Source organism: Streptomyces zhihengii (assembly GCF_016919245.1).
GTDB lineage: Bacteria > Actinomycetota > Actinomycetes > Streptomycetales > Streptomycetaceae > Streptomyces > Streptomyces zhihengii.
The window spans coordinates 5902542-6017884 of record NZ_JAFEJA010000001.1; the positions used below are offsets into that span (position 1 = coordinate 5902542).

General features: G+C 74.5%; 90 protein-coding genes and 1 pseudogene (2 of these 91 cut by a window edge). 43 read left to right on the plus strand and 48 right to left on the minus strand.

Translation table 11 applies throughout. The features are described 5' to 3' along the window. Together JE024_RS25080 and JE024_RS25085 are read right to left on the minus strand one after the other, a co-directional pair. A protein-coding gene (locus tag JE024_RS25080; protein WP_244883065.1) for a phosphatase PAP2 family protein crosses the window boundary here: on the minus strand, positions 1-166 show its start. Its footprint begins 758 nt before the window's first position; the window shows 166 of its 924 coding nt (coding positions 1-166); it begins with the start codon at positions 164-166; its stop codon lies off the left edge, out of view. A gap of 74 nt (positions 167-240) precedes the next feature. Then, positions 241-1332 (minus strand): LacI family DNA-binding transcriptional regulator, encoded by a 1092-nt coding sequence (locus JE024_RS25085; protein WP_205375749.1) that lies wholly within the window; start codon positions 1330-1332, stop codon positions 241-243. Positions 1333-1584: 252 nt separating this feature from the next. On the opposite strand from JE024_RS25085, the gene JE024_RS25090 reads away from it, so the two are divergent. From JE024_RS25090 to JE024_RS25100, 3 genes are all read left to right on the plus strand, one after another. Continuing rightward, positions 1585-2433, plus strand: coding sequence for a hypothetical protein (locus tag JE024_RS25090; protein WP_244883066.1), 849 nt, complete (start codon positions 1585-1587; stop codon positions 2431-2433). A 5-nt stretch (positions 2434-2438) separates the two neighbouring features. Further along, complete coding sequence (locus JE024_RS25095; protein ID WP_372449877.1) at positions 2439-4589, plus strand: bifunctional serine/threonine-protein kinase/ABC transporter substrate-binding protein; 2151 nt, start codon at positions 2439-2441, stop codon at positions 4587-4589. Between the two features lie 138 nt (positions 4590-4727). Then, on the plus strand, positions 4728-5078 hold the full coding sequence (locus JE024_RS25100) for a 5-carboxymethyl-2-hydroxymuconate Delta-isomerase (RefSeq protein ID WP_205375750.1): 351 nt from the start codon (positions 4728-4730) through the stop codon (positions 5076-5078). Here the strand turns inward: JE024_RS25100 and JE024_RS25105 are convergent. The 5 genes from JE024_RS25105 to JE024_RS25125 all read right to left on the minus strand — a co-directional run bounded on the left by JE024_RS25105 (position 5063) and on the right by JE024_RS25125 (position 13539). After that, positions 5063-5779 carry a TetR/AcrR family transcriptional regulator gene (locus JE024_RS25105; protein WP_205375751.1) on the minus strand — a complete coding sequence of 239 codons (717 nt, stop codon included), beginning with the start codon at positions 5777-5779 and terminating at the stop codon, positions 5063-5065. The genes JE024_RS25100 and JE024_RS25105 overlap by 16 nt on opposite strands. A gap of 59 nt (positions 5780-5838) precedes the next feature. Continuing rightward, positions 5839-7437, minus strand: coding sequence for a phosphodiester glycosidase family protein (locus tag JE024_RS25110; protein ID WP_205375752.1), 1599 nt, complete (start codon positions 7435-7437; stop codon positions 5839-5841). A 223-nt stretch (positions 7438-7660) separates the two neighbouring features. After that, positions 7661-9532, minus strand: coding sequence for a hypothetical protein (locus JE024_RS25115; RefSeq protein ID WP_244883068.1), 1872 nt, complete (start codon positions 9530-9532; stop codon positions 7661-7663). Positions 9533-9563: 31 nt separating this feature from the next. Further along, positions 9564-10388, minus strand: coding sequence for a tyrosine-protein phosphatase (locus JE024_RS25120; RefSeq protein ID WP_205375753.1), 825 nt, complete (start codon positions 10386-10388; stop codon positions 9564-9566). A gap of 25 nt (positions 10389-10413) precedes the next feature. Then, positions 10414-13539, minus strand: coding sequence for an alpha-N-acetylglucosaminidase (locus tag JE024_RS25125; RefSeq protein ID WP_205375754.1), 3126 nt, complete (start codon positions 13537-13539; stop codon positions 10414-10416). A 115-nt stretch (positions 13540-13654) separates the two neighbouring features. On the opposite strand from JE024_RS25125, the gene JE024_RS25130 reads away from it, so the two are divergent. Continuing rightward, the gene (locus JE024_RS25130; RefSeq protein WP_205375755.1) at positions 13655-14218 is read left to right on the plus strand and encodes a hypothetical protein; all 564 of its coding nucleotides are present in this window, start codon (positions 13655-13657) and stop codon (positions 14216-14218) included. 182 nt (positions 14219-14400) lie between these two features. On the opposite strand, the gene JE024_RS25135 is transcribed toward JE024_RS25130, so the two are convergent. From JE024_RS25135 to JE024_RS25145, 3 genes are all read right to left on the minus strand, one after another. Beyond that, positions 14401-15975 carry a DUF1996 domain-containing protein gene (locus JE024_RS25135; RefSeq protein WP_205375756.1) on the minus strand — a complete coding sequence of 525 codons (1575 nt, stop codon included), beginning with the start codon at positions 15973-15975 and terminating at the stop codon, positions 14401-14403. Between the two features lie 191 nt (positions 15976-16166). Beyond that, entirely contained in the window at positions 16167-16814 is a 648-nt protein-coding gene (locus JE024_RS25140; protein ID WP_205375757.1) for a response regulator transcription factor, read from the minus strand. Then, the gene (locus JE024_RS25145) at positions 16799-18058 is read right to left on the minus strand and encodes a sensor histidine kinase (RefSeq protein WP_205375758.1); all 1260 of its coding nucleotides are present in this window, start codon (positions 18056-18058) and stop codon (positions 16799-16801) included. Before JE024_RS25145 ends, JE024_RS25140 begins: the two co-directional genes overlap by 16 nt. A gap of 232 nt (positions 18059-18290) precedes the next feature. Between JE024_RS25145 and JE024_RS25150 the strand changes: the two genes are divergently transcribed. From JE024_RS25150 to JE024_RS25160, 3 genes are all read left to right on the plus strand, one after another. Continuing rightward, positions 18291-20399, plus strand: coding sequence for an MMPL family transporter (locus tag JE024_RS25150; RefSeq protein ID WP_372449837.1), 2109 nt, complete (start codon positions 18291-18293; stop codon positions 20397-20399). A gap of 368 nt (positions 20400-20767) precedes the next feature. Continuing rightward, positions 20768-21415, plus strand: coding sequence for a hypothetical protein (locus tag JE024_RS25155; protein ID WP_244883069.1), 648 nt, complete (start codon positions 20768-20770; stop codon positions 21413-21415). Between the two features lie 51 nt (positions 21416-21466). Beyond that, positions 21467-23005, plus strand: a complete 1539-nt coding sequence (locus JE024_RS25160) for a PepSY-associated TM helix domain-containing protein (protein ID WP_205376722.1) — start codon at positions 21467-21469, stop codon at positions 23003-23005. A gap of 61 nt (positions 23006-23066) precedes the next feature. Here JE024_RS25160 and JE024_RS25165 read toward each other — a convergent pair whose 3' ends face one another. From JE024_RS25165 to glnII, 3 genes are all read right to left on the minus strand, one after another. Beyond that, positions 23067-23636, minus strand: a complete 570-nt coding sequence (locus JE024_RS25165; protein ID WP_205375759.1) for a winged helix-turn-helix domain-containing protein — start codon at positions 23634-23636, stop codon at positions 23067-23069. Positions 23637-24107: 471 nt separating this feature from the next. Further along, positions 24108-26138: a hypothetical protein gene (locus JE024_RS25170; protein WP_205375760.1), complete on the minus strand. Its 2031-nt coding sequence runs from the start codon at positions 26136-26138 to the stop codon at positions 24108-24110. A 195-nt stretch (positions 26139-26333) separates the two neighbouring features. After that, positions 26334-27368, minus strand: coding sequence for a glutamine synthetase (gene glnII, locus JE024_RS25175; protein ID WP_205375761.1), 1035 nt, complete (start codon positions 27366-27368; stop codon positions 26334-26336). Between the two features lie 240 nt (positions 27369-27608). Here glnII and JE024_RS25180 point away from each other — a divergent pair, with 240 nt between their 5' ends. Then, positions 27609-28511 carry a Gfo/Idh/MocA family protein gene (locus JE024_RS25180; RefSeq protein ID WP_205375762.1) on the plus strand — a complete coding sequence of 301 codons (903 nt, stop codon included), beginning with the start codon at positions 27609-27611 and terminating at the stop codon, positions 28509-28511. A gap of 309 nt (positions 28512-28820) precedes the next feature. Here the strand turns inward: JE024_RS25180 and JE024_RS25185 are convergent, their stop codons facing one another. Next, positions 28821-29570, minus strand: coding sequence for an RlpA-like double-psi beta-barrel domain-containing protein (locus tag JE024_RS25185; protein ID WP_205375763.1), 750 nt, complete (start codon positions 29568-29570; stop codon positions 28821-28823). Between the two features lie 172 nt (positions 29571-29742). Beyond that, positions 29743-31146, minus strand: a complete 1404-nt coding sequence (gene pdxR, locus JE024_RS25190; protein WP_205375764.1) for a MocR-like pyridoxine biosynthesis transcription factor PdxR — start codon at positions 31144-31146, stop codon at positions 29743-29745. Between the two features lie 41 nt (positions 31147-31187). Between pdxR and JE024_RS25195 the strand changes: the two genes are divergently transcribed. Further along, entirely contained in the window at positions 31188-31691 is a 504-nt protein-coding gene (locus JE024_RS25195; protein ID WP_205375765.1) for a carboxymuconolactone decarboxylase family protein, read from the plus strand. A gap of 53 nt (positions 31692-31744) precedes the next feature. Here JE024_RS25195 and JE024_RS25200 read toward each other — a convergent pair whose 3' ends face one another. After that, a complete protein-coding gene (locus JE024_RS25200) occupies positions 31745-32107 on the minus strand; it encodes an arsenate reductase family protein (RefSeq protein ID WP_205375766.1) in 363 nt (120 codons plus the stop codon). A 122-nt stretch (positions 32108-32229) separates the two neighbouring features. Between JE024_RS25200 and JE024_RS25205 the strand changes: the two genes are divergently transcribed. Then, positions 32230-32505, plus strand: coding sequence for a hypothetical protein (locus tag JE024_RS25205; RefSeq protein WP_205375767.1), 276 nt, complete (start codon positions 32230-32232; stop codon positions 32503-32505). Positions 32506-32520: 15 nt separating this feature from the next. On the opposite strand, the gene JE024_RS25210 is transcribed toward JE024_RS25205, so the two are convergent. Then, entirely contained in the window at positions 32521-33384 is an 864-nt protein-coding gene (locus JE024_RS25210) for an MOSC domain-containing protein (RefSeq protein ID WP_205375768.1), read from the minus strand. Positions 33385-33526: 142 nt separating this feature from the next. Beyond that, on the minus strand, positions 33527-34936 hold the full coding sequence (gene glnA / locus JE024_RS25215; protein WP_147990185.1) for a type I glutamate--ammonia ligase: 1410 nt from the start codon (positions 34934-34936) through the stop codon (positions 33527-33529). Positions 34937-35155: 219 nt separating this feature from the next. Here glnA and JE024_RS25220 point away from each other — a divergent pair, with 219 nt between their 5' ends. After that, positions 35156-35623 (plus strand): RDD family protein, encoded by a 468-nt coding sequence (locus JE024_RS25220; protein ID WP_205375769.1) that lies wholly within the window; start codon positions 35156-35158, stop codon positions 35621-35623. A 92-nt stretch (positions 35624-35715) separates the two neighbouring features. Here JE024_RS25220 and JE024_RS25225 read toward each other — a convergent pair whose 3' ends face one another. The 4 genes from JE024_RS25225 to lipB form a co-directional block, all read right to left on the minus strand. After that, positions 35716-36426 (minus strand): DUF4191 domain-containing protein, encoded by a 711-nt coding sequence (locus JE024_RS25225; protein ID WP_205375770.1) that lies wholly within the window; start codon positions 36424-36426, stop codon positions 35716-35718. Positions 36427-36445: 19 nt separating this feature from the next. Continuing rightward, positions 36446-36655, minus strand: coding sequence for an SCO2195 family GlnR-regulated protein (locus JE024_RS25230; protein ID WP_205375771.1), 210 nt, complete (start codon positions 36653-36655; stop codon positions 36446-36448). A gap of 439 nt (positions 36656-37094) precedes the next feature. Next, entirely contained in the window at positions 37095-38048 is a 954-nt protein-coding gene (lipA, locus tag JE024_RS25235; protein ID WP_205375772.1) for a lipoyl synthase, read from the minus strand. Positions 38049-38171: 123 nt separating this feature from the next. Further along, positions 38172-38969, minus strand: a complete 798-nt coding sequence (lipB, locus tag JE024_RS25240) for a lipoyl(octanoyl) transferase LipB (protein WP_205375773.1) — start codon at positions 38967-38969, stop codon at positions 38172-38174. 294 nt (positions 38970-39263) lie between these two features. Between lipB and JE024_RS25245 the strand changes: the two genes are divergently transcribed. Next, the gene (locus JE024_RS25245; RefSeq protein ID WP_205375774.1) at positions 39264-40712 is read left to right on the plus strand and encodes an NsdA family TPR-like regulatory protein; all 1449 of its coding nucleotides are present in this window, start codon (positions 39264-39266) and stop codon (positions 40710-40712) included. Between the two features lie 145 nt (positions 40713-40857). Here the strand turns inward: JE024_RS25245 and JE024_RS25250 are convergent, their stop codons facing one another. Together JE024_RS25250 and JE024_RS25255 are read right to left on the minus strand one after the other, a co-directional pair. Next, on the minus strand, positions 40858-42162 hold the full coding sequence (locus tag JE024_RS25250) for an NAD(P)/FAD-dependent oxidoreductase (RefSeq protein WP_205375775.1): 1305 nt from the start codon (positions 42160-42162) through the stop codon (positions 40858-40860). Between the two features lie 435 nt (positions 42163-42597). Continuing rightward, positions 42598-43497 carry a TIGR01777 family oxidoreductase gene (locus JE024_RS25255; RefSeq protein ID WP_205375776.1) on the minus strand — a complete coding sequence of 300 codons (900 nt, stop codon included), beginning with the start codon at positions 43495-43497 and terminating at the stop codon, positions 42598-42600. Positions 43498-43719: 222 nt separating this feature from the next. On the opposite strand from JE024_RS25255, the gene JE024_RS25260 reads away from it, so the two are divergent. Next, positions 43720-44250, plus strand: coding sequence for a GNAT family N-acetyltransferase (locus tag JE024_RS25260; RefSeq protein ID WP_205375777.1), 531 nt, complete (start codon positions 43720-43722; stop codon positions 44248-44250). Between the two features lie 85 nt (positions 44251-44335). Here the strand turns inward: JE024_RS25260 and JE024_RS25265 are convergent, their stop codons facing one another. Next, positions 44336-44854, minus strand: coding sequence for a DUF4240 domain-containing protein (locus tag JE024_RS25265; protein ID WP_205376723.1), 519 nt, complete (start codon positions 44852-44854; stop codon positions 44336-44338). 130 nt (positions 44855-44984) lie between these two features. Here JE024_RS25265 and JE024_RS25270 point away from each other — a divergent pair, with 130 nt between their 5' ends. Then, positions 44985-45995: an SDR family oxidoreductase gene (locus JE024_RS25270; RefSeq protein WP_205375778.1), complete on the plus strand. Its 1011-nt coding sequence runs from the start codon at positions 44985-44987 to the stop codon at positions 45993-45995. Positions 45996-46149: 154 nt separating this feature from the next. Here the strand turns inward: JE024_RS25270 and JE024_RS25275 are convergent, their stop codons facing one another. Beyond that, positions 46150-47115 (minus strand): helix-turn-helix transcriptional regulator, encoded by a 966-nt coding sequence (locus JE024_RS25275; RefSeq protein WP_205375779.1) that lies wholly within the window; start codon positions 47113-47115, stop codon positions 46150-46152. Between the two features lie 93 nt (positions 47116-47208). Beyond that, positions 47209-48027 (minus strand): MerR family transcriptional regulator, encoded by an 819-nt coding sequence (locus tag JE024_RS25280; RefSeq protein WP_205375780.1) that lies wholly within the window; start codon positions 48025-48027, stop codon positions 47209-47211. Positions 48028-48205: 178 nt separating this feature from the next. Between JE024_RS25280 and JE024_RS25285 the strand changes: the two genes are divergently transcribed. Beyond that, a complete protein-coding gene (locus JE024_RS25285) occupies positions 48206-50236 on the plus strand; it encodes a serine/threonine-protein kinase (RefSeq protein WP_205375781.1) in 2031 nt (676 codons plus the stop codon). Between the two features lie 334 nt (positions 50237-50570). On the opposite strand, the gene aceE is transcribed toward JE024_RS25285, so the two are convergent. From aceE to JE024_RS25320, 7 genes are all read right to left on the minus strand, one after another. After that, on the minus strand, positions 50571-53252 hold the full coding sequence (gene aceE, locus JE024_RS25290) for a pyruvate dehydrogenase (acetyl-transferring), homodimeric type (RefSeq protein ID WP_205375782.1): 2682 nt from the start codon (positions 53250-53252) through the stop codon (positions 50571-50573). Positions 53253-54052: 800 nt separating this feature from the next. Continuing rightward, positions 54053-54676 carry a GntR family transcriptional regulator gene (locus JE024_RS25295; RefSeq protein ID WP_205375783.1) on the minus strand — a complete coding sequence of 208 codons (624 nt, stop codon included), beginning with the start codon at positions 54674-54676 and terminating at the stop codon, positions 54053-54055. Between the two features lie 146 nt (positions 54677-54822). Further along, positions 54823-59901 (minus strand): ATP-binding protein, encoded by a 5079-nt coding sequence (locus JE024_RS25300; protein ID WP_205375784.1) that lies wholly within the window; start codon positions 59899-59901, stop codon positions 54823-54825. Then, positions 59894-61330, minus strand: coding sequence for an alpha/beta hydrolase (locus JE024_RS25305; protein ID WP_205375785.1), 1437 nt, complete (start codon positions 61328-61330; stop codon positions 59894-59896). Before JE024_RS25305 ends, JE024_RS25300 begins: the two co-directional genes overlap by 8 nt. A 377-nt stretch (positions 61331-61707) precedes the next feature. Beyond that, entirely contained in the window at positions 61708-63486 is a 1779-nt protein-coding gene (gene sucB, locus JE024_RS25310; RefSeq protein ID WP_205375786.1) for a 2-oxoglutarate dehydrogenase, E2 component, dihydrolipoamide succinyltransferase, read from the minus strand. A 55-nt stretch (positions 63487-63541) separates the two neighbouring features. Further along, positions 63542-64930, minus strand: a complete 1389-nt coding sequence (gene lpdA / locus JE024_RS25315; protein WP_205375787.1) for a dihydrolipoyl dehydrogenase — start codon at positions 64928-64930, stop codon at positions 63542-63544. Between the two features lie 354 nt (positions 64931-65284). Next, complete coding sequence (locus tag JE024_RS25320) at positions 65285-66799, minus strand: leucyl aminopeptidase (protein ID WP_205375788.1); 1515 nt, start codon at positions 66797-66799, stop codon at positions 65285-65287. A gap of 354 nt (positions 66800-67153) precedes the next feature. Between JE024_RS25320 and JE024_RS25325 the strand changes: the two genes are divergently transcribed. From JE024_RS25325 to JE024_RS25340, 4 genes and pseudogenes are all read left to right on the plus strand, one after another. After that, positions 67154-69196: a hypothetical protein gene (locus JE024_RS25325; protein WP_205375789.1), complete on the plus strand. Its 2043-nt coding sequence runs from the start codon at positions 67154-67156 to the stop codon at positions 69194-69196. 218 nt (positions 69197-69414) lie between these two features. Beyond that, a pseudogene (gene pelF, locus JE024_RS25330) lies at positions 69415-70836 on the plus strand (GT4 family glycosyltransferase PelF); the annotation flags it as partial. Positions 70837-71411: 575 nt separating this feature from the next. Next, on the plus strand, positions 71412-72878 hold the full coding sequence (locus JE024_RS25335; RefSeq protein WP_205375790.1) for a hypothetical protein: 1467 nt from the start codon (positions 71412-71414) through the stop codon (positions 72876-72878). Then, positions 72875-73507: a spherulation-specific family 4 protein gene (locus JE024_RS25340; protein ID WP_205375791.1), complete on the plus strand. Its 633-nt coding sequence runs from the start codon at positions 72875-72877 to the stop codon at positions 73505-73507. The genes JE024_RS25335 and JE024_RS25340 overlap by 4 nt, the downstream gene beginning before the upstream one ends. 10 nt (positions 73508-73517) lie before the next feature. Here the strand turns inward: JE024_RS25340 and JE024_RS25345 are convergent, their stop codons facing one another. Beyond that, positions 73518-74294 carry an adenosylcobinamide-GDP ribazoletransferase gene (locus JE024_RS25345; RefSeq protein WP_205375792.1) on the minus strand — a complete coding sequence of 259 codons (777 nt, stop codon included), beginning with the start codon at positions 74292-74294 and terminating at the stop codon, positions 73518-73520. A gap of 186 nt (positions 74295-74480) precedes the next feature. Here JE024_RS25345 and JE024_RS25350 point away from each other — a divergent pair, with 186 nt between their 5' ends. Continuing rightward, positions 74481-75248 (plus strand): hypothetical protein, encoded by a 768-nt coding sequence (locus JE024_RS25350; protein ID WP_205375793.1) that lies wholly within the window; start codon positions 74481-74483, stop codon positions 75246-75248. A 10-nt stretch (positions 75249-75258) separates the two neighbouring features. Here JE024_RS25350 and JE024_RS25355 read toward each other — a convergent pair whose 3' ends face one another. From JE024_RS25355 to JE024_RS25370, 4 genes are all read right to left on the minus strand, one after another. Continuing rightward, on the minus strand, positions 75259-75951 hold the full coding sequence (locus JE024_RS25355) for a hypothetical protein (RefSeq protein WP_205375794.1): 693 nt from the start codon (positions 75949-75951) through the stop codon (positions 75259-75261). Beyond that, positions 75948-77711 (minus strand): phosphatidylglycerol lysyltransferase domain-containing protein, encoded by a 1764-nt coding sequence (locus JE024_RS25360; protein WP_205375795.1) that lies wholly within the window; start codon positions 77709-77711, stop codon positions 75948-75950. The genes JE024_RS25355 and JE024_RS25360 overlap by 4 nt, the downstream gene beginning before the upstream one ends. A gap of 298 nt (positions 77712-78009) precedes the next feature. Beyond that, positions 78010-79113: a nicotinate-nucleotide--dimethylbenzimidazole phosphoribosyltransferase gene (gene cobT, locus JE024_RS25365; protein WP_205375796.1), complete on the minus strand. Its 1104-nt coding sequence runs from the start codon at positions 79111-79113 to the stop codon at positions 78010-78012. Positions 79114-79827: 714 nt separating this feature from the next. Next, on the minus strand, positions 79828-81027 hold the full coding sequence (locus JE024_RS25370; RefSeq protein WP_205375797.1) for a bifunctional adenosylcobinamide kinase/adenosylcobinamide-phosphate guanylyltransferase: 1200 nt from the start codon (positions 81025-81027) through the stop codon (positions 79828-79830). 99 nt (positions 81028-81126) lie between these two features. Between JE024_RS25370 and JE024_RS25375 the strand changes: the two genes are divergently transcribed. Continuing rightward, positions 81127-81336, plus strand: a complete 210-nt coding sequence (locus JE024_RS25375) for a hypothetical protein (RefSeq protein WP_205375798.1) — start codon at positions 81127-81129, stop codon at positions 81334-81336. A gap of 62 nt (positions 81337-81398) precedes the next feature. Here JE024_RS25375 and JE024_RS25380 read toward each other — a convergent pair whose 3' ends face one another. Together JE024_RS25380 and JE024_RS25385 are read right to left on the minus strand one after the other, a co-directional pair. Continuing rightward, on the minus strand, positions 81399-82145 hold the full coding sequence (locus tag JE024_RS25380; protein WP_205375799.1) for a class I SAM-dependent methyltransferase: 747 nt from the start codon (positions 82143-82145) through the stop codon (positions 81399-81401). A 59-nt stretch (positions 82146-82204) separates the two neighbouring features. Next, on the minus strand, positions 82205-82804 hold the full coding sequence (locus JE024_RS25385; protein WP_205375800.1) for a DUF3043 domain-containing protein: 600 nt from the start codon (positions 82802-82804) through the stop codon (positions 82205-82207). 326 nt (positions 82805-83130) lie between these two features. Here JE024_RS25385 and JE024_RS25390 point away from each other — a divergent pair, with 326 nt between their 5' ends. The 5 genes from JE024_RS25390 (at position 83131) to JE024_RS25410 (ending at position 89665) form a co-directional block, all read left to right on the plus strand. Further along, positions 83131-83925 (plus strand): PspA/IM30 family protein, encoded by a 795-nt coding sequence (locus tag JE024_RS25390; RefSeq protein ID WP_205375801.1) that lies wholly within the window; start codon positions 83131-83133, stop codon positions 83923-83925. A 78-nt stretch (positions 83926-84003) separates the two neighbouring features. Then, positions 84004-84285, plus strand: a complete 282-nt coding sequence (gene pspAA / locus JE024_RS25395; RefSeq protein ID WP_205375802.1) for a PspA-associated protein PspAA — start codon at positions 84004-84006, stop codon at positions 84283-84285. Between the two features lie 145 nt (positions 84286-84430). After that, positions 84431-85705 (plus strand): sensor histidine kinase, encoded by a 1275-nt coding sequence (locus JE024_RS25400; RefSeq protein WP_372449838.1) that lies wholly within the window; start codon positions 84431-84433, stop codon positions 85703-85705. Next, positions 85702-86388: a response regulator transcription factor gene (locus tag JE024_RS25405; protein ID WP_205375804.1), complete on the plus strand. Its 687-nt coding sequence runs from the start codon at positions 85702-85704 to the stop codon at positions 86386-86388. The genes JE024_RS25400 and JE024_RS25405 overlap by 4 nt, the downstream gene beginning before the upstream one ends. A 145-nt stretch (positions 86389-86533) precedes the next feature. Beyond that, a complete protein-coding gene (locus JE024_RS25410) occupies positions 86534-89665 on the plus strand; it encodes an efflux RND transporter permease subunit (RefSeq protein ID WP_205375805.1) in 3132 nt (1043 codons plus the stop codon). Positions 89666-89777: 112 nt separating this feature from the next. Here the strand turns inward: JE024_RS25410 and JE024_RS25415 are convergent, their stop codons facing one another. Further along, on the minus strand, positions 89778-90491 hold the full coding sequence (locus tag JE024_RS25415; RefSeq protein ID WP_205375806.1) for a TetR/AcrR family transcriptional regulator: 714 nt from the start codon (positions 90489-90491) through the stop codon (positions 89778-89780). Positions 90492-90833: 342 nt separating this feature from the next. On the opposite strand from JE024_RS25415, the gene JE024_RS25420 reads away from it, so the two are divergent. The 8 genes from JE024_RS25420 to JE024_RS25455 all read left to right on the plus strand — a co-directional run bounded on the left by JE024_RS25420 (position 90834) and on the right by JE024_RS25455 (position 100369). After that, a complete protein-coding gene (locus JE024_RS25420; protein ID WP_205375807.1) occupies positions 90834-91697 on the plus strand; it encodes a glycosyltransferase family 2 protein in 864 nt (287 codons plus the stop codon). Positions 91698-91979: 282 nt separating this feature from the next. After that, the gene (locus JE024_RS25425) at positions 91980-92381 is read left to right on the plus strand and encodes a hypothetical protein (protein ID WP_205375808.1); all 402 of its coding nucleotides are present in this window, start codon (positions 91980-91982) and stop codon (positions 92379-92381) included. Then, positions 92378-93127: a polysaccharide deacetylase family protein gene (locus tag JE024_RS41960; RefSeq protein WP_205375809.1), complete on the plus strand. Its 750-nt coding sequence runs from the start codon at positions 92378-92380 to the stop codon at positions 93125-93127. The genes JE024_RS25425 and JE024_RS41960 overlap by 4 nt, the downstream gene beginning before the upstream one ends. A gap of 1 nt (position 93128) precedes the next feature. Continuing rightward, positions 93129-94220 carry a glycosyltransferase family 4 protein gene (locus tag JE024_RS25435; RefSeq protein WP_205375810.1) on the plus strand — a complete coding sequence of 364 codons (1092 nt, stop codon included), beginning with the start codon at positions 93129-93131 and terminating at the stop codon, positions 94218-94220. Then, on the plus strand, positions 94217-96541 hold the full coding sequence (locus JE024_RS25440) for a DUF2206 domain-containing protein (protein WP_205375811.1): 2325 nt from the start codon (positions 94217-94219) through the stop codon (positions 96539-96541). Before JE024_RS25435 ends, JE024_RS25440 begins: the two co-directional genes overlap by 4 nt. Next, complete coding sequence (locus tag JE024_RS25445) at positions 96538-97758, plus strand: glycosyltransferase family 4 protein (protein WP_205375812.1); 1221 nt, start codon at positions 96538-96540, stop codon at positions 97756-97758. The genes JE024_RS25440 and JE024_RS25445 overlap by 4 nt, the downstream gene beginning before the upstream one ends. Continuing rightward, on the plus strand, positions 97755-99125 hold the full coding sequence (locus JE024_RS25450; protein WP_205375813.1) for a lipopolysaccharide biosynthesis protein: 1371 nt from the start codon (positions 97755-97757) through the stop codon (positions 99123-99125). Before JE024_RS25445 ends, JE024_RS25450 begins: the two co-directional genes overlap by 4 nt. Next, positions 99122-100369, plus strand: a complete 1248-nt coding sequence (locus JE024_RS25455) for a glycosyltransferase family 4 protein (RefSeq protein WP_205375814.1) — start codon at positions 99122-99124, stop codon at positions 100367-100369. The genes JE024_RS25450 and JE024_RS25455 overlap by 4 nt, the downstream gene beginning before the upstream one ends. Here the strand turns inward: JE024_RS25455 and JE024_RS25460 are convergent. After that, on the minus strand, positions 100288-101412 hold the full coding sequence (locus JE024_RS25460; protein WP_205375815.1) for a cellulase family glycosylhydrolase: 1125 nt from the start codon (positions 101410-101412) through the stop codon (positions 100288-100290). The two genes, JE024_RS25455 and JE024_RS25460, sit on opposite strands and share 82 nt — an antisense overlap. Before the next feature lie 95 nt (positions 101413-101507). Next, complete coding sequence (gene nadA / locus JE024_RS25465) at positions 101508-102695, minus strand: quinolinate synthase NadA (RefSeq protein ID WP_205375816.1); 1188 nt, start codon at positions 102693-102695, stop codon at positions 101508-101510. A gap of 252 nt (positions 102696-102947) precedes the next feature. Between nadA and JE024_RS25470 the strand changes: the two genes are divergently transcribed. Next, complete coding sequence (locus tag JE024_RS25470; protein WP_205375817.1) at positions 102948-103304, plus strand: HesB/IscA family protein; 357 nt, start codon at positions 102948-102950, stop codon at positions 103302-103304. 71 nt (positions 103305-103375) lie between these two features. Here the strand turns inward: JE024_RS25470 and JE024_RS25475 are convergent, their stop codons facing one another. Together JE024_RS25475 and JE024_RS25480 are read right to left on the minus strand one after the other, a co-directional pair. Further along, positions 103376-104854 (minus strand): hypothetical protein, encoded by a 1479-nt coding sequence (locus JE024_RS25475; RefSeq protein WP_205375818.1) that lies wholly within the window; start codon positions 104852-104854, stop codon positions 103376-103378. Between the two features lie 79 nt (positions 104855-104933). Next, positions 104934-105140, minus strand: a complete 207-nt coding sequence (locus JE024_RS25480; protein WP_147990222.1) for a hypothetical protein — start codon at positions 105138-105140, stop codon at positions 104934-104936. Positions 105141-105268: 128 nt separating this feature from the next. On the opposite strand from JE024_RS25480, the gene JE024_RS25485 reads away from it, so the two are divergent. Beyond that, positions 105269-106243, plus strand: coding sequence for a carbohydrate kinase family protein (locus JE024_RS25485; RefSeq protein WP_205375819.1), 975 nt, complete (start codon positions 105269-105271; stop codon positions 106241-106243). Between the two features lie 48 nt (positions 106244-106291). Here JE024_RS25485 and JE024_RS25490 read toward each other — a convergent pair whose 3' ends face one another. Then, complete coding sequence (locus JE024_RS25490) at positions 106292-107677, minus strand: cysteine desulfurase/sulfurtransferase TusA family protein (RefSeq protein WP_205375820.1); 1386 nt, start codon at positions 107675-107677, stop codon at positions 106292-106294. Between the two features lie 360 nt (positions 107678-108037). Here JE024_RS25490 and ctaC point away from each other — a divergent pair, with 360 nt between their 5' ends. From ctaC to JE024_RS25510, 4 genes are all read left to right on the plus strand, one after another. Next, complete coding sequence (gene ctaC, locus JE024_RS25495) at positions 108038-109009, plus strand: aa3-type cytochrome oxidase subunit II (protein WP_205375821.1); 972 nt, start codon at positions 108038-108040, stop codon at positions 109007-109009. Next, positions 109006-110745, plus strand: coding sequence for an aa3-type cytochrome oxidase subunit I (gene ctaD, locus JE024_RS25500; RefSeq protein ID WP_205375822.1), 1740 nt, complete (start codon positions 109006-109008; stop codon positions 110743-110745). Before ctaC ends, ctaD begins: the two co-directional genes overlap by 4 nt. After that, positions 110742-111140 carry a cytochrome c oxidase subunit 4 gene (locus JE024_RS25505; RefSeq protein ID WP_205375823.1) on the plus strand — a complete coding sequence of 133 codons (399 nt, stop codon included), beginning with the start codon at positions 110742-110744 and terminating at the stop codon, positions 111138-111140. Before ctaD ends, JE024_RS25505 begins: the two co-directional genes overlap by 4 nt. A 120-nt stretch (positions 111141-111260) precedes the next feature. Beyond that, positions 111261-112517, plus strand: a complete 1257-nt coding sequence (locus tag JE024_RS25510) for a L,D-transpeptidase (protein ID WP_205375824.1) — start codon at positions 111261-111263, stop codon at positions 112515-112517. Between the two features lie 133 nt (positions 112518-112650). On the opposite strand, the gene JE024_RS25515 is transcribed toward JE024_RS25510, so the two are convergent. Further along, the gene (locus JE024_RS25515) at positions 112651-113052 is read right to left on the minus strand and encodes a DNA-binding transcriptional response regulator (RefSeq protein WP_187740085.1); all 402 of its coding nucleotides are present in this window, start codon (positions 113050-113052) and stop codon (positions 112651-112653) included. 181 nt (positions 113053-113233) lie between these two features. Here JE024_RS25515 and ctaE point away from each other — a divergent pair, with 181 nt between their 5' ends. The 3 genes from ctaE to qcrA form a co-directional block, all read left to right on the plus strand. Next, positions 113234-113854 carry an aa3-type cytochrome oxidase subunit III gene (ctaE, locus tag JE024_RS25520; protein WP_205375825.1) on the plus strand — a complete coding sequence of 207 codons (621 nt, stop codon included), beginning with the start codon at positions 113234-113236 and terminating at the stop codon, positions 113852-113854. Positions 113855-113944: 90 nt separating this feature from the next. Beyond that, on the plus strand, positions 113945-114754 hold the full coding sequence (gene qcrC / locus JE024_RS25525; protein WP_205375826.1) for a cytochrome bc1 complex diheme cytochrome c subunit: 810 nt from the start codon (positions 113945-113947) through the stop codon (positions 114752-114754). Beyond that, positions 114751-115343, plus strand: the 5' portion of a protein-coding gene (gene qcrA, locus JE024_RS25530; protein ID WP_205375827.1) for a cytochrome bc1 complex Rieske iron-sulfur subunit. The gene runs 484 nt beyond the window's last position; the window shows 593 of its 1077 coding nt (coding positions 1-593); it begins with the start codon at positions 114751-114753; its stop codon lies off the right edge, out of view. The genes qcrC and qcrA overlap by 4 nt, the downstream gene beginning before the upstream one ends.

Sequence of the window (115343 nt, forward strand, 5' to 3'; positions counted from 1 at the left end):
GGACTTCGAACCAGATCCGCGGCCGGCGGGGCGTCCGCGGAGTGCGGGAGCGCCACGCCGGGCGGACGTCGTCCGTGCGCGAGGAGGGGACCGCGGCCTCGTCGTCCACGATGGGTGACGGGGTCGCCGTCCGGCTGTCGAGAGTCTTCACGGTCGCTTCACCCATGGGACGAGAGTCTGCCAGAAACACGGCCCACCCTGATCATCCCTCGGTCGGGTCATCGCCGCACCCGCTCCACCCTACGGACGAGGGGGTACCCGGGGGTCCGGCAGGGTGGCCTGCCGGGGGGCCGAGGCGGTCGAACCGCGCACCACCAGCTCCGGCATGAACACGAATTCCCCGTGCACGGGGGCCCGGCGGTCCGCCCCCTCGCCCGAGTGCGCGTCGCCGATCTCCTCCAGCAGCGCGCGCACCGTGGCCTGCCCCATCGCGGGCACCGGCTTGCGCACGGTGGTCAGCGGCGGATCGGTGAAGGCGATCAGCGGCGAGTCGTCGAAACCCACGACGGAGACGTCGTCCGGCACTTCGAGCCCCCGCTGCCGGGCGGCCCGGATCGCGCCCAGCGCCATCATGTCGCTGGCGCAGACAACGGCCGTGCACCCGCGGTCCATCAGCGCGGCGGCGGCGGCCTGCCCGCCCTCCAGGGTGTAGAGCGAGTGCTGTATCAGCTCGTGCTCGACCGTGTGCGGATCGCAGCCGAGCTGATCGCCGACCGCCTGGACGAACCCCTCGATCTTCCGCTGGACCGGGACGAAACGGCGGGGCCCGACGGCCAGTCCGAGCCGTACGTGACCGAGTGACACCAGATGCGTGACCGCCAGCCGCATCGCCCCGCGGTCGTCCGGCGAGATGAACGGCGCCCGGACGTGCGGCGAGAACCCGTCGACGAGGACGAACGGCACCCCCTGGGCGCGCAGCCGCTCGTAGCGCTGGGTGTCCGCCGTGGTGTCGGCGTGCAGCCCGGAGACGAAGATGATGCCGGAGACGCCCCGTTCCACCAGCATCTCGGTCAGCTCGTCCTCGGTGGAGCCGCCGGGCGTCTGGGTGGCGAGCACCGGGGTGTACCCCTGGCGGGTCAGCGCCTGGCCGATCACCTGCGCGAGCGCGGGGAAGATCGGGTTCTCCAGCTCGGGAGTGATCAGTCCGACCAGCCCGGCGCTGCGGCGGCGCAGCCGGACGGGGCGCTCGTAGCCGAGCACGTCGAGTGCGGCGAGAACGGACTGGCGGGTGGTCGCGGCGACTCCGGGCTTCCCGTTGAGAACCCGGCTCACCGTCGCTTCGCTGACCCCCGCCTGGGCGGCGATGTCGGCCAGGCGTGCGGGAGCGGTCACGAACGGAGGGTACCCGCAGGCGCGCACGGCTGCCCACACCGCCCCGGCACGCCCGGCGCGCCCGCGCCCCGCCGGGCCCGGGCGGTGCGACCGCGGGGCGAAATGCGCGTCGACACCGGGTAGTTCAACGGGACGGTCCTGAGTACGCACACTCAGGCGCCGTTCACCGGCGCCGCATACGCTCGCCTCGCACCGACGCCGCGGGGGCGGCACACGGCCGCGGGCCTGCGGTCGCGACCACGGGGGGACACCATGTCAGGAACGCGGCTCTCACGGCCCGCGCGGTGGAAGGGGCGCCCGGCGCGCCGGGCCGCCGGCTGCGCGGCGCTCGCCGCCGCCACGGTCCTGGCCGGCTGCGGCGGCCAGGAACGCACCACGACCGAGGGCACCACGCCCACGGCGTCCGCCGACCCCTCGCCGACCGCCTCGCCCACGCCGTCGCCCACCCCCACGACCGGCGCGCTGCCGGACGCCTACGACTTCACGCCCGACCCCGCACGCGTCCCCAGGACCGCCGAACGCGCCCGCGAACTCACCCGCAACGCCTCGCTGGAGCCCGCCGACTGGACCCCGGGCATGGTCCGCCACGACCCCTACGAGAACGCCGGGACGCGCCCGCTGCTCCCCGACTCCTGCGTCTGGACCCGCACCGCGCTGCCGCCCGGGATGCTGGACAGCTACACCCGCCGCATCGACATGCCCGCCAAGGACGGCAAGGGCCGCGTCCAGGGCTCCCTCACCGTGACCGTCCACCGCGACGAGGCGCTCGCCGACCGCGAGATGAAGGACACCGTGCAGGAGAGCTTCCGCTGCCCGGTGCAGCAACTCGGCGGCGGGCAGCGGCTCGACGGCCTGATGTCCATGCACCTGGACCCGAAGGACGTGAAGAACGCCGACGCCACCCTCTTCGAGGCCGGCAGGTGGACCGGCCCCGGCTCCGGCGGGCCGCAGGAGTACGTGTGGAGCAAGTCCCGGATCGGAACCGTCACCACGGCCGTGTCCGTCAAGGGGGCGAAGGGGTACACCACGACCGACCTGATCCGCTTCGCCGCCGAGGCGGGCGCCAAGCTGCTCTACCGCGTGGAGCTGGAGCTGAAGTGAGCCATCTGCAGCCGCCCGGACCGGGCGACCCCGCGCACGTCGCCGGCTACCGCGTCGTCGGCCGGCTCGGCGCCGGCGGCATGGGCGTCGTGCTGCTGGGGCGTTCGCCGGGCGGCGCCCTCGTCGCCATCAAGCTGATCCGGTCCGAGTACGCGGACGACGCCTCCTTCCGCACCCGGTTCCGGCGCGAGGTCGCCATCGCCCGCCGGGTCGTCAACCGGTATGCCGTGCCCGTGGTCGACGCCGACACCGAGGCCGCGGCGCCGTGGCTGGCGACGGAGTTCGTCCCCGGTCCCGCGCTCGCCGACGCCGTCGCCGACACGGGGCCGCTGCCCGCGTCCAGCGTGCGGGCGCTCGGCGCGATGCTCGCCGACGCCCTCGACGCCGTGCACCGCGAGGGCATGGTGCACCGGGACGTGAAGCCGGGCAATGTGCTGCTGGCCCCCGACGGGCCGCGCCTGATCGACTTCGGCATCGCCCGCGCGCTCGACGACACCGTGCTCACCGCGACCGACATGGTCGTCGGCTCGCCCGGCTTCCTCTCGCCCGAGCAGGCCACCGGCACCCGGATCGGCCCGCCGAGCGACCTGTTCTCCCTCGGCTGCGTCCTCGTCCACGCGGCGACCGGGCAGCGGCCCTTCGGCAGCGGGCCGGTCGACGCCCTGCTGTACCGGACCGTCCACGACGAGCCGCGGCTCGACGGCGTCCCCGGCGAACTGCGCCCCCTGGTGCGCGCCTGCCTCGACAAGGACCCGGCGCGACGGCCGGACGCCGCCGCCCTGCGCGCCGCCTGGGCCGCCGACACCGCGCACGCCGGCTGGCTGCCCGCCGCCGTCAGCCACCTCATCGCCGAACGGTCCGCGCGGATGCTGGCCCTGCCGGACATCGAGGCCACCCTCGTCCCGGCGGCCGCCCCGGACGCCCCCACGGCGGCACCCGCGCCCGGACGGCCGCCGAGACGCCGGATGCTGGCCTACCTCGGCTCCGGTGCGGCGGTCCTCGCGACCGGCGGCACGACGGCCTGGCTCATCGGCCGGGACGGGGACCGCGGCACCGGCGGGGGCGGCGGCACCGGCCGAGCCGCGCCGGCCGCCCGGCCCGAGCTCCGCATCGGGCTCCAGGCCGACCTCAGCGGACCGGGACGCGCCACGGGCACCGCCCATGAACAGGGCATCCGGCTCGCGGTGGAGGAGCACAACGCCCGCGCGGACGAGCCGTTCACCCTCGCCCTCACCGTCGCCGACGACCGAGGCGACCCGGAGGCCGCGCGGAGCGCCGCCGCCCGGCTCGCCGCCGACGAGCGGATCACCGCGGTGATCGGGGCCACCGGCCCCGACGCGGCCGGCGCGGTGCTCGGCGCCTACGACGAGGCGGCCCTCACCCTGCTCAGCGCGCTGGACGGCGACACCCGCCACATGAACCGGGTCTTCCTGTGCGCCCGGCCCAGCAACGCCATGCAGATGTACCCCGTCGCCCAGTACCTCGGACTGCACGGCCTCGACGACATCGCCGTCGTCGACGACGAGAGCGAGTACGGACGGCAGACGACCCGCTTCCTCGCCGAGGGGCTGCGCGGCACCGGCGGGCGCACCGTCCTCGCCCGGACCGTCCCGGCGGGCGCCGCCGACCTCGACGCCCGGGCGCGCGAACTGGCCGCGGCACGCCCCGGGGCCGTCGTCCACGGGGGCGGCGCCGAGGCTGCGGCCGAGTTCGCCCGCGCCCTGGCGAAGGCGGGCTACCGGGGGCCGCGCATCGCCGGCCAGGCCGCGCACGACGCCGGCTTCCCCGCCGCGGCGGGCGCCGCCGCCGACGGCTGGCTGGTGGTCTCCACCGCCACCGACCCGCTCGCCGCCCCCGCGGCCCGCGCGTTCACCCGCGCCTTCCGCACCCGCTGGGACGGCGCCGCGCCGCCGCCGTTCGCGGCCGAGGCGTACGACGCGGTCCGTCTGGTCGCCGCCTGTGTGCGCGGCCTGGGCAGGGAGCGCGTCACCCGGGGGGACCTGGTGCCGGTGCTGCGCAAGACCCGCCACGAGGGCGTCTCCAAGACCTACGCCTTCGAACCGGAGAACGGCGCCTTCGTGGGCACCGGCACCTTCTTCTACCGGGTCACCGGCGGTGCGTTCCGCTTCCTCGGCCCGGACCCGAAGGCGGTGTGAGGGCCGCTCGCGACGGTGAGGGGCCGCCCGCACCGGTGACGGGCGGCCCGCCGCGACGAGATGCCGCGGGGCACCCCGGTAGAAAGGGCTTTCTGAGACGATGGGGGCGTCCACGTCCCCGCAGCACCGGAGCCCTTCATGCCCCAGATCACCGTCGACTGCTCACCCGGCGCCCGAACCGCCCTCGACCGGCGGACGTTCGCGCTCGCCCTCCACCGGCTGGTCGTCGACACCGTCGACACCCGGCTGGAGGCCTGCAAGACCCGCTTCCGCCCCGCCGACGAGACCGTCGTCGGCGACGGGGAGACGGACGCCCCGCTGGTCCACGTCGGCATCGCCCTGCTGCCCGGCCGCAGCGAGGAGCTCAAGGCGCGGCTCTCGCAGGCCGTGGTGGACCTGCTGCTGGAGCACCTCGGCACCGCCGGCGGCGTGGCGCCGCACGTCTCCGCCGAGATCCGCGAGCTCGAACCGTCCTACCGCAAGCGCTGACCCGGCACCACCAGCGGCCCCAGCCGCACCAGCCGGCCGACGAGATCGCCGAACGGGCCGTCGGCCGGCTCCCGGGAGAGGATCTCCGCCAGCACCCCGGCCATCTCCTCGTCGTACGCCGCGCTCACCGCCGCCAGCGCGGCGAAGTCGTGCACGAGCTGCAACTCCAGCTCGCCGCGCGGGACCAGCCGCCCGTCCAGCCAGATCAGCGCCGTCGACTCGGCGAGCGACACCCAGGAGCGGACCACCAGGGCCAGGCGCGGCGAGGGTTCGGCGACGCCGAGGTGGGCGAGGATCTGGTCGTACGCCGCCTGCCGCACCCCGTCGATCATCGCGTGGGTGGTGGACGAGCCGACCGCGGGGCCGCCGCGCATCAAGGCGGAGAAACCCGGGCCGTGTTCGTCGACGAAGTCGAAGAAGCGCCCCATGACCCGCAGCAGCCGGGCGCCGAGCGGGCCGTCGTGCGGCTCCTCGAACAGCCCGGCGAGCTCGTCGGCCGCGCGGCGCAGCGCCGCCTCGTACAGGCTCTGCTTGCCGGGGAAGTAGTGGTAGACCAGCGGCCGCGAGATGCCCGCGGCGGCCGCGATCTCGTCGATGGAGACGTCGTCGGGGGAGCGGTGGCTGAACAGCTCCAGCGCCACGCCGATGAGCTGCTGCCTGCGTTCCTCGACGCCCATCCTGCGCCGTACCCCGGTCGTCATACGAACACCCTACCGAGTGCCCGCGCGCGTCCGACCGGGGCCGTCCGGCTCCGGGCCGGTCAGGGGCGCAGCAGCAGCACCGTGCCGAGCGACCGCTGACCGGTGGAGTCCGAAGGGCGGTTGACGATCCCGCCGGACGCGGTGGCCATGACGCTGGAGCCGCCGCCGTCGAGGTTCATCGCCTCGCGCGCGCCGAGCTGCCGCATCAACTGGGCCGCCTGCGCGACCCCGAGGCCCTCGCTGTACCCGGCCTGCCGGCCGTCGACGACCACGATCATCAGCCGTCCCCGCTCGTCCTTCCCGATCATCGAACGCGGGTTGGCGCGCACCGTCCAGTTGTAGGTGAAGGTCTGGTCCGGGCCCTCGCGCACGATGCCGTCGCCGACGGCGTTGACCGACACCCGGCCGTCCCGGACGAGGGACGGGCCGACCTGGAGGATCGTCGTGTCCGGGGTGAGCGCGACCTTGACGCCCCTGCTGTCGAACACCTCGTCGGTGACGGCCGCGGTCCCGCCCGGCCGCAGATGGGCGAGCAGCCAGGTGGCGCTCGCGCCGGTCGCCTGGATCGTGGACCCGCCGGGCGGAACGGCCGCCCCGCGCGAGGTGTTGACCGCCGTCACCGTGCCGGCGGCGTCCAGCACGGCCTCCGCGCCGGCCCCCGACGGGGGCTGTCCCCACTCCGGGGTGAACCGCACCAGCTCGCTGGTGTCGGTGCACTTCAGGTCGTGCTGCGGCTTCTCGGTCGGCACGTCGCCGCCCACACCGCCGCAGTTCCACACGTCGCCGGGTATCCGGTTCACCCCGTCGACCTCGGTGCTCGCGCCGCCCGCGCGCAGCGTCACCCGGGCGCGGAAGGTGTCCACGTCGAAGGAGCGGCCGCCGCCCGAGAAGCGGATGCCCGCCCGGCCCTGGGTCGCCGAGCCGATGAGCCGGCCGTCCTTCACGTACAGGCCGCCGGGGGCGTTGTTGTAGAACCACTGGGCGTTGACGCCCGCCGTGGCGCCCGCGGCCGCCATCAGGTCCGTCAGCTTCTCGGTGCCGTTCAGCGTCGGACCGAAGCCGGTGTCGAGGGAGCCGCGGAAGGCCGCGAAGTCCACCCGCATCACGTGCACCTTCTGGGGCGCCCTGAAGTCCCCGCCGTCCTGCGGGACGTAGCGGGTGCCGCCGGTGAACCCCGCCGCCTTGACGCGGGCGAGGTCCGCGGAGGCGCCGGTCTCCTGCGCGTACCGGCCGATGCGGACGGTCCAGCCGAGGGTGGTGGCCCGCAGATCCGCGAAGGAGGGCGTCCTGACCTCCTCGACGCGCGGCTCGAACCCCTTGCTCCGCAGGGCGTTCGCCACCCGGTCGGCGGTGGCCCGGGGGCCGAGCGCGGTGTTCGCGGAGGCGAGGGGGCCGTCGGGGGCGACGGGCAGGTAGACGTGCACCGTCCACCGGTCCTCGGACGCGGCCCGGCTGCCGTACGACAGCGAGGTCAGCGTGACCCCGTCCGTCACGGTCGTGGTGACCGGCGGCGCGCTCTGCTGGAGCGGGCGGAGCGCGGACGGCGGCTGGGGCTTGACGGCGGATCGCGGCGGCGGCACGGCCTGGGCGCCGGGCACGGCCGTCACCGCCCCCAGCACCGCTGCCGCCGCCGCCAGGGAGAGAGACGTGCGCTGCATGAGCGTCCTTCCGTCGTCGGAACGTAAGGCAAGGCAAGGCGCAGTCGATTGCGGGCAGATGTCTCGGAGTACAACAGCCGAGGCAGCCCGGTGGAAGCCTCCGGACCGGCCACACAGAACGAGCCATTCCTTTTGTCCGGGGCTGTCTGACGGCCCGTCCGCCGGGGCGCGGGCGGCGGGGCGCCCGACAGGGGGGTCTGCGGGGGTGTCCGGGCGGGCGGTCTCAGCGCAGGGGCTGGACGCGGGTGCCGTCGGGGAGGAGGCCGTGGAGGTCGGCACGGGCGCCGGGGCGGGAGCGGACCGCGAGGAGGGCGCCCTCGCTCTCGCCGCTCACACCGCCGGTGAGGACGACCGAGCGGAACCGCCCGCCGCCCGCGGCCAGCGCGTACCACTGCCCCGCCCTCGACTGCCACAGCACGCCCGCGAGCACCCGGGGCTCCCGCACCCCGCAGGCCGGGGAGTCCTCGGCGCGCGCCACCACGGTGCCGGGAGCGGACGGCCGGTCGGCGGGCGGCTGGAACTGGGCCATCACCCGGGCGCCGGCACCCCGCCAGGTCTCCGCGCGGGTGCACACCCAGGCGGCCGTGCCGTTGGCCTCGGGCAGCCGCTGGAGGGCGAACCGCCAGGCCCCGACCTCCCGCACCCCGTGCGCGCGCAGCTCCCGGAGGGAGCACGCCGTCCGCGCCCAGGCCGTCAGCGCCGCGGGACCTGCCACGTCGGATGCCGCCGACGGCGGGCCGGACAGCAGCCGGGCCGGGGCGAGTTCGCCCAGGTCGGTCAGCAGTCTGGTCCCGTCGCCGTCGCGGATCTCCAGCGTCTCCCAGGAACGGCAGGCGCCGTCCCCCGCCGGGCTCGGCAGCGCCGCCGTCACCCCGGAGGCGTCCCGCGCGAGCGGACGCGCAGGCGCCGCCGGGTCGAGGAGGTCCCGGACGGACACCTCCCGCACCCAGGGGGCCGTCAGATAGCGCACCCGGCCACCCGGCCGGGCCACCACGAGCGCCGCGGCCGACACCGCGTCCGCGGCGTCGGTGCGGGCGAAGTCGAGGGCGGCGCCGCCCCCGCCGAGCGGCTCGGCGTACCGCACGGCACGCAGCCCGTCGTGCAGCAGCACGACGCGGGCGCGCTCCACCACTCCGGCGAACAGCAGCCGCGGCGCGCCCGCCGGGGGGCCCGACGAGGTGCCGGGCGTGGCCGAGACGCGCACCTGGCCGCCCGGCTCCGCCCAGGCCGCGAGCGCCCGGTCCAGCAGCGCGCGGTCCCCGGTGAGAGGGCCCCGGGGGGGCCACACCGAGAAGTCCCGCCGGGTGGCGTCCCGCCAGGCCGTGGGCGCCGCCCGCGTCGGCCCGGCCGCCTCCGTGTCCCGCCCGGGCGACGGCCCGTCCTGCGGGAGGCCGAGCAGCCCCGCGCACACGGCCAGCGCGGCGACGGCCACCACGCCCGCCCGCACCCGCCGCCTGCGGCGCAGCAGCCCGGGCGGACGCGCCTGGAGCGCGCACGCGTCGAACGCGGGCGAGGCCAGCAGCGCCGCCGTGCCCGCCGCGTCCGGCAGGGCGTCCGCCGCCGCCAGCGCGCCGTCCGGATCGGCGGCGCCCGCCGCCGCCAGCACCTCGCGGGCCGCGGGGGCGGTGAGCCCTTCCAGCCGGCGCAGCACACAGGCGGCCCGGCCGGCGGCGCCGAGCGCGGACAGTTCGCGCTCCAGGGCCAGTTCGGCGGCGCCGGCGGCGCGCGGGAGCAGCCGCAGGCCCCAGCCGCCCCAGACCCTCGGCAGCGGCGGGTGCGGCCGTCCGGCCGTCCGCAGCGCCCGCCGCAGCAGCCGCACCCGCAGGCCGTCGTACCCGGCGGAGCCCGTCTCCCCGGCCCGGCGGGCCCTCGGCACGGCGGGCACCGCGGGCCCGGCGCCGCAGCCGGGCAGCGTGCGCTGCACGAGCGCGTGCGCCGCCAGCACCCGCCGGCCCGGATCGGACGCCGGGGGCAGCACCAGGTACGCGATCCGCACCAGCCGCGGGTAGTGCGCGACGAAGTCCGCCTCCAGCAGGTCTCCGGGACCCGCGGGCGGGGCGGGGCTGAAGGCCGTGTCGGCTCGCTCGGGACGCACGTTCAGCAGAACGAGCCAAGGGGCCCCGCGGTCACCCCGTGCCGCCCGCCTCCGGTGGGCCCGGCACGGTCAGACGGCGGCGGATCCGCTCCAGGTCCCCCGGTTCCACGCCGAGGCCGTCCGTCGCGTACGCCTCCATGGAGCCGTGGCGCCGCTCGACCTCCTCCAGGGCCGCGCCCAGGTACTCCGGTACGACGCCGATCACGGCCAGGGCCGTCTCCGGGCGGCCGCCCTGCACGGTGTACCCCTCCACCAGCGGCGCGTACGCCTCCCGGACCGCGGCGTTGACGGAGAGGTACTCGGCCCGCACCGTCTCGGGCGAGGCGCCGAGCAGGGTCAGCACCACGGTGGCCGCCCAGCCCGTGCGGTCCTTGCCCGCCGTGCAGTGGAACAGCAGCGGCGCGGAGTCCGCGCCGGCGAGTTCGGTGAGGAACGCCCCGTACGCGGCGCGCGCCGACTCCGTGGTCACGAACGAACGGTAGATCCCGGCGAACAGCTCGGGGCCCCGGCCGCCGCCGAGTTCCCGCTCGGCCTCGACCGGGTCGGCGAGCAGCCGGCGCAGCCGGGCCGCCGCCGGCAGCGCCCCGGCGGCGACCTGGTCGGCGAGGACGTCCGCCAGGAGCAGCCGGCCGCCCTCCGGGATCCGGTCCGGGCGGGCGTCGCGCTCCGCCCGGGTGCGGAAGTCGACCACCGTCCGCACACCGAGGGCGGCGACGGCGGGGTCGGCCGCGGTGTCCAGCCGGTCGAGCTGCCCGGACCGGAAGAGCACACCGGCGCGCACCCGCCGTCCGCCGGACAGCCCGGTGCCGCCGAGATCGCGCAGGTTGGCGACGGTGGTGGAGGGAATGGCGCCCATGCACGGAATGTAGGCGCCCCGCGCCTCAGCCGGCCGAAGCGACACCGCCGGTGAGCGACCAGCCGCTGAAACGCACCGTGCCCCGCGCCCCGCTGCCCCCGTTGGTGGCGCTCATGAAGAAGCCCGCGTCCTGGACCGCCGCCGCGCCCGGCACGTTCACCGTGGCGACGGTGCGCCAGGTGGTGCCGCCGTCGGTGGAGCAGGAGCCGGTGAACGCGGTGCCGCCGTCCTTGGTGAGCCGCAGCAGCACCGGCGCGGTGACGCCGGTGATCCGCCCGTAGCTGTCGATCGTGCCGTCGCCGTCCGTGTCGAAGGACAGCGCGACGCCCTGGCCCGGGGTGACGGCCAGGTTCAGGAAGCCCCCGCCCATCGGCTCCGCCAGCGCGTTGCGCACCGCGATCCCCGCCCGGGCCCAGGTGCCGGTGTTGTCCTGGGAGTCGACCCGCAGCACCACGCTCGCCCCCGCGGTGAACGCGCCGGGCAGGTAGGCGGTGCCGAACTGGGTGGTGCCCCGCCACAGGTCGTTGCCCGCGCCGTTGATCGCGAGCCGGTCGCCGAGCTGCCCGAACACGGCCGCGTTGGAGGTGAAGGTGCGCCACCGCGGCTCCAGCGGCGCCGCCAGGTGCACGCTGCCCGACTGGGCGGACGTCACCCTCGTCTCGGAGAGCGGCCCGTACTGCGTGGTGAGCCCGTACGCCATGGGCACCAGCGGTTCGGTCAGCGCGCCGTCCGGGGCGGTGACCCGCCACGACACCGTGCCGGTGCCGCCCTCGGGCACCCCGTCGAGGACGGGTTCCCCGTCGGCCTCCGCGTCCAGCCCGGTGAGCGCGAAGTCCACGCGCCCGGTCGCCCGCAGCCCGTTGAGGTTGCGGAACGACGCCGTCAGCGTGCCCGTGCTGCCCGGGGTGAACGCCGGCGGATCGACCGACACCGTCACCACGCCCTGGTAGGGCGCCCGGGACAGGGTGTCGAACACCCGCTGGGCGGTGCGGTGGGCGTCACCGGTCGGACGCACCGGATAGACCGTGCGCTCCTTCGTCCACGCCTCCTCCTGCGGGTAGAAGTCGAAGGACTTCGGCGCGCGGCCCTCGGCCAGCGCGTCGCCCACCTCGCCCAGGTACGCCTCCCACTGCGGCACGTGGACGTCCGCCATCAGCCCCTGCCAGTCGCGGTTCGCGTAGTTGCCGAGGGTGTTCGCGGTCGGGCGGTCCGCCCAGGTGGAGATCAGGACGCGTGCCGTCCGCTCCAGCCGCTCCGCCTCCTCGGGGCTGGTGGCCAGCCGCTTGGCGTCCTCCAGCCACGGACCGGTCAGGAACATCCGGTGGCAGCCGGCCATCGTGTCGGTGAGCAGCATCAGCTTCAGGAACACCGCGGACACGGCACGGAACGTCTCCGCGTCCCGGGCGCGCCAGGCCGCCCGCAGGGCGATCTGCAGGGTGCGGGAGCGGTTGGCCAGCGCCTGCCGGGCCACGTCCGTCAGGTCGTACCGGTAGGTGTCCGAGTCGCGCAGCGCGGGAGCCACGTCCAGCAGACCGGTGAGCGCCCGGTCGAAGCCGGCCGGGTCGAAGGCCGTGCCGATCGCCGTCGTCAGCGACGGCCGCCGCGAGAACAGCGAGTCGTACGGCCGGCCGTCGGTGCTGGTGAGCCGGTACGCCGTGGCCGCCAGCGCCGCGAACGCCTCCCGTGCCGCGGGGTCGTCCCCGCCGTAGCGGACCGCGCTGTAGTCGGCGAACCACGCCGCCCGGTCGGTCTTCTCCTCCCGCCAGGCCAGTTCGCTGAAGAGCTCCGCCGCCGCCGGATCCCGCTCGGCGGCCTCCGGCATGTAGGCCGTGCCGGCCAGCGCGCTGCCGGACTTGTCGCGCCAGGCGGTGAACTTCTCCGTCCAGCGGTCGGTGTTCGCGCCGAGGGTCGTCCGGCCGCCGAAGTTGGGGATGGTGCCGAACGCGTACGGGGCCCCGCCCCAGTCGGTCTCCCGGTCGGTGACGGTGTCCAGGTCCGAGAGGCCGTCGACGACGAGGAGCCCGGACCGGTCGAGCGAGTCCAGCAGCAGGGGGCGGGGGTTGGACTGCCAGCCGAGGATCACCCAGGTGGCGCCGGGGCGGGCGGTCCGCAGCGAGGTCTCCACCGCCCGGGCCGCCTCGGGGACGGGCACGTCGCCCGGGGTGCCGCCCTCGTGGAGCAGGTCCATCTTGAAGTACGCCACCTCGCCGAACAGGTCGGCCTGGTGGCGGTAGAAGGCGGCGGCCACGTCGGCGAACGCCTTCGTCCGCGGGTCGAGCCAGTCGGGGCGCCGCATCCCGCCGCCCCAGGTCCCCTGGGGCACCGTCCGGGCGTCGCTGCCCGGATTGCGTGCCGCGAAGCCGTCGGGCACCGTGCCGAAGTAGCCGGGCAGGACCGGCCGCATGCCCAGTTCGCGCAGCCGGTCGCAGATCCTGCGCCCCAGCTCGGCACGGCGCTCGATCAGCGCGGTGGACGGCGGTCCGCCGAACTCGCTCATGTTCTGGAGCAGCCACCAGGGCTGGTGCGAGGGCGCGGGGAGCCAGGCGCGGGCCTCGGTGTCCGAGTAGCCGAAGTCGGTCAGCAGCCGGTGGTAGACCGCCTCCTGCCCGGCCGTCACCAGCACCTCGTTCCAGCCGTGCAGCGCCAGCACGTCGAGCTGGCGCTCCCAGCGCGGCCAGTCGGCGTAGGGGGCGGTGTAGCCGTCGTGGGTGTCGTTGTACACGAACCGGTGCGGGACGGTCGCCGACCGCTTCAGCGGCGCCGCCGGGGCCGGCAGCTCCGGCGGCAGGCCGAGCCGGGAGCCGGCCCACGAGATGTGCGCCCGGCAGACGTACTTGAGGTACCAGTGCACCCCGGTCAGCAGCACGCCGGCGCTGGTGCCGGTCACGGTGATGCGCCCCGCGGTGCCGGTCACCTCGAAGCGCTCGGGCCCGCCGACCGTACGCAGGGTGAACTGGCCGGCGTGGTCCGGCAGCAGCCGCCGCAGCGCGGCGAGCGCGGCACCGGCCGCGTCCGCGCGGGCGGACGGCGCGGCGGGCGGGACGGAGGGGGAGGGGACGGCGGCGGTCGCGGGGGTGTGCGCGCCGAGCGCGGCGCCCATCCCGACGGCTCCGGCGGTGCCCAGCAGAGTGCGTCTCGACAGCTCGTACATACAGCGCTCCTCCGTGTTGCTCCAAGCGGTGCTCCGGCGGCAACGGGTGCGTGCGGAGCGCAGGTTACCCGCGGTTCTCTCCCGCGCAGGGGGACCGGAGGGGCACGATGGCCGGATGCGGACGACAACGACCACGAACACACCACGGACGGCCCGGACGGTACTGGCGGTTGCGCTCATCGTCCTGGCGTCGGCCTGTTCACCGGGTGAACGCGATCACGGGCGTGTCGCGGATACGGGCACGGCCTCCGCCGCCCCGCGCACCGCCTCGGGCAGCCTGGAGGATCTCGCGCGGCAGGCCGGCTGCGAGCCGAACATCCAGACGGACGCGGCCGAACTGCGGCAGGCGAACTGCGCGACGGCGCAGGGGAAGTACGTCCTCGCCACCTTCGCCACCGAGGACGGGCAGCGCGTCTGGCTCGACGAGGCGGACGACTACGGGGGGACGTACCTGGTCGGCGGGAGCTGGGTCGCGGTCGGCGACGAGAAGGTGGTGGCGGCGCTGCGGGGCCGTCTCGGCGGCACGGTGCGCACCGGAACGGACCACGGATCGCACCCGGGCGGCGGCACCTCCGGCGGCGGTACCTCCGGAGCCGGGGAGCACGAGGGCCACGAGAGCCCCGCGGGCGACGGAGGCCACGAGGGCCACGAACGCCACGAAGGGACCCCTCAGGGCTGACCGCACGGTGCGGTGGACGCCGCCCGCCCGGCCCCAGGCCCGGACCGCGTCCGCCGCACCCCGTACCGACCGCCGGGCGCACGTCCGCACGCCCGCGCCGTCCCACCGTCCGCGCACGCCGAGGCCGGGCGGGTCCGGGAGCATCGCTCCCGGACCCGCCCGGCCTCGGCGTGCTCAGCGGGTCAGCGGCACCTCCGCCCGCCGTTGATGCAGCTCACCATCTTGTTCATCAGCCTCTCGTCGAAGACGTTGATGAAGTCGCCGTGGTCCGTGACCGGCTTGTGCAGCTGCTCGGGGAACGAGTCGACCGCGAACACCGAGGCGTTCCCCCCGTCGAAGACCGGCGGCGGCACGTCGTAGACGATCCGCTGCACGAGCTGGGGGATCGCCCGGAAGCCCTGCGGGCAGCGCCCGCCCGCGTCGGCGAACGCCACATGGGTGCGGTGGTTGGCGCTGTCGGTGTTCTGGCCGTCCCAGCAGCTCTGGAACGCGAAGGTGCGCACCACCTGGCTGTTCTCGGGGCAGATCGGGTACTTGTCCTTGAGCTGCCGGTCCTCGAAGCCCGTGCAGCTCCACGAGGCGTTCGCGTTCGCGTCGCCGTTGACGAAGGCCTTCGCGTCGCCCGTGATGATGCGCAGGAACCGGGGCATCGCGGTGACCTTGCTCCGCGGGCTGCCGACGAAGGACAGGGTGACCTGCGACGGGGTCTGGATCTCGCCCACGTTCTGGTCGTTGCCGCCGCCGTCGGCCGCCGCGTCGTTCTCGTCCTGGCCGTTCTGGAGCCGCAGCACCGGCCAGTAGTAGGTCGACCGGTCGCCCTGGTTGCGGCAGGTGGTGGCGCCCGCGGCGAGGTCGTCGTCGCTGGCGAAGGCGTCGTTGGCCTGGTTGCCCACGTAGTCGTGCATGTGGTGGGCGCCGTTGCTGACACCCGGGGCGACGATGACGTTGTCGGGGTTGAACTTGCCGTTGGCGTTCACACCGCAGTCGGTCGTGAAGGTGCCGCGGGAGGCGCCCCGGCGGTTGCGCGGCTGCTGCACGTTCGGCTGCACGTCCTCGATCGCGACGAAGTCGCCCGCCTCGGGGCCGTTGCCGGCCTGGCCGCCGTTGCCGCCGTCCTGCCCGCCGCCGTCCCCGTCGCCGTTGCCGCCGTTTCCGTCGCCGCCGTCCTGGCCGCCGTTCTGGTTCTGGCCGTCTCCGCCGTTGCCTCCGTCGCCGTTGCCTCCGCCGTTCCCGCCGTCACCGTTCCCGTCGCCGCCGTTCTGGCCGTTGCCGTCGTCGCGCAGGGTGCAGGGAGCCATCTGCTCCAGCCCCTGCGGCCGTTCGGCCGACCGGTCGATCAGTGCGACGATCCGCTGAATGATCACCAGACGTTCGTTCCGCAGCGGCGCCAGGATCTGGTTCTCGCCGAAGGCGCGGTCCGCCTCCACCCGCTGCCGGTTGTCGGCGAAGCGCTGGTAGGCGACCGTGATCTGGGAGTCCAGCGTGGCGAGTTCGCGGTCGACCGCGAAACGCTGGTCGTCGGGAACCTCACGCAGCGAGTTGCCCACGTCGGGGCAGTCGATCGTGGACACCGACCGGCCGTCGGCCGCCCGGGTCCGGTTCTGCTGCTGGCCGTCACGCCCGCCGGGCCACCACCCCTCACCGGCGGAGGCATAGGAGTTGGCCGCGATCAGCCCGCCCCCGCCCAGGATCAGTGCGGCCGAGGCGGCGATCGCCCGGTTGGCCAGCTTCGAGCGTTTTCTTGATGTGCGTCCCATGGAACTCCTCTGCTTCGTTGCCGGGGTGTGTGGGATGAAAGGGGGGTCCCGGCAGAGGGAGAAGCGCGCCGTTCCATACGGCGGGGGCGCGGGAGGCGTTCAGCGCCGGCGGCAGTTCGTAGGATGGTCCAACGGCACATGCGGACGAGACTGGTGAAGCCGGACACCGGTCCGGCCCCCGTCCGTCGTGGCTACCCGCGGTCCAGGTAGGCCAGCACCGCCAGCACCCGGCGGTTGTCGTCGTCGGACACCGGCAGACCGAGCTTGGCGAAGATGTTGGAGGTGTGCTTCGCGATCGCCCGCTCCGTCACCACGAGCTGCGTCGCGATGGCCGTGTTCGAACGCCCCTGGGCCATCAGCTCCATGACCTCCAGCTCACGCGGCGTCAGCGCGCCGATCGGCTGGTCCTGGGAGCGGCGGCTCAGAAGCTGGGAGATCACCTGCGGATCCATCGCCGTACCGCCGCCCGCCACCCGGCGCACCGCGTCGACGAACTGCTCCGCGTCGAAGACCCGGTCCTTCAGCAGGTAGCCCACCCCGCCGTTGCCGTCCGCCAGCAGCTCGCGCGCGTACAACTGCTCCACGTGCTGCGACAGCACCAGCACCGGCAGCCCGGGCCGCGCCCGCCGGGCCGCGAGCGCGCACTGCAGCCCCTCGTCGGTGTGGGACGGCGGAAGCCGGACGTCGACGACCGCGACGTCCGGCTCCAGCTCGGCGAGCGCCTTCGACAGCTCCGGGCCGCTCTCCACGGCGGCGAGGATCTCGAAGCCGAACGCTTCCAGCATCCGCACCAGGCCGTCGCGCAGCAGGAACAGGTCTTCGGCTAGGACGACGCGCAAGGGATCTCCATGGTGACCATGGTGGGACCGCCCGCGGGACTGCTGACGGCCAGGACGCCGTCGAATGTACCGAGCCTGCGTTCGACCCCGCTCAGCCCCGAGCCGGCTCCGACCGAGGCCCCGCCCCCGCCGTTGTCCGTGACCGCGATCCGCAGCGAGCCGTCGGTGTGCGTGATGTCGACCCATATCCGGTCGCCCCCGCCGTGCTTGACCGCGTTCGTCAGCGCCTCGCTCACCGCGAAGTACGCCGCCGACTCCACCGGCGCCTCCACCCGGCCCGTCATCTCCACGTCCACCTCGCAGCTCACCGGCAGCCGCAGCGCCAGCGCCCGCACCGCGTCCCCGAGCCCGCGCTCCGCCAGCACCGGCGGGTGGATGCCGCGCACCAGGTCGCGCAGCTCGGTCAGCGCCTCGGCCGACGACGTGCGCGCCGCCGCGATCAGCTTCTTGGCCTGCGCCGGGTCCTTCTCGATCAGCGCCTCGATGGTGCTCAGGTTCATCCCCATGGCGACCAGCCGCGCCTGCGCGCCGTCGTGCAGATCCCGCTCGATACGGCGCAGTTCGGCGGCCGAGGTGTCCACCGCGTCGTGCCGGGTGGCGGTCAGCCGGTCGATGCGCTGCTCCAGGTCCCCACGGCTCGGGGTCAGCGAGGCCGCGGCGATCCTGAAGTGGCTCCGCACCAGCAGCGGGTTCACGAAGGTCGCGAGGACCATCCAGCCCAGGCCGAGGACGGCCGCCAGCCCCGCCGTCCCGGCGCTGTCCACCGGCAGGAAGGTGTACCAGTAGGTGCCGCCCGCCTCGACGATCGGCTTCCACAGGCCCACGGCCAGCAGCAGCCCGAAGAGTCCCTCCAGCCAGAGCGCCGGCGCGAGCAGCGCCACCGTCGCGCCCGCCGTGATGTCGGTGAACAGCCACTGCATGTCCCGGCGGGTGGCCGGATCCTTCATCATCCGGACGCACCGCTCGACCTGCCCCGCGAGCCCGCCGCGCGCCGGTCCCCCGGGCCGGTACGCGCTGGGGATGCGGACCCCGGACCACTGCGCGGCCAGCAGCCGGCGGCTGTTCGCCTGGGCGCGGACCAGCGACAGCAGCGGGGGAGTGGTGAAGATCCCGATGCCGATCGGGATCAGGCTGACGGACACCAGCGTCAGCGTGAACAGCAGGACCGAGCCGATCAGTGCCGTCAGGGCCAGCGCGAGCCCCCGCACGCCCGCCACCAGAGAGGCCCGCAACCTCGTGATCATCGTCAAGTCCCCTCGTCGTCCTGTCTCGGCGACCAGTCTGGCGGGCCGCCCCGGCCCGCCGCACTGGCCCCCGGCACCCGGCGGGGGTGTACCTGGCACCACCCCCGGACCGTGTCGCCACGGCTCCCGGACAGGGGGCCCCGGCGGCTGGGGCGGACGGCCGCCGCTTCCTAACGTCGTCACCCGATCCGTACCGAATCCATCGGCGGCGAAGGCCCAGGGGGAGCGCCCGGTGAAGAACAATCTCGCGGCACGCATCGGTGTGTGGAGCGCACACCATCGCAGGACGGCCGTCATCGGCTGGCTGCTGTTCGTCGTGCTCAGCACCGTCGTGGGCGGCGCCTCCGGCATGGTCGAGATGACCGAGTCGGAAGCGGGCAGCGGCGACTCCGCACGGGCCGTGCGGATCCTCGCGGACGCCGGTCTGGAGCAGCCCGCCGGTGAACTCGTCCTGGTCAGCGGCGACACCGCCGACGCCTGGCGCCCCGCGGCCCGGGACCTCACGGCGGCGATCGAGCGGACGGGCGAGGTGAGCCGGGTCCAGCCGCCGCTGCCCTCGAAGGACGGCCGGGAGGCGCTCGTCCGGTTCGAGATGAAGGGCGACGCCGCCGGGGCCGCCGACCGGGTCCAGCCGGTGCTCGACGCCGTCCGGGACACGGACCGGGCCCACGACGGCGTGGAACTGCACCAGTTCGGCCGGGCCAGTGCCGAGAAATGGCTGGCCGACCTGCTCTCCGACGACATGCGCAAGGCCGAGTTCACCGCCGTGCCGCTGGCGCTCGGCATCCTGCTGGTCGCCTTCGGCGCGCTCGTCGCCGCCCTGCTGCCCGTGGTGCTCGCCCTGACCGCCTGCATGGCCGCCTTCGGCCTGCTGTCCCTCGCCAGCCACCAACTGCACCTGTTCCAGACCACCTACTCGGTGATGTTCCTGGTCGGCCTCGCCGTCGGCGTCGACTACTGCCTCTTCTACCTGCGCCGCGAACGCGACGAACGGGCCGCCGGCCACGACGCGGAGACCGCCCTGCGGATCGCCGCCGCCACCAGCGGACGCGCGGTGCTCGTCTCCGGCGCCACCGTCATGCTGGCGATGTCGGGCATGTTCCTGTCCGGGCTGATGCTCTTCGAGGGCTTCGCCCTGGCCACCATCCTCGTCGTCCTCATCGCCATGCTCGGCTCCGTCACCGTGCTGCCCGCGCTGCTGGCCTGGCTCGGCGACCGCGTCGACGCGGGCCGGCTGCCCTTCCTCGGCCGCCGGCGCGACGGCGCCCGGGAGAGCGGCGCGATCGCCGGCGCGGTGCTCCGCCCCGTCCTCGCCCGCCCGCGCCTGTTCGCCTTCGCCTCGCTCGCCGTGCTGCTGGCCCTGGCGGCGCCCGCCGCCGGGATGAAGACCGAACAGCTCGGCATGGAGAAGCAGTTCGGCTCCGACGCGCCGCTCACCGTCGCCCACGAGCGGATCACCGAGGCGTTCCCCGGCGGACCGGAACCGGCGCGGGTCGTCGTCACCGCCGACGACATCACCGCCCCCGCCGTCACCGCCGCGCTCGGCGGCTTCGAGCGGGTCACCGTGCACCGGGAGAAGAACGTCGCCGAGATCGAGGTACCGCTGCCCGGCGACGGCAGCGACACCCGCTCCCGGCGGGCCCTGGCCGACCTGCGCGAGCACCGCCTGCCGGACGCCTTCGACGGCACCGGCGCCACGGTGCTCGTCGCCGGCGAACTCGCCGAGTCGGTCGACTTCAACGACCAGCTCAAGAAGGGCATCGTCCCGGTGTTCGTCTTCATCACCGTGGTCACCTTCCTGCTGATGCTGGTCTGCTTCCGCTCCTGGGTCATCGCGCTGACGTCCGTCGTGCTCAACCTGCTCTCCGTGGGCGCCGCCTACGGGGTGATGACCGCCGTCTTCCAGCACGGCATCGGCGCCTCGCTGATCGGCGCGGAGGCGGTCGGCGCCATCGAGGGCTGGATGCCGCTGTTCGTCCTGGTGGTGCTGTTCGGCCTGTCGATGGACTACCACGTCTTCGTCGTCTCCCGGATCCGCGAGGCCCACGACCGCGGCGCCGACACCCCCGCCGCCATCAGCGAGGGCATCCGCCGCACGGCGGGCGCGGTGACCGGGGCCGCCGCCATCATGGTCGCCGTCTTCGCCGTCTTCGCGACCCTCTCCATGCAGGACATGAAGCAGATGGGCGTGGGCCTCGCGGTGGCCGTCCTGCTCGACGCGACCCTCGTGCGCATGGTGCTCCTCCCCTCGACCATGTCCCTCCTGGGCCACCACAACTGGCCCCGCCGCAACCGGAAGCGCCCGGTCCCGGCCCGCCGCTCCAGCCCCGCCGGCGTCTGAGGCGCTGCGCACGAGTCCGACCGCGAGGGCCCGCCCCTCCCAGCCCCGCCGGCGTCTGAGGCGCCCGAGCGCGGCCCCGCCCCTCCCAGCCCCGCCGGCGTCTGAGGCGCCCGAGCGCGGCCCCGCCCCTCCCAGCCCCGCCGGCGTTTGAGGCGACCGCGCGGAGCGCGGTGCGGGTCCGGGCGGAGCCCGGGTGGCCGGCCCCGGGAGCATCACGCTCCCGGGGCCGGCCACCCCGTGAACCCCGCCCCGCGACAGCCGAGCCCCCGCGGCAGCCGAGCCCTCCGCGACAGCCGAGCCCCCCGCGGCAGCCGAGTAACCCCGGGTCACTCCCGCCGAGCCCCCGGCAGTGGCACCATGGCGCGACGATGACGGATGCCCGGTCGCCCCTGCGCGCCCTGCGAGCCGCACTCTTCGCGGCAGTGGCCGTGCTCCTGGCCGCGATGGGGCATTCGTCCCTGTCTGCGCACGACATCCCGCCCTCCGCCCTGCTCGCCGCCCTCGGCGTGACCGCCGCCGCGGGCTGGGCGGCGGCCGGCCGCCGCCGGGGCCCGTGGTCGATCGGCACCGGACTCCTCGCGGTGCAGGGCGCGCTGCACCTGCTCTTCGCCGCCCCCGCCCGCCCGGGCACCGCCCACCACCACACGCCCCACCCCGCCTACGGCACGGCCCCCGTCCAGGACACCGCCGCGTACGACGCCCCCGTCCAGGCCCTCGGCTCCGACACCGGCATGATCGCCGTGCACCTCCTCGCGGCCGCCGCCTGCGCACTCTGGCTCGCCCACGGCGAGTCCGCGTTCTTCCGGCTCGCACGCACCGTGCTCGCCTTCGCCTTCACCCCGCTGCGGCTGCTGCTCGCCACCGTGACGCCGCCCGGCCCGGCACGCCCCGGGCCCGCTCCCGTCCGCGCGGAGCCGCGCCGCCCGCACCATGTCGTCCTCGCGCACACCGTCGTCCGCCGGGGCCCGCCCGTACGGCCCGTCCCCCGCGCCACGGCCCCCGGAGCCACCGTCTGACACGACCTGGGGGCCGCTCTCCCCATGTCGACGTCAACTCCGAGGATGACCATGTCCATCGACGCCCAGAGCAAGGGCACCACCCCCGCGGACGACGGAATACCCACCCCCGCACCCGCCCCCACCGAACCCACCCCCGAACCGAAGCCCGGGACGACCTCCGGCCCCGCCGGCAGAGGCACCCTCCGGCCCCTCCTCCTGCGCCTCCACTTCTACGCCGGGCTGCTCGTCGCCCCGCTGCTCCTCGTCGCCGCCGTCAGCGGCCTCCTCTACGCGCTCTCCTTCCAGGCGGAGAAGCTGGTCTACCGCGACGAACTCCGCACCTCCGTCGGCGAACGGGTCCTCCCGCTCTCCGACCAGGTCGCCGCCGCCCGCGAGGCCAACCCCGACGGCACCGTGACGGCGGTCTGGCCCTCGTACGAGGACGGCGCGACGACCCGGGTGCTCATGACCTCCCCCGAGGTCGACGAGGGCCTCTCGCTGGCCGTGTTCGTCGACCCGTACACCGCGGAGGTGCGCGGCGAGCTCGCCTCCTACGGCAGTTCCGGCGCGCTCCCGCTGCGCACCTGGCTCTCCCGGCTCCATGTCGACCTGCACCTGGGCGAGCTGGGCCGCCACTACAGCGAACTGGCCGCGAGCTGGCTGTGGGTGGTCGCCCTCGGCGGTCTGCTGCTCTGGGTGGGCCGCAGGCGCCGCGCGCGGCGCGACCTGGTGCTGCCCGACCGCACCGCGACCGGACGCCGCCGCACCCTGTCCCGGCACGGGGTGGTCGGACTGTGGGCCGTGACCGGCCTGGTGCTGATCTCCGCCACCGGCCTCACCTGGTCGCGCTACGCCGGCGAGAACATCGGCGCCCTCCAGGACCGTCTCGGCGGGGCGACCCCCGCCGTCTCGGCCGCCCTGTCACCGGGCGCCGGGGACGGCGGCGGGCACGAGGGGCACGGCGACGGGGGCCACGCCGGTCACGGCGCCTCCCACGAGGGCGCCGACTTCGGCATCGACAACGCGGTGGCCGCCGCCCGCGGTCACGGCGTCGACGGCCGGATCGCGGTGACCCTGCCCGCGGACGGCACCGGCTACGTGGTGAAGGAGACGGACAACGAGTACCCGGTCCATCTCGACGCCGTCGCCGTGGACCCCGCCGACGGCCGGGTCATCGACGAACTCCGCTTCGACGACTATCCGCTCCTGGCCAAGGCGACCCGGCTCGGCATCGACGTCCACATGGGCGTGCTGTTCGGGGTGGTGAACCAACTGGCGCTGGCCGGCCTGATGGTGGCGCTGATCCTGCTGGTGGTGTGGGGCTACCGGATGTGGTGGCTGCGCAGGCCGACCAAGGACGCCCGGCTGTCGTTCGGCCGCCCGGTGCCGCGCGGCGCGTGGCGCAGACTGCCGGTGACGGCTCTGCTGCCCGTCGCCGCGGTCGCGGCCGTCGCCGGCTGGTTCGTGCCCCTGCTGGGCATCAGCCTGCTGGTGTTCCTGGCCCTCGACCTGGCGCTCGGCGCACTGTCGAAGGCCAGGAAGACGCCCGCCGGGCCGCCGGACACCCCCTCGGGGGCCGACGCTCCCTCCGTGACCGGCGCCCCCTAGACGCCGGGCACGCCGGGCACGCCGGGCACGCCGGTCACCCGGCCCGAGCCGGGCACGCCGGTCACGGCGTGTACTTGTAGCCGACCCGCCGCACGGTCTGGATCGTGCGGCGGTGCTCGGCGCCCAGCTTGCGCCGCAGCCGGGCGACATGGACGTCCACGGTCCGGCCGTCGCCCACATGCCCGTAGCCCCACACCGTGGTCACCAACTGGTCGCGGGTGTGCACCCGGTTCGGGTGGGCGACGAGGTGCGAGAGCAGCTCGAACTCCAGGTACGTGAGGTCCAGCACCCGCCCGTCGACCTCGGCGGTGCGCTGCACGGAGTCGATCACCACCGGCCCCTCACCGGCCGGCGGCTGCTGCTCGGGCACGGCGCCGAGCAGCGCCTGCTGGTCGGCGGGCACCAGCACCAGGTAGCCGACCATCGGCGGGCGTCCGGGCAGCGAGGGCAGGGCGTGCGGGGGAGCCGGCAGCAGGGTCGCGCCCGGCGGCAGGAACTCCGTGACGTCCACGACCTCGTCGGGATCGACGGCACGGAGCCGGTGCCGGCCGAGGAGCGGCGGCACGGCCGTGGCGGGGGCGCCGGCGGAGCGGGCGGCGGAAACGGTCGAGAGGGTACGGGTGTTCACCATGAGAGGTCAGCTCTTTCGCGCGGGAGGAAGACGGACGAAGTCGTACGTACGTCGTGCGCGCCGGCCGAAGACCCGGTCGAGCGGCGGAGAGCCGGTCGAGTGGCTTTAGAGGGCCTGCGCGTTCACCGCGCGGCAACACACCCGGTCGAAGTCATGGTGCTGACGGGAAGGCCAGAACGGCTCGAGGTCGGTGCGCCCCGTCGCCGTGTCGTGCTGCTCAGTCCTGACCATGGCTTCATTGAAGCAGACGCCCCGCGTTCGCAGCACACCCGTCCCGCACATCGGGATGTGATCCTCCCTTCACAGTCGGCATTCGGCCACCTGTGCGGACGCGCCGGTCCGTTGGGCCGCCGGCCCGCCCACCGGTGTCGGTCCTGGCGGGACGGACCCGCCCGGCCCGCCAGGACCCCGCCCCACGGGCACGCGGACGGGCCACGACCGACCGGAAGCCACCGCTGCCCGCCGCCCGGCCTACGCCCCCGGAGCCGCTGTCGCCGCCGCTCCCGAGCGCACTCCCGTCCCCGCTCCGGTGCGCGCTCCCGTGCGCGCGAGCAGCATCCGGGCCAGTGCCCGCGCCTCGTTGTCGATGTGCGGTTCGCCGTCCGGGAACAGATGGGTGACCACCCGCCGCTCGGAGTGCGCGAGGCGTTCCACGGCGGGCCGGGCGGCCGCGGGCAGCACGCCCATCGCGAGCAGCGTCCGCACCTGCCGCACCTGCGGCTCGTGGAAGTCCCGTGCCCGGCCGAGGGCTTCGGCCACCACGGGAGCGATCCCGTCCGTGCGGCCGGTGATCCGCCAGAGCGCCTCCGCCGCCTCGACCGCCCGCCGCCGCACGCTCGGCCGTACCGAAGCGGAGGCGTACGCCGGCGGCTCGACCAGCGGGACCAGCGCCGCGCCCGCGGCCCCCAACGCGCCCGCGGCGTCCAGGTCGTCGGCGGACGGGTCGGCGCCCAGCCGGGGACGGAGGATCGCGACCGCGGGCGCGGCGTCCCCGGTCACCCGGGCGAGCGCGAGGGCGGCGGCGAGGTCGCCGCGCTCGGCCCGGGCGCGCAGGGCCCGCGCGGCCCGGCCGCCCGCCGCCGGCCCCGCCGCGCCGAGCGCCCCGGCGGAGGCGGGCAGCAGCGCGACGAGGGCGTCGGCGCACCCGGCCGCGAGTCCGGGGTACGCGCACAGCACACCGGTCCACTCCGCCCGGGGCGCCGCCGCCACCCGGGCCGCCACCTGCCCGGCCGCGTCCCCGCCCGTCTCGACGGCGGCCCGGACGACGGTCGCCGTGGCGATCCGCGTCCCGAAGACCGGGTCCTCGTAGCCGGGCAGTGCGTCCATGAGCGCGAGGACCCGCTCGGCCGCGCCGGGCAGCCGCAGCCGTACGGCGGCCAGCGTCGCCGCGACCCTCGTCCCCGGCTCCGCCGAGCCGAGGAACGGCTCCAGCCAGTCCGCCTCCGCCACCCCCGTCGGCGCCCCGCCCGCGCCGGGCTCCGCCGCCCACGCCCGGCCACCCTCCGGCAGCCCGCCCGGGCCGGGCTCCGCCGCCCCGTCCCCGCGCGCAACGGGCTCGTCCGTCCCAGCCGGCGCCCCGCCCGCGCCGGGCGCGGGCACCCCACCCCCGCCCGGCGCCAGCGCGGCGCCGATGCGGGCGATCGGCAGCAGGTCGTAGCGGTGGTCCACCGCGGCCGCCAGCGCGGGCAGCGCGTCGGCCTCGCAGTCGCGCCAGAGGTCCGTGAGCCGCTGCGCGATCGGCACCCCCAGGGCGAGGGCGCGCCGGGCGGCCTCCCGGTCCTCCAGCAGGCGGTCCGCCAGCGGGACATAGGGGTGGGGCCACTCCCCGGCGTCGTCGGGGAGCGCCGGGAACGCGGCGGCTGCCGCGTCCACCAGGGGGCCCGGGAACGGCGGCCGGGCCGTGCGCAGCAGGTCCGTCACCGCCGCCCTGCGGACGGCGGGTTCGGGGGCGGACAGCAGCGCCGTGTTCCGCGCGGTGCGGGCGGAGTCCGACACGTCCAGCAGGCCGAGCGCCGTGACGAGCCGCGCCCGCAGCTCCGGTTCGCGCTCCTCGTCCAGCCGGGCCCGGAGCAGCGGCAGCAGCGGCACGGCGAACGGGCCCGTCGCGGTGACCAGCCGGACCACGGCCTCCCGCACGGTGCCGTCGTCGTGCTCCGCGAAGCGCAGCAGCGGGGGGAGCGCGGCGGCCACCGCCCGGCGTGCCGCGTCCCGTTCGCGCCCGTGCCCGTCGGCGGCGGCCGTGAGCAGCCACAGCCGCCGTACCAGGCCCTCGCCCCCGTCCCGGGCCAGCCGGCCCACGAACGGCACCGCAGCGGCCGTCGCGGAGTAGACGTCCCCCTGGTGGCACAGCGACGAGAAGAGGTCGTCGTAGGCGGCCTCCCGCGTCTCCCCGTCCGGCGAGAGCGTCGCACGCAGCATCTCCGGGACGTCGTCCGCCGGCCCGTACGCGTGCTCCAGCGAAGGCCAGTCGACGGCCTCGATCCCCTCCAGCGGTTCCGTCATGGCGCCGAGGCTAGGCGAGCGCCGGTCGGGGGCGACCACGGGGGCGCCGGGACCGCGCGGCGTCCCGCACCCGTGGCGCCCGGCCCCGGCGATGGCGCGCCCGCCCCCGGCGGGACCCCGGCGGGGCCGCGGCGCCCATGACGAAGGGGGCGCCCGCCTGGTCGGCGGGCGCCCCCTTCCCCGGGCAAGGGGTGCTCAGACCTGGCCGGCCTTCTCCAGCGCCGAGCAGCAGGTGTCCACGATCAGCCGCGTCACCAGGTACGGGTCGACGTTGGCGTTGGGACGGCGGTCCTCGATGTAGCCCTTGCCGTCCTTCTCGACCTGCCACGGAATGCGCACGGAGGCGCCGCGGTCGGAGACGCCGTAGCTGTACTCGTTCCACGGGGCGGTCTCGTGGAGACCGGTCAGGCGGTCGTCGATGCCGGCGCCGTAGTTCTTGACGTGGTCGAGCGGCTTGGAGCCCTCGCCCAGCGACTCGCAGGCGGTGATGATGGCGTCGTAGCCCTCGCGCATCGCCTTGGTGGAGAAGTTGGTGTGCGCGCCCGCGCCGTTCCAGTCGCCCTTGACCGGCTTCGGGTCGAGGGTGGCGGAGACGTTGAAGTCCTCGGCGGTGCGGTAGAGCAGCCAGCGGGCGATCCAGAGCTGGTCGGCGACCTCCAGCGGCGCCAGCGGGCCGACCTGGAACTCCCACTGGCCGGGCATGACCTCGGCGTTGATGCCGGAGATGCCCAGACCCGCCTTCAGGCAGTTCTCCAGGTGCGCCTCGACGACGTCACGGCCGTGGATCTCGTCGACGCCGACGCCGCAGTAGTAGCCGCCCTGCGGGGCCGGGAAGCCGCCCTGCGGGAAGCCGAGGGGGCGGTCGCCCTCGAAGAAGGTGTACTCCTGCTCGATGCCGAAGATCGGCTCCTGCGCGCCGAACTTCGCCTCGACCTCGACCAGCGCGGCCCGGGTGTTGGAGGAGTGCGGGGTCATGTCGATGTCGAGGACCTCGTTGAGCACGAGGACGTTGTCGCCGCCGCGGATCGGGTCCGGGCAGACGAAGACCGGCTTGAGCACGCGGTCCGAGGCGTGGCCCTCCGCCTGGTTGGTGCTGGACCCGTCGAAGCCCCAGACGGGCAGGTCGGCGAGGGCCGTCGAGGAACCGGACGCGAGGATCTTCGTCTTGGAGCGAAGCTTGGCGGTCGGCTCGGTGCCGTCGATCCAGATGTACTCAGCCTTGATGCTCACGGGTCTCATCCTTTGCGGGTGCAGCGGTATGCCGCGCAGCTTCGCAATGCGCGATTTCCCGGCCGTTGCCCGTTTGTGAACCCCACGTTACGTGCGAAACACACCGGTCCGGGGCGGTGTGTCGGCCGTGCCGAGCCGGGGTTCCCGGCCGGTCCGCGGGGCGCCCGCGACCTTGTCGTATACAGGCCGGGGCGCCCGCCGGTCCCGTCCGGCCGGTGACCCGTGTGCACACTGGTGCGCATGACCAGACACCTGCGTATCGGCCTCGTGGGCGCCGGGCCCTGGGCGGCCATGACCCACGCGCCCGCCCTCGCCGGGCACCCGGACGTCGCCTTCGGCGGCGTGTGGGGCCGCCGGTCCGAGGCCGCGGCGGCGCTCGCCGACGCCCACGGCACCACCGCCTACACGGGCGAGGACGGACTCGCCGAACTCCTCGCCGCCAGCGACGCCGTCGCCTTCTGCGTCCCGCCCGACGTGCAGGCGGAGCTCGCCGTCCGGGCCGCCGCCGAGGGATGCCATCTGCTGCTGGACAAGCCGGTGGCCACCACCGTCGCCGACGCCCGCGCGGCGGCCCGGGCCGCCGAGGAGGCCCAGGTCGCGTCCGTGGTCTTCTGCACCCTGCGGTTCGCGGCCGAGACCGCCCGGTGGGTCGACGAGCAGAGCGCCGTCGGCGGCTGGTTCACGGCCCACGCCCAGTGGCTCGGCTCGCTCTACGCGCCGGGCTCGGACAGCCCGTTCGCCGCCTCCCCGTGGCGGCGCGAGAAGGGCGGCCTGTGGGACGTCGGCCCGCACGCGCTCTCCGCGCTGCTGCCGGTGCTCGGCGACGCGACCTCGGTGACGGCGGCCCGGGGCCCCGAGGACACCACGCACCTGGTCCTGCGGCACGCGACCGGCGCGTCGAGCACGCTGACGCTCGGCCTCGGCGCCCCCGCGAACGCGGCCGGGGTGGAGCTCGTGCTGCGGGGCGAGCACGGCAGGGCCGCCATGCCGGACGGCTGGGGCGACCCGGTGGACGCCTTCCGCCGCGCGGTGGACGAACTGGCCACCGCCGCCCGGACGGGCCGCCCGCACCCGTGCGACGTGCGCTTCGGGCTGCGGATCACGGAGATCCTCGCGGAGGCGGAGGAAGGACTGCGCCCCTGAGGCCGTGCCTTCCCCCCCCGGCGCGATCCGCCCGCAGGGGCCGCGCGGGACCGGTCGGACACGGCCCGAGGCGCCGCGGTCCGGGAGCACCGGGCCCGGCGGGGTGCGGACCGGCCCGGCGCCCCGCCGGGGCGGCGCGGTGGACGCGGCAGGCCCCGGGACGGTGGACGGTCCCGGTGCCGACGCGCCGACGGGCCGCGCGGGAGGACCCCCGCGCGGCCCGGCGTTCCGCCCCGGTGGGGTGGGGCGGCGGAGCGGGCACGGCCGGCCCGGGACGGTGGACGCGTCCCGGGCCGGCCGGCCCCGGGGTCAGCCGACGCGCTCGATGCGCGCGTTGCGGATCAGGAACTTGCCCGGCTCGCGGACCTGTTCGAAGGCCGCGTTGTTCAGCAGGGCGCAGCTCCCGGAGGCGGAGGTCACCTCCACGGTGGTGGACTTGTCGTTGTCGAGGTTGGTGACCCGCAGCCGGGTGCCGACCGGGAACTGGCCGCTGGAGGCGGCGGGTGCGCCGGCTTCGCCGGAGAGCGTCACCGTGGACCCGGCACAGACGACCTCGCCGCCCGCGCCGCCGCCCGCGCCGCCGCCCGCCTGACCGCCGCCGGCCTGCTCGCCGCCACCCGCCTCGTCGCCGCCCGCCTGACCGTCGCCGGCCTGCTCGCCGCCACCCGCCTCGTCGCCGCCCGCCTGACCGTCGCCGGCCTGCTCGCCGCCGCCGGCTCCGGCGGGGGGCGCCTGCCCGGCCGGGGGCTGCGCCGGGGGAGCCGCCTGTCCGCCCCCGGCCCCCGCCCCGGCGTCGCAGCCGGCCGCCTTCTGCTGGACCCGGATCTGGGCGATCACCGCCTCCCGGTTGGCGATCCGCGCGGCCGACTGGGCGTCGGGGGCGGCCCGCTGGCCCGCGATGAAGTTCTCGTTGTTGCGCACCGCCTGGGCGAGGCCGTCGCAGGCCACCGAGGCCTGGCTCGTGCCGGTCATGATCACCGCGGTACCGGCGACCAGCGCCGCCGCACCGGCGAGGAGGGCGAGCTTCTTCCTGCCGCCGAGGGTCTTCCTGCGTGACACGTCAGGGCTCCTGTCCCCGGCCGAGGGGGCGGCCGGATGGTTCCTTGTGTCCTTGTGTACGAGACCCCGCGGGCAACCGCTCAGCCGCACCGGCCGCCACTTCCTTAACTTTCCTTAAGGCGGCGGCCGGTGCGCGCGCCCCGGCACGGCGGCCGGCACGGCGCGCGGTCCCTCAGGGCGCCGGGGGCAGCGCCCGGCACAGCAGGTCCAGCGCCCCCGCGTACCGGTGCTCCGGAGGCGTCGAGTACCCCACCACCAGCCCGTCCCGGACGGGGCCCCGCCAGCCCGGGTGCCGGTAGCCGGACAGGCCCTCCACCGCGAGGCCCTGCCACGCCGCGGCCTTCACCACCGACCGCTCGCTGCCCTCCGGCAGGTCCAGCACGGCGTGCAGCCCGGCGGCGATGCCCGACACCCGTACCTGGGGCGCGCGTTCGGCCAGCACCGACACCAGGAGGTCCCGCCGCCGCCGGTGCCGCTGCCGCATCCTGCGGACATGCCGGTCGTACGAGCCGCGGGCCAGGAAGTCCGCGAGGGTGAGCTGCTCCACGGCACCGGCGTACGGCTCCCGTTCGCCCTTCGCGGCGACGACCTCGGGCACCAGGCGCGCGGGCAGCGCCATCCAGCCGATCCGCAGCCCGGGGGAGAGGCTCTTGCTCACCGAGCCCGTGTACACCACCTGTTCCGGATCCAGGCCCTGCACGGCGCCCACGGGCCGCCGGTCGTAGCGGAACTCGCCGTCGTAGTCGTCCTCCACCACGACGCCGCCCGTGTCCCCGGCCCAGGCCACCGCAGCCGAACGCCGCCCGGGATGCAGCGGGCCCCCGGTGGGGAACTGGTGCGCCGGGGTGAGCAGCACCGCCCGCGCACGGCCCAGGCCGCCCGTGTCCGCCCCCTCGCCGTCGACGTCCAGCGGCACCGTCCGCACCCCGCACTCCGCCAGCAGCCCCCGGTGGAAGGGGAGTCCGTACGCCTCCACCGCCCAGTTCCCGCCCAGCACCCGGGCGAGCAGCCGCAGCGCGTGGGCGGTCCCCGAGCAGACGACGATCCGCTCCGGCGACGTCCGGACCCCGCGCACCCGGGCCAGGTACTCCGCCAGCGCCCGGCGCAGTTCCGGGCGCCCCTGCGGGTCACCGGGCCCGAAGGCGTCGTGCGGTGCGGTGTTCAGCGCCCGGCGGGCCGACGCCAGCCAGGCGCCGCGCGGGAAGGCCGACGGGTCCGGCTGCCCCTGGACGAGATCGTGGACCGGCCGCGGGGGCGCGGCGACGGCCCGGGGCCGGGTGCCGGACGGCAGCGGGGCGACCCGCTCGGCCACCCGCGTCCCCGACCCCTGCCGGGCGGTCAGCCGGCCCTCGGCGACCAGTTCGGCGTAGGCGTCGGCGACCGTGTTCCGTGCCACCTGGAGGTCGGCGGCGAGCGAGCGGTACGGCGGCAGCCGGGTGCCCGGCGCGAGCCGCCCGCTCTCGATCGCCTCCCGCAGGGCCCGCATCAGCACCGCCCGCCGGCTGCCCGTCCCGGCCAGCTCCAGATGCAGATCGGCGCCCAGCCGCTCGGCGAAATTGACCCATGATTCCGGCATGGGAATGCACCCTACAGCCGGTCGCCCGGGCCCGTAGATTCATGGTCATGACGACGAACGCAGCGCCCCTGACCGGCAACGACACCACCGCCACCGCCGAGCGGATCGACTTCGCCAAGGCCGCGCCCAAGGTCTTCCGGGCGGTCATCGGCCTGGACAGCGCCGCCCGCGAGGGGCTCGACCCCACCCTGGTGGAGCTGGTCCAGATCCGCTCCTCCCAGCTCAACCACTGCGCCTACTGCCTCCATATGCACACCACCGACGCCCGCAAGGCGGGGGAGACCGACGAGCGCATGCACATGGTGGGCGTCTGGCGCGAGGCCCGGCACTTCTTCACCGGGAAGGAACAGGCCGCGCTCGCCCTCACCGAGGCGGTGACCCTGATCGCCGACGCCGGCGTCCCCGACGACGTCTACCGCGGCGCGGCCGCCCACTTCGAGGAGGCCGAACTCGCCCGGCTCCTGGCCCTGATCCTCACCATCAACACCTGGAACCGCATCGCCCTCGCCACGGCCAAGGTCGCCGGCACGGACGAGCGCGGATAGCCCGGCTCCCGGCTCCCGGCGGAGCGGTGCTCCGCCGGGGCGGGCGCGCCCGCTCAGCCGCGCCCGAGGGCGTCCCGCACCGCGTCCTCCGTGCGCGCCACCACGGCCGAGCCGTCGTCGGCGGTGATGATGGGCCGCTGGATCAGCTTCGGGTGCGCGGCGAGGGCGGCGATCCACCGGCCCCGTGCACCGGCGTCCCGCGCCCAGTCCTTGACGCCGAGCTCCTTCGCCGCCGGCTCCTGGGTGCGGGTGATGTCCCACGGCTCCAGGCCCAGGCGCTCCAGCACCGCACGGATCTCGTCCTCGGTCGGCACGTCCTCCAGGTAGCGCCGCACGGTGTAGTCGGCGCCCTCCGCGTCGAGCACGGTGAGCGCGCTGCGGCACTTGGAACAGGCGGGGTTGATCCAGATCTCCATGGAGCCGAGGGTACCGTCCGCGATGCCCTCAAACACCGTCTGGCCAGGGCCGATTGTCGGTGCACGGCGGTAGAATGGACAGTAGTTCGGGATGGTCCCGCCACCGCGCCAGGAGGTTGCCGATGGCCGTTGCCACACTCACGACAGAGCCCCTGTTCCCCACGCCGACCGCAGTGAAGAAGCCGCTCCCCGCCGGACAGCCGCGCGAGTGGTACGTCTCCCACAACCGCCGTCTCAAGGCCATGCGGCTCACGATCGCCCTGCTCGACTCGGGCGTGTACCACCCCGCGACCGCCGACAACCGCCGGATACGGGCCGCCGCCGAGCGCATCGGTGTGCACGCCCCCTCCGACACCACCTGCCGGATGGTCAGGGCCCTGATCCGCTACGGCCGCTGACCGGGCACGGCATCCTCAGGAGGCGGGGCGCCCGGGATCGGGCGCCCCGTTCCCGTACCGTTCGGCCTCCACCGCGTCCCCGACGGACAGCACGCCCTCGCGGAGCACGGCGGCCTTCAGCCCGAAGCTGACCTTGTTGTCGTACAGCGGCTCCCGCCGGTAGGTCGCCAGCGTGCGCACCGGCTCGGGCCCGGCCCGCAGGCCGGTCGCCTGGTCCACCATGGGCACCGCGCAGCGCATCGCCCGTACCGAGTGCGCGAATTCGGCGCTCCCGGCACGGATGCGGCGCATCAGGTCCTCGTCGTGCGGCGCCCCGCAGCCGGCCAGCACGATGTTGGGCCGGAAGCGGTTCATGGGCACGGGGGAGCCGCCGGCCTCCTCGATCCGGGCGTTGAGCCCGTCGAGCGAGGCGAGGGAGGCGATCAGCAGGGCGTGCGCGTCACCGAAGTTGACCTTGCCGGGCGTCTCGCCCCAGCCGTCCCGGTCGAAGCCCTCGCGCACCCGCACCAGCCGGGACGGGGTGCCGAGCACCTCGGAGAACCACTCGGCGGCCGGGTCCCCCTGGTCCACCGCGTCGCCCACGGCGGTGCCGAACAGCGACACCGGGATCCGCTTGCCCGCGGGATCGACCTCCAGGACCAGTTCCCCGGCCCCGTCGGCGTCCAGCCGCAGCTCCCGCCCGCCCTCCCGGACCTCCGGCCGGACGGCGGCCATCGCCGGCGTCGTGCGCTGGCTCCGGAACGACCCGTCGACGGCGTCGACGACCATGAACACCCGGTCGTGCTCCAGCCCCGCCGCACCGGCCCGCGCCCTCGCCACGGAGGTGCCGGCACAGCCCTTCACCGGGTAGTACGTCAGCTCGTGAACGGTCATCCCCATGGCCCGATCGTAATGGCCCCTGCCCCCGGGCCCGTCCGGACCCCCGGGCGCCCCCGGGAACGCGGCGAGGGCCGCCGCCCCGTCACGGGGCGGCGACCCTCGCCGTACACCTCGGCACCGGCCCGCGGGGCGGGCCGTGATCCTAGAGGTCGAAGTAGAGCTCGAACTCGTGCGGGTGCGGACGCAGCTGGATCGGGGCGATCTCGTTGGTGCGCTTGTAGTCGATCCAGGTCTCGATCAGGTCGGACGTGAAGACGCCGCCGGCCTGGAGGTACTCGTTGTCCGCCTCCAGGGCGTCGAGGACCGCCGGGAGGGAGGTCGGGACCTGGGGGACGTTCGCGTGCTCGTCGGGGGCGAGCTCGTAGAGGTCCTTGTCGATCGGCTCGGCCGGCTCGATCTTGTTCTTCACGCCGTCCAGGCCCGCGAGCAGCAGCGCGGAGAAGGCCAGGTACGGGTTGGACGACGGGTCCGGGGCGCGGAACTCGACGCGCTTGGCCTTCGGGTTGGAGCCCGTGATCGGGATGCGCATGGCGGCGGAGCGGTTGCGCTGCGAGTAGACCAGGTTGACCGGGGCCTCGAAGCCGGGCACCAGGCGGTGGTAGGAGTTCACCGTCGGGTTGGTGAAGGCGAGCAGCGACGGGGCGTGCTTGAGGATGCCGCCGATGTAGTAGCGGGCGGTGTCCGACAGGCCGGCGTAGCCCTGCTCGTCGTAGAAGAGCGGCGAGCCGCCCTGCCACAGCGACTGGTGGACGTGCATGCCGGAGCCGTTGTCACCGAAGATCGGCTTCGGCATGAAGGTCGCGGTCTTGCCGTTGCGCCAGGCGACGTTCTTCACGATGTACTTGAAGAGCATCAGGTCGTCGGCCGCGGCGAGCAGCGTGTTGAACTTGTAGTTGATCTCCGCCTGGCCGGCGGTGCCGACCTCGTGGTGCTGGCGCTCGACCTGGAGGCCGACGTTCTCCAGCTCCAGGGAGATCTCGGCGCGCAGGTCGGCGAAGTGGTCGACCGGCGGGGCCGGGAAGTAGCCGCCCTTGTAGCGGACCTTGTAGCCGCGGTTGTCCTCGACCGCGCCGGTGTTCCAGGCGCCGGCCTCGGAGTCGATGTGGTAGAAGCCCTCGTTGGCGGCGGTGCTGAAGCGCACCGAGTCGAAGACGTAGAACTCGGCCTCGGGGCCGAAGTACGCGGTGTCCGCGATGCCGGTGGAGGCGAGGTAGGCCTCGGCCTTCTTGGCGATGTTGCGCGGGTCGCGGCTGTACTGCTCGCCCGTGATCGGGTCGTGGATGAAGAAGTTGATGTTCAGCGTCTTGTCACGGCGGAACGGGTCCAGACGCGCGGTCGACAGGTCGGCGCGCAGCGCCATGTCGGACTCGTGGATCGCCTGGAAACCGCGGATCGACGAACCGTCGAACGCCAGCTCCTCCGACGGGTCGAAGGCCGTCGCCGGGATCGTGAAGTGCTGCATGACGCCCGGAAGGTCGCAGAACCGGACGTCAACCATCTTCACGTCGTTGTCGGCGATGTACTTCTTGGCCTCGTCGGCGTTCTGGAACATCCAACTCCTCCTACTCCCGACCCGGGCGGGGCGGGGTTGCAGCTCGTCCGTGCGGCCAGTGCGGTGGCACACGCTGGACCCGACCATAGGCAGACCGGATTTCTCAAGCATGACCCATTTGTTTCGCCGACGTTAACCAGGACGGCGGCCGGGGACCCCGCCCGGGTACCCGGGGACCCGGGCCGAAGTGATCGAAAGCGGGCGCAGTACCGTGGTCGGGTGGACAACAGGCAAGCAATCGGATCGTGGCTCTCCGGGCCCCGCGCTGCGGCCGAGGAGATGGGTGTCGACTTCGGGTACCGGGGCGAGCGCCTCGGACTTCCGGAGTCGGGACCGGGTTCCGCCGCCCCGCTCGGGCGGCGCTTCGGAGCACTGTTCCTGGACTGGGGGCTGTGCTTCCTGATCGCATACGGCCTGTTCGCGGGGAGTAGTCAGCAGGCGACCTCCAACCGCGCCCTGCTGATCTTCTTCATCGTGGCCGTGCTGACCGTCGGCACCGTCGGCTCCACCCCCGGCAAGCGGATCTTCGGCCTGCGGGTGATCTCGGAGAACGGCGGCCGCCTCGGCTTCGGCTGGGCCCTCCTGCGCAGCGCGCTGCTGTGCATCGCGATCCCCGCGCTCGTCTGGGACCGCGACGGCCGCGGTCTGCACGACCGCCTCGGCCGCGCGGTCCAGGTCAGGATCTGACCGGCGCAGGCCCCGCCGGAGCGGACAACGGGAGAGCCCGCCAGGACGATGTCCTGGCGGGCTCTCCCGTTGTCCGTGCCGTGCCGGTGGCGTCAGCGCATCTTCCCGCCGCCGCGCGGCATGCGCATGCCCTTCGGCATGGGCCCCTTCGGCAGCGGCATGTTGCTCATCAGGTCGCCCATCGCGCGCAGCCGGTCGTTGGTCGCCGTGACCTGCGGGCCGGTGAGCACCCGGGGAAGCTTCAGCATGGTGGTGCGCACCTTCTTGAGCGGCACCTGGCCCTCGTCGTTGCCCACCAGGATGTCGTGCACGGGGACGTCCACGACGATGCGGTTCATCTTCTTCTTCTCGGCCGCGACCAGGGTCTTCAGCCGGTTCGGGTTGCCCTCGGCCACCAGCACGATGCCGGCCTTGCCGACCGCGCGGTGCACGACGTCCTGGTTGCGGTTCATCGCGACCGCCGGGGTCGTGGTCCAGCCGCGCCCCACGTTCTGCAGGACGGCCGCCGCGGCGCCCGGCTGCCCTTCCATCTGCCCGAAGGCGGCGGTCTCGGCCCGGCGGCCGAAGATGATCGCCATCGCCAGGAAGGCGAGAAGGAAGCCCAGGATGCCCAGGTAGATGGGGTGGCCGATCAGGAAACCGATCCCGAGGAAGACACCGAAGGTGACGATTCCCACAGCCGCGACCACCAGACCGACCTTCGGGTCGGCCTTTCGGGTCATCTTGTACGTCAGAGCGATCTGCTTCAGTCGCCCGGGGTTCGCAGCAGCGTCACTGCTGTCTGATTTTGCCTTCCTCGCCATACGGGGAAGTTTACGTGTCCTACGAAGTGCGGGCAGCCACGGCCTCGAGTACGTGCTCGGCCTCGACCCGGTCCTTGGCCCGGCGGCGGTCCTCCAGCACGGCGGTCCAGGCGTTGCGGCGGGCGGTGCGCTGGCCGCTGCCCAGGAGCAGGGCCTCCATGGCGCGCAGGGCGCCGGTCACGGTCGGGATGGCGGTGGCGGTCACGGGACGGACAGGAGCGGCCTGCATGGTGGGACTCCCGGAGTGGGCAGAAGGGGAAGCTGAGCGTGCAACGAGCGTCACAGATCGGTGTTACCAGGGCGTGACCGACCGGTCAAACCGCGATGAAACGTTTGGGCGAGGTGTCGGCGCCGCCCGGAGACGCGAACGCGGCCCGCGCCCCGCCCCGACCTGCGGGGAGGGCACGGGCCGCGTCCCAACTCGCCCCTACTGGGCGGTAGTTGCTTGTGCCCGAATTCACACGGCCTGTGCCGACCGGTTCCGCCGGGTGTTTTCCCGGTCGCGCTCCGCTTCGCCTCCGCTGCGGCCGCGTGCCCGCCCTCGTGCCTCGGGCGGACCCGCAACCTACGCTGCGGCTCGGTTCCGCCGCTCTGTGTCCCCGGTCGCGCTCCGTCTCGCCTCCGCTGCGGCCGCGTGCCCGCCCTCGTGCCTCGGGCGGACCCGCAACCTACGCTGCGGCTCGGTTCCGCCGCTCCATCGCCTGCTGGAAGAGGCGCCCCGCCCGGTACGAGGACCGCACCAGCGGGCCCGACATCACGCCGGAGAAGCCGATCTCGTCGGCCTCCTCCTTCAGCTCCACGAACTCCTGCGGCTTCACCCAGCGCTCCACCGGGTGGTGGCGCACGGACGGGCGCAGGTACTGGGTGATCGTGATCAGCTCGCAGCCGGCGTCGTGCAGGTGCTGCAGCGCCTCGCTGACCTCCTCGCGGGTCTCGCCCATGCCGAGGATCAGGTTCGACTTGGTCACCAGGCCGGCCTCACGGGCACGGGTGATGACCTCCAGCGAGCGCTCGTAGCGGAAGCCGGGGCGGATCCGCTTGAAGATCCGCGGCACGGTCTCCACGTTGTGCGCCAGCACCTCCGGCCGCGAGGAGAAGACCTCGGCGAGCTGCTCGGGCACCGCGTTGAAGTCGGGGATCAGCAGCTCGACCTTGGTGTGGCCGCTCTCCCGCTCCGCCGTCATGGCGTGGATCTGCCGCACGGTCTCCGCGTACAGCCAGGCGCCGCCGTCCTCCAGGTCGTCGCGGGCGACGCCGGTGATCGTGGCGTAGTTCAGGTCCATGGTGACCACGGACTCGCCGACGCGGCGGGGCTCGTCACGGTCCAGCGCCTCCGGCTTGCCCGTGTCGATCTGGCAGAAGTCGCAGCGCCGGGTGCACTGGTCGCCGCCGATCAGGAAGGTGGCCTCGCGGTCTTCCCAGCACTCGAAGATGTTGGGACAGCCCGCCTCCTGGCAGACCGTGTGCAGGCCCTCGCTCTTGACCAGTTTCTGCAGCTGGTTGTACTCGGGGCCCATCTTCGCCCGGGTCTTGATCCACTCGGGCTTGCGCTCGATGGGGGTCTGGCTGTTGCGGACCTCCAGGCGCAGCATCTTGCGTCCGTCGGGTGCGACTGCGGACACGACCGGCTCCCTACAGCTTCGATTCTTCGGCGAACACCAGAGTACGCCCGATAAAAGTGCGGCCTTACGCTTGGCCAACCCATGGCCCGGGGTGTGCATTCCCCCGGGCCGTCACGTGCGGGGTCAGGCGGTCGCCCGCTCGACGGCGCGGGGCCGCGGGTCCGCGTTCTCCAGGACGTCGCGCAGATGTCCCTCCAGGACGGGCAGCACCTCGCCGATGGTCACGTCGCGCCCCAGCTCGCCGGCGAGCGAGGCGACCCCCGCGTCACGGATGCCGCAGGGCACGATCCTGTCGAACCAGGTGTTGTCCGGGTTCACGTTCAGCGCGAAGCCGTGCATCGAGACGCCCTTGGCGATGCGGATGCCGATCGCGGCGAGCTTGCGGTCCTCGCGGCGCTGGCCGGCGTTGGACGGCGCGTACTCCGGGCCGTTCAGCCGCGGGTCGAACTCGTCGTCGTGCAGCCGGGGGTCGAAGTCGAGCGACAGCCCGCCGAGGGCCGGACGCTCCTCCACCGGGTCGCCCAGCACCCACACACCGCTGCGGCCCTCGACCCGCGAGGTCGCCACCCCGAAGTCGGCGCAGGTGAGGATGAGCGCGTCCTCCAGCCGCCGCACATGGGCGATCACGTCCACCGGACGCGGCAGCTTCAGGATCGGGTACCCCACGAGCTGGCCGGGACCGTGCCAGGTGATCTTGCCGCCCCGGTCCACGTCCACGACGGGGGTGCCGTCGAGGGGGCGCTCGCTGTCCTCGGTGCGCCGTCCCGCCGTGTAGACGGGAGGGTGTTCCAGCAGCAGACAGGTGTCCGGGATCTCGTCCGCGAAGCGGGCGGCGTGGACGTCGCGCTGCTTCTGCCATGCCTCCTGGTACTCGACGGCGTCCTCGCCGAACCCCAGTCGGACGAACCGCAGCTCACTCACGGCTGTGCCTCCCTCGAACTCCGCCCGGCGGTGGCCGGGCCCCAGCCACTGTACGGCGGCCGGGAAACACCCCTCAGGGCAGGTGGATTCCCCGGGGACCCGGTACGGATCGTGTGCGGATCATCCGTGCGCTCCCGGTGAACACCGTCAGCGCCACGGTCAGTGACGTCATCAATCCTCACACGATCGGATGAATGTGGGGCGAAGGCGGCGGAAAGGGCTGGTCGGACCGCTAAATTCGCGCCGTTCCTTGAGGGCTGCTCCCGGCCCGGAAGGCAGGAGACCCGACAGCAGATGACGGAACGAGCCGCGCAGCGCACGCCGAACCGGCAGCTCGCAGCGCTTATCGCAGAAGCAGGCTTCTCCCATGCCGGGCTCGCCCGCAGAGTCGACCAGCTCGGCCTCGAACACGGTCTCGACCTGCGGTACGACAAGACCTCGGTCACCCGCTGGCTGCGCGGGCAGCAGCCGCGCGGCACGACCCCGGCCCTGATCGCCGAGGTCTTCACCCGCAGACTCGGCCGCCGCCTGTCCGCCCAGGACCTCGGCCTCGACGCCTGCGCCCCCGTCTACGCGGGCCTGGAGTTCGCGGCCACCCCGGAGGAGGCCGTCGACATCGTCAGCGGCCTGTGGCGCAAGGACTCCGGCAACCACGCCGAACTGAGCAAGATCGCCTTCACCCCTGCCGGACTGGTCGTCCCCAGCCGCGACTGGCTGATCGGCCGCGCCGACGAACGGGTCGGCCGCGGCGAGGCGGCACCGGCGGGCTCGGGGCGCGTCCCGGCGCAGGGCACCCGGATCTCCGTGCCCCGCCAGCGGAGCACCGAACGCGGACCGGGCCAGAAGGTCTCCGGCGGCGACATCTCCGCCCTGCGCTCGGTCGGCGAGCTGTTCCGCGCCCTCGACCACGCCTACGGCGGAGGCCACGCCCGGCAGGCCCTCGTCCGCTACCTGGAGCACGAGGCCGAGCCGATGCTGCGCGGCACCTACGGGGAGACGCTGGGCCGACGCCTCTTCGCCGCCGCCGCCGACCTGACCAGACTGGCCGGCTGGACCTCCTACGACATGACGGCCCACGGCCTCGCCCAGCGGTACTACGTCCAGGCGCTCCGGCTGTCGCAGGCCGCGGGCGACCGCGCGTACGGCAGCTACGTCCTCGTCACCATGAGCCGCCAGGCCGTCTACCTCGGGCACGGACGGGAGGCGGTGCAGCTCACCCGGGTCGCCCAGCAGGGGGTCGGCTCCGCCGCGCCGCCGCAGGTCCAGTCCCTGCTGCACGCCGCCGAGGCCCGCGGCCACGCCGTGCTCGGCGAGGCCCGGGCCTGCAACGGCGCACTGGCCCGCGCGGAGCGCGCCCTCGACTCGGCACGGCCGGGCGACGACGTGCCGCACTGGGCCCGCGGGGTCGACGAGGGCCAGCTCGCCGACGAGATCGGGCACTGCCACCGCGACCTCCATCAGTACCGCTCGGCCGTCCAGCACGCGGAGCGCTCCCTGCACCTGCGCCCGCCGGCACTCGCCCGCAGCCGGCTCTTCACCCGTGTCGTCCTCGCCACCTCCCGCCTCGGCCTCGGCGAGCTGGAACAGGCGTGCGCGCTGGGCGCGGAGGCGGCGCTCCAGGCGTCCGAGATGCGCTCGGCGCGGGCGTCCGAGTACGTGCGCGAGTTCGAGCGCCGTCTGGAGCCGTACCGCGACGCAGGCCCCGTCCGCACCTACCGCGACCGCGTCGCGGCCCTCGGCTAGGGCGGTCCGGCCCCGCGTCGCGGTCCTCGGCGAGGGCGGTCCTGCCCCGCGTCGCGGCCCTCGGCTAGGCCGGTCCGGCCCCGCGTCGCGGCCCTCGGCGAGGGCGGTCCCGCCCCGGGGGCGCGGCTCCCGGGGCCGGACGCTCTCAGGCGGCGGCCGACAGCGCGGCGGCCGCCTGGTCGTGCCGGATCCCGAGGTCGGACAGGATCGACTGCGCCGCACGGCGGCCGGAGAACAGGGCGCCCTGCACGGTCGCGGTGTCCCGGTGGGCGCCGCACACGTACAGGCCGGCCAGCAGCCGCACCGGGCGGCGCGGGTCGTGCGGCGGCGGCATCGCCGGGACGGCCTCGGGGTCGTGGTGGACGGCCAGCAGCTCCCAGTCGTCCGTCGGTGTCCCGTAGAGCGCCGACAGGTGCCGCCGCACCGCGCGGTCGGCGTCCTCGGGCGGGGCGCCCAGCACGGTCGACGAGACCAGCGCCCGGCCCTCGGGGGCGCGCAGCGGGTCGACCTCGCTCATCACCGCCGTGTAGGCGACCGGCCCGCCCCGGTCCGCGTCGAGCAGCAGGGCCGGGTCGGTCAGCGGTGCCTCGGGCGCCGCGTGGTGCACCACGGTCAGCGGCCGGTACGACGGCACCCGCAGCCCCGGCAGCAGCCCGGCAGCCGCCCGGCCGCCCGTGGCCACCAGCACGGACCGGCAGGAGATCTCGCCGTGCCCCTCGGTCACGACGCGGTTCACCGCCACGTCCGTGACCCTGACGCCCGTCCGCACGGTGCCCTCCGGGAGGCTCTCGGCGAGTCGCAGCGGCAGCGCGTCGGCGCCGCCCGCCGGGATGCACAGCCGGCCCCGGGCGTACCCGCGCAGCACCAGATCGGCGCAGCGGCTGGACGTCGTCAGCTCCGGGTCCGCGAGGAGCGCCGACAGCAGGGGACGGAGAAAGCCGTGCACCGTCCTGGCGGGCAGGCCGCGGCCGTACAGCACGTCGGCGACGGTGCGTTCGGGCCGGGCGAGCACGCGGCGCACCGGCGTGCCCGCCAGGCGCGCCAGGGACGCGCCCAGCCGGGCCTGGTCGAGCTGGCGCGGCCGGGGGGCGCTCGCGAGGGCGCGCGCGACGGTGAACGCTCCCCCCACGCCACGCAGGGCGAAGGGCGAGCTCCCGGTCTCGCCGGTCCGCTGCAACCGCCCGCCCTGGTGCACGAGCACCCCGGGCGAGAACATCCTCAGCGGGAGGTCTCCGAGGGCCCCGACCCGGCGGAGCTCCGGATAGGCGCTGCTGAGCAGCGCACTGGTGCGGTCGAGCCGGAATCCGTCGATCCGCTCGGTGGTCGTTGTGCCGCCCACCACCGGGGCGGCCTCCAGGACGCTGACCCGCACTCCGGCCCTGGTCAGTCGATGGGCCGCCGCGAGTCCGGCGAGCCCGGCCCCCACGACGACGACGTCCGCGTGATCCATGTGATGCGCTTCCTCCGCTTGCGATGCGGTGCTGAGCACATGCCCCTCCCCGAGGCCGGCGCGGCTGATGGGAGGGTCATGCCCCCAACAGGCCCGAGGAATGCCCGAGTTGCCCCCGAGCCTAGGCAGCCGCTCCCCGCCGCGCAGTCGCGCACACCACGGGTCACCGGAGCGCGGGGGCGCACGCCCCCGGCGCCCGCAACGTGCCGCCGCGCCCGGTGCGGTGCGGCGGTCCCGCACCGAGTGCGGCGGTGCGCGGCGGCGCCCCTCGCGCCGAGTGCGACGGCACGTTGCCGCACTCCCGCGCCGAGTGCGGCGGGCGGTTCACTCCCGGCGACGGCGGGCCCACGGGTCGCTCCCGCCGTGCCCCGCCCCGCTCCCGTCCCGCTTCACGGCGCCCCGTCCCGCTCGCGGCCCCCAGCACGGCGCCCCGCGTCAGCGCAGCGCCGCGGCGATCGCGTCCTCGACCCGGGGGAAGGCGAAGGTGAAGCCCGACTCCAACAGCCGCACCGGCAGCGCCCGCTGACTGCTCAGCACGTCCGAGGCCATCCCGCCGAGCGCCAGCCGCAGCGCCTGCTCGGGCACCGCGAACACGGTGGGGCGGCCCAGCGCACGGCCCATCGCCTCCGTGACCTCACGGTTCGTCACCGGCTCCGGCGCGGTCAGGTTCACCGGCCCCGACAGCGAGGGGGTGTCCAGCGCGTGCCGCAGCGCCGCGACCTCGTCGTGCAGGGAGATGAAGCTCCAGTACTGCCGGCCGCTGCCCAGCCGCCCGCCGAGCCCCGCCCTGAACAGCGGGAACATCCGGCCCCACGCGCCCCCGTCCCGCGAGACGACCAGCCCGGTGCGGGCGAAGACGGTGCGCACCCCCGCCTCCTGCGCCGGCGCCGCCGCCGCCTCCCACTCGACGCACACCTCCGGCAGGAAGCCGTCCCCGGGCGGGGCGTCCTCGTCCACGGCGCGGTCCCCGGTCTCCCCGTAGTAGCCGACCGCGCTCCCGCTGACCAGCACCCGCGGGGGAGTGTCCAGCGAGGCGAGCGCCTCCGCGACGGCCGCGGTGCCGAGCACCCGGCTGTCCCGGATCTCCTTGCGGTACGCATCCGTCCAGCGCCGGTCGCCGACCCCGGCACCCGCGAGGTGCACGACCCCGTCGCAGCCCACCAGCCCGGCCGTGTCGACGTGACTCCGCCGCGGGTCCCACGCCACCTCGTCGGCGGCGCGCGGGGTGCCGCGCACCAGGCGCACCACCTCATGACCGTCGGCGCGCAGAGAGCGCACGAGTGCCCTGCCGATGAGCCCGGAGGCGCCGGTGACGGCGATACGAGAGGTCTCCATGCCCCCATCGTGCCCCACCCGCACCGCTGTTCCGCCCGACCGCGCCCGCGCTCCGCGAGAACCACGGCGGGAGGCGGGACGCCGACCACGGCGGGAGGCGGCGCGGAACCACGGCGGTGGACGCGGCGGGAACCGCGGCGGCGGACGGGGCGGCGCGGCGGCGCCCGCGGCCGGGCGGGAATGCGGCGGCGCCCGGCCCGGGGCCCGTGACACAGTGGCCGTATGACCGCCGCGCACACCGATCCCGCCTCCCGCACCGGCGTCCCGAGGGTCCGCCCCGCCCGCCTGTCCGACGACGCCCCGCTCGGCGAGCTCGACCGCGCCGCCTGGTCGCCGCTGCACGCCGTGACCCCGCGTCCCGTGCCGCCGTACGGTCCCTTCTTCGACGAGGCCCACCGCCCCGAGGACGTGCTGGTCGCCGAGGACGCCGACGGCACGGTCCTCGGCTACATCCGCCTGGTCGCCCCGACCCCGCTCGCCTGCAACCGGCACGTGCGCCAGATACAGGGCCTCGCCGTCGGTGCCGCCGCCCGCGGGCGGGGCGTGGGGCGGGCACTGCTGCGGGCGGCGTGCGACGACGCCGTCCGGCAGGGCGCCGTCCGCATCACCCTGCGCGTCCTCGGCCACAACACCCCGGCCCGCGCGCTCTACGCCTCGGAGGGCTTCGCCGTGGAGGGCGTGCTCCCCGGGGAGTTCCACCTCGACGGCCGCTTCGTGGACGACGTCCTGATGGGCCGCTCGCTCCCGCGCTGAACCCGCCCGGGACGGTCCCCGCGCCCCCGCCCGCCCGGGACGGCCCCGACCGGTGCGGACCGGAGCGGTGCGGACCGGCGCGGCCTCAGGTGCCGAAGCGCTCCCACAGGCTGGGGAAGCGGCGTGCCAGCGCGGCGTCGTCGTCGAAGTCGAACGCCGTGCCCGCGGGCTCCGCCGCCTGCGGGGGGATGCCGAGATCCGGCGCGTCCACCCCGGTCAGCCGCTCGTACGCCTCGTCCGCCGCGTACCCCAGCTCCTCGCCGTCCCCGTCGATGTCCTCGTCGAAGTCCTCCAGCAGTTCCGCCAGCGTGTCCGGGTCGTGCACGCCGCCCTCGAAGACCTCCCGGCCCTGGCCGATCAGCCAGCAGCGGAACGCGTCGAACGCGTCGTCGCTCGCACCCCCGAGCAGCACGGCGGCCGCTCCCCACAGGTCCCAGGTGTACGCGCGGTTCCAGCGCGACTCGAAGTGACGGGCGAAGTCCAGCACGGCGTCGGGATCGAGCCGCAGCAGCCGCTCGACGAGCAGGTCGGCGTGGTCGTCGGGGTCGCCTTCGGCGGCCTCGCGGGTGCTGTCGACGATCTCCCAGAACTCCGTCTCGTCCATCACGGGACAAGCATCGTGGCTCGCGGGAGGCCGCGCACGCGGAGGCCCCGCCGCCTCCCCGCCGGGATCCGGCGCGACCCGTGCGGAAAGCCGGACAGGAGGTGTCGGGTATCCGTGCGACGGTCGGTGCATGACGACGAACGAGACGTCCCCGGCCGGTACGGACCGCCCGGCGGACACCGCCGCCCCGCACTCCGCCCGGACCGTGTCCGGCACCGCGACGACGCCCGGGGACAAGCCGCTCACCGGCAGGATCGCGCTGGTCGCCGGCGCCACCCGGGGGGCCGGCCGGGCCATCGCCGTCGGCCTCGGCGCCGCCGGGGCGACGGTCTACGCGACCGGCCGCACCACCCGTGAGCGGGTGAGCGAGCTGGGCCGCGCGACGGAGACCATCGAGGAGACCGCGGAGCTGGTGACCGCCGCGGGCGGCGAGGGGATCGCCGTGCCGACCGACCACCTGGAGGCGGACCGGGTCAGGGCCCTGGTCGCCCGGATCGACCGCGACCACGGCCGGCTCGACATCCTGGTCAACGACGTGTGGGGCGGGAACCCGCTGCTCGACTTCGACACCCGGATGTGGGACGTCGACCTCGACCGGGGCCTGCGCATGATCGACCTCGGCACCCGCACCCACATCATCACCAGCAGCATCGCGCTGCCCCTGCTGGTCCGGAACCCGGGCGGCCTGGTCGTCGAGGTCACCGACGGCACGGCCGAGACCAACAAGGAGTTCCGCGAGAACTTCTACTACGACCTCGCCAAGAACACCCCGATCCGCATGGCGTACCTCCTCGGCGAGGAACTGCGGCACGTCGGCGGCACGGCCGTCGCGGTCACCCCCGGCTTCCTCAGGTCCGAGGAGATGCTCGACGGCTTCGGCCTCACCGAGGAGACCTGGCGGGACGGCATCGAGAAGCAGAAGCTCTGGGATCTGTCCGAGTCGCCCGCCTACATCGGCCGGGGCGTCGCCGCCCTCGCCGCCGATCCCGCACGGGACCGCTGGAACGGCCTGTCCCTCGACAGCGGGCGGCTGGGCAAGGAGTACGGCGTCACCGACGCGGACGGCAGCCGGCCCGACGTGTGGGGCTTCATGGCGGCCGAGAAGGCGGGGGAGAACCCGTCCGCCGCCGACTACCGCTGAGGTGCCCGCACGGGACCGGACGGCACCGCACACGACCGGTGGGGCCGTCCGGTCCGCCCCCGGGCCGTGCGGTCCGTCCCCGGGCCGTGCGGTCCGTCCCGCCCGGGCCGTCCGGTCCGCACCGGCCGTCCGTCCCGCCCCGGCCGCGCGGTCCTCAGCCGTACAGCTCGCGCAGTCCCGCCGTCGCGCGGGCGAACCGCTCCCGCAGCTCCGGCGGGCCGAGGACCTCCACCTCCGGTCCCAGGGACAGCAGTTGGGTGTAGGCCACGTCCGGTGACTCCACCGGCAGGGTCAGCGTCACCCGCCCCTCCGCGTCCGGCGGGCCGGCGGCCTCCAGGGACCGTTCGGCCGCCGCCCGGTCCGTGACGTGGGGCAGCCGCCGGGCGCCGGCCCCGGTGACCCGGAGGACCGCCTCGGAGCGCAGCAGCGAGCGGGCGAACGATGCCGCCCGCTCCGCCCAGAAGGCCGGCAGGTCGAAGTCCTCGTCGCGCTCGAAGACCTCGCCGTCCGCCTCCACCGAGGCGAACCGGTCGATCCGGTACACCCGCGCCGCCCCGTCGGCGCGGGCGCACAGGTACCAGACCCCCGCCTTCAGCACGAGGCCGTACGGCTCCAGCAGCCGCTCCACCTCCCCGTCCCTGCGCCGGTACACCGCCCGGACGCGGCGGTCGCCCCACACCGCCTCCGCGACGGCCGGCAGCAGCGGGGGCGTGCTCGGCTCCTGGTACCAGCCGGGCGCGTCGAGATGGAAGCGCTGGGCCGCGGAGTCGGAGGCGTCGCTCAGCGAGGGGATCAGGGCCGCCGAGACCTTGAGCCGCGCCGCCGACGCCGCGTCCTGGAGGCCCATCTCGCGCAGGGCGCCCGGCAGTCCGGAGAGGAACAGCGCCGCCGCCTCGTCCCGGCCGAGGCCGGTCAGCCGGGTGCGGTAGCCGCCGATCAGCCGGTAGCCGCCGGTGCGGCCCCGGTCCGCGTAGACCGGGATGCCCGCCTCCGAGAGGGAGAGGGCGTCCCGGGCCACGGTCCGTTCCGACACCTCCAGCTCCCGCGCCAGTTCGGCCGCCGTCATGACGTCCCGCGCCTGGAGCAGCAGCACCATCCTGATCAGCCGGGCAGCGCGCATGCGTTCATCATGGCGCAGCCCGGCGGTGCCACGGGCCGGCGGACGGCCCGGGCCCGGGGGAGCGGCGGCCCCGCGCCGCGGGCCGCCCCGGGATCAGGCGAGCGGCTCCTGGAGTTCGGTCACCCACTTCGCCGTGTCCGGCGGGCACTCCAGGTACACCTCCCGCGCGTACCCGGCGGAGGTGTGGCCGCCGGCGTCGATCCACTGGGCCAGACTCTGCGAGGTCGTCAGCACGTCGTCCATCGGGCCGCGGTGCACGATCGTCGCCGCGCGCTCCACGGCCGGCAGGTCGACGACGTCGAAGTCCGGCCCTGCGGAGGTGTCCCGGGGGACGGTGCAGCCCGCGTGGACGAGGATGGCGCCGCCGCCCTCCGGGGCGTCCTCGTAGTACGCGACCCCCGGACCGCACGGGGCGATCCCGGCCTCGGACAGCCGGCGGTACAGCTCCTCGTACAGCGGGCCGATCACCGGGCCGATGTGTTCCGGCTGGTAGCTCGCCGCGATGCCCGACAGCTCGGCGACGCGCACCGGAGGGATGTTCTTGATCATGATGTCCTGGGTGGGCATGTGCCCCTCGCTCTCGATGGACCGGAGCCTCGCCTCGACCTGCCGCAGCCGTGCCGCCGCCGCGGCGATGGCCTCCTCCAGCTCGGCCCGGCGCAGCGCGAGCATCCCCCGCAGCTCGTCCGGGCCCGGCCGGTCCTGAAGGATCCGGCGCACCTGCTCCAGCGTGAAGCCGAGATCCTTGAGGGCGACGATGCGGTTGAGCCGCGCGAGCTGGGCCGCCGAGTAGTGGCGGTAGCCCGTGAACGGGTCGGTGCGCTCGGGGCGCAGCAGCCCGATGGCGTCGTAGTGGCGCAGCATCCGGGCCGACACGCGGCCGTGCCTGGCGAAGTCTCCGATGGTGAACATGACGTCTCCCAGTGCACGGGTTCACACGGTGTCAGGGTCAAGGATCGCCTCCCGTCCTCCCGTCCTCCCGCCAGGGCCGCCCGGGACACCGGATCGCGCGGCGACGGTGTCCGTCCGTGCTCGGACGGACACAGAAGGCATACTGGGGACCCTGTCGCGTCGGTGGGGAGGGCGGGGTATGCGGGGGGCGGTGCTCGACGGGCGGTACGAGCTGACCGAGCGCCTGGGCCGGGGCGGCATGGGCCAGGTGTGGTCGGCCCGGGACGAGCGCATGCAGCGCGAGGTCGCCGTCAAGCTGGTGACCGCGGTCCCCGACGCGGGCGACGAGGAGACCTTCCACCGCTTCCAGCGGGAGATCCGGTCCGCCGCCAACCTGCCCGGCCGGCACACCGTGACCGCCCACGACTGCGGCGAGGCCGTCATCGACGACGAGCCCTACCTCTACATGGTCATGGAGCGCCTGACCGGCCGGACCCTGGCCCAGGAGATCCGCCGCGCCCGCCCGCCGTGGCGCACGGCCGTGCGCTGGGGCTACCAGGTGGCGTCGGCCCTCCACGCGGCGCACACGCTGCGGATCGTCCACCGTGACATCAAGCCGGAGAACGTGATGTTCGCGGCGGACGGCGACGTCAAGGTGCTCGACTTCGGCATCGCCAAGTTCCTCGGCGACACGGCCAGGGCGGGCGGCTTCACCCGGACCGGGGTCCCCATGGGCACGCTGCTGTACATGTCGCCCGAGCAGGCGCGGGGCGACACCGCCGTCGACCACCGCACCGACCTGTACTCGCTCGGCTGCCTGCTCTACTTCATGCTCACCGGCCGGCCCCCGATGGTCGCCGACAACGTGCTCGCCCTGGTGTACATGCACGCCGAGGCGGACATCCCCCCGCCCCACACGCTGGTGCCGGAGATACCGTCCGGGCTGAGCGGCCTGGTGACGCAGCTCCTCCAGCGGCGGCCCGAGGACCGCCCCGAGACGGCGGGCGCGGTGCTGGAGCAGCTCAAGGAACTGGCCACCGTCCGCCACCGCGGGGGCACCACACTGCCGATCCTCACCGGCGACCGGGCCGGCGCGGAGGCCGAGATCGCGGCGAAGCTGGCCGGCGCCCAGGAGATCTACCAGGCGTCCATCCGCGACGCCCGGGCCCGCGAGGAGGAGGCCGAGGCGGCGCTGCTGGCGGCCCGCGGACAGGCCGACGAGCTGCGCACCCGGGCCGCGGACGAGGCGGGCGCGGTGCGCGCCGAGGCCGAGCGCTACCGGGTGGACCTGCGGCACCGCACCGAACAGGAGATCGTCGCCCTGCGCACCCGCGCGGAGCGGGAGACCCTGGACCTGCGCGCGGAGGCCGACGCCCTCTTCGAGGAGACCAGGGCGAAGGCGGCGCAGGCGGCCGCCGAGTTCGAGACCGGCCTCGCCAAGCGCCGGGAGCAGACCGAACGCGACCTGGCCGCGCAGCGGGTCACGGCGGAGAAGCGGGTCGCCGAGCTCGAACACCGCGCGCAGCAGCTGTCGGTGGAGGCCGAACTGCTGCGCACCGAGGCCGAGGAGCGCGCCCGCCGCACCGTGCAGTCCGCGCAGCTCCAGGTGGAGAACGTCCTCCAGGACGGCAACGCCAGGGTCACCGCCGCCCGCGCCGAGGCGGAACGCGCGATGAACGCGCTTGCCGAGCTGAGGGAGCGGCTCGCGCGGATGCTCGCCGACAGCAGGTTCACCCCGCTCGACGACCTGACGGAGCAGCGCGCCGAGATCCTGGGTCGGCTCACCTCGCTCCAGGACGCCCTCGCCGACACCGCCCGGCGCCACGCCGCCGCCCACGGCTACGCCTACCGGGACGACGCGGTGGCCCTGCCCGGGGCCACCGGGCCCCGGCGGCCCCGGACGGCGGCGGAGCCGGAGGGGGACGCCCCCGAGAACCGGTCGTGGGCGCAGACCGGTGAGACGGACACCCGCTCGGAACGGGTCGCCCGCACGCAGGAGCGCCTCCAGACGGCGATGGCCGACCTGGCCGACGACACCGCGCAGCGCCTGCGGTCCGCCGCGCGGTCCGAGGGGACGCCGGAGTCGGAGGTGGACCGCACGGAGGGCCTGCGCCGTCTGCTCGGACCGCGCGACGGCTCCGTCCCGCCGCGCCGGACCGAACGGGACGGCGACCGCCCCGCGTCCCGCCTGCCCCGGGAGACGGACGACCCGGAGCAGCAGGAGGCGTGACCAGCCGCGCCGTCCCGTGCCGCCGCCCCAGGCGGCACACCGCGGGACGGCGGCCCGCCCCGGCGTCGGAGGGGCGGCACGTCCACCGCGCGGCTTCACCGGAGCACGGCGGTACGCGCCCTCCCGGAAGGCGGTCCGCGACCGGCACGGCTTCACCCGCGTACGGCGGCACGCGCCCTCCCGGAAGGCGGTCCGCGCCCGGCGCGGCTCCACCGGAGCACGGTGGCACGCGCCCGGCGCGGCTCCCCGGGCACGCCGCAGGGGCCGCCCGGGAAGGGCGGCCCCTGCGGGACAGCGGCGGGTGCCGGGCGGGCCGAGGGCCCGCCCGGGCTCCCTACAGGCCGTAGCGCTCGCGCGCCTCCTTCACGGCGGACGCCGGCACCTCGCCCCGCTTGGCGAGCTGCGCCAGCGCGGCGACCGTGACCGACTGCGGGTCGACGCCGAAGTGGCGGCGGGCGGCGTCACGGGTGTCCGACAGACCGAAGCCGTCCGTGCCCAGCGACGACCAGTCCTGCTCCACCCACTGGCTGATCTGGTCCGGCACCTGGCGCATCCAGTCGGACACCGCCAGCACCGGGCCGGGAGCGCCGGCCAGCGCCTGGGTGACGTACGGGACGCGCTCCTCGCCGCGGAGCAGCGCCTCGTCCGCCTCCAGGGCGTCCCGGCGCAGCTCGCTCCAGGAGGTCGCGGACCACACGTCGGCCGCCACGTTCCAGTCCTTGGCCAGCAGCTCCTGGGCCTCCAGGGCCCAGTGGATCGCCGTACCCGAGGCGAGGAGCTGCAGGCGCGGCGCGTCCGCGCCGGCCGAGCCCTCGTTGAAGCGGTACAGGCCCTTGACGATGCCCTCCTCCACGCCCTCCGGCATGGCGGGCTGCGGCTTCGGCTCGTTGTAGACCGTCAGGTAGTAGAAGACGTCCGAGTCCTCGCCCGGGGCGGTCTCCCCATACATCCGCCGCAGACCGTCCTTGACGATCACCGCGATCTCGTACGCGAACGCGGGGTCGTAGTTGAGCGACGCCGGGTTGGTGGCGGCGATCAGGTGCGAATGGCCGTCGGCGTGCTGGAGACCCTCACCGGTCAGCGTGGTGCGGCCGGCCGTCGCGCCGACGATGAAGCCCTTGCCGAGCTGGTCGGCGAGCTGCCACATCTGGTCGCCGGTCCGCTGCCAGCCGAACATCGAGTAGAAGATGTAGAACGGGATCATCGTCTCGCCGTGCGTCGCGTACGACGTGGCGGCGGCGATGAAGTCGGCCATGGCGCCGGCCTCGGTGATCCCCTCGTTGAGGATCTGGCCGTCCTTGGCCTCCTTGTAGTACATGAGCTGGTCGCGGTCGACCGGCTCGTACGTCTGGCCCATCGGCGAGTAGATGCCCGCGGACGGGAACAGGGACTCCATGCCGAAGGTGCGCGCCTCGTCGGGCACGATCGGCACCCAGCGCTTCCCGGTCCGCTTGTCGCGCATCAGGTCCTTGACCAGGCGGACGAACGCCATGGTCGTGGCCATCTCCTGCTTGCCGGAGCCCTTCTTCAGAGCGGCGAACGCGCGCTCCTCCGGCTCGGGCAGCGGGCCGACGGCGTGCATCCGGCGGGCCGGGGCGGGGCCGCCGAGGGCGGCGCGGCGCTCCTGGAGGTAGCGCACCTCGGGGGAGTCGGCGCCGGGGTGGCCGTAGGGCACCAGGCCGTCGGTGAAGGCGCTGTCGGCGATGGGGAGCCCGAGCAGGTCGCGCATGCCCTTGAACTCGTCGGCCGTCAGCTTCTTCATCTGGTGGTTGGCGTTCTTGGACTCGAAGCCCTTGCCGAGCGTGAAGCCCTTGACCGTCTGGGCCAGGATCACGGTCGGCGCGCCCTTGTGCGCCAGCGCCGCCTTGTACGCCGCGTACACCTTGCGGGCCTCGTGGCCGCCGCGGGAGGTGTGGAAACACTCGGCGATCTTGGCGTCCGTCAGCAGCTTCGCCATCTCGACGAGGGCCGGCTCGGCGCCGAAGAAGTGCTCGCGGATGTAGGCCGCGTCGCGGGTTGCGTACGTCTGGAACTGCGCGTCCGGCACCTCGCGCAGGCGGCGCACCAGGGCGCCCGTGGTGTCGAGCTGGAACAGCTCGTCCCAGGCCGAGCCCCACAGCGACTTGACGACGTTCCAGCCGGCGCCGCGGAACTGGGCCTCCAGCTCCTGCACGATCTTGAAGTTGGCGCGGACCGGACCGTCGAGGCGCTGCAGGTTGCAGTTGATGACGAAGGTCAGGTTGTCCAGGCGCTCGCGGGAGGCGAGGGCGAGTGCGGCCGTCGACTCGGGCTCGTCCATCTCGCCGTCACCGAGGAACGCCCAGACGTGGGAGTTCGCCGTGTCCTTGATGCCGCGGCCCTGGAGGTAGCGGTTGAACCGGGCCTGGTAGATCGCCGACAGCGGGCCGAGGCCCATGGAGACGGTCGGGAACTCCCACAGCCAGGGCAGCCGGCGCGGGTGCGGGTACGAGGGGAGGCCGTTGCCGCCGGACTCCTGGCGGAAGTTGTCGAGGTGCGCCTCGGTGAGGCGGCCGTCGAGGAAGGCGCGGGCGTAGATGCCGGGGGAGGCGTGGCCCTGGATGTAGAGCTGGTCGCCGCTGCCGTCCCCCTCCTTGCCCCGGAAGAAGTGGTTGAAGCCGGTCTCGTAGAGCCAGGCCGCGGAGGCGAAGGTGGCGATGTGGCCGCCGACGCCGAAGCGGGAGCCGCGGGTCACCATGGCGGCCGCGTTCCAGCGGTTCCACGCGGTGATGCGGGCTTCCATCTCCTCGTCGCCGTCGAGCGCGGGCTCGGCGGCGGTGGGGATGGTGTTGACGTAGTCCGTCTCCAGCAGCCGCGGCAGGGCGATGCCCGCCTGCTCGGCGTGCTGGAGCGTGCGGCGCATCAGGTACGCGGCGCGGTGCGGGCCGGCGTGCTCCGCGACGGCACCGAGGGACGCCGCCCACTCGGCGGTTTCCTCGGCGTCGCGGTCCGGGAGCTGGTCGAGCTCGCTCGGAAGCTTGCCTACGGGGTCGGTCATGATCGCCGCCTTCCGGACAGGAGGGGGGTGGAGATAAGGGGGTGCCGTGTCTGGCAGGACAGGGCGAGCGGGTCGGTGGACCCGCCGAAGACTGTAAGTCTCTGATCGATGATCGATCAAAGCCTGGGGAGAAATTGGCATCCGGTGCCGCAAAAGTGGGCACGCGGTGCCGGGGCAAATGCCCCCGTAACGCCCCCTTTCCCGGGGGCGTCCCCCGGGGGCGAGCCCTCGCGCACCTCCCGCCCCAGAGGGCGACCCCGGCCTCGCCGGGGCGCCTCGCCGGGCCGCGCGGGCAACCTCAGCCGCGCCAGGCGGGCAACCTCAGCCTCGCCGGGCGGGCAACTCTGACCTTGCTGGGCCGCCTCGCCTGGCGGGCAGCTCCAGCCTCGCCGGCGTTTGAGGCGCGGGGTGCGGGGCGGAGCCCCGCCGGAGTGGGTCGCGTTCAGGGGCCCGGCTGCGGGCCGGTGGTTGCGGCACGGCCTGCGGCCGGTGTCCTCAAGCGCCGGACGGGCTGGAGTGGGGTGGGTCGCGGGCGCGTGCCCGGGTGCGCGTCGGTGGTTGCGGCACGGCCTGCGGCCGGTGTCCTCAAGCGCCGGACGGGCTGGAGTGGGGTGGGTCGCGGGCGCGTGCCCGGGTGCGCGTCGGTGGTGGCGGCACGGCCTGCGGCCGTCGTCCTCAAGCGCCGGACGGGCTGGAACGGCAGCCCCGCACGGGTCGGTAAGGCAGCCCCGGACGGGCTGGAACGGCAGTCCCGCACGGCTCGGTAACGCAGCCCCGCGCGAGCTGAAAAGCAGCCCCGGCTATGCGCGCGGGGCGCAGCCGAGGACGTGGGCCTTGACGAGGGCGCCGATCTCCGGGTCCCGCCGCCGGAACGCCTCCACCAGGTCCTGGTGCTCCTCCGCGTAGGACTTCTGCACCGTCCCCAGCCACCGGATCGACAGCGCCGTGAAGACCTCGATCCCGAGGCCCTCCCAGGTGTGCAGCAGCACACTGTTGCCCGCCGCCTTCACCAGCTCCCGGTGGAACGCCACCGTGTGCCGCACCTGGGCCGTGCCGTCGGCGTGGCGGTCCGCCTCGTAGAGGGCCGTCACATGGGGCTCCAGCGCCGAGCAGTCCGCCGCGAGCCGCTCCGCCGCAAGCTCCGCGGCGATCTGCTCCAGACCGGCCCGGACGGGGTAGCTCTCCTCCAGGTCCGCGGCCGTCAGATTCCGCACCCGCACGCCCTTGTTGGGCGCCGACTCGATGAGCCGCAGCGACTCCAGCTCCCGCAGCGCCTCGCGCACCGGCGTCTGGGAGACCTCCAGCTCCGTGGCGATGCGGCGCTCGACGATCCGCTCCCCGGGCTTCCAGCGCCCGCTGACGATCCCCTCCACGATGTGCTCGCGGATCTGGTCGCGCAGCGAGTGGACGACGGGGACGGTCATGAATGCGCTCCTCACCAGATGGCCGACGCCGAGGTTACCGGAGAGGAATCCCCCCGCACCCTCCGTGGCAGCGCCGCGCCGCCGCGGCCCCCGGGGCGCGCTCCCGGCCCGGCGGGGGCGCCGCGGGGCCGGGAACCCGCACGTCGTCAGGGTGCGGACGGCTCCGCGGGGGCCACGGGCTCCTCGGCCACCACCGACCGCAGCAGAGCGGTCAACTCGGCCGTGTGACGCGGATAACGGCCGATCAGGGCCGCGATCTCGGTCACTGCCCCGGCGCGCGCCTCCGGCCCCGGCGCCGCCGCCACGGGCGGGCCGGCGCCCTCGCCCGAGAGGATCGCGGCCACGGCCCGGTGCACGTCCGCCGCGAAGGCGTCGCCGAACTGGTCCCGCTCCAGCACCGCGCACAGGTCGAGGGTCTCGGTGTCCGGCGTCTCCCCGGAGCAGGCGCGCTCGATCCGGCGGCGCAGCGCCGCGCGGTCCTCCGCGCAGCGATACGCGTCCTCGACACCGTCGAGGACGGCGAGATGGAGCAGGGCGTACCGCAGTGTCCTGGTCGTCCCGCTGCGGGCGGTCAGGACCACCAGGGCGTTCGGATCGACCAGGGTGTCTGCGTGCCGCACCAGCAGGTCGCGCGACTCCCGCAGCGTCCCCGCGGCCGCCCAGGTGTCGAGGTGCTCGACCAGCAGATGGAGATGGAACGCGAGGTCCGGACCGTGCCGGACGGCGGCGCTCCACAGCTCCAGATGCGTGGCGACCTCCGGCTGGATCAGGGTCAGTTCCCGCAGCGCCGTTCCGGCCTGCCGGGAGCGCAGCCACCGGTGCCCGTCCCAGTAGGCGCGGGAGGACGCCCAGTCCTCGCAGTCGAACCAGCCCATCAGGGTGTCCATGGCGTGGGCGGGCAGATCGAGCCAGTCCGGCGTCCGGGCCGCCCACGGGCCTGCCTGCCGCACCAGTCGGCGGACCAGCCGGGCTTCCGCCCTGCCGCGCCCGGCGTGGTGCCGCAGCAGCTGACGGGCCTGGAAGACATGGGCGGGGTCCGGCTCCCGGGTGTCACCGGCGCCCCCCGCGTCCCGCTCCGTCCCCGTCCCCGACTCCGTTTCCTTACCCGTCCCCGCCCGGTCGGGGCAGGCGAGGGACACCAGCTCCCGTACGGCGTCCTCCGCCGGCCCCGAGCGGAGCAGGCACCCCAGGCGGAACATCCGCAGCCTGCGGTGGGCCGCCGGATGCCCGGCGACCGCGCGTTCGGCCCGCAGGACCGGGGCGAGCAGCGCCCCGGGGTCGCCCGCCGCGCCGAGGATCTGCTCCAGCCCGGCCAGCGCCTCCGTCAGGGCGCTCACATGGGCGCGGGGGTCGGCCTCGGCGCAGGCGGTCAGCAGGGCGACGGCCTCCTCGCCCGCGGCCCGGGCGCCGTCGGGGTCGCCCAGCTCGCGGAGCCGTCGCCCGAGCATGCCCACCGCCGACCCCAGCGGCGCGGTCCAGTGGCCCGGTTCGTCCTCGGCAAGCTCCCGGAACATCCGCACCGCCTCGCGGACCGCTTCCAGCGACTCCCGCTGCCGGGAGGTCTCCGCGAGCCGGAGCGACAGGTTGTACCAGGTGTTCGACAGCGCCGTGAGCCGGGCCCTCGGGTCGCCCGCCGTGAGCTCCAGCTCCATGTCGAGGGACTCCCGGGTGACCGCGAGCGCCTCCTCGTGCGCGCCGGTGCACGCCAGGCGGATGCCCAGGTTGCCCAGCGACCGGGCGAGGCCGTCCCGGTACCGTGCCGGCTGGTCCCCGGCCAGCCGCCGGTAGAGGGCGACGGCGTCGCGCGCGTAGGGGAGCGCGCGGCTCCAGGCCCCGAGATCGGACAGCCGGTTGCCCAGGGCGTCGCAGGTCAGGGCCAGGTCGCCGAGGTGGACGTCGGGCAGGGCCGCCGCGAGCCGCCGGTACAGGTCGAGGGCCTCCGTGGTCGCCTCGATCGCGGCGACGGTCTCGCCCGCGTCGGCGTACTGGTTGCCGAGGTTGTTCAGGCACAGGGCCAGGTCCGCGAGGTGGGCGACGGGATCGCGCCGGGCCGCCGGACGGAGCAGCTCGACGCTCTCGGCGCCCGCCGCGAGGGCCGCCCGGTAGTCCCCCCGTCTGCCGAGCGCACTGGCCAGCGTGCTCAGCGAGAGCGCGAGCCGCCTGGCCCCGGCCGCCGGGTCGTCGGCGGCCAGGGCACGGTCGAGGGCGACCGCCTCCTGTACGTGGACCAGCGACTCCCGGTGCTCCCCGGCCCCCAGCAGCCGCCCGGCGTACACGCCGAGCGCGTCCGACAGCACGGCCCGGCCGGCCTCGGGATCGTCCTCGGCCACCCGGCGCGCCGCCGCCAGCCCCTCCCCGGCGCGGGCGAGGGCCTCGCGGTCGCGCCCCGCGGAGCCCAGCAGCACCGCCAGGTTGCCCAGCGACTTCGCCAGCCGCGGCAGGTGGTCGCCGGGGCGGTCGGCGGCCGGGGCCCGGTGGAGGTCCACCGACTCCTCGGCGGCGGCGAGGGCTTCGGCCCCCCGCCCGACCCGGTCGAGGCGGACCGCGAGGTCGCCGAGGGCCGCCGCCAGGAGGAACAGGTGCGCGGCGGGGGCGTCCGCCGCCAGTCGGCGGGCCAGGGCGACGGCCTCCTCGCAGGCGGCGAGTGCCTCGCCGTAGCGGCCCGCCGCCCCGAGGTGGGCCGCATGGTTGATCAGGAACTGTGCCAGCAGCGGCAGATGGACGGACGGCCGCTGGTCCGCCAGCCGCCGGCAGAGGCCGACGGCCTCCTCCGTCACGGCCGTCGCCGCCTCGGGTTCACCCGCTTCGGACAGCCGGGCGGCCAGGTTGACGAGGTAGGAGGGCAGCCCGTGCGCGAAGGCGTCCGGATCCCCGGCGGCGAGCTCGCGCTGGACGTCCGCCGCCTCCCGGGCCGCCTCCAGGGCCCCCGCCCGGTCACCGGCGGCGGCCAGCCGGTGCGCCAGGCCGTCGAGTGCGTGGGCCAGCCCGGCCCGGTACGGCCCCGGGTCGGCGGCGGCGAGTTCCCGTTGCAGGGCCGCCGCCTCCCGCGCGGCCGCGACGGCCTCGCCGTCGCGGCCGGTGCCGGTGAGCAGGACGGCGGCCTGCCGCAGGACGAGTGCCAGCACGGGGCGGAAGGCACCGCCGTTGCGCCGCTCCAGGTCCCGCACCAGCACGATCCCCGCGGGGCCGGCGTCCAGGGCGTGGGCCGCGAGCCCCGTGAGGAGGTACGGATTGGCCCGCTCCGGCTCCCGGGCGCCGTCCGACTGCCGCAGCAGGAGACCGACCAGCGCGCGGGTCACCGGCTCACCCGCCGCGGGCGCGGCGTTCCGCAGATGCTCCACGAACTCCCGGTGGTACAGCCGGTACACGGCCTGCGTCCCGTCGGTGTCCTCGACGACGAACGCGCCGTAGGCGTTGAGCAGCCAGTCCACGTCCTCGGGACCGTAGGCCGTCCCCGCGCCCCCGAGGCCGGCCGCGGCGCACTCCCACACACCCCGGGCGGGCATGCCCCGCCCCGCGCTCCGGGCCAGGGCCGTCAGCAGGTCCGTCGCCGCGCGCGGCAGTTCGGCGCCGTCGCGCACCCGCACCGGCCCGCGGGCCAGCTCCTCGGCGAAGGCGGCGCCGACGGACCGGGGGAGGTCGGGCAGGGCGCCCGGGGCCCGTTGGTCGAACCGCGCCACCAGCGAGCGGGTGACGAGGCGCGCGAAGAGGAACCCGCCCGCGTCGGCCGCCGCCCGCTCGGCGACGGAGCGGGCCGCCGCCTCGGCCACGTCCGCCGGCAGACCGCCCCGCTCCAGCCGCCGCCGGGCGTAGCCGGCGATGTCCTGCTCGGTGTCCGGCTCCTCGTCCAGGTCGACGCGGCTGACCCGGGCGCCCAGCCAGCGGCTCAGCGCCCCGTCCAGGCTCTCCTCGGGCGCGGTGTGCGGACGGAACGGCCGGGCGCGGGAGGCGAGCAGCACGGTGGCGACGCGGCTGAGCGGCACGAGCAACTGCTCGGCCACGCCGGCCGCTTCGTCCCCGGCCTCGTCCAGCCCGTCGAGCACCAGCACCGGCGGCCGCCCCGCCTCCCGCTGCTCCAGCTCCGCGATCAGCGCCGCCGGGGTGCGCGGCGCCGGCAGCCCCAGCCGGGCCGCCAGGGCCTCCGCGAGGCCCTGCGGGGTCGTGCCCCGCAGATGCAGCGCGGCGTCCACCGCGTTCTCGCCCGGGTCCGGGTCCCCTTCGCGGAGCGCCCCGTGGGCGCGGACCTCCGCCCGCCGCCGGGGATCCGACAGCGTCGCCACCCGCCCCAGGACGGCCGACTTCCCGCTGCCCGCACCCCCGGTGACGAGGAACAGGCCCGGTTCCCCGGAGCCGAGCCGGCCGACGATGTCGCGCAGGACCGCGTGCCGGCCGGTGAAGAACCAGCCCTCCTCGGTGCGGCCCGCCCCGCGGGCGGCGAGGACCAGGTGCTCCACCACCTGCTCGCCCGCGTCCCGCCGCAGCCGTGGATTGCGGAACATCGGCAGCGCGCGGCCGGTGGAGGCGCTGGCCGGGCGCTGGCCGTCGTCGTCCCAGCGGGCCAGCACCGCCTGGAGGACGGCCTCGCCGGTCACCCCCTCGTTGCGCGCGCTCCACGCGTGCCGGTACGGGCCGGTCCCGGGCGGCCCGTCGCGCAGGACCGCGGTCAGCGTGTCCAGCAGGACGCCCCGCCCCGCCGCCCGCTCACCGGACTGGCAGCTCGCGAGCACCCCGAGCCACTGGGCGCGGCCCGGTGGCAGGGAGGTCGCGGCGAAGTCCTCCAGCGCCCGGCGCAGCGGCTCCAGCACCCCCGCCCCGGAGTGACAGGTGTCGACGACCAGCAGCACCTGGTCGGCCCCCGAGCGCAGCGCCGCGCCGGTCAGCAGCTCGGTGCGGTACACCTGCTCCTCCACCGCCGGGTCCTCGGTGTCGGCGGTGATCAGGTGCAGCCGGTCCCGGTGCAGCTCGGCGTGGCCCGACCAGAGCACCACGGCCGGGCCGCCGCCTCCCGTCTCCGCGTGCGCCCGGGCCCAGGCGCCGAGCCGGTCGCGCACGGTGCCCCAGTCCGGGTCGGCCACCGTCTCGGCGGCGCAGCCGCAGGCGGTGAGCAGCGCGGCGAGCGTCTCCAACTGCGCCCGCGCGCCCGGCAGATCGGGCACCAGACCGCCCCGGTGGTGCTCGACGGCGAAACCGATCGCGGTACCGGCGGCCGGCACGCGGTCAGCCATCGCCGTCCTCGGCCGCGTCGCCGACCATCACCAGCGCCGTCACCGCCGCGTCGGGCCGGTCCGCCGGCCCCACGACCAGCCGGTAGGGGCCCGGCGCGGGCGGCTCGGGGAAGACGGCCCGGTAGCGGCCCTCGCCGAGGTTGCGCAGGGTGCGTCCGGCCGGGGGCCCGCCCTCCGCGGGATGCAGCACCGCGGTGACCGCCAGCCGGTCGCCCCCGGGGGTGCCCTCGGCCGTCACGGACAGCTCCAGCAGCTCTCCGGCCGCCAGATGGAAGGGCGCCTCGACGCCCAGGCGCACCGGCCGCCGTCCCGGGTCGCGGTACTCGGCCGGGCCGGGGGCCAGCAGGCCCCACAGGGAGTCCCGCACGCCGGGGTTGTTCTGGAGCGAGCCGTGCTGCTCGCACGGGGTGTGCCCGTGGGCGGCCCCGGGCGGGTGCGCGGAGAGCCGGGGCACGGTGCCGTCGCCGCCCTCCGCCCGCAGGCCGGCCGTGGTGGAGACGGTCAGCCGCTCGCCGCCGCCGTCGACGGACGCGGTGGTCGCGGTCGGCTGGAGCACCCCGGCGATCGGCACCAGGGCCGGGTCGGTGCCGCCGGTGCGGGCGCGGGCCGCGTCGCGTATCCCGGCGTGGAAGGCGCCCGCGTCCAGCAGCAGGGCGGGGTCGGGCCCCGGCAGCGCGGACGGCAGCTCCCGTGGGTAGAGCAGCCCGCCGGGGGAGTCCAGGCAGGCGTAGTCCGGCGTGAGCTGGTGCACCGACGGCAGCGACCGGGCCAGCCGGGTGATCGCGGCCCGCACCGGCCGCGGGCCGACGCCGTGGCCGTTGACCAGGGTCTCCAGCGCGTCCAGCGAGCCCCGGTGCGGGGTGCCCAGGGTGACGATGCGGCGCACCACCTCGTGACCGCCCAGGCACTCGGCCCAGTACCGGGCGACCAGGCCGCCCATGGAGTGGCACAGCAGGACCGCGCGGGCGTCGCGCCGCGCGGGCGCCGACGCGCGCCAGCGGCCCAGCTCCTCGTCGACCACCGCGCCCAGCCGGGCCGCGTTGAACCGGCAGGACAGCCGCCAGTCGTAGGCGAAGGCCACCAGGTTCGCGGCGGCGGACGCGGGCTCGCCCGGGCCCCGGCGGCGCAGCGTGAAGGAGGCCTCCAGCCAGTCCAGCAGCCCGCTGTAGCCGTCGACCAGGGCCCAGCGCCCCGGCAGCGCGTACAGGTCGGGCAGCAGGCCCGTCGGCACCACCCCGTCGCCCGGATGCGCGTCGCCGAGGTCGTGCGGCAGGGTCAGGCCGGTCACGGACCGGCCGAAGGTGCGGATGCCCTGCCGGAGCGCGGCCCCGGAAAGTCCCCAGACCGCGTGCCCGTCGCGGTCGGCGAGAGCGCTGCCCATGATGCCGGGCACCACGACCACCAGGTCGTGCGTCGGCTGACGTGCCATGCGTGCCGGTCCCCCCTCGGCCCCGAATCCCCGGGGCCACGGTATCCGCGCACCGGGCACGGGGAGGGGCGAACGGCACAACGGGGCGCGCCCCTCGCGGGTGGGCGGAAGGGCGGGACGCCCCCGGAGCACGAGCGCGCCCCGGGAGCACGGATGCGCCCGGGACGACGGACCCGTCCAGGAACGCGACGCCCCCGCCCGGCGCGCCCGCCCCCGGAAAGGCGATCCGACCCCGCCCGGCGCGCCCGCCCCCGGAAAGGCGATCCGACCCCGCCCGGCGCGCCCGCCCCCGGGAACGCGACGTGCCCCCGTCCCGGATCGCTCCGGGACGGGGGCACGCGTGAGGCGTACCGGCGGCCGCGCGGGCCGCCGGGGTGTTACAGGCCGAGCTCGACCTCGAACTCGCCGGCCTCCAGGATCGCCTTGACCGCCGTGAGGTAGCGGGCGGCGTCCGCGCCGTCCACCAGACGGTGGTCGTAGGAGAGCGTCAGGTACGTCATGTCCCGGACGCCGATGACGGTGCCCTCGGCGGTCTCGATGACCGCCGGACGCTTCACGGTGGCGCCGATGCCCAGGATGGCGACCTGGTTCGGCGGCACGATGATCGTGTCGAACAGCGCACCGCGCGAACCGGTGTTGCTGATGGTGAAGGTCGCACCGGACAGCTCGTCCGGCGTGATCTTGCTGGCCCGGACCTTGCCCGCGAGGTCCGCGGTGGCCTTGGAGATGCCGGCGATGTTCAGGTCGCCCGCACCCTTGATGACCGGCGTCATCAGACCCTTCTCGGAGTCCACGGCGATGCCGATGTTCTCCGAGTCGAAGTACGTGATGGTGCCCTCGTCCTCGTTGATCCGGGCGTTGATGACCGGGTGGGCCTTCAGCGCCTGGGCCGCCGCCTTCACGAAGAACGGCATCGGGGAGAGCTTGACGCCCTCGCGGGCCGCGAAGGACGCCTTCGCCTGCTCGCGCAGCTTCATCAGCTTGGTGATGTCGACCTCGACGACCGAGGAGAGCTGCGCCTGGCCGTGCAGCGCCTTCATCATGTTGTCGCCGATGACCTTGCGCATGCGGGTCATCTTGACCGTCTGACCGCGCAGCGGGGACGCCTCCTGCTTCGGCGCCTTCGACGCGGCCGGGGCGGCGGCGGCGGGGGCCGGGGCGGCAGCGGCCTTGGCGGCCTCGGCCGCGGCGATGACGTCCTGCTTGCGGATGCGGCCACCGACGCCGGTGCCCTTGACCGAGCCCAGGTCGACGCCGTTCTCGGCGGCGAGCTTGCGGACCAGCGGGGTCACGTAGGCGTCGCTCGACTCGACCGCGGCGGGAGCCGCGGGCGCGGCCGGGGCGGCCTGCGGAGCGGCGGCCGGAGCCGGGGCGGCGGCCTGGGGGGCCGGAGCCGGAGCCGGAGCCGGCGCGGGGGCGGCCTGCGGGGCGGGAGCCGGAGCCGGGGCCTCCTGCTTCGGAGCCTCCTGCTTCGGGGCCTCCTGCGCCGGGGCCGGGGCGGGCGCGGCCTGCGCGGGGGCGGCCGGGGCCGCGCCCTTGGCGCCGATCACGGCCAGCTTGGCGCCGACCTCCGCCGTCTCGTCCTCGGCCACCACGATCTCCAGCAGCACGCCGGAGGCGGGCGCCGGGATCTCGGTGTCGACCTTGTCCGTGGAGACCTCGAGCAGGGGCTCGTCCTCCGAGACCTCCTCGCCGACCTCCTTCAGCCAGCGGGTGACGGTGCCCTCGGTGACGCTCTCGCCGAGCGCCGGGAGGACCACGTCGGTGCCCTCGGCGGAACCGCCGCCCGAGGCCGCCTCGGCGGTCGGGGCGGGGGCCGGCTCGGACGTCTCGGTGGACGGTGCGGCCTGCGGGGCCTCCTGGGCGGGGGCCGGGGTCTCGGCGGCGGCCGGGGCGGGGGCCGCCTCGGGGGCGCCGGAACCGTCGTCGATGACGGCCAGCTCGGCGCCGACCTCGACGGTCTCGTCCTCGGCCACCTTGATCGAGGCCAGCACGCCGGAGGCGGGGGCCGGGATCTCGGTGTCGACCTTGTCGGTGGAGACCTCGAGCAGCGGCTCGTCGGCCTCGACGCGCTCTCCCTCGGCCTTCAGCCAGCGGGTGACAGTGCCCTCGGTGACGCTCTCGCCGAGCGCCGGAAGGGTTACGGAAACCGCCATGGTTTCAGGTGCTCCTTACAAAAGTGCGGTAGTGGTCTGTCGCGCCCGTAACTGACTAGTCGTGGGAGTGCAGCGGCTTGCCGGCCAGCGCCAGGTGCGCCTCGCCGAGAGCCTCGTTCTGCGTCGGGTGCGCGTGGATGAGCTGCGCGACCTCGGCCGGCAGAGCCTCCCAGTTGTAGATCAGCTGAGCTTCGCCGACCTGCTCGCCCATACGGTCACCGACCATGTGGACGCCGACCACGGCACCGTCCTTGACCTGGACGAGCTTGATCTCGCCCGCGGTCTTCAGGATCTTGCTCTTGCCGTTGCCCGCGAGGTTGTACTTCAGGGCGACGACCTTGTCCGCACCGTAGATCTCCTTGGCCTTGGCCTCGGTGATGCCGACGGAGGCGACCTCGGGGTGGCAGTACGTCACCCGCGGCACGCCGTCGTAGTCGATCGGGACGGTCTTCAGACCGGCCAGCCGCTCCGCCACCAGGATGCCCTCGGCGAAGCCGACGTGCGCGAGCTGGAGGGTGGGGACCAGGTCGCCGACCGCGGAGATCGTCTCCACGTTGGTGCGCATGTACTCGTCGACCAGCACGTAGCCGCGGTCCATCGCGACGCCCTGCTCCTCGTAGCCGAGACCCTGCGAGACCGGGCCGCGGCCGATGGCGACCAGCAGCACCTCGGCCTCGAAGGTCTTGCCGTCGGCGAGGGTGACGCGCACGCCGTCCTGGGTGTACTCGGCCTTCTCGAAGAAGGTGCCCAGGTTGAACTTGATGCCGCGCTTGCGGAAGGCGCGCTCCAGCAGCTTGGAGCTGTTCTCGTCCTCGACCGGGACGAGGTGCTTGAGGCCCTCGATGACGGTGACGTCGGTGCCGAAGGACTTCCACGCCGAGGCGAACTCGACGCCGATGACGCCGCCGCCCAGGATGATCGCGGACTGCGGGACGCGGTCCAGCGTCAGCGCGTGGTCCGAGGAGATGATGCGGTTGCCGTCGATCTCCAGGCCCGGCAGGGACTTCGGCACGGAGCCGGTCGCCAGCAGGACGTGACGGCCCTGGACGCTCCGGCCGTTCACGTCGACGGAGGTGGGGGAGGACAGCCGGCCCTCGCCCTCGATGTAGGTCACCTTGCGGGAGGCGACCAGACCCTGCAGACCCTTGTACAGGCCGGCGATCACGTCGTCCTTGTACTTGTGGACGCCCGCGATGTCGATGCCCTCGAAGGAGGCCTTGACACCGAACTGCTCGGCCTCGCGGGCCTGGTCGGCGATCTCACCGGCGTGCAGCAGGGCCTTGGTGGGGATGCAGCCGTTGTGCAGGCAGGTGCCGCCCAGCTTGTTCTTCTCGATCAGTGCGACGTCCAGGCCCAGCTGAGCTCCGCGCAGGGCCGCAGCGTAACCGCCGCTACCGCCGCCGAGGATCACTAGGTCGAAAACGGTGCTGGCGTCGTTCGCCACGTCACGTCCTCCATGCATGTGCGCCGTTCGCCCCGGTCCTCGATGACCGGGCGGCGGCTGGTGTTCGGCCGCTTGAGTCTTCGGCCCTGTGGTGGGGGCCCTGTCCTGCCGAGAACCCATCTTTGCACTTGTTGCCGGGACGCGGGACGCGGGGCCGGGGCTTGGGATGGTGAGCTTGAGCGCTTTTCAGGGCTACCGGGTGGTAGAGAACGCGCCGCGGGCCCGTGGTGTTCCCGCCCGCCGGGCCCGCGGGCCCGGCGGGCGGGACGGGGCCCGTGCGCGCGAGGGGCCCGGGGGATGCCCCCGGGCCCCTCGCGCCGCGCGGCGCCGGGGACCGTGCCCCGGCGACCGGTGTCAGAGCCCGAGCTCGCCCGCCGCGGTCCGCTCCGCGAGACGGACCAGCGTGCGCACCGCCGAGCCCGTGCCGCCCTTGGGCGTGTACCCGTAGGGCGCGCCCTCGTGGAACGCCGGACCCGCGATGTCCAGGTGCGCCCAGGTGATGCCCTCGCCGACGAACTCCTTCAGGAACAGACCGGCCACCAGGCCGCCGCCCATCCGCTCGCCCATGTTCGCGATGTCGGCGGTCGGGGAGTCCATGCCCTTGCGCAGGTCGGACGGGAGCGGCATCGGCCAGGACGCCTCGCCGACCTCGCCCGCGATCTCGTGGATCGCGGTACGGAAGTCGTCGTCGTTGGCCATGACGCCGAAGGTGCGGTTGCCGAGCGCGAGCACCATCGCGCCGGTCAGCGTTGCCACGTCCACGATCGCGTCCGGCTTCTCCTCCGACGCCTTGGTCAGCGCGTCGGCGAGCACCAGACGGCCCTCGGCGTCGGTGTTGAGCACCTCCACCGTCTTGCCGCTGTACATGCGCAGCACGTCGCCGGGGCGGGTGGCCGAGCCCGACGGCATGTTCTCGGCGAGCGCGAGCCAGCCGGTCACGTTGACCTCCAGGCCCAGGCGCGCGGCGGCCACGACCGCGGCGAACACGGCGGCGGCGCCGGACATGTCGCACTTCATGGTCTCGTTGTGGCCGGCCGGCTTCAGCGAGATGCCGCCCGAGTCGTAGGTGATGCCCTTGCCCACCAGCGCCAGGTGCTTGGCGTTCCTGCCGTGGGTGTAGCTGATCTTCACCAGGCGCGGCGGGTTCTGCGAGCCCTGGCCGACGCCGAGGATGCCGCCGAAGCCGCCCTTGACGAGCGCCTTCTCGTCGAGCACCTGCACCTTGAGGCCGTGCTCCTTGGCGGCGGCCGTCGCCACCGCGGCGAACGCCTCGGGGGTGAGGTCGTTCGGCGGGGTGTTGATCAGGTCGCGGGCGCGGTTGATCTCCTCCGCCACCGCGGCGGCCCGCTCGGCGGCGGCCTTGTAGGCCTTGTCACGGGGCTTGCCGCCCAGCAGCGCGACCTCGGCCAGCGGCTTCTTCGCGCCGGCGGCCTCCTCCTGGTACGCGGTGAAGGCGTACGCGCCGAGCAGCGCGCCCTCGCCGATCGCCTGCGCGTCCTCGGCGGTCTCGGTCGGCAGCGCGAAGGCGGCCTTCTTCGAGCCGGCCAGGGCACGCGCGGCGCTGCCCGCGGCGCGGCGCAGCGACTCGGTGCCGTACGCCTCGTCGTCGCCGGGCTCCGTACCGAGTCCGACCACGAGCACGAGCGGCGCCTTGAGGCCCGAGGGCGCGGGGAGCTTGGTGACCTCGCCCTCGGCACCGCTCGCGCCGAGGGTCGTAAGGACAGCGGCGAGCTTTCCGTCGAACGCCTTGTCCACTGCCTCGGCGCCCGGGGCGACGACCGGGCCCTTGGCGCCCTTGGCGACGCCGACGACGACCGCGTCGGCACGCAGCGTCGCTGCGCCTGCGGTGCTGAGAGTGAGAGCAGTCACGGTGGTGAAATCTCGCTTCCTTGAGTTCCGGGTCCGCCGGGACGCCGTGTGGACGGGAGTCCGGTGGCCGGAAGACATACCCCTGGTTGGTTGTGCACGGGAATGGATCCCATCGCCATGCCGGAGAAAAGCCTACGCGTGGCCATATGTATCGCTCACGGCGGCGGCTGTTCACTCGTCCGTGGTGTCTCTTCCGGGTTTCGGCCGGTGCCGCTGCGAGCTCAGCCACACTCGGGCCATTCGGGCAAGGGGCCGCGCGCCTCTTCGCATCATCTCCACAGGTCCCGCGCGTGCCGGGGAGGCACCCGCGGGACGGCCACGCGTCCGGGGAGGACGCGCGAGGGGGGAACCACCATGGACCTGTACCGACCCCGCACGGGCAGAGCCGCCGCCACGGCGCTCGCCGCCGTGCTGCTGGCCACCGCCGTCCCGGCCGCGGCCGGCGCCGCCCCGGCGCCGCGCGTCGACCTGACCGTCCTGGTCGTCGACGACGGCGGTGCCGCCGTGGACGCGATCGTCTCCGAACTGGAGTCGACCGGCGTGCCCCACCGGCGCCTGGACCTCACCGACCCGGACCGCCCCGCGGTGGACGCGGCCTTCCTCAGCGACACCGTCGACGGCCGCCCGCGCGCCAGGTACCAGGGCGTCGTCGTGCCGGACGAGGACCCGTTCGGCGCCGGGACGGCGGCCGGCGCCGCCGAGAACGATGCGCTCTTCGCCTACGAGCGGGCCTTCGGCATCCGCCAGGTCGACGCCTACACCTGGGCCCACCCCGGCGTGGGCCTCGCCTACGTGGACGACGGCGGCCACGCGGGCGTCCTCGACGGGGCGCCCGCCGCGCTCACCGCCGCCGGCCGCTCCGGGCCCTTCGGCTACCTCGACGGACCGGTCGTCTTCGAGGACAACTCGCCCCTGGTCGCCGAGAGCTACGGCTACGCGGGCAGACCGAGGGAAGGTTTCACCAGCTACCTCGACGTGCCCGTGGGCGACGGCGCCGGGCGCGCCAGCCTGCTCGGCGAGTACGCCCACGACGGGCGCCGCGAGCTGGTGGTGACCTTCGCCCACAACCGTCACCAGCGGCAGTTCCGGGTGCTGGCGCGCGGCATCGTCGAGTGGCTCACCCAGGGCGTCCACCTCGGCAGCGGCCGCAACTGGTTCTCCGTCCACGTCGACGACGTCTTCGCGCCCGACGCCCGCTGGGACACCGAGCGCAACTGCACCCCGGGCGACATCGACTGCGTCGGCGGCGGCGAGGAGGCCGCGCCGATCCGGATGACCGCCGACGACGCCGTGTACGCCGCCGCCTGGCAGCGCCGCGCCGGCTTCACCCTCGACATGGTCTACAACGCCGGCTCCGGCGAGGAGTGGAAGGCGGAGCACGGCGGCGCCGACCCGCTCACCGACCGGCTGCTCGCCGACCGGGCGCAGTACCGCTGGATCAACCACACCTGGACCCACCCCTTCCTCGGCTGTGTCCAGGACGTGTCGGTCGTCCCGTGGCGGTGCGCGACGGACGGCGCGGGCAGCACCCGGTGGACGGGCCGGGCCGAGGTGTCCGCGCAGATCCGCGACAACCACAACTGGGGCGTCCGCAAGGGTCTTTCGGTGGACCGCGCCGAACTGGTCACCGGCGAGCACTCGGGCCTGCGGACGCTGCCGCAGCAGCCGGCCGACAACCCGCACCTCGCCGGGGCCCTCGCCGACAACGGCGTCACCTGGATCGCGAGCGACAACTCCCGGGAGCCGCAGCAGCGTCCGGTGGGCGCCGCCCGGACCGTGCCCCGCCACCCGATGAACGTGTACTACAACGTGGGCACGGCCGAGGAGATGACGGACGAGTACAACTGGATCTACACCTCGGCGGCCGACGGCGGCAGCGGTGTCTGCGAGAGCGACCCGTTCTCCACCTGCCTTCCCGCGCCGCTGGACACCGCCACCGGATACGCGGCCCACATCGCGCCGCAGGAGGCCCGCACCGCCCTCGGCCACGTCGTCGCGAACGACCCGCGCCCGCACTACGTCCACCAGTCCAACCTGGCCGAGGACCGGCTGCTCTACCCGGTCCTCGACACCGTCCTCGCCGACTACCGCGCCCTGTTCGCCGACAACACCCCGCTGGTGAGCCCGCGTCAGCGCGAGGCCGGCGAGGAGATGCAGCGCCGGGCCGCGTGGCGGACGGCGCTCGCCGCCGGCACGGTCACCGCGTACCGCATCGGCGACACCGTCACCGTGAAGGCGCCCCCCGGGGTGGCCGCGCCCGTCACCGTCCCGGAGGGGACGCGCAGGCAGCACCTGCTGACCACCTCGGTCTTCGGCGGCGCGTACGCCGGGACCCGCTCCGCGTGGACGACGCCCGATCTGCTCCAGAACGCCGTCACGCTCCGCCTGCCCGTCTGACCCGCGTCCGGCGACCCCGCCGGGCCGTCCGATCCCGCCGCGCGCCGTCGCGGCACCGCGTCACGCCCGCCGGCGGACGACGACGTCCCCGGCGGGTGCCCGCGTGCCCGCGCACCCGCCGCGCCGCCCGCGCACCCGCCGCGCCGCCCGCGCACGGGCGCACACCCGTCGCGGCGTACCGACCGTCCGCCGACCACTGTCCTTGGGGGGACGAACCGATGCTGAGCAGCGGTCGCCATGTCACCATGCTCACCGAAGGCACCTATCCGCACGTCCACGGGGGCGTGTCCACCTGGTGCGACCAGCTCGTCCGCGGCATGCCGGAGGTCGACTTCCAGGTCGTCGCCCTCACCGGCAGCGGCCGCGAGCCGGTCGCCTGGGACCTGCCGGACAACGTCTACCGGCACGTTTCGTTCCCGCTGTGGGGACCCGAACCGGCGGTCCGCCGGCTGCCGCGCGGCGAGCGGCAGCGCTTCCTCGACACCTGCGAGGAGTTCCTGCTCGCGATGCTCGACCCGGACGCCGGCTGCGACTTCGGAGCCTCGCTGGACCGGCTCGCCGGCTGGGCCAGGGAGGGACAGCTCACCCGGGCGCTGCGCTCGGAGGCGGTGCTGCGGTCGCTGATGTGGATCTGGTCCATGCCGCACCTGCCGACGGCCGCCGCCCGGCCGACCGCCCACGACGCGCTCACCGCCACGGACCTGCTGGAGCACGCCCTGCGTCCGCTGGGCGCCCGCATACCCGACGACGCCGTCGCCCACGCGGTCAGCGCCGGCCTCGCCACCCTGCCGGCCCTCGCCGCCCAGCACTTCGAGCGGGTGCCGTTCCTGCTCACCGAGCACGGCATCTATCTGCGCGAGCGCTACCTCGGCTACCGCACCCACCCGCAGCGCACCCCGGTGAAGACCCTGATGCTCGCGTTCTACCGGGAGCTCAACACCCTCGGCTACCGCCGGGCCGACCTGATCACCCCCTGCAACCGCTACAACCGGCGGTGGGAGGAGCACGGCGGGGCGCCCGCCGCGCGGATCCGCACCGTCTACAACGGCGTCGACCCGGGCGCCTTCCCCGACGCCGGCGCCGAACCGGACGTCCCCACGATCTCCTGGGCCGGCCGCATCGACCCCATCAAGGACCTGGCGACCCTGATCCGCGCGTACGCCGTCGTCCGGGCCGAACTGCCCGCCACCCGGCTGCGGCTGTTCGGCGGCGTGCCCGACGGCGGCGACGCCTACCGCGTCCGGCTGGAGAAGCTCGCCGCCGAACTCGGCGTCGTCGACGGCATCGTCTGGGAGGGACGCATCGCCGACGTGGCCCGCGCCTACGGGGCGGGGAACGTGGTGGCGCTCTCCTCGATCAGCGAGGGCTTCCCGTTCTCGCTGATCGAGGCGATGTCCTGCGGCCGGGTGACCGTGTCCACCGACGTCGGCGGGGTGCGCGAGGCCGTCGGCGACACCGGGATCGTCGTGCCGCCGCGCGAGCCCGCCGTCATGGCCGCCGCCCTGACCGCCCTGCTGCGCGACCCGGAGCGCCGGGCCGCCCTGGGCCGCGCGGCACGGCAGCGCGTCGTCGACCGCTTCACCCTGACCCGCTCCGTGGACGGTTTCCGCCGCATCTACCGCGAACTGTCCGGCTTCCCCGACACCGGCACGGAGGCCGGCCCCGGCGCCGGCGGGTCGACCGGGAACGGCCGCGGTGCCGGCACCGGCACGGGCCTTGGTACCGGCCGCGGCACCGGCACGGGCCTTGGCACCGGCCGCGGCACCGGCACGGGCCTTGGCACCGGACTCGGTACTGGTACCGGTGTCGGTGCCGGCCCCGGCGGCCTCGGTACCGGCCCAAGCGAGTCGGCAGGCATCGGCCGGGGTACCGGCACCGGCCGCGGCGGCCTCGGTACCGGCACCGGCGGCCTCGGTACCGGCCTCAGTACCGGCGGGTCGGCCGGGACCGGCCGCGACGCGGCGGCGGGTGCTCCTGCCGTGACGGGCCATCACAGGGGGGCGGGTTCCTCGGCCGTCACGGGCCGCGACCCGGCTGCGGGTACCCCGGCCGTGACCGGCCGCGATGCGGGGGCCGACCCCGCCATGACCGGCAGCGGCACAGGGGCCGCTTCTGCGGGCGGGGGCCCCGGCCGCCGCACCGCGGCCGACGACCCCGCCCGCGCCGGCCGCCGCGCGGCGGCCTCCGTCGCCGCCCGGACCGGGGCGGTGCCGCGGTGAGCGGTCCGCTGTGGCAGGAGCCCGGTGACCACGTGGACACCCTGCCCGCGCTGCCCCGGCAGCGCGACGCCGCCTCCCGGTCCGGCCCGGCCGCCGACCCGCTGGACGCGCTGGCGGTGCGCCTCCACGACGTCGTCGCCGCGGCCGTCCACCCGGACGAGATCGCCGCGATCCTCGAATCGGACGGCATGACGGACGATCACATCCGTCTCGCCTACGGCCGGCCCGACTCCTTCGCGCTCGCCGCCGCGCTGTACCGGAAGGTGCCCCGCGGCCACCCCGAGCCGCCCCCGCCCCCGGCCGAACCGTGGCACACCGGCCTCCTCGGCTCCCTGCTGCGCGGCCTGCTCTTCGCCCTGCCGGGCCTCGGCTGGCTCCTCGCCGCCCCGCTGCTCGGCGAGCCGGCGCTGCCGCCGCTGCTCGCGGGCGGGCTCACGGGCTGGATGTGGAACCAGGCCATGGCCCACCGGGCCTACGTCCGCCTGGGCCTCGGCGACCGCCCGGCGGCGGCCCGCTGCCTGGCCGCCGGAGCCCCGGCGGGGGCCCTGCTGTCGACGGCCGCGACCGTGCTGTGCACCGGCCCCGGGCAGGGGCCGTCGGCCGTCTTCTCCTCGGCCCAGGCGGTGTACCTCGGGGCGGCCACGGCGCTGCTCGTCCTCGGCCGCGAGCGGGCCCTGCTCCTCTGCCTGCTGCCCCTCCCGGCGGGCACGGCCGTGCTCCTCGTGACCGATCTGCCCGTCCTGGCCCGCGCCCTCCTCCTGACGGCCTCCCTCGCGGCCACCCTCCTGACCGCCGCCCGCGTCCTCCACCGCACCGCGACCGCCCGCCCGGTTCCCGCCCCGGTTCCCGCCCCGGTTCCCGTCCCGGGGCCGGCGGCCGGGCTCGCCGCCTCGCTGCCGCACGGCCTGTTCGGGCTCGGGGCGGGGGTGCTGGTGCTGTACACCGCGCTCGGTGAGGTGTTCGCCGGGGTGCCCGGCGCGGTGGTCGCCGGGCCGTCGGCGGTCGCGCTCACCCTCGGGAACGGCCCCGCCGAATGGCTGCTGCTCCGCTTCCGCGGCGGCGCGCTCGCCGGGCTGCGGTCGGCCACGACTCCCGGCGCGTTCCGGCGGGCCGCGGTGCTGGTGCTGGCCCGCTGCCTCACCGCCCACCTCGTCGTCCTCGGCGGGCTCGCCTTCGCCGTCACCCTGCTGTGGCCGGGCGCGCCCGGCCTCGGCGGCGTGCGGCTCGCGACGCTGCTGCTGGTCGGCACGGTGCTGTGGACGGGGCTGCTGCTCCAGGCGTTCGGGGCCGTGACCGCCGCGGCCGCCGTCGTCTGTGCCGCCGTGCTCGTCCGGGCGGGTCTCGCGGCGGCGGGCGCCGGGTCCCCGGCGGCGGTGGGGCTCGTCGTCTCCGCCGCGGCGGCCGCCGCGCTGCTCGCCCTGGTCTGCGTCCTGCTCGGCCGGGCCACGGCCCACCGCCCATGACGGGCCTGCTGGTGCCGTACTACGAGCACCCCGCCGAGCAGCCCGCCGCCTGGGATCTCCTGGTGGCCGCCGCGCCCCGGCTGCACGCCGTCGTCGTCAACCCGGCCAGCGGTCCGGGCACCGCCGCCGACCCCGCCTTCGCCGAGGTCGCGGAGCGCCTGCGGCGGGCCGGGGTGACGGTCCTCGGCTACGTCGACACCGGCTACGGCCGCCGCCCGCACGGCGCGGTCGCCGACGAGATGCTGCGGCACCGGGACTGGTACGCGACCGACGGGGTCTTCCTCGACCAGGTCTCCTCCGGCCGGGACGCGCTCGCGCACTACACCCGGCTGACCGTCGCGGCGCGGGTGGCGGGCGCGGCGACGGTGGTCCTCAACCACGGTGTGCCGCCGGACCCCGGATACGCCCGGCTCGCCGAGCTGCTGGTGACCTTCGAGGGCCCCTGGGAGGCGTACGATCCGGCCGCCGCCGCCCCCGCGTGGACGGAGGCGTACCCGGAGGACCGGTTCTGCCACCTCGTCTACGCGGCCCCGCCCCACGCCCGAGCCGCCACCGGCGTGCACTGCACGGTCCCGGGCACGGGCGCGCATCCCTGGGGGACGCTGCCGCACGGGGTGGGCGGCCCGTGAGCGCGCGGGCTCAGCCCAGCGCCGACACCACCAGCGCCACGGTCGCCGCCGTCTCCGCCAGGGCGCCGAACACATCGCCCGTCACCCCGCCGAACCGGCGCACGCACCGGCGCAGCAGCAGTTCGGCGACCGCGAGGGCGGTGGCGAGCGCCAGGACCGCGTGCAGCGCGGCGGGCGCCCCGCCCGGCACCGCGGCGGCCCCCGCCGCCACCAGCGCGACCAGCGCGGCCGTCCCCACCGCGCCGCGCACGGGCACCGCGCCCGCGACGGCCGCGCCGAGTCCGTCGGGGCGGGCGGCGGGCACACCGGTGCGGCAGGCGACGGTCAGGGCCAGCCGGGCGGCCACCGCGGCCAGCGCGGCGGCGCACGCCCCGCGCGCCCAGCCGCCGGCGTAGAGCTCGCTCAGCGCGGCGACCTGGGCCAGCAGCACGAGGAGCACGGTGACGACGCCGAACGGCCCGATGTCCGACTGCTTCATGATCCGCAGGGCGTCCTCGGCGGGCTTCCCGCTGCCGAGGCCGTCGGCGGTGTCGGCGAGCCCGTCCAGATGCAGGGCCCGGGTGAGGACGGCGGGCACCGCGGTACTCGCCACGGCGGCGAGCAGGGGGCCGGAGCCCAGCAGTACGAGGAGCCCGCCGGCCGCGGCGGCGCACAGCCCGACGACCAGACCGGCGAGGGGGGCCCACAGCATCCCGGCCCGGCCCGCCTCCCGGTCCCAGCGCGTCACCCGCACGGGCAGGACGGTCAGGGTGCCGAAGGCGAAGCGTATGCCGTGCGATGAGTCCACCGCGCGAGGGTAGCCCGTCCCGCCGCACCGTCCCCGCCCTGCCGTCCCGCCGCGCCGTCCCCGCCCTGCCGCCTCCCCGCACCGTCCCCCGCGCCCCGCACGGCCCGCCCGCTGCCGAGCCGTGCCCCGCGGACCGCCCCGCACGGCGGTAAATTGCGCAAAACGCGCGAATCGGGAGCACACGGTATGGGCCACTGGTTTTACCGCAACATCGTCGAGCCGGGGAAGCTCCCGATGTTCCTCGCCCTCGTCTCGTTCGTCCTCACCTTCCTGCTGACCCGGGTGATCACCCGCCTGATCCGCGCGGGCAAGGGCCCCTTCCGCAACGTGAACCCCGGCGGGCTGCACATCCACCATGTCGTCCCCGGGGTCGTGCTCACCGTCATCGGCGGCTTCGGCGCGGTCGGCAGCGGCCGGTACGGCGTCGCCTCCGGGGTCTGCGCCGTGATCTTCGGCATCGGAGTCGGTTTGGTGCTCGACGAGTTCGCGCTGATCCTGCACTTGGACGACGTCTACTGGACCGAGCAGGGCCGCCAGAGCGTCGAGGTCGTCGTCCTCGCCGCCGCGCTCGCCCTGCTGGTGCTCAGCGGCTCGTCGCCGCTCGGGGTGGACGGCCTGTCGGCGGACGAACGCCAGAACCGCGCCACGCTCCTGCTCACCGTCGCCGCCAACTTCCTCTTCGTGCTGATCGCCCTCGTCAAGGGCAAGGCGCGCCTCGGCCTGCTCGGTGTGCTCGTCCCGTTCGTCGCCCTCGTCGGCGCGGTGCGCCTCGCCCGCCCGGGCTCGCTGTGGGCCCGCCGCTTCTACCGCAACCGGCCGAAGGCCAGGGCCCGTTCGTCGCTGCGGGCCGCCCGCCACGACAAGCGCTGGGAGCGCCCCCGGCGGGCCTTCCAGGACCTGATCGGCGGCGCCCCCGACGAGCCCGCCCGGCCCGCCGACCGCGAACTGCCCTGATCCGGGCGCCCTACGCGGAGCCGCCGCGGGCACCGGCACCCGCCCGGCGGTGGCGCCGGGCGCGCACCAGCGCGTCGCCCGCGCACAGCACCACGGCCGCGGCGATCGCCGCCAGATGCTCCTTCGCCGCCAGATTCGGCTTCACGATCACCTCGGCGACCATCGCGGCCACCACCAGACCCCCCGTCACCCACGCCCCGTAGCGGTAGCAGACGCACACGGCGAGGCCCACGACGGCGGCCGACGGCCCGGTGTCCACCACCGAGGCGTCCGATGCGGGCAGCCCGAACGCCCCGTCCGGCCCGACGGCCACCCCGATCCGCGCGTACAGCGTGCCCGCCAGCGTCGAGACGTACGCGATCACCACCAGCGCACGGCGCCCCAGCGTGATCTCCGCGATGCCGAACACCACCAGGATCTGCGCCAGCGCTCCCCACACCGGCAGACGCACCGCCGGGACGAACGGCGACAGGGGGGTGCGCAGCAGGGCGAGCCACAGCGGGTCCCCGGGGCGCACGAAGCCCGCCGCCTCCACCACCGGCAGGCCCCAGGACCGGCGTTCCAGGGCGAAGGCGACGGCGGTCAGCGCCAGGCACGCCAGGGTCAGCGGGACGGCCCGCCAGTTCCGCGCCACCAGCGCGCCGTGGACCGCCCCGTACAGCGGCCCCCACTCCCGGCGGGCGAAGGCGGACGCGGTGTTCACCGACCGCTCTCCAGCCGGCGGCGGCGTGCCCACTCCGGCAGCCCCGGGGCCTCCAGGAACCCTTCGGCGCGGGCCGCGGCCACACCGATGCGCGGCAGGTCGGCGCTCTTCTCGAAGAGCATGTACCGCGGCTCCCAGATCGGCCGGTACTTGGCGTTCGCCCGGTACAGGGACTCGATCTGCCACCAGCGGGAGAAGAAGCCGAGCACCGAGCGCCAGAGCCTCAGCACCGGCCCCGCGCCGAGCCGGGAGCCCCGTTCGAAGACCGAGCGGAACATCGCGAAGTTCAGCGACACCTCGGTGATCCCGACCTCCTCGGCCCGCTGGAGGAGTTCGATCACCATGAACTCCGTCAGCCCGTTCTCGGCCTCCCGGTCACGCCGCATCAGGTCCAGCGACAGCCCCTTCGGCCCCCACGGCGCAAAGCTGAGCAGCGCCTTCGGCGCCCCGTCGCCGTCCGAGCACTCCAGCATCACGCAGCGGCCGTCCGCCGGGTCGCCGAGCCGGCCCAGCGCCATCGAGAAGCCCCGCTCGGTCGCCCCGTCGCGCCAGTCGTCGGCGCGCCGCAGCAGTTCGGCGGCCTCCGCCGGGGGGATGTCCTCGTGGCGCCGGATCCGGACGCTGTACCCGGCGCGCTTCACCCGGTTGTACGCCTGGCGCACGGAGCGCATCGCCCGGCCCTCCAGCGTGAACTCGCCGGTGTCGACGATCGCCTCGTCGCCGAGCTCCAGCGCGTCCAGCCCGTGGCGGGCGTAGACGGTGCCCGCCTCCTCGCCGGCGCCCATCACCGCCGGGACCCAGCCGTGCTCGCGGGCCTGGGCCAGCCAGGGGGCGATCGCGCCCGGCCACGCCTCGGGGTCGCCGATCGGGTCCCCGGACGCCAGCGACACCCCGCCCACCACCCGGTACGCCACGGCCGCCTTCCCGCTCGGCGACCAGACGACGCTCTTCTCCCGGCGCAGCGCGAAGTACCCCAGGGAGTCGCGGTCGCCGTGCCGGTCCAGCAGCTTCCGCAGCCTGGCCTCGTCGTCCTCGGTGATCGGGTCGACGGCGCGGCGCGAGCGGAACGCCGCGTACAGCACGGCGAGGATCAGCAGCGTGGACATGATGTTGATCAGGACGTCGACCCAGCCCGGGGTGGTGATGGTGGGGAAGCGGTCGTCGTCGACGGAGACGGACACCAGCCGCATCGCGCCGTAGCGCCACTTCTCCAGGAAGGTCGAGCTCTGCGTCGAGGTGTCGGTGAGCGCGACGAGGCCGGTGGCCAGCAGCGACGTGACGAGCAGCCCGCCGGCCGCGACCCCGGTCGCGAGCTTCGGGTTGGAGCGGTCGCCCTTCGCGTAGAACTCCCGGCGGCCGACCAGCAGCGCCGCCACGAAGGCCGCGGTGAGCACGAACGAGATCCAGTTCTGCGCCTTGCCGCGGATCTCGGGGAACACCAGCGCGACGGCGAACAGCAGCAGGAACAGCCCGGAGAGCACCAGGTTCAGGATCCAGGCGGCCCGTTTGCGCCGCCGCATCGTCACCGCGAGGAAGAGAGTGAAGACACCGGAGGCGAAGCCCGCGGTGAGCAGATAGGGCGTGAAGTAGTTGTCGGCGTTGTGGCGGCGGAGGTCCTGGCCCAGTGACACCCACACGGCGCTCAGGAAGTTCACGAACGTCACGACCCGCAGGTACCAGACGGCGAACGCGGCCGCCCGCCGCGCACGGGCTCCGCCGTCCCGGCCGGTGCCCTCATCGGTCTCACGGACATCTCCCATGAAACGGGATCATATGGGGCACGGTCTGCGGGCGGCGGACATGACGAAGGCCGCCGCCGGACGAACCGGCGGCGGCCTCTGCCGTGGGCGGGCGGCCCTAGGGCTTCTCGTTTGGATCCTGGCACGCACTCCCCCAGCTACCGCTGGGAGGTGCCCCCATGCCGCGTTGTCGTCGGTCGCCGACGCTCCGCGTGGACTCTCCCCCTGGCCTCCGGCCGGGAGGTGCCCCCATCCTCCGCCTTGCGATCGCACGCACCGGACGCCGCTCCCTCATCCGCCCTGATCCAGACGAAAAGCCCTAGCGGTCGGACGCTTCCCGGAGCTCGTCCCCGGCGTCGGCCTTCGCCTCGTCGTCCCCGGCGCGCTCGGGCAGTTCCGCGACGAGCGCGGCGGCGGACTGGAGGAGCGGCAGCGCGAGCAGCGCGCCGGTGCCCTCGCCGACGGTCACCCCGTGCTCCAGCACCGGCGTCAGCGAGAGCCGGTCCAGCGCCTTCGCCTGCGCCGGCTCCCCGCTGAGCTGCCCCGCGAGCCACCAGTCCGGCGAACGGAACGCGGCGCGCTGCGCCACCAGGGCGCAGGCCGCCGTCACCACACCGTCCAGGATCACCGGCAGCCGGCGGGCCGAGGCCTGGAGCAGGAAGCCCGTCATCGCGGCCAGGTCGGCGCCGCCGACCGCGGCCAGCAGTTCGAGCTGGTCGCCCAGCACCGGACGGGCGCGCCGCAGCGCGTCCCGGATCGCCGCGCACTTGCGCATCCACGCCAGGTCGTCGATCCCGGTGCCGCCGCGGCCCGTGACGACCGACGCGTCGGTGCCGCACAGGGCGGCGATGAGGGTGGCTGCGGCGGTCGTCCCGCCGACGCTGAGGTCGCCGAGGACGACCACGTCGGTGCCCGAGTCGGCCTCCTCGTCGGCGATCGCCATGCCGAGGCGCACCGCCTGCTCGGCCTCCTCGACGGTGAGCGCGTCCTCGATGTCGATCCGCCCGCTGCCGCGCCGCACCCGGTGGCGCGTCACCTCTTCGGGCAGCAGCTCCGGGTCGCAGTCCAGGCCGGCGTCGACGATCCGCACCGGGACGCCCGACCGGCGGGCCAGCACGGACACCGGCCGCCCGCCCTCCAGCACCGCCCGCACCAGCTCGTGCGCGGTGCCGGCCTCCCGGCGCGACACCCCCAGCCCGGCGACCCCGTGGTCACCCGCGAACAGCAGCACCCGCGGCCGGTCGACGGCCCGGACCGGCACGGCGGCCTGCGCCGCCGCCAGCCACTCGGCCAGCTCGTCGAGACGGCCCAGCGCCCCGGGCGGCACGACCAGCCGCTCACGCCGTTCCTCGGCGTCACGCCGGACGCCGCTGTCGGGGCGCTCGATCAGATCGGAGAAGTCGTCGAGATTCAGCCTGCTCATTCGCCGAACAGTACCGGTCCCACCCCCGGCACCCTCAGCCCCTCCGGAGCTCGGCCCCCGAGCATCCTCAGCCCGTCCGAGTCCTGGCACCCTGGGCAACCTCAGCCCCTCCGCAGCTCGGCCCCCGGGCATCCCCAGCCCGTCCGGCGTTTGAGGACGCCGTGCGCAGCGCGGTGCCGCGGCCACCGGGTCGCACCGGCCCCGTGTGCGCATCCGGGTCCGGCGGGGCTCTGCCCCGCGCCCCGCGCCTCAATCTCCCCCTACGGCCTGACGGCCGTGGGAGGTGCCCCCATGCGGGGCTGAAAGGCAGCCCGCAGGCGCGCCGTCTTCAGGGCCGGAAGGCAGTCCGCCTCGGGTCCTGGCGACCCGGGCATCCCCAGCCCCTCCGCAGCTCGGCCCCCGAGCATCCCCAGCCCGTCCGAGTCCTGGCACCCTGGGCAACCTCAGCCCCTCCGGAGCTCGGCCCCCGGGCATCCCCAGCCCGTCCGGCGTTTGAGGACACGGCCGCAGGCCGTGCCGTGCACACCGGGCCGCACCGCCCCCGCACGCGCCACCCGGTCCGGCGGGGCTGAAGGCAGCCCGCCAACGCGTCGGCCCCCGGGGGGAAAGGCAGCCCCCGAACCACCGCCCCCGCAAGCGCAACCCGGTCCGGCGGAGCTGAGAAGCCCCCGGGGGGCAGACCGGCACCCCCATCGCGCGCCCCCGGGCGGCGCCTCACCCCCGGAGGGGCAGGGCCTGGCCCGCCACCACCAGCAGCACGTGTTCGCATTCCGCGGCGAACGCCGCGTTCAGGCGGCCGAGTTCGTCGCGGAAGCGGCGGCCGGAGGGGGTGGCGGGGACGACGCCCGCGCCGACCTCGTTCGTCACGGCGACGAGGGTGCGGGCCGTCTCCCGTACGGCCGTGAGCAGTTCGGCGGTGCGCTTGCGCAGGGCGCGCTCGCCGCCGTTCGCCCAGCGGTCGTCGTCCCAGGCCCCGGCCTGGTCCATCGCGTCGGTGAGCCACAGCGACAGGCAGTCGATCAGCAGCGGCGGCCCCTCGGCGGCGAGCAGCGGCACCAGGTCGCAGGTCTCGGTCGTCTGCCAGGAGGCGGGCCGGCGGTCGCGGTGGGCCGCGACCCGGGCGGCCCACTCGGTGTCGCCGCCGCGCGTCCCGCCGGTGGCGACGTACAGCACGTCGGGGAAGGCCTCCAGCCGACGCTCGGCCTCCAGCGACTTGCCGGAGCGGGCGCCCCCGGTGACCAGCGTGCGCCGGGGGACGTCGGGGACGGCGTGGTACTCGCCCACGATCAGCGTGGTCCCGTCCGGCACCGCCCGCGCCCCCGCGGCGGCGAGACGGCGCCGCAGTTCGGCGCCGCCCGGCACCTCGTGGCCGAGGTGCGCGGCGACCACGTCGGTGGTCGCCCCGATCGCGCCGGCCGCCCGCAGCCGGGCGACCGCGTCCGGCCGGCCGACGACGTCCGCGACGACCATCCCGTAGGCCGCCGACCCCTCCGCCAGCCCGGCCGGAGCCGCGCCGGGCGGCAGGTAGAGCAGCCGTTCGCCCTCGGGGGAGGTGACCTCGTACCCGGTGCCCGGGTGGTCGACGGGCACCGCGCGCACCCGGTGGCCGCTGATCAGGGTGAGCACCCGCCCGTCGGGGACGCGGCCGGCCGTCGGCAGTCCGGCGGGCAGGTCCACCGCGGGGCCGTCGTGCGGATGGGTCAGCAGCACCTGCCGCACCCCGGTCAGGGAGTGCCCGGCCCGTGCGGCGGCCAGCGCAGCCCCCGGGGTCAGGTCGAGCAGCAGCGCGCCGTCCACGAGGAGCGCCGTCGCGGCGCGCGCCTCGCCGCCGCGGGCGGTCGCGCACACGGCGCAGGGGCAGCCGGGGTGGGGGAGTCCGGCCGGGGCGCCGGTGCCGAGCAGTGTCAGTTCCACGCCCCTGATCCTCCCGTGTCCCCGCGGCGGGTGCGCGCCCGGCTACGCTGCGGGCAGCACCGAGTGATCAGCACGACCCCAGGTACCCGGGAGGCGCACATGGCATGGACGTGGCGGTTCGAGAAGTCCGACGGTACGGAGGTCCAGCCGGCGGTGGAGCCGGAGGAGTTCAGCACGCAGGGCGACGCGGAGTCCTGGATCGGTGAGTACTGGAAGCAGCTCCAGGAGGGCGGCGCCGACCAGGTCGTGCTCTCCGAGGACGGCACGGTGGTGTACGGGCCGATGAGCCTGCACGCCGAGGAGGTCTGACCCCTCCGCCGGGTCCCGTCCCCCGGGGTCCGCGCCACCCGGCGCGGGCCCCGGCACCCGCGTCAGGCCCGCCGCACTCCGCACAGGTGCAGCAGCGCCGCCACCCTGCGGTAGGGGTCGGTGCGTCCCGCCCGGTCCTCCGCGGCGAGCAGCTGCCGCATCTCCTCGTCCGCCGGGAGCGCCGCGTCCTCGGCGGCCCCGTCCGTGAAGACCCGCACCCCGTACCAGGTGTGCAGGGGGGCGTTGATGCCCTCCAGCGTGGCCGTGAGGGCGTCCAGCCGGTCGGCGCGCACGGTCAGCCCGAGCCGGTTGGTGTACGTGTCGGAGGTGAAGGCCGTCCTCGCGCCGGCCCAGTCCCCGGCGAGCCCGGACCGCATGGCCAGCGCGTCCCCGTTGCGCACGAGCAGCGACAGCAGCCCGCCCGGCGCCAGCATCCGCGCGAGGCCCGCCAGCATGGCGTCCGGCTCGGCGGCGTACATCAGCACCCCGTGGCAGAGCACCACGTCGAAGCTGCCGGGCAGGAAGTGCACGCCCGTGTCCCGGCCGTCGCCCTCCACCAGCCGGACCCGCTCGCGGATCCCGTCCGGCTCTCCCGCCAGTGCCTCACGGGCGGCGTCCAGCATGACCGCGTCGGACTCTATGCCCGTCACGGCGTGCCCCGCCCGCGCCAGCCGCAGGGCCTGGGTGCCCTGCCCCATGCCGACGTCGAGCACCCGCAGCCGCTGCCCGACCGGGTAGCGGGCGGCGATCTGCTCCTCGAGCTGACGGGCGACGAGCTCCTGGCGCACGATGTTGCGCAGCCCGTTCACCCCCGCCAGCCACTCGGCGGACCCCCCGGCGAAGCCGGAGGGCGCGGCCGAGTGCGGGCTCAGGGTCGTTCTCCGCGCTTGACCTGGGGCTTGGGCAGACGCAGACGGCGCATCTGGAGCGTGCGCATCAGGCCGTAGGCGACCGCGCCGCGCTTCGGCTCGTCGGGGAAGCGCTCCCTGAGCTGCTTCTTCAACCGGATCGTCAGACCGATCGAGTCGACGACGATCAGCACGATCACGCCGAGCCACAGCAGCAGCGCGATGTTCTGGAGCTGCGCGACGCGGACCATGCTCAGGACGAGGATGACCACCGCGAGCGGCAGGAAGAACTCGGCGATGCAGAAGCGGGAGTCGACGAAGTCCCGGACGAAGCGCCGCACCGGGCCCTTGTCACGGGCCGGCAGATAGCGCTCGTCACCACTGGCGAGCGCCTCCCTCTGCTTGGCGAGGTCCGCCCGGCGGACCTCGCGCTGGCGCTTCATCGCCGCCTTGCGGTCCTGGGGCGCGCTGTTCGCACGCGCGCGGCGGTTGCCCTGGGCCTCGCTGCGCTTGGGCGTCGGGCGGCCCTTGGGGGCCTCGGGGTCTCGGGGCTGCTTGGAGAGGTCCGCCGTCACCTTGCCGGTGGGGGCCTTCTCTTCCTTGGAACGGCTACGGAACACAAAGCCCAAGGGTACGGGGTGCCGCGCCGGTCCGGGACAGGAGGTGCGCCACAGTCTCCGGCGGCCCGCGCATGGAGGGAGCCGCCGTGGGGAACGATCCGGCCACACCGGGCGTCCGTAAAGGACAGAACCACCACACAGTGGACGCGAGATCACGGATCCCTGAGGCTCACCTACTCCCTGGGCCGGAGCGGAGCCGTTCGCAGTCGTCCTTGGGGATGAGCGCATCCGCGCTCGAACAGTGCGGTAATGGAAGCAGGGCCCGTACTGTGGGTTCTGTCGGAGAGCTGAAGCCGAGTCCGTCTAGAAGGGGGCGCGCGAAGCCCATGAGCGGTGTCATGAAGCGTATGGGGATGATCTTCCGCGCGAAGGCGAACAAGGCCCTGGACAGGGCCGAGGACCCGCGCGAGACCCTCGATTACTCCTACCAGAAGCAGCTCGAGCTGCTGCAGAAGGTGCGCCGCGGGGTCGCCGACGTGGCGACCTCCCGCAAGCGCCTGGAGCTCCAGCTCAACCAGCTCCAGGGCCAGTCCTCCAAGCTGGAGGACCAGGGCCGCAAGGCGCTCGCGCTGGGCCGCGAGGACCTGGCCCGGGAGGCGCTGTCCCGCCGGGCCGCCCTCCAGCAGCAGGTCACCGACCTGGAGACGCAGCACCAGACCCTTCAGGGCGAGGAGGAGAAGCTCACCCTCGCCGCCCAGCGGCTCCAGGCCAAGGTCGACGCCTTCCGCACCAAGAAGGAGACGATCAAGGCGACCTACACGGCGGCCCAGGCGCAGACCCGGATCGCCGAGTCCTTCTCCGGCATCTCGGAGGAGATGAGCGACGTCGGCGTCGCGATCCAGCGCGCCGAGGACAAGACCGCGCAGCTCCAGGCCCGGGCCGGGGCGATCGACGAGCTCCTCGCCTCCGGCGCGCTCGACGACCAGTCCGGTCTCGCCAAGGACGACATCCAGGCCGAGCTCGACCGTCTCTCCGGCGGCACCGACGTCGAGCTGGAGCTCCAGCGCATGAAGGCGGAGCTGGCCGGCGGCCCGGCCCCGCAGCAGGCGATCGAGGGTGGCGAACGGCGCCAGGACACGTCCGGGCAGCAGCAGGGCACCCCGCGGTTCGACAAGCAGTGACGGCCCGGGCCGCCGGCGCCCTGGCGCCGGCGGCCCCGCCCGCAGCCCTGCCAGTGCCCCCGTCAGTGAGGAATCGTCATGATCGTACGGATCATGGGGGAGGGTCAGGTGGAGGTGGCGGACAGCCACTTCCCCGAGCTCGACACGCTCGACGACGACCTGCTCGCCGAGATGGAACGCGGCGACGGCCCCGGCTTCCGCAGCACCCTGCACGCCCTCCTGGAGAAGGTCCGCGAGCTCGGTGAGCCGCTGCCCGTGGAGTCGCTCGAACCGTCCGAGCTCATCCTGCCCTCGCCCGACGCGACCCTCGAAGAGGTCCGCGAACTGCTCGGCGACAACGGTCTGATCCCCGGCGCCTGACCTCCGGCCCGCTCTCCGCGCCCACCCGTGCCGCCCCGCGGGACCACCCGGTCCCGCGGGGCGGCACGGGCGTGCCGGGCCGGCGTCCGCACCGGCCGGGTCCGCCCGCGGAACCGGTCCGGCCGCCCTGGCGCACCCCGTAACGTTGCCTCCCGTGACCGCACTCGCCGACCGGCTCGCCCGCACCCAGCGCTGGCTGCGCGCGCACCCGCTGGCCTTCGACGGCGGACTCGCCGTCGCCGTGCTCGTCTGCATGGTCGCCGGGTCGTTCGCCGACCCCAACGGCCCCCACGGCCCCGAGTTCGGCACCCGCACGCCCGAGGTGCGCAGCGCCCTGCTGATGGTGGTCGCGGCCGGGGCGCTGGTGTACCGGCGGCGGGAGCCGATGGCCGTCCTCGCCGTGACCGGCGGGCTGTCCGTCGTCGAGCTGGTGGCCGGCGACCCGGCCGCCCCCGTCTCCATGAGCGCCGTCATCGCGCTCTACACCGTGGCCGCCCGCACCGACCGGCCCACCACCTGGCGGGTCGGCCTGCTCACCATGGCCGCGCTGACCGGCGCGGCCATGTCGTTCGGGTCGCTGCCCTGGTACGCGCAGGAGAACCTCGGCCTCGTCGCCTGGACGGGCATGGCCGCCGCGGCGGGCGACGCCGTCCGCAGCCGCCGGGCCTTCGTCGACGCGATCAGGGAACGGGCCGAGCGCGCCGAGCGGACCCGCGAGGAGGAGGCCGGGCGGCGGGTCGCCGAGGAGCGGCTGCGGATCGCCCGCGACCTGCACGATGTCGTCGCCCACCACATCGCCCTGGTCAACGTGCAGGCCGGGGTCGCCGCCCACGTCATGGACAAGCGCCCCGACCAGGCCAAGGAGGCGCTCGCCCACGTCCGTGAGGCGAGCCGCTCCGCGCTGAACGAACTGCGCGCCACCGTCGGGCTGCTGCGCCAGTCCGGCGACCCGGAGGCGCCCACCGAACCGGCTCCCGGCCTCGGTGTCCTCGCCGAACTGGTCACCACCTTCCGCCAGTCCGGCCTGACCGTCGAGGTGGCCCGCGCCGACGAAGGGGTGACCCCGCCCGCCGCGGTCGACCTCGCCGCGTACCGGATCATCCAGGAGTCGCTCACCAACGTGCGCAAGCACGCCGGTGCGGACGCCAGGGCCGAGGTGAGCGTCGTCCGGGTCGGCTCCACGCTGGAGGTCACCGTCCTCGACAACGGCGCCGCCGGGCCCGCGCCCGCCGAGGGCGGCGGCCACGGCCTGATCGGGATGCGGGAGCGGGTCGCCGCGCTGGGCGGCGCCCTCACCGCGGGCCCCCGCTACGGGGGCGGCTTCCGGGTGCAGGCGATACTGCCGCTGACGACGGGCGCGGACGGCGCCGGTGCCGCGCGGCGTGCGGCCCGGGTGGGCCGCGCGGGGGAGGACGCATGACGATCAGGGTGCTGCTCGCCGACGACCAGACGCTGCTGCGCAGCGCGTTCCGGGTGCTGGTGGACTCCGAACCGGACATGGAGGTCGTCGCGGAGGCCGCCGACGGTGCCGAGGCCGTCGCCCTGACGCGTTCCGCCCGGGCCGACGTCGTCCTGATGGACATCCGGATGCCCGGTACCGACGGGCTCACGGCCACCCGTCAGATCAGTGCCGACCCCGAGCTGTCCCACGTACGGGTGGTCATGCTGACCACCTTCGAGGTCGACGAGTACGTGGTGCAGTCGCTGCGGGCCGGCGCCTCCGGCTTCCTCGGCAAGGGCGCCGAACCCGACGAGCTGCTCAACGCGATCAGGGTCGCCGCCGGCGGGGAGGCGCTGCTGTCGCCGGTGGCCACCAAGGGGCTGATCGCCCGGTTCCTGGCGCAGAGCGGCGGGGCCGCGGAGGGCCCGGAGGCGGCGGTGCGCTCGGAGCGGCTGGCCGCGCTGACCGGCCGCGAGCGGGAGGTCCTGGTGCTCGTCGCCGGCGGCCACTCCAACGACGAGATCGCCGGGCGGCTGGAGGTCAGCCCGCTCACGGTGAAGACCCACGTGAACCGGGCGATGGCGAAACTGGGCGCCCGCGACCGCGCGCAACTGGTGGTCGCCGCGTACGAGTCGGGGCTGGTACGTCCGAGGGTGGACTGAGGGGCGCGCAGCGTACTCCAGACGCGGTATGCGCGGCGTGAGGAACGGGACCTGGGGGCTACGGATGCGCCGCCCCGGGTGCCCCAAGGTATAGGGGCTGGCCCCCGGGCCGTCCTCCCCGCGTACGCCACAGAAGAGAGACCCCATGTCCTGGCTGTCCAGGTTCAGCCTGAAGCAACGGGCCCTGATCGGGCTGATGTCGATCGTGGCGATCGTCTTCGGCGCGATCTCCATACCCCAGCTCAAGCAGCAGCTGCTGCCCTCCATCGAGCTTCCGATGGTGTCGGTGCTCGCCCCCTACCAGGGCGCCTCCCCCGACGTGGTCGAGAAGCAGGTCGTCGAGCCCCTCGAAGCCACGCTGAAGGCCGTCGACGGCATCAAGGGCATCACCTCCACGGCGAGCGAGGGCAACGCCGTGATCATGGCCAGCTTCGACTTCGGGGACGGGACCAAGCAGCTCGTCGCCGACGTCCAGCAGGCCGTGAACCGGGCCCGCGTCCAGCTCCCCGACTCCGTCGACCCGCAGGTGATCGCCGGCTCGACGGACGACATCCCGACCGTCGTCCTCGCCGTCACCTCCGACAAGGACCAGCAGGCGCTCGCCGACCAGCTGGAGCGGACCGTCGTGCCCGCGATCGAGGACATCGACGGCGTCGGCCAGGTGTCCGTCGACGGCGTCCGGGACCTCCAGGTGTCCGTCACGCCCGACGAGCGCAGGCTCGCGGCGGCCGGACTGAACACCATGGCGCTCGCCGAGGCCCTGAGGGTGGGCGGGGCCGCGATGCCGGCCGGCTCGTTCTCCGAGGACGGCAAGAGCCGCACCGTGCAGGTCGGCGGCGGCTTCACCAGCCTCCAGCAGATCCAGGAGCTGCGCCTGCTGCCCCCGCAGGGCGGCAAGGGCAAGCCCGTCCGCCTCGGCGACGTGGCCGCCGTCGAGCAGACGGAGGCCACGCCGGTCTCCCTGACCCGGACCAACGGCCGGCCCAGCCTCGCCGTCTTCGCCACCATGGACAACGACGGCAGCGCCGTCGCCATCTCCGAGGCCGTCCAGGACAAGCTGCCCGGTCTGCGCACCGACCTGGGCGAGGACGCCGACATCACCGTCGTCTCCGACCAGGGCCCGGCGGTCTCCAAGGCGATCTCCGGTCTCACCACCGAGGGCGCGCTCGGCCTGGTCTTCGCGGTCGTCGTGATCCTGGTCTTCCTCGCCTCGCTGCGCTCGACCCTGGTGACCGCGGTCTCCATCCCGCTCTCCGTCGTCCTGGCGCTGATCGTGCTGTGGACCCGGGACCTGTCCCTCAACATGCTGACGCTGGGCGCCCTGACCATCGCCATCGGCCGGGTCGTCGACGACTCGATCGTGGTGCTGGAGAACATCAAGCGGCACCTCGGCTACGGCGAGGAGCGCGAGAGCGCCATCATCACCGCGGTGAAGGAAGTGGCGGGCGCCGTCACCTCCTCCACCCTGACCACCGTCGCGGTGTTCCTGCCGATCGGTCTGGTCGGCGGCATGGTCGGCGAGCTGTTCGGCTCGTTCAGCCTGACCGTCACCGCGGCCCTGCTCGCCTCGCTGCTGGTGTCGCTGACCGTCGTCCCCGTCCTGTCGTACTGGTTCCTGCGCGCGCCCAAGGCCGTGCGGGGCATGGACGCGGAGGACGCGCGGCGCGTCGCCGAGGAGAAGGAGGCGAAGAGCCGGCTCCAGCGTGCCTACGTCCCCGTCCTGCGCTTCGCCACCCGCCGGCGCCTCACCAGCGTCGGGATCGCCCTGGTCGTCCTCTTCGGCACCTTCGGCATGGCCGGACTGCTCAAGACGAACTTCTTCGACCAGGGCGAGCAGGAGGTCATGTCGATCAAGCAGGAGCTGGCCCCCGGCACCAGCCTCGCGGCGGCCGACGCCTCGGCGCAGAAGGTCGAGAAGGTCCTCCAGGGCATCGACGAGGTGAAGGACTACCAGGTCACCGTCGGTTCCTCCGGCTTCATGGCCGCCTTCGGCGGCGGCACCGGCGCCAACCAGGCGTCGTACCAGGTCACGCTGAAGGACGCGGCCGCCTACGAGAAGGTCCGCGACCGGCTCGACGAGGAGCTGGGAGCGCTCGACGGCATCGGCGAGACGACGATCGCCTCCGGCGACGGCTTCGGCAGCCAGGACCTGAGCGTCGTGGTCAAGGCGTCCGACGCCGAGGTGCTGAAGGAGGCGTCCGAGGCGGTCCGCGCCGAGGTCGGCAAGCTCGACGACGTCACCGACGTCCAGAGCGACCTCGCCCAGTCCGTGCCCCGCATCTCCGTCAAGGCGACCGCGAAGGCCGCCGACGCCGGGTTCACCGACGCCGCCCTCGGGATGGCGGTCGGCCAGGCGGTGCGCGGCACCCCCGCCGGCACGGCGGTCCTCGGCGACGCCGAGCGCGACATCGTCATCACGTCGGCGAACCCGGCGCGGACCATGGACGAGCTGCGCGCCCTGCCGCTCGGCCCGGTGAAGCTCGGCGACATCGCCGAGGTGAAGCTGGTGCCCGGACCCGTCTCGATGACCCGGATCGACGGCTCGCGGGCCGCCACGATCACGGCCAAGCCGACCGGTGACAACACCGGCGCGGTCAGCGCCGAGCTCCAGACGAAGATCAGCGCGCTGGACCTGCCGGAGGGCGCGTCGGCGTCCATCGGCGGAGTCTCCGAGGACCAGGAGGAGGCCTTCCTCAACCTCGGTCTCGCCATGCTGGCGGCGATCGCGATCGTCTTCATGCTGCTGGTGGCGACCTTCCGCTCGCTGATCCAGCCGCTGATCCTGCTGGTCTCCGTCCCGTTCGCGGCGACCGGCGCGATCGGTCTGCTGATCCTGACGGGCACGCCGATGGGCGTGCCGGCGATGATCGGCATGCTGATGCTCATCGGCATCGTGGTCACCAACGCGATCGTGCTGATCGACCTGATCAACCAGTACCGGGCGCAGGGCCTCGGCGTGGTGGAGGCCGTGATCGAGGGCGGCCGGCACCGGCTGCGCCCGATCCTGATGACCGCCCTGGCGACGATCTTCGCGCTGCTGCCGATGGCGCTCGGCGTCACCGGCGAGGGCGGCTTCATCGCCAAGCCGCTGGCCATCGTGGTCATCGGCGGTCTGCTCACCTCGACGCTGCTCACGCTGCTGCTGGTGCCGACGCTGTACGCGATGGTGGAGCTCCGCAAGGAGCGCCGCCGCGCCAAGCGCGAGGCCAAGCGGGACGCGAAGCGCGAGGCCGAGCAGCCGGACGAGAAGGCTCCGCTGGAGCCGTCCACCGCCTGACGGTCTCCGGCCTCCCGGCCGGCGCACCGCTCGAGGGCCCCGCGGCCACCCGCCGCGGGGCCCTTCGGCGTGCGGGGGCGGATCCCGGGGCCGGGGCGCGCCCCCGCCCGCGTCAGCCGGCGTCCGGGAGGAGGCGGTCGAGCAAGGCGTCGATCCCGGTGGTGAGTTCGGCGTTGCCGCCGCGTTCCGCGAGGGCGGGGGCGAGGCGGCGGAGCTGCGGGAAGTCCTGCGCGGGGATGCGGTGGAGGCCCAGCCGGAAGCCCGGATCCGTCTCCTCCGGGTTGTCCGTCATCGCCTGGAGGTCGACGAAGAGGTAGCCCAGCAGCCAGGACATCAGCGCGCGGTAGGCGGTCGGCGCCGCGGGCTCCGGCACCCCGGCGTCGGCGAGCAGGGCGAGCACCCGTTCGTGCTCCCGGAGCACGGCGTGGGGGCGGCGGGCGAGGGGGACGGACAGTATGCGGGTGGCCAGCAGCGGCACGACGTGGGGATGGGCGAGCGCCACCCGGTAGGTCGCGACCGCCGTGCCGCGCAGCTCCGCGCGCGGCCCGCCCCGCTGCTCGGCGTCCGCGGCGAGCACCTCGCCGATCTCGGTGTACAGGGCCTCCACCAGGCCGTCCAGCAGCGCGTCCTTGCTGGGCGCGTACCGGTACAGCGCCATCGCCTCCACGCCGAGCTCGGCGCCGAGGCGCCGCATGCTCAGCGCGCTCAGACCCTCCCGGTCGACGACCTCCAGCGCCGCCGCCAGCACCCGCTCCCGGCTGAGCCGGCCGTACTTGCCGCGGTCGCTCGCGCGGCGCCCGGGGCCCCCGCCGTTCCGTGCCGCCATGCGGGACCTCCTCGACTGATCGCGCCGGATCGCACCGGACCGCGTCGGACCGCACCGCTCCGAGCCGCTCCGCGTCGGACCGCGCCGCTCCGAGCCGGACGGGGAGCCGGGGCCGGGCCGTGGTCTTGACCGAGTGGACGAAGTGGCGCAAGGTGGACATATACGACGTAAGCGTACGTCATAAGTATCCGCCCGACGCTTACCGACACGCCCGCCCCGAGCGCGGCCCCCGTGCACCGATTCGCACGCAGCACCGCCCACCACGTCCCGAGGCATTCCCATGAACACCCTCCCGACCGCCTTGTCCGCATCCGGCGACGACCCGCACCGAGGGGGCCCGCGATGAGAGCACACGACCTCGCGGCCCCGCCCGTGGCGCAGGCGCCGCGGCAGACCGAGGGCGGCGACGCGGCGCCCGCGCCCGTGGCGCAGCGGCCCCCGTCCGGCAGGCCCTGGTCCGGGGACGGGCCTGTGAAGCTGTCCATCCTGATGGCGGCCTACAACGAGGAGCGGACGATCGCCGCGGCCGTCGAGTCGGTGCTCGGCGTCGACTACCCCTGCGAGGTCGAGCTGATCGTCGTCGACGACGGCAGCCGGGACCGCACCCCGGCGCTGCTCTCGCGCTACTCCGGCGAGGAGGTCAGGACCCACCGGCACCCCCGCAACCTCGGCAAGGGCGCGGCGCTGCTGACGGCCGGACGGCTGGCCAGGGGCACCCACATCCTCCCGTTCGACGCGGACATGGAGTACTCGCCCGACGACATCCCCCGGCTGCTGGAGCCCGTCATCGAGGGCCACTGCGACGTCGTCTACGGCTCGCGGCTCTTCGGCGTCAACACCGTGTACCAGTCGTACCGTTACGCGCTGGGCAACCGGCTGACGACGCTGGCGGCGAACGTCCTCTTCGACGCGCACCTCGCCGATCTCCACACCTGCCTCAAGCTGATCCCGCTCGGCCTCTTCAGGTCGCTGCACCTCGGGTCGCACGGCTTCGGTCTCGACACCGAGGTGACGGCCCGTCTGCTGCGGCTCGGGGTCCGCCCGTTCGAGGTCCCGGTGAGCTACTACAGCCGCACCCACGCCGAGGGGAAGAAGATCACCTGGCACGACGGGGTGAGCTGCCTGTTCATCCTCGGCCGGGTCCGCTTCTCGCACGCCGTCCGGCCCGGCGCCGACGGCCGCCCGGACGGGTCCGGGCCGGCATGACCACCCGGCAGCCCCGGGCACGGCCGCACCCGGCCCCGCGCCGGCGGCCCCCGCGCTCCCGGACCGCGCGCCGTCCCCGGCCCTCCCGGACCGCGAGGCGCCCCCGGCCCATGAGGCGCCCCCGCGCCCGAGGCCCCGCCGGGCGGGCCGCCGCCCGGGGAGCCGCCGCCCGGCGCCCCGCCGGGGCCGGACACGGACGCCGGGCGGGGCCGGGGCCGCGCCCCGCGCCGGCCGCGCGGGCGGCGCCCCGCGCACCTGCGCCTGGTCGCCGCGCTGCTGGCCGTGGCCGTCGCCGTGGCGGTCGCCTGCTTCGCGCCCGGCGTGCGCTCCGTGCTCCGGGAGTCGTTCACCGAGATCCCGGCCTCCTACACCGAGCTGTACTTCACCTCCCCGCCGGCTCTCGACGGGAACACCGCCGTCGTCCCCGTCTCCGTGGTGTCGCACGGGGACGCAGGGCTGACCCACCGCGTGCGCGTCCTCGTCGAGGCGCCCGGCGGACGCGTCACCGCGTCCACCACCCGCACCGTGACCGCGCCGGCCACCGACGTCCGGACGGCTTCCGTCGTGCGGCTGCCGGTGTCCGACGGCGGATCGGTCGTCCGGGTCGAGCTCGTCGGACACGACCAGACACTCCACTTCCGCCTGGGAGCCCCCGGCTCCCCGACCCCCCAGGGCACACCATGACGGCCGCACCGACCCCTTCCCCCTCCGGCACGCGCCCCCGCGTCGTCGTCACGACGAGCTGGGACGACGGGCACCGGCTGGACCCCCGGCTCGCCGCGCTGCTCGACAAGCACCGCATCGCCGGCACCTTCTACATCGCCCCGCGCAACCGCGAGTTCGCCCCCGCCGACCGGCTGCCGGCCGCCGGGATCCGCGAACTCGCCGAGCGGTACGAGATCGGCGGGCACACGCTCACCCACCAGCGGCTGCCGCAGCTCCCCGACCCGGTGGCCCGCGACGAGATCCGCGACGGCAAGGACGCCCTGGAGGACGCCGTCGGCGGCCCCGTCACCAGCTTCTGCTACCCCCGGGGCGAGTACACCGCGGCGCACGTCCGCTTCGCCCACGAGGCGGGGTTCACCCTCGCGCGCACCGTCCGGCGCAGCTCCCTGCTGCCGGGCCCCGCGCTGGAGACGGTGACCACGGTCAACGCCTACGCCCACCGGGTCGACGGACCGCTCGCCCTGCGCCTCGCGGGACGCAGGCCCTGGACCGCCGCCCGGCTGTACCTGGAGTGGGACCAGCTCGCCCTGCGCTGGTTCGCCCTGTGCCTGCGGCACGGCGGCGTGTTCCACCTCTGGGGCCACAGCTGGGAGGTCGACGCCCGGCGCGACTGGCTCCGCCTGGAACGGGTCCTCGGCCACATCGCCGGCCGCCCGGACGTCTCCTACGTGCCCAACCGCGACCTCGTGGAAGCGGGCGCCTGAGATGGCCACGGTCATCCAGGTCTCCGCGTACTACCCGCCGCACCTGGGCGGCATCGAACGCGTCGTGGAGAACCTCGCCACCGGTCTCGGCCGGGGGCACGACGTCCGGGTCCTCACCACGACCATCGACGCGGGCGGCGCGCCCCGGCGCTCCCGCGAGGGCCGGGTCACCGTGCGGCGCCACCGGGCCGTCGAGTTCGCCCACACCCCGTTCGCCCCCGGCATCTTCGCCTCGCTGCTGCGCGCCCCCCGCGACTCGGTGGTGCACGTGCACACGGCCTACACCTTCGTGCCCGAGGCCGTCGCGCTCGCGGCCCGGCTGCGCGGCCGCCGCTACGTCGTCCACCACCACCTCGACGTCGACGCCTCGGGCCGGTTCGGGCTGCTGCTGCCGGCCTACAAGAAGCACGTGCTCGCCCGGGTGATGCGCGGCGCCGCCGCCGTCATCGTGCTGACCGACTCCCAGGCACAGTTCGTGCGACGCGCCTACGGCGTCCGCGCCGAGCGGGTCTTCACCGTCCCCAACGGCGTCGACGACGCCTTCTACCTGCCCGTCAAGGAGGCCGCCGAGGGCCCGCTGCGGCTGCTGTTCGTCGGACGCCTCAGCCCGCAGAAGAACGTCGGCAGGCTGCTCGACGCCCTGAGCCTGGTGCGCCGGCCCGTGGAACTGCGCGTCGTCGGCGACGGCGAGCAGCGCGAGCTGCTGACCGCCCGCGCACGGGACCTCGGCCTGACCGGCGTGACCTTCACCGGCCCGCTCTTCGGCCGCGACCTCGTCCGCGCGTACGCGTGGGCCGGCGCCTTCGTGCTGCCCTCCGAGAAGGAGGGCATGGCCCTGGTCGCCCTGGAGGCGATGGCGGCCTCGCTGCCGGTGATCGCCACCGACGTCCCGGGCAACACCGAACTCCTCTCGGACGTCGGGCTGCTCACCGCGCCCGAACCCGCCGCCCTCGCCGCCGCGATCGACGACGTCGCCGCCGACCCCGAACTGCGCTTCGCCCTCTCCGTGCGCAGCTCCCGGGCCGCCCGCCGCTACACCTGGCAGCGCACCGTCAGCGAGGTGGAGGCCGTCTACGCGGAGGCCCTGCCATGACCACCGTCACCGCGCTGACCGCCCGCACCACGGACCGCCGCGGTCTCATCGGCGCCACGCTGCTCGCCGGGGCCGTCGAGCTGGTGCCCGGAGCCCCCACACCGCTGCTGCTGTTCGCCGGCCTCTGGCTGGTCCTCGGCGCACCGGCCGTGCTCTGGTACGGCGTCGCCTCCCGCGCGGTGTCCACCCGCGACGGGCGGGTGATGCTCTCCGTCGGCCTCGCCGTCATCACCGCCGTCGTCGTCCCCCTCGTCGTCAACACCGTGCTCCCGCTGCTCGGCGACGACCGCCCGCTCACCCGCACACCGCTGACCATCGCCTCGGTCCTGGCCGTCCTCCTGCTGGCGCAGGTGATCAGGCCGCCGGAGCGGCCCGCCGGCGAGCCGGCCTGGTGGACGAGCCTGCGCGAGCGCGCGCTGCCGCCTGGCCTGCTGCCGGTGGCCGCCCTCGGCGGCGTCACCCTCGTCCTCGCCGTCGCCGGCGCGATCCGGCTGAACAACGGTCTGGGGGCGGCCGTCGCCGTCGCCGCGATCACCGGCGTCACCGCCCTGCTGGTGCTGCTGCTGGTCCGCTGCCGGCGCTGGTCCGCCGGTGTCGTGGAGACCGGCCTGTTCCTCGCCGCCGGGGCCCTGCTGCTGATGACCTCGCTGCGCGGCTGGTTCATCACCGGCCACGACATCCAGCGGGAGTACGAGGTCTTCCGGATCACGGACGCGGCCGACCGCTGGAACGTCTCCGCCTTCCAGGACCCGTACAACGCCTGCCTGAGCATCACCCTGCTGCCCACCTCGATGGCCGAACTGACCGGGCTCACCGGCCTCTACGTCTTCAAGGCCGTGCTGCCGCTGCTCTTCGCCATGGCGCCGGCCCTCGTCCACCGGTCGGTGCGCAACGTCGCCCCGCCGCTCGTGGCGGTCCTCTCGGCCGTCTACTTCATGGCCTTCCCGACGTTCTTCACCGACATGACCTTCCTGGCCCGCCAGGAGATCGCGTACCTGCTCATCGGCTGCGCGCTGGTCGTGGTCACCGACCGGGGCCGGCCGCTCGGGGCCCGGCGGGTCATGGTCACCGTGCTGATCCTGGGCATCGTGCTCGCCCACTACTCGACCACCTACGTCCTGGTCCTGACCCTCGGGACCGCCCTCCTCACGGACGTCGTCTGGCGGCTGGCGACCCGGCTGCGGCACGGCCCGGCGCCGGGGGCCCGTGCGGCACGCGGGTTCGTGACCTGGTGGATGGTCGCCTCGCTGGCCGCCGCGGCCTTCGTCTGGGCCGGACCGGCCACCCACACCTCCGGCCAGCTCCAGAGCACCGTCGGCACCGCGGTGCGCGACCTGGTGAGCGGGCAGGCCGCCGAGGCGGGCTCCTCCGACACCTCCTACAGCCTGTTCGGCGGCACGAAGGTCAGCCCCGAGCAGCGGATCGCCGACTACCGCGCCCACACCGAGGAGATGCGCGCCGCCGGCGACCCGGCCTACAACCCGCTCTCCCTGGTGGACGCCTACCCCACGCCGGCGGCCGAGAAGGAGATCACCCCGCTCACCCCGCTCGGACGGCAGCTCGACGACCTGGGCGTCGACGTGCCCGAGGCGAACAGCACGGCCCGCACGGCCGCGGCGGCGCTGATCCAGGTGCTGCTGCTCGCCGGAGTCGCCTCGACGGTGCTGAGCCGCCACCGCGCCTTCCGCCCCACCCGGGACCAGCTCACCCTCACGGCCGGGACCGTGGCGGTGCTCGGCGTGCTCACCGTGCTGCCGCAGCTCTCCGTCGACTACGGGGTGCTGCGCGCCTTCCAGCAGGGCCTGTTCGTCTTCGCGCCCTTCGTGGCGGCCGGATCGCTGTGGGTCTTCCGGTGGGCCGGGCGGCGTTCGGCACTGATCGCGGGATCCCTGGCGGTGCTGCTGTTCCTCAACCTCACCGGTGTGGTCCCGAAACTCATCGGCGGCGCCCCGCCCCAGCTCAACCTGGCCGACGCGGGCGAGTACTACGACATCTACTACGTGCATCCCGAGGAGCGCGCCGCCATCGAGTGGCTCTACCCGCGCACCGAGCACAGCCCCGACAACGTCCAGTCCGAGGTCCACACCGACCGGTACGCCTTCCGGGAGAAGACACCGACCGTCGACCGGGCGCTCGACGACTTCTACCCGCCCCTGGTCCGGAAGGACGCCTATGTCTTCCTCGGCTCCACGACCGTGCGCAAGGGCGAGGCGACCACGTTCTACGGGGGCGACCTGATCACCTACCGCTACCCGGTGCCCTTCCTCGACGGCACCAAGAACAAGGTCTACAGCAGCGAGGGATCGGAGATCTTCAAATGAGCACCCCGACCGCACGGTCCCTGCGTGTGCTGCTGGTCAGCCACTACTACCCGCCGCACGTCGGGGGCATCGAGAACGTCGTCCGGCAGGAGGCCGTCCACCTGGTCCGCCAGGGCGCCAGCGTCACCGTCCTCACCAGCGGCACCCCGGCCGAGGTGCGCGCCCAGGGCCGCGGTGCCGCCGGTGAGGACGGTGACGGCGTGCGGGTGGTGCGCGTCGCCGCCTGGAACGGGCTGGAGGAACGCCGGGGGGTCCCGTTCCCCGTGCTGTCGCCCCGGCTCGTCCCCCTGGCGCTGCGCTGGGCCCGCTGGGCCGACGTCGTCCATCTGCACGACTGCCTCTACACCACCTCGTGGGCGGCGGGAGCGGCCGCCGCCCTCACCCGCACCCCGCACGTCCTCACCCAGCACGTCGCCCTGGTCGACCACCCGTCCCCGGTCGTCCGCCAGGTGCAGCGGGCCGTGTACGCCGTCGCCGGCCGGGGCCTGCTCCGGCGCGCCCGGCGGGTCATCGTGCTCAACTCCTCGGTGGCCGGCTTCGTCGCCGACCACGGCGCGCGCACCGGCAGCGTCCGGCACGTCGCCAACGGCATCGACGCGGTGGGCTTCCGCCCCGCCGGGTCCCGCGAGGAGCGCGACCGGGCCCGGGACCGCTTCCGGCTGCCCCGTGACCGGGTGCTCGTCCTGTTCGTCGGCCGGCTCGTCCCCAAGAAGGGCAGCGACCTGCTGCTGGCGGCCGCGGACCCGGCGTACGACCTGGTGTTCGTCGGCGAGGGCAACGAGGCCGGCCGCGCGGCCGGCCGGCCCGGGGTGCACTACCTCGGCGCCCTGCCGCCCGACGCCGTGACCGACGCGTACCGCGCCTGCGACGTGTTCGCGCTGCCCTCGACGACGGAGGGCTTCCCGCTGACGGTGCAGGAGGCCATGGCGTCCGGGCTGCCCGTCGTCACCACCGACGACCCCGGCTACGCGCCGTACGGGCTGGACCGCGACCACGTCAGGCTGCTGCCCCGGGACGCCGGCGAACTGCGCGCGGCGCTGGCCGCCCTCGCCGCCGACACCCGGCTGCGCGAACGGATGGGCCGCTACTCCCGGCACTACGCGACCTCCTGCTTCGCCTGGCCGGAGCACACCCGGACGCTGCTCGGCCTCTACCGCTGCGCACTGTCCGGCACCCCCGGCGAACAGCCCTCCAGGACACCGGTGGAGGCGGCATGAAGCTCGAAGCCCCGGCCCGGCCGGCGTCCGCACCGAGGAGGTGGCGCGCCGCGGCGCTCGCGCGGTCCACGACGCGTCCGGCCGGCCCGGGCCGCATCGCGGACATCCGCCGGGACCCGCTGATGTCCAACTCGTTCTTCCTGATGCTGACGACGGTGACGGCGGCCGCCGCCGGGTTCCTCTTCTGGATCCTCGTCGCCCACCTGTACCCGGCCGAGGAGGTGGGCCGGGCGTCGTCGCTGATCTCCTGCGTCTATCTGCTGTCGTACTTCAGCCTGTTCGGGCTCAGCAACACCCTGGTGCGGCATCTGCCCACCAGCGAACGGCCGGGCGACGAGACCAGCACGGCGGTCGTCACCGCCTGCTTCGGCACCCTGCTGGTCTCGGGCACCTTCGTCCTGGCGGTGCCCTGGCTCGCGCCCCAGCTCGCCTTCGTCCACAGCAGCCCGCTGACCGTCGTCGTCTTCCTGGTGCTCGCGGGCGGGGCGGCCGTCAACCTGCTGACCGACTCCGTCTTCGTGGCCTTCCGTTCGACGCGTTACAACTTCGCCATCAACGGTGTGCTGATGGGCAGCCTCAAGGTGGCGCTGCCCGTCGCCTTCGTGTTCGCCGGGGCCATGGGCATCTTCCTCGCCAGCGGGCTCGCGTCGGCCGTGGCGGCGGCGGTGAGCATCTGGGTCGCGCGGCGGAAGCTGCGGCTGCGCGTCCGCCCGTACTTCTCCTGGCGGCTGCTGCGCCGCACGATCGCCTACTCGCTGAGCAACTACGTCGCGTGCAGCCTCAACCTGGTGCCCCAGATCGTGCTGCCGCTCGTCGTCCTGGAGCGCCTCGGACCGGTCCCGGCCGCCGTGTTCTTCATCGCCTTCCAGATCGCCAACCTGGTGTACTGCGCCTCCTACGCCATCGGGGACGCGCTCTTCGCCGAGGGCTCGCAGGCCAAGGCCGACCTGCGCTCGATCGCCCGCCGCTCCGGAGCCGCCATGCTCGCCGTGAACGTGCCCGCCGCGGCGTTCGTGATGCTCCTCGCGGGGCACATCCTGAACGTCTTCGGCCCCGAGTACGCCCGCGGCGGCACCACCACGCTCCTGGTGTTCGCGCTCTCCGCCCTCGGCGTCGCCTTCTACACCTGGGCGGACTTCCTGCTCAAGGTGACCCGCCAGCTCACGGCGTCGGTCGTCTCCAACCTGGTCGCCTTCGCCGTCATCCTCGGCATCACGCTGGCCAAGGTGGACGAGGGCCTGGTGTGGGCCGCCATCGCCTGGGGCATCGGCAACGTCGCCTCGGGCGTCGTCGCCACCGCGGCCCTGCTGCTCTCCCGCCGGGGGCCGCTGGCCGCCCGGCGGCCCTCCCGGAAGGAGGCGTCATGACCGTCCGCACCGTGCTGCTCGCCTCGCCGTACTTCCCGCCCGACCTCGGCGGTGTGGAGAGCTACGTCGCCAACCTCGCCCGGCTGCTGGCGTCCCGGCACGGTCTGCGCGTCGTGGTCGCCGCGACGGCCGGCCCGGACCGCGGGCCCGGCCTCCACCGGGGGCCGGACGGCATCCGGGTGCACCGCCTCGCCGCCCCGTTCACCGTCTCGCGGACCCCGCTCGGCGCCCACTGGGTCCGGGACCTGCGCCGGGTGGTCGCGCGGGAGGACGTGGACCTCGTCGACGCCCACGCGCCGGTGCCGCTCTTCGCCGACGCCGCGGCCCGCGCCTGCGGCCGGCTGCCCTTCGTCCTGACGTACCACACCGGCCGGATCCGCAAGGGCCGCCCGCTCGCCGACGCCCTCTGCGCGGCCTACGAGCGCACCCTGCTCGCCCGCACCGCGCACCGGGCCGAGGCCGTCGTCTGCTCCTCGGACCATGTGGCGGCCGACCTGCCCCGGCTCTTCGGGGGACGCGCCACGACGATCTCGCCCGGGGTCGACCTCGCCCGCTTCACCGAACGCCCGCTGCCCGGGCACCCGCGCATCCTCTTCGCGGGGTCCCTCGCCCGGACGGCGGGCTACAAGGGCCTCCCGGACCTGCTCCGCGCGGTCGCCCGTCTGGTACCGGCGGTGCCGGACGTCACGCTCGACATCGCGGGCTCGGGCTCGGGCGCGGCCGGACACCGGGCGCTCGCGGACCGGCTGGGCATCGGCCGCCGGGTGACGTTCCTCGGGCAGCTCGACGCCCCGGGACTGGCCGCCGCCTACCAGCGCGCCCGGGTGCTGGCCCTGCCCACGTACGACGACAGCTTCCCCACGGTCCTGGTGGAGGCGATGGCCTGCGGCCGGCCGGTGGTCACGACCCCCGTCGGCGGGATCCCCTCGCTGGTTGCCGACGGCGGGAACGGCCTGCTGGTGCGGCCGGGGGACGGCGGCGCCCTGGCGGCGGCGCTGCGTTCGGTGCTCGTCGACGACGCCCTCGCCCGGCGCCTGGGGAGCGCGGGCCGCGCCCGGGTCGCCCGTGAGCTGTCCTGGGAGCGGCAGAGCGACCGGACGGCCGAGGTGTTCGGCCGGGCCGCCCGCACCGCGGCCCGGCGCACCGCCGGCGGCCGGCGGTCTCAGTCGCGCAGCGCCCCGATGGCGCGCCGCAGCGCGCCCAGGGCGGGCTTGGGGCTCCCGTCGGAGCGCCGCAGGCCGTAGAAGTCCTCGTTGGTGGACCGGTCGGTGCCCAGGTCGCGGTCGGAGTACCAGAAGAGGGCGCCGACCACCGGGTCGGCCGCGGCGGCCCGCACCACGTCCGCGGCGACGGCGGCCTGCCGCGCCTCGGTGACATGGGTGGCCGCCGGGCCGGAGGCCGCGGGGCTGCCGTCCGACGCCGTGCCGGGACCGCCGGTCGGCGCGCCCGTCTCGGTGATCCACACCGGCAGCCCGGGCGTGCCGTAGGCGGCCAGCACGCCCTCCAGGCTGTCCGGTCCGCCGGCGACGGCGTCCCAGGCGGTGGTGTGGCCGGCGACGGCGGTGAGGTCCGGATAGGTGTAGGGGTGGTAGCCGACGGCGTCGACGAGCCGGTTCCCGCCGCGCTCGCAGACCTCGGCTAGGAACTCCGTCTGCGCGATGTCCCCGCCGCCGGACGGTGCGGCGCCGAGGCCCCCCAGCACCACCCGCGCGGCCGGGTCGGCGGCCCGCAGGGCCCGGCCGGCCTCCCGGAGCAGCACGGCGTAGGCCGCAGGGTCCGGGGCGGGCTGCCAGAAGCGGACGAGGTTGGGCTCGTTCCAGATCTCCCAGATGTGCACCCCGCGTTGCGCGTACCGGGCGGCGGCGGCACCGGCGAAGGCGGCGAAGGCGGCCGGGTCGGCGGGCGCGCACTTGTCGCTGGCGCAGCCGTCCGGCCTCGCCCACGGCGGGGTGTAGGCCAGCACCGGCAGGACCTCCAGATCCCGCGCGCGGGCGGCCTCGACGACCCGGTCGAAGAGATGCCACCGGTACGCGTCGGGCCCGTCGGCCTGGACGTCCCGCCACGCCAGGTCGGCGCGCACCCAGCCGCCCCCGAGGGAGACCACGTCGTCGAGGGCGGCGGCGAGCTCGGCGTCCGGCATCGACACCAGGGTGTTGCCGTAGGCGATGCCGGTGCGCAGCGGCGGGGGAGCGGGGGGCGCGGGCTGGAGGGCCAGGGCGCAGGCGGCGACGGCGATCGCCGCCGCGAGAGCGAGCCGTCGGGGTCGTCGGGGGGACCAGGGCGCCACATGTCCACTTTATGGCGTTCATGGTGATCCGAAGCGCGAAGGGGCGCCGCGCGGTGTGCGCGGCGCCCCTTCGGCGCGTGGGCCGTGCCGACGTCCTACGGCAGCGCCAGCATCCGCTCCAGCGCGAGCTTCGCGAAGCTCTCCGTCTCCTGGTCGACCTGGATGCGGTTGACCAGGTTGCCCTCGGCCAGCGACTCCAGGGTCCACACCAGGTGCGGCAGGTCGATGCGGTTCATCGTCGAGCAGAAGCAGACGGTCCGGTCCAGGAACACGATCTCCTTGCCCTCACCGGCGAAACGGTTCGCCAGTCGCCGGACCAGGTTGAGCTCCGTGCCGATCGCCCACTTCGAGCCGGCCGGGGCCGCCTCCAGCGTCTTGATGATGTACTCGGTCGAGCCCACGAAGTCCGCGGCCGCGACGACCTCGTGGCGGCACTCGGGGTGCACCAGCACGTTGACGCCCGGCACCCGCTCGCGCACGTCGTTCACCGACTCCAGCGAGAAGCGGCCGTGCACCGAGCAGTGCCCGCGCCACAGGATCATCTTCGCGCCGCGCAGCTCCTCGGCGGTCAGGCCGCCGTTGGGCTTGTGCGGGTTGTACAGGACGCAGTCGTCGAGGGACATGCCCATGTCGCGGACCGCGGTGTTGCGCCCGAGGTGCTGGTCGGGCAGGAAGAGGACCTTCTCGCCCTGCTCGAAGGCCCAGTCCAGCGCCCGCTTCGCGTTGGACGAGGTGCAGATGGTGCCGCCGTGCTTGCCGGTGAACGCCTTGATGTCGGCGGAGGAGTTCATGTAGGAGACGGGCACGACCTGCTCGGCGACGCCGGCCTCGGTGAGCACGTCCCAGCACTCGGCGACCTGCTCGGCCGTCGCCATGTCGGCCATCGAGCAGCCGGCCGCGAGGTCGGGCAGCACGACCTTCTGGTCGTCGCCGGTGAGGATGTCGGCGGACTCGGCCATGAAGTGCACGCCGCAGAAGACGATGTACTCGGCCTCCGGGCGGGCCGCCGCGTCCCTGGCCAGCTTGAAGGAGTCACCCGTCACGTCGGCGAACTGGATGACCTCGTCGCGCTGGTAGTGGTGTCCCAGGACGAAGACCTTGTCGCCGAGCTTCTCCTTGGCCGCGCGGGCGCGCTCCACCAGGTCCGGGTCGGAGGGGGAGGGCAGGTCGCCGGGGCATTCGACGCCGCGCTCGCTCCGGGGGTCGGCCTCGCGGCCGAGCAGCAGGAGGGCGAGCGGCGACGGCTGGACGTCGAGCTCGGTGATGGTGTGGGCGGTGGTCACGACACGCACCCTTTCTTCGTCTGACAGGAGACTTCTCGTCTATATGACGCTATCTATCATAACCGCTTCACGTCACTTTGACGACGGCCATAGCGTCGATGTGACGCACCCCCTCCCCGCCGCGGCGGTACCCCGCGCCGGGCCGGTGTGCGAGCATGAAAAAGGGAAAGACCCCGGCTCCGGAATGAATCCGCGGCCACGCCGGTTGCAATCGTCGGCAAGCAGTCTCCGTACAACCCGGGAGAGAAGCAGATGTCCGTATCGGACGAGAAGACCACAGTCAGCGACGGCATCCTCCTGTCCGACGCCGCCGCGGGCAAGGTCAAGGCCCTGCTCGACCAGGAAGGCCGCGACGACCTCGCGCTGCGCGTCGCCGTTCAGCCCGGCGGCTGCTCCGGCCTGCGGTACCAGCTCTTCTTCGACGAGCGCTCGCTCGACGGCGACGTCGTCAAGGACTTCGACGGCGTCAAGGTCGTCACCGACCGCATGAGCGCCCCGTACCTGGGCGGTGCCTCGATCGACTTCGTCGACACCATCGAGAAGCAGGGCTTCACCATCGACAACCCGAACGCCACGGGTTCCTGCGCCTGCGGCGACTCCTTCAGCTAGTCGTCCGCTCCACACACGCCGAAGGGCGGCGTCCCCCGCGGGGGACGCCGCCCTTCGGCGTGTGTGGAGCGCTACTTCCGCAGCGGCAGCTCCTTGCCGTTGCTCGCGTCCACCACCGTGCGCCCGCCCAGCGGCGCGTCCAGCGTCACCTTCACCGACTGCTCCTCGGCCACGGCGATGCAGACCCGGTCCGGATCCGGATCGACGACCGTCACCTCGACCGTCACCTTCCCCGCGCTCTCGGCGGCCTCGGCCCGGTAGGTGTCGCACACCCCGCCCCAGAAGGTCACCGTCAGGGTCCTGCCGTCGGCCGTGTACGAGGTCCCCGGCAGCGGCGGGACCCCGTCCGGGTCCCCGGACCGCGGGATCTCCCGGGCCGGCGGCTCGTCCGCCTTCACGTACTGCGGCTCCACGGCCGTGCGCGCGAGGGTGAACGGGTCGCCCCCGCTCTCGGCCTTCACCTGGAACAGCCACGACGGCACCAGCGCCGGCCGGCCGTCCACCTGTTGCGCGGCCAGCCCGAAGACGGCCTCGGTGATCGTCAGCCGCCCGGTGGGCGTCCGGTCGTCCTTGACGTCGCAGGGCGCGTCGGGCCGCACCGGCTTGCCGGGGGCCGGCGGCTCGGCGTCCGGGCGCAGTTCGTCCTGGTGCGGCACGGGTGTCGCACACCCGCCGATGCCGATCCGGCCGTCACCGCGCGAGGACTCGTTGAGCGCCTCGACCGCCGCGTCCGCCGTGACCACCGGATAGCTGTGGGCCCGCGCCGGCTCCTTCAGCCGGCCGCTGCCGCCGACGACCTGCCCGTCGGGGCCGACCTGCACCCCGGTCGACCAGCCGTACGTCGGCAGCCCGTCGATCACCGGGTCGGCGTTCACCACCCGGACCGCGCCCATGAGCTGACCCGCGCGCAGCTCGGCGCCGCCCTGGCCGGCCGCCTCCAGCACCGGGGCCGCCGCCTTGCGGGCCACCGCCTCGGAGACCGCGCCGCCCGGGTCGCCGCCGGGCGTCCCGCCGTCGGGGCACGGCTTCGCCCGGGGGCAGTCGTCGCCGCTCGGCGCCGCGCCGAAGCGCTGGAACGTCCAGGTGCCCGGGGCCTCCTTGTTGACCTCCAGCACCGGGCCCGAGCCGTCCTGGGGCGCCCCGGCCTTCCAGGCCGTGCCCTCCAGTCGCGGCGCGTCCGCGATGCCGAGTGCCTTCGCCAGCCGTGCGACCTCGTCCGCCGTCACGGAGCCCGTGGCGGTCCGGACGGCCGCCCGGCCCGGCCCGTCGGGCAGTTCGCCGGACGCCCGGTAGACCACACCGCGGCCGTTCGGGTCCGGTTCGCCGGGGGCGATGCCGCCGCCCGCCGTGTCCAGGGCGAGCAGGGGAGCGGGGCCCGCGTCCTCCCCGGTCCCGCTCCTGCCGCCCGCCGTGCCGTCGCCGCCGCCGGATCCGGCGGCCGCGAAGTACGCCCCGCCCCCGCCGGCGACCAGCACCGCCGCCACCACCGAGGCGACGACGAGCGGGGACCGCCGGCGGGGACCGTCGTGCGCTTTCTCCGTGCTGCTCACCGCATCGCTCCTTGTCTCCTGCCTCCTGCGCCGGAGGGCACGGATGAGACGGGGCAGGGGGGCGTGCGGTTCCCCGGGATCAGTCGCCGTAGACGGACATCGCGTCGACGAGCCGGGCGGACGCGGGGGGCACGACGACACCGTGGATCAGGGACGGCGGCACCGGCGCCGGTGCCTGGACCGCGGGGACCACCCAGTGCGGTGCCATGCGGGCGCAGTCGCCCCGCAGCTGGGCCAGGCTCATCTCGGACTCCCGCGACTCGCGCGCGGCGATCTGCTTCGTCATAGCCGCACCGTACGCATCGATCACCGAAGGAAAAAAGCCCTACTATCGGGTAGTTTCCGTACATGGCCGGATGGCGCGACCCGGTAGCGTGGACTGTCACTGTCAGCCCTCCCCAGGAGCGCATCACCGTGCGTATCGCCGTCACCGGCTCCATCGCGACCGACCATCTCATGACGTTCCCCGGACGCTTCGCCGACCAGCTGGTCGCCGACCAGCTCCACACGGTGTCCCTGTCCTTCCTCGTCGACACCCTCGACGTCCGCCGGGGCGGTGTGGGCGCGAACATCTGCTTCGGCATGGGCCAGCTCGGCACCGGCCCGGTCCTGGTCGGCGCCGCGGGCTCGGACTTCGACGAGTACCGCGCCTGGCTCGACCGCCACGGCGTGGACACCGCGTCCGTCCGTATCTCGGAGGTCCTGCACACCGCCCGCTTCGTCTGCACGACGGACGCCGACCACAACCAGATCGGCTCCTTCTACACCGGCGCCATGAGCGAGGCCCGCCTGATCGAGCTCAAGTCGGTCGCCGACCGGGTCGGCGACCTCGACCTGGTGCTGATCGGCGCCGACGACCCCGAGGCGATGCTCCGCCACACCGAGGAGTGCCGTTCGCGGGACATCCCGTTCGCCGCCGACTTCTCGCAGCAGATCGCGCGCATGTCCGGCGACGAGATCCGGATACTGCTGGACGGCGCCGCCTACCTCTTCTCCAACGAGTACGAGAAGGGCCTGATCGAGTCCAAGACCGGCTGGAACGAGCAGGAGATCCTCTCCCGCGTCGGCCACCGGGTCACCACCCTCGGCAAGCGCGGCGTGCGCATCGAGGCGGCCGGCGCCGACCCGATCGAGGTCGGCTGCCCCGACGAGGAGGCCAAGGTCGACCCGACGGGCGTCGGCGACGCCTTCCGCGCCGGGTTCCTCTCCGGACTCTCCTGGGGCGTCGGCCACGAGCGCGCGGCCCAGGTCGGCTGCATGCTGGCGACGCTGGTGATCGAGACCCTCGGCACCCAGGAGTACACGCTGCGCCGCGCGAACTTCATGGACCGCTTCACCAAGGCCTACGGCGACGAGGCGGCCGCCGAGGTCCGCGGACACCTGGCCTGACCCCCTCCCGCCCGGGGCGCGCGCCCCGGGCGGGAGCCGGTGCGCCGGCTACACCAGCCGGCGCACCACGTACGTCCCCGGCTCCGGTTCGCCCACGTACTCCTGCCCGCGCATCGCGCACCACGCGGGGATGTCCAGCCGCGCGGCCTCGTCGTCCGCGAGGACGGTGACCGTGCCGCCCACCGGCACGTCGCCGATCACCTTGGCGAGCTCGATCACCGGGACCGGGCAGAGCCGGCCCACCGCGTCCACCGTCAGCGAGGAACCGGCCCCGGCTCCGGCCGCCCGGTCCTCCGCCTCCCGCACCGGCGCGCCCAGCCGCTCCCGCACCCGCGCCACCGCGCCCGGCAGCACCTCGAGGAACCGCTCCACGTCCGCCGCACGCGTCCCGGCCGGCAGCGAGACGCGGACGTTGCCCTCCGACAGCACCCCCATCGCCCGCAGCACATGGCTCGGGGTGAGCGTGCTGCTCGTGCACGAGGAGCCCGAGGAGACGGAGAAGCCCTCCCGGTCCAGTTCGTGCAGCAGGGTCTCCCCGTCGGCATAGAGACAGGAGAACGTCACCAGATGCGGCAGCCGCCGCACCGGGTCGCCGACCACCTCCACGTCCGGCACCAGCTCCGGCACCCGCGCCCTGATCCGGTCGACCAGTTCCCGCAGCCGGGCGTCCTCCGCGGCGGCCTCCGCGCGCACCGCCCGCAGCGAGGCCGCCGCCGCGACCACCGCCGGGATGTTCTCGAACCCGGGGGAGCGCCCCGACTCCCGTTCGCCCGCGGGGCCCTGGGGCGCGAACCGGACCCCTTTGCGCACCGCGAGCAGCCCCACCCCGGGCGGTCCGCCCCATTTGTGCGCGCTCGCCGTCAGCAGGGACCAGCCGTCCGGCACCGCCGCCCACGCCAGCGACTGCGCCGCGTCGACGAGCAGCGGCACGCCCGCCTCCCGGCAGGCGGCGACGGCCCCGGCCACGGGCTGGAGGGTGCCGACCTCGTGGTTGGCGGACTGGAGGCAGGCGAGCGCGGTGTCCTCGCGCAGCGCCGCGGCGAACGCCTCCGCACCGACGGCGCCGTCCCGTCCGACGCCCACCTCGGTGACCGTCCCGCCCCCGGCCCGGAGGGACGCGGCGTGGTGCAGCACGGCGGAGTGCTCCACCGCCGAGACCACCAGATGCCGTCCGACACGCCGACGGCCCGCGAGGGCGCCGGAGATGCCGGCGTGAAGCGCGTGCGTCCCCGAAGGAGTGAAGACGAGTTCGTCGGGGCGGCAGCCGACGGCCTCCGCCGCGGCCTCCCGGGCGGCGTCCAGCAGCAGTCTGGCGCGCCGCCCCTCGCGGTGGAGACGGGCGGGATCGGCCCAGCCCTCGTCGAGCGAGGCCTGGAGGGCCTGGCGTGCGACGGGGTGCAGCGGGACGGATGATGCGGCGTCGAAGTAGGGCACGCCATCACGCTAACGCCGCCGCGGTGCCCAGGTGCCGCAGGGCGGCCGCTCCCGCCCGGGCGGCCCGGGGCGGCCGTCCGGCGCACCCGGGCGCGCCGGACGAGGGGCCGTCAGACCACCCCCGGAGTGGGGCATTCCGGTGGCTTTCCGGACCCCCGCGCCCCCTGCGCCGCCGGGCACGACACCCCTTCGGGGTGTTGGACGGCGCGTTGGGCACCCTCCCCGCGCGACCCCAAATAGCGTCCAGTAGGGTTTGGTCCGCATAAACATCCAAACCCCTGCCCGCGTCAGGGCCGGCGACCGACCAGCGAGACGGCCGCAGCCCGGCCGCGCGGGCCGAGACTCTCGGGAAGGCGCTACGTGAGTCCCAACGGCTCCGACCGCTCGTCGCGGCGCCCGATGCGGCGGAAGCTGCCGCAGGTGCTGACTGCGGGCCTGATCCTGGCTACCGCCTCCGGTTGCTCATACAACTGGGAGGATTTCCCCCGCCTCGGAATGCCCACCCCGGTGACGGAAGAGGCACCGCGGATCCTTTCCCTCTGGCAGGGCTCGTGGGCGGCAGCGCTCGTCACGGGCGTGCTGGTGTGGGGCCTGATCCTGTGGAGCGTGTTCTTCCACCGGCGCAGCCGTACCAAGGTCGAGATTCCCCCTCAGACCAGGTACAACATGCCCATCGAGGCGCTGTACACCGTCGTTCCGATCATCATCGTGTCGGTGTTCTTCTACTTCACCGCCCGCGACGAGTCGAAGATCCTCGCCCTCTCGGACAAGCCCGCCCACACCATCAACGTGGTCGGCTACCAGTGGAGCTGGGGCTTCAACTACCTGGAGGACGTGGACGGCAACCCCGCCACCGGAGACGCTCAGGCCCAGAAGGAACTGAACGCGATTCCGGACAAGTACGGCGACGACTTCCCCGAGGGTGCCGAGGGCGTCTACGACGCCGGCATCCCCGGCACGCGGAACCCGCAGACCGGCAACCCCGGCCCGACGCTGTGGCTCCCCAAGGGGGAGAAGGTCCGGTTCATCCTGACCTCGCGCGACGTCATCCACTCCTTCTGGGTCGTCCCCTTCCTCTTCAAGCAGGACGTCATCCCCGGGCACACCAACGTGTTCGAGGTGACGCCCAACCGGGAGGGCACCTTCCTCGGCAAGTGCGCCGAGCTCTGCGGCGTCGACCACTCCCGGATGCTCTTCAACGTCAAGGTCGTCTCCCCGGAGCGCTACCAGCAGCATCTGAAGGAGCTCGCCGAGAAGGGGCAGACCGGCTTCATCCCGTCGGGCATTGAGCAGACGGACCCGGCCAGGAATGCGGAGAAGAACCAACTGTGAGCATCCTCAACGAACCCCAGGGTGCCGCCGACGCAGCTGAGGACTCGTACGAGAACGAGCTGCCCGTCCGGCGCAAGCAGCCCGGCAACGTCGTCGTGAAGTGGCTGACCACCACCGACCACAAGACGATCGGCACGCTGTATCTGGTCACGTCGTTCGTGTTCTTCTGCATCGGCGGTCTGATGGCGCTCTTCATGCGCGCCGAACTGGCCCGTCCCGGCACGCAGATCATGTCGAACGAGCAGTTCAACCAGGCGTTCACGATGCACGGCACGATCATGCTGCTGATGTTCGCGACGCCGCTGTTCGCCGGTTTCGCGAACTGGATCATGCCGCTGCAGATCGGCGCGCCCGACGTGGCGTTCCCGCGGCTGAACATGTTCGCGTACTGGCTGTACCTCTTCGGCTCGCTGATCGCGGTGGCCGGCTTCCTCACCCCCCAGGGTGCGGCCGACTTCGGCTGGTTCGCCTACTCCCCGCTGTCGGACGCCGTCCGCTCGCCGGGTGTCGGCGCCGACATGTGGATCATGGGTCTGGCCTTCTCCGGCTTCGGCACGATCCTCGGCTCGGTCAACTTCATCACCACGATCATCTGCATGCGCGCGCCCGGCATGACGATGTTCCGCATGCCGATCTTCACCTGGAACGTCCTGCTGACCGGTGTGCTGGTCCTGCTGGCCTTCCCGGTGCTGGCCGCGGCGCTCTTCGCGCTGGAGGCCGACCGCAAGTTCGGCGCCCATGTCTTCGACGCGGCCAACGGCGGCGCACTGCTGTGGCAACACCTCTTCTGGTTCTTCGGCCATCCAGAGGTGTACATCATCGCGCTGCCGTTCTTCGGCATCGTCTCGGAGATCATCCCGGTCTTCTCCCGCAAGCCGATGTTCGGCTACATCGGCCTGATCGGCGCGACCATCGCGATCGCCGGTCTGTCGGTGACGGTGTGGGCGCACCACATGTATGTGACAGGCGGCGTACTCCTGCCGTTCTTCTCCTTCATGACGTTCCTCATCGCGGTGCCCACCGGTGTGAAGTTCTTCAACTGGATCGGCACGATGTGGAAGGGATCGCTGTCCTTCGAGACACCGATGCTCTGGACCATCGGCTTCCTGGTCACCTTCACCTTCGGTGGCCTGACCGGCGTCATCCTGGCGTCGCCGCCGCTGGACTTCCACGTCTCCGACTCGTACTTCGTCGTCGCCCACTTCCACTACGTCGTCTTCGGCACCGTGGTGTTCGCGATGTTCGCCGGATTCCACTTCTGGTGGCCGAAGTTCACCGGCAAGATGCTGGACGAGCGGCTCGGCAAGATCACCTTCTGGACGCTGTTCATCGGCTTCCACGGCACCTTCCTCGTCCAGCACTGGCTGGGCGCCGAGGGCATGCCGCGCCGGTACGCCGACTACCTGGCCGCCGACGGCTTCACCGCGCTGAACACCATCTCCACGATCAGCTCGTTCCTGCTGGGCCTGTCGATCCTGCCGTTCATGTACAACGTCTGGAAGACGGCCAAGTACGGCAAGAAGATCGAGGTCGACGACCCGTGGGGCTACGGCCGTTCGCTCGAATGGGCGACGTCCTGCCCGCCCCCGCGGCACAACTTCCTCACGCTGCCCCGCATCCGCAGTGAATCCCCGGCGTTCGACCTGCACCACCCGGAGATCGCGGCGCTCGACGAGCTCGAGCACGGCGGCGTCCCCGCCGGCGTCACCGCCGGTGGCAAGGAGGAGAGCAAGTGAAGATCCAGGGCAAGATGTTCCTGTGGCTGAGCCTCTTCATCCTGGCCGTCGCCGTCCTGTACGGCGTCTGGGCGAAGGAGCCGGTCGGCACCACCGCACTCTTCCTGTCCTTCGGTCTGACGGTCATGATCGGCTACTACCTGGCCTTCACGGCCAGGCGCGTCGACGCCATGGCCCAGGACGACAAGGAAGCCGATGTGGCGGACGAGGCCGGCGAGGTCGGCTTCTTCTCCCCGCACAGCTGGCAGCCGCTCTCGCTGGCGATCGGCGGTGCGCTCGCCTTCCTCGGCGTGGCGATCGGGTGGTGGCTGCTCTACTTCTCGCTGCCGCTGCTCCTCATCGGCCTCTTCGGCTGGGTGTTCGAGTACTACCGCGGTGAGAACCAGAACCAGTAACACCGCGTAGCGACACGGCGTTCGGGCCCGGGTCCCCTTCACTCCAAGAAGGTGGATCCGGGCCCCTCGTTTGGAGTCATTCAGCGCGCCGCGCCTGACAGGCGTTCATAGCGTGTGCTCATGAACCACACGCCGCACTTCCGCACCGTCGTCAGCTGCATCGTGCTGGCCGTGACCCTCGGGACGGTCGCGACCGCATGCGGCGAGCCCGACGAGAACCCGTTGTCCGCGCAGCCCTTCGACGCCGCCGGACAGGTCTCCTTCAACACGAAGGCAGGCAGCAGCAAGGTCGACCCGGACAAGCCGCTCGAAGTCACCGCCAAGGGTGACAGCGGCCGGATCACCGATGTCACCGTCACGGACGACGCCGGACGCCGACTCGCCGGCGAACTCTCCGCCGACGGCGTCCGCTGGCGCTCCACAGCCCCGCTGGCCGCCGGCGCCCGCTACACCATGCGGGTCTCCACCGAGGACGAGGACGGCGCCCCCGGCGTACGCGTCCTCACCTTCGAGACCACCCCCGCCAAGCGGTTCCTCACCGCCGAGTTCGGCCCGGAGGCCGGCACCTACGGCGTGGGACAGCCGATCACCGCCAAGCTCAGCATGGCGGTGAAGGACAAGAAGGCCCGGCGGGTCGTCGAGCGGGCCCTCAAGGTCGGCTCCAGGCCCGCCGTGGAGGGCTCCTGGTACTGGGTGGACGACAAGCTCCTCCACTACCGCCCGAAGGACTACTGGCCCGCCGGAGCGACCGTCACCGCCTCCAGCAACCTCAAGGGCGTCAAGGTGGCCGGGAAGCTCTACGGCGGCAGCTCCAAGGCCCTCAAGCTCACCATCGGCGACCGCATCGAGGCCATCACCGACGCCGGCTCCCACTCGATGGTCGTCAAGCGCAACGGCGAAGTGATCAACACCATTCCGGTGACCACCGGCAAGCCCGGCTTCGACACCCGCAACGGCGTCAAGGTGGTGCTCGCCAAGGAGCAGTTCGTCCGGATGCGGGGCACCAGCATCGGCATCGCCGAAGGCAGCTCCGAGTCCTACGACCTGCCCGTCTACTGGGCCACCCGGGTCACCTGGAGCGGTGAATACGTCCACGCCGCGCCCTGGTCCGTCGGATCGCAGGGCTCGGCGAACGTCAGCCACGGCTGCACCGGGATGTCCACGTCGAACGCGGAGTGGTTCTTCGAGACCGTCCGCCCCGGCGACATCGTCCAGGTCGTCAACAGCTTCGGCAACATGATGGACACGTTCGGGAACGGCTTCGGCGACTGGAACCTCTCCTGGGACAAGTGGCGCGAGGGCAGCGCCCTCAGCGGCGCCACCCCCGAGGAAACCGGCCCCTCCGCCACCACCGCCCGCCTGCGGCCCGCTGTCTAGGGCTCGGCTCGCCTCCGGGGCGCTGAAGGCGGTGTCGACGGTCGATCGTGCTCGGTCCCTCGTACCTCGGGACCTCCGCGCGTTCTCCCTTTCGGCACCGCCGGCGCCCCTTCGGCTCGCTCGCCGGGGCGTCTCACGCGTCCAGGGAGAGCCTGTCGCGCAGGAGGGCCGCCAGGGCCTCCGGGAACTCGACCGGGTCGACCGGGAGGGTCACCGCGGCCTCGGCGCGGCTCCAGGTGGCCAGCCAGGCGTCCTGGGGGCGCCCCATCAGCAGCAGCACGGGCGGGCAGTCGAAGATCTCGTCCTTGATCTGCCGGCACACCCCCATACCGCCCGCGGGCACCGTCTCGCCGTCCAGCACGCACACGTCGACGCCCCCGGCGTCCAGCGCCGCCAGGACGGCGGGCAGCGTCGCGCACTCCACGAACGTCACCGGCGGGACGTCCGCCGCCGGCCTGCGTCCCGCGGCCAGCCGCACCTGCTCGCGGGTGTTCGCGTCGTCGCTGTAGACCAGGACCGTGGCGCTCGACTGCATGGTTCCTCCGCCTCGTACGAACAGGGCTTGTGCCGCGGATGCTACTCCTCCCGACTCGCTGTCAACACCGGTTCGGACAGCTCTTCGATGGGCCGTTCGGGGTGGCTCCCGTTCCCGGTGGGGGGCACCAACACACCGAACGGCACCCCCCGGAGTGAGGGCGGGATAAGCGACCGACATAATGTCGGTCGTGGCGACAGCAACGACAGTAGAAACCGGGCACGCGCACCCGTCGGTCAATCGACCGAACCTCACCAGCGTCGGAACCATCATCTGGTTGAGTTCCGAGCTGATGTTCTTCGCGGCCCTCTTCGCGATGTACTTCACCCTGCGATCGGTGACGGGTGCCGAGTTCTGGGCCGAGAAGGCCGACACGCTGAACTTCCCGTTCTCGGCTACCAACACCACGATCCTGGTGCTCTCTTCCCTCACCTGCCAGCTCGGCGTCTTCGCCGCCGAGCGGGGCGATGTGAAGAAGCTCCGCACGTGGTTCATCATCACGTTCGTGATGGGTGCGATCTTCATCGGAGGCCAGGTCTTCGAGTACACCGAGCTGGTCAAGCACGAGGGGCTCTCCCTCTCGTCCGACCCGTACGGCTCCGTGTTCTACCTGACCACCGGCTTCCACGGTCTGCACGTGACAGGCGGTCTCATCGCCTTCCTGCTGGTACTCGGCAGGACGTACGCGGCCAGGAGATTCACCCACGAGCAGGCAACCGCCGCCATCGTCGTGTCCTACTACTGGCACTTCGTCGATGTCGTCTGGATCGGCCTCTTCGCCACGATCTACATGATCAAGTAATCGGCGCGGGCGGCCGCCACGAAGCGGACCGCCTGAAGCAGACACAGTCCAGAAGCATCGACGCAGAAGATCCTGACACCGGGGTAATCCGTGAAAAAGCTCTCCGCACGACGACGCCATCCGCTGGCGGCGGTCGTCGTCCTACTCCTCGCGCTGGCGGCCACTGGGGGGCTGTACGCCGCGTTCGCACCCGCGGACAAGGCGCAGGCCGATGAAACCGCCCAGTCCCTCGCCATCAAGGAGGGCCAGAAGCTCTACACCGTCGGCTGCGCCAGCTGCCACGGAACCGGCGGTCAGGGCACCTCCGACGGACCGTCCCTGGTCGGCGTCGGCTCGGCCGCCGTCGACTTCCAGGTCGGCACGGGCCGTATGCCCGCCCAGCAGCCCGGCGCCCAGGTGCCGAAGAAGCCGAACATCTACTCCCAGAAGGAGATCGACCAGCTCGCTGCGTACGTCGCCTCCCTGGGAGCCGGTCCGATCACTCCGACCGAGGAGCAGTTCGACCCGGCCGAGGCGGACATCGCCAACGGTGGCGAGCTGTTCCGCACCAACTGCGCCCAGTGCCACAACTTCACCGGCAAGGGCGGCGCGCTGACCGAGGGCAAGTACGCCCCCGACCTGAACGGCGTCAGCCCGAAGCACCTGTACGAGGCCATGCAGACGGGCCCGCAGAACATGCCGTCCTTCCCCGACGGGATCATGCCCGAGCAGGAGAAGCGCGACATCATCGCGTACGTCAAGGCCGTCAACAGCGACGACACGCCCTCCCCGGGCGGCTTCGCACTCGGCGGTCTCGGCCCGGTGGCCGAGGGCCTGTTCGGCTGGATCTTCGGTCTGGGCTCCCTGATCGCTGTTGCCGTCTGGGTCGCGGCCCACACCGCTAAGGCCAAGAAGTCATGAGTAGCCAAGAGAATTCAGAAGAGAACCTGCCGGCTGAGCAGGGCACCGCGCACGACGCGGCACACGGCGGGGGCACCGCCGTCGTCCAGCACGACGAGGACCCCTTCGCCGATCCGGGACTGCCGGCCCACAAGCCGCGCATCCAGGACATCGACGAGCGGGCCGCCAAGCGCTCCGAGCGCTCCGTGGCCCTGATGTTCACGCTGTCGATGCTGGCCACGATCGGCTTCATCGCCTCGTTCGTGATCTTCCCGATCGACAAGATCGTCTACGTCTGGCCGATCGGCCACGTCAGCGCGCTCAACCTGTCGCTCGGTCTGACCCTGGGTCTGGCGCTCTTCCTCATCGGCGCGGGCGCCGTCCACTGGGCGCGCACCCTGATGTCCGACGTCGAGGTGGCGGACGACCGTCACCCGATCGAGGCCGCCCCCGAGGTCAAGGCCAAGGTGCTGTCGGACTTCGCGGACGGTGCGCGCGAGTCGGCCATCGGCCGCCGCAAGCTGATCCGCAACACCATGTTCGGCGCGCTGGCCATGGTGCCGCTCTCCGGTGTGGTGCTGCTGCGCGAGCTGGGCCCGCTGCCCGAGGA

Excerpts from the sequence above, each read along its gene's own strand:
- JE024_RS25170 (WP_205375760.1), bottom strand. The coding sequence starts at position 26,138 with ATGACGGAACCGCTGGAGGGGATCGAGGCCGTCGACTGGCCTTCGCTG.
- JE024_RS25445 (WP_205375812.1), top strand. The coding sequence starts at position 96,538 with ATGAGCACCCCGACCGCACGGTCCCTGCGTGTGCTGCTGGTCAGCCAC.
- sucB (WP_205375786.1), bottom strand. The coding sequence starts at position 63,486 with ATGGCGGTTTCCGTAACCCTTCCGGCGCTCGGCGAGAGCGTCACCGAG.
- pspAA (WP_205375802.1), top strand. The coding sequence starts at position 84,004 with ATGATCGTACGGATCATGGGGGAGGGTCAGGTGGAGGTGGCGGACAGC.
- JE024_RS25440 (WP_205375811.1), top strand. The coding sequence starts at position 94,217 with ATGACCACCGTCACCGCGCTGACCGCCCGCACCACGGACCGCCGCGGT.
- JE024_RS25285 (WP_205375781.1), top strand. The coding sequence starts at position 48,206 with ATGCGGGGGGCGGTGCTCGACGGGCGGTACGAGCTGACCGAGCGCCTG.
- JE024_RS25225 (WP_205375770.1), bottom strand. The coding sequence starts at position 36,426 with ATGGCGAGGAAGGCAAAATCAGACAGCAGTGACGCTGCTGCGAACCCC.
- JE024_RS25470 (WP_205375817.1), top strand. The coding sequence starts at position 102,948 with ATGTCCGTATCGGACGAGAAGACCACAGTCAGCGACGGCATCCTCCTG.
- JE024_RS25420 (WP_205375807.1), top strand. The coding sequence starts at position 90,834 with ATGAGAGCACACGACCTCGCGGCCCCGCCCGTGGCGCAGGCGCCGCGG.
- JE024_RS25160 (WP_205376722.1), top strand. The coding sequence starts at position 21,467 with ATGTCCATCGACGCCCAGAGCAAGGGCACCACCCCCGCGGACGACGGA.
- JE024_RS25265 (WP_205376723.1), bottom strand. The coding sequence starts at position 44,854 with ATGGACGAGACGGAGTTCTGGGAGATCGTCGACAGCACCCGCGAGGCC.
- JE024_RS25405 (WP_205375804.1), top strand. The coding sequence starts at position 85,702 with ATGACGATCAGGGTGCTGCTCGCCGACGACCAGACGCTGCTGCGCAGC.
- JE024_RS25120 (WP_205375753.1), bottom strand. The coding sequence starts at position 10,388 with ATGGGCGCCATTCCCTCCACCACCGTCGCCAACCTGCGCGATCTCGGC.
- JE024_RS25125 (WP_205375754.1), bottom strand. The coding sequence starts at position 13,539 with ATGTACGAGCTGTCGAGACGCACTCTGCTGGGCACCGCCGGAGCCGTC.
- JE024_RS25280 (WP_205375780.1), bottom strand. The coding sequence starts at position 48,027 with ATGTTCACCATCGGAGACTTCGCCAGGCACGGCCGCGTGTCGGCCCGG.
- JE024_RS25295 (WP_205375783.1), bottom strand. The coding sequence starts at position 54,676 with ATGACCGTCCCCGTCGTCCACTCGCTGCGCGACCAGATCCGCGAGCAC.
- JE024_RS25375 (WP_205375798.1), top strand. The coding sequence starts at position 81,127 with ATGGCATGGACGTGGCGGTTCGAGAAGTCCGACGGTACGGAGGTCCAG.
- JE024_RS25450 (WP_205375813.1), top strand. The coding sequence starts at position 97,755 with ATGAAGCTCGAAGCCCCGGCCCGGCCGGCGTCCGCACCGAGGAGGTGG.
- JE024_RS25260 (WP_205375777.1), top strand. The coding sequence starts at position 43,720 with ATGACCGCCGCGCACACCGATCCCGCCTCCCGCACCGGCGTCCCGAGG.
- JE024_RS25200 (WP_205375766.1), bottom strand. The coding sequence starts at position 32,107 with ATGGAGATCTGGATCAACCCCGCCTGTTCCAAGTGCCGCAGCGCGCTC.
- JE024_RS25305 (WP_205375785.1), bottom strand. The coding sequence starts at position 61,330 with ATGGCACGTCAGCCGACGCACGACCTGGTGGTCGTGGTGCCCGGCATC.
- JE024_RS25515 (WP_187740085.1), bottom strand. The coding sequence starts at position 113,052 with ATGCAGTCGAGCGCCACGGTCCTGGTCTACAGCGACGACGCGAACACC.
- aceE (WP_205375782.1), bottom strand. The coding sequence starts at position 53,252 with ATGACCGACCCCGTAGGCAAGCTTCCGAGCGAGCTCGACCAGCTCCCG.
- JE024_RS25255 (WP_205375776.1), bottom strand. The coding sequence starts at position 43,497 with ATGGAGACCTCTCGTATCGCCGTCACCGGCGCCTCCGGGCTCATCGGC.
- JE024_RS25480 (WP_147990222.1), bottom strand. The coding sequence starts at position 105,140 with ATGACGAAGCAGATCGCCGCGCGCGAGTCGCGGGAGTCCGAGATGAGC.
- JE024_RS25455 (WP_205375814.1), top strand. The coding sequence starts at position 99,122 with ATGACCGTCCGCACCGTGCTGCTCGCCTCGCCGTACTTCCCGCCCGAC.
- JE024_RS25100 (WP_205375750.1), top strand. The coding sequence starts at position 4,728 with ATGCCCCAGATCACCGTCGACTGCTCACCCGGCGCCCGAACCGCCCTC.
- JE024_RS25410 (WP_205375805.1), top strand. The coding sequence starts at position 86,534 with ATGTCCTGGCTGTCCAGGTTCAGCCTGAAGCAACGGGCCCTGATCGGG.
- JE024_RS25090 (WP_244883066.1), top strand. The coding sequence starts at position 1,585 with ATGTCAGGAACGCGGCTCTCACGGCCCGCGCGGTGGAAGGGGCGCCCG.
- JE024_RS25390 (WP_205375801.1), top strand. The coding sequence starts at position 83,131 with ATGAGCGGTGTCATGAAGCGTATGGGGATGATCTTCCGCGCGAAGGCG.
- JE024_RS25360 (WP_205375795.1), bottom strand. The coding sequence starts at position 77,711 with ATGGGAGATGTCCGTGAGACCGATGAGGGCACCGGCCGGGACGGCGGA.
- JE024_RS25340 (WP_205375791.1), top strand. The coding sequence starts at position 72,875 with ATGACGGGCCTGCTGGTGCCGTACTACGAGCACCCCGCCGAGCAGCCC.
- ctaE (WP_205375825.1), top strand. The coding sequence starts at position 113,234 with ATGTCGGTCGTGGCGACAGCAACGACAGTAGAAACCGGGCACGCGCAC.
- JE024_RS25300 (WP_205375784.1), bottom strand. The coding sequence starts at position 59,901 with ATGGCTGACCGCGTGCCGGCCGCCGGTACCGCGATCGGTTTCGCCGTC.
- JE024_RS25435 (WP_205375810.1), top strand. The coding sequence starts at position 93,129 with ATGGCCACGGTCATCCAGGTCTCCGCGTACTACCCGCCGCACCTGGGC.
- JE024_RS25145 (WP_205375758.1), bottom strand. The coding sequence starts at position 18,058 with ATGATCACGAGGTTGCGGGCCTCTCTGGTGGCGGGCGTGCGGGGGCTC.
- JE024_RS25180 (WP_205375762.1), top strand. The coding sequence starts at position 27,609 with ATGACCAGACACCTGCGTATCGGCCTCGTGGGCGCCGGGCCCTGGGCG.
- glnA (WP_147990185.1), bottom strand. The coding sequence starts at position 34,936 with ATGTTCCAGAACGCCGACGAGGCCAAGAAGTACATCGCCGACAACGAC.
- JE024_RS25205 (WP_205375767.1), top strand. The coding sequence starts at position 32,230 with ATGGCCGTTGCCACACTCACGACAGAGCCCCTGTTCCCCACGCCGACC.
- JE024_RS41960 (WP_205375809.1), top strand. The coding sequence starts at position 92,378 with ATGACGGCCGCACCGACCCCTTCCCCCTCCGGCACGCGCCCCCGCGTC.
- JE024_RS25110 (WP_205375752.1), bottom strand. The coding sequence starts at position 7,437 with ATGCAGCGCACGTCTCTCTCCCTGGCGGCGGCGGCAGCGGTGCTGGGG.
- JE024_RS25250 (WP_205375775.1), bottom strand. The coding sequence starts at position 42,162 with ATGGATCACGCGGACGTCGTCGTCGTGGGGGCCGGGCTCGCCGGACTC.
- JE024_RS25105 (WP_205375751.1), bottom strand. The coding sequence starts at position 5,779 with ATGACGACCGGGGTACGGCGCAGGATGGGCGTCGAGGAACGCAGGCAG.
- JE024_RS25275 (WP_205375779.1), bottom strand. The coding sequence starts at position 47,115 with ATGCGCGCTGCCCGGCTGATCAGGATGGTGCTGCTGCTCCAGGCGCGG.
- JE024_RS25195 (WP_205375765.1), top strand. The coding sequence starts at position 31,188 with ATGGTCATGACGACGAACGCAGCGCCCCTGACCGGCAACGACACCACC.
- JE024_RS25510 (WP_205375824.1), top strand. The coding sequence starts at position 111,261 with ATGAACCACACGCCGCACTTCCGCACCGTCGTCAGCTGCATCGTGCTG.
- JE024_RS25165 (WP_205375759.1), bottom strand. The coding sequence starts at position 23,636 with ATGGTGAACACCCGTACCCTCTCGACCGTTTCCGCCGCCCGCTCCGCC.
- JE024_RS25210 (WP_205375768.1), bottom strand. The coding sequence starts at position 33,384 with ATGGGGATGACCGTTCACGAGCTGACGTACTACCCGGTGAAGGGCTGT.
- JE024_RS25155 (WP_244883069.1), top strand. The coding sequence starts at position 20,768 with ATGACGGATGCCCGGTCGCCCCTGCGCGCCCTGCGAGCCGCACTCTTC.
- JE024_RS25245 (WP_205375774.1), top strand. The coding sequence starts at position 39,264 with ATGACGGAACGAGCCGCGCAGCGCACGCCGAACCGGCAGCTCGCAGCG.
- JE024_RS25415 (WP_205375806.1), bottom strand. The coding sequence starts at position 90,491 with ATGGCGGCACGGAACGGCGGGGGCCCCGGGCGCCGCGCGAGCGACCGC.
- JE024_RS25130 (WP_205375755.1), top strand. The coding sequence starts at position 13,655 with ATGCGGACGACAACGACCACGAACACACCACGGACGGCCCGGACGGTA.
- pdxR (WP_205375764.1), bottom strand. The coding sequence starts at position 31,146 with ATGCCGGAATCATGGGTCAATTTCGCCGAGCGGCTGGGCGCCGATCTG.
- JE024_RS25135 (WP_205375756.1), bottom strand. The coding sequence starts at position 15,975 with ATGGGACGCACATCAAGAAAACGCTCGAAGCTGGCCAACCGGGCGATC.
- JE024_RS25350 (WP_205375793.1), top strand. The coding sequence starts at position 74,481 with ATGGGCCACTGGTTTTACCGCAACATCGTCGAGCCGGGGAAGCTCCCG.
- JE024_RS25270 (WP_205375778.1), top strand. The coding sequence starts at position 44,985 with ATGACGACGAACGAGACGTCCCCGGCCGGTACGGACCGCCCGGCGGAC.
- JE024_RS25230 (WP_205375771.1), bottom strand. The coding sequence starts at position 36,655 with ATGCAGGCCGCTCCTGTCCGTCCCGTGACCGCCACCGCCATCCCGACC.
- JE024_RS25325 (WP_205375789.1), top strand. The coding sequence starts at position 67,154 with ATGGACCTGTACCGACCCCGCACGGGCAGAGCCGCCGCCACGGCGCTC.
- cobT (WP_205375796.1), bottom strand. The coding sequence starts at position 79,113 with ATGAGCAGGCTGAATCTCGACGACTTCTCCGATCTGATCGAGCGCCCC.